The following is an 85,427-nucleotide window of genomic DNA, read 5'->3' on the forward strand; positions in this document are numbered from 1 at the left end:
TGAATAGAAAAGGCTATTTTAAATTATGAAAATCAATATGAGACAGCCTCTCTTTTTTTGTATCTTTTGGGTTAAACCCAAAAGGTCATGGATGTAACAGTAAAATTTTTAGGTGCAGCGGGCACAGTCACTGGTTCCCGCTATTTATTGGATCTGGGAGATTTTGAGTTCTTGGTCGATTGTGGTCTTTTCCAAGGAAGAAAAGAACTGCGGCGAAGAAACTGGGACAAATTCCCTATGCCACCTACAGACATGGAGGCTATTGTGCTTACTCATGCACACATGGATCATATCGGATGCCTTCCAAAATTGGTGAAAGATGGTTTTAGAGGGCCTATCTATTGCACAGCGGTGACTGCGGAACTTGCAAAGATCCTACTACTCGACTCTGGTAAGCTACAGGAAGAGGAAGCAGAGTATGCCCGAAAGAAAGGATATTCCAAGTATGAAAATCCGGAACCACTTTATACCGTAGAAGACGCGGAAGCTGTATTCCCCCTGTTCGTTCCCAAAGACTTCAAAAAGCCATTTTCAATACATCCGGCTGTGGAAGTGACGTATTACCATGCAGGTCACATTTTGGGAGCTGCCATAGTGAAAGTGGTGATCAAAGGCGATTCCCAAACCAAAAAGCTAGTCTTCTCAGGTGACCTGGGTAGATACCACGATCCTTTATTATACCCTCCTACCCTGATTCCGGAAGCAGATGTAGTGTGGATAGAGTCTACTTATGGCGACCGTGTTTCTACTCAAGTAAAACCTGAGGAAGAGCTGTCAAAAGCCATCAATGATGTGTTTTCAAGGGACGGACTGGTGATAATCCCAGCATTTGCTGTAGGCCGTACGCAGTTGGTTATGTATTATTTGTACCAGTTGGTGAAAAAAGGCAAAATCCCAAATGTGCCTATTTACCTGGATTCACCGATGGCAATAAATGTATCCAAACTTTACAAAGAATTTCATCAGGATCATCAGTTGATAGCTGTATTGGACGATACAGATCAGCATCCATTTCAGCATTCTCAGTTACATTATTTCAGAAAACAAGAACAATCCCGAACTCTAAATGATCTAAATGAAAAAGCTATTATCATCTCTGCAAGTGGTATGGCCACAGGAGGCCGTGTCCTTCATCATTTATTTCATCACTTGCCTAATGAAAGAAACGGAGTTGTTTTCGTAGGATATCAGGCAGAAGGAACTCGCGGAAGGCGTTTGGTCGATGGAGAGCCAGAGGTAAGAATATATGGACAAGAGGTCCCTGTAAAAGCTAAAATCTATAGCGTGGAAGGACTTTCAGCACATGCTGATCAAAATGAATTGTTGGAATGGGCTGAGGGATTCAGCGAAAAGCCAAAACTCGCTTTTATCGTTCATGGAGAAGAGAGGAGTGCAGGTATGCTATCCCAAAAACTTAAAGATGAATTAGGCTGGAATACCATCATCCCGAATTATTTGGAATCATTTATGCTGTTTGAGAAAATCTGATATGCAAGCGTATTTACTCTTGCCAAAACCTACTAATCGATCTACTCATGAATCAACTCTTTAGAATTCTATTCGCCTCAGTATTTACCCTCCTACTTTTCCAATGTGCTCCTTACCAACCCGAAGGTCAAGGTGTGGTCGGCTTAGTCACTTGGCAGGAAGGAAATCAAATGCCAATGATCACTGAAGAGCCAAAAGAAGGAAAGAAAGACAAAAGAGTAACTATAGGTGATCCTGTCAAAAGAACAGTTCGGGTCTATCCATTGATTAAAATCTCGGATGTGACTTTGGAAAATGGTTTGTTCCAGTCTGTAGCTGCCAAACCGATCACAGAAATCGAAACAGATGAAAACGGTGAATATTCCATCAACCTAAGCCCAGGACGATATTCCATCCTTACCGTAGAAGAAGGCGGCCTTTTTGCCAGCATATTTGATGGAGATGGAAATATACAGCCTGTGACTATTAAAGAAAAAGAATGGAAGTTACTTGATATCGTCATTAACTATAAGGCAGCTTTCTAGTTCTAAGCAATGCAAGCACAATTAAAAAGGTCTTCACTTGATAATAAAATTATATCGAGTGGAGACCTTTTCTTTTTAATCCTTACTTTCGACACAATAAAAAACAAAGAAATACGTGAGACTTTTTACAATCGTAAATAACTCATTTAAAAGCATTTAACTATTATCGAAAGTAGTAAGCAAGTCACTTTAGAAAAATAATTAACTTTTTTTCACTAACCCGCGCAACCATTTTTTCAATACGGGCATCTACCTAATTGAAAGCTAATTCAAATGTTCAGCAGAGTCAATTTTTCAACCGAATCAGGATTATTACAAGGATGCCTCCAAGGAGACAGAATGGCGCAGCGCCACCTGTATGATCAGTATTCAGGAAAATTCTTGGCCATCTGCATCCGATACCTAAAAGACCGGGAACATGCCGAAGATGTGATGATAGAAGGCTTTATGAAAATCTTTGAAAAACTACCTCAGTTTCAATCCAAGGGGAGTTTCGAAGGCTGGATGAAGCGAATCATCGTCACTCAAGCTCTCATGACGTTGAGAAGTCATCGTCATCTAATGATGGAGATCAACATGGAAAATGAAACTGAATATCAGGATCACAACTATGAGCTCAATCACATGGAAACTGAAGATTTGATGAGAATGGTAGAAAGCCTCCCGGTAGGATATCGGACTGTTTTCAACCTCTACGCAATCGAAGGTTTCTCACATCAGGAGATAGCAGATCTCTTGGGAATTACAGAAAGCACTTCAAAGTCCCAGCTGAATCGGGCAAGAAATACTTTGAAGGAAAAAATTGCCAGTCAAACACCAAAAGAAAGGAGAATCAATGGCTAAGGAAAAAAACAACCTCGATCAGTTTTTCAAAGAAAAACTAGAAAACCATACAGAAAGACCAAGCAAACTAGCCTGGGAAAGATTAGAAGCTCAGTTGCCTCAAAAGTCCAAATCCTATAAGGGGATCTGGTGGGCAGCCGCAGCTTCACTTACTATCCTGTTCACAGTTGGTTACTTGGTTTTGCGGGAAGGAGATGTGACCGTAGAAAAGCCAATGCTTGCTGATAATACCACTGAAGAAGTAATTGATACTCCAACTCAAACAGCAATAGCAGTACCAGCAGAAATTGAAACTGAGAAAAGCCAAAACGAACTTGAAAATCAGCAGGCAGCTGAGGAAACGAATACTAAACCAACTACTACCACAAAACCTGACTCCAAGCCTGCTGATACTCCTTCTAAAACTCAAAAACCTCAGTCTACTACTCCACAAAATCTAGTCGCAATGAACGAGGTAAAAAAGGAAGCAAAACAAGAATCAGCGGAGAAAGTAACAGCTCCTAAAATTGAAGTGGAGACACCTGAATTTAAACAAGCTGAACTTCCTCCTTTAGAATTGGAAAAAGCGGTAGCCGAAGCAACAGCGCCAGAAGTAGAGGAACCTGCTTACCGGGTAAAAATCTACTCCAGCGGGCTCAAAGAAGATCCAAAAGATAAAAATCTAATAGCCGAAATCGGCAAAACTGTAAACGAAGTAGAGGGCATATTGGGCAAAGTAGATCAGGGATTTGCAGACCTGCAGGATGCAAAAAACAATCTATTCGCATCAATCACCACCCGAAAAACTAAAGCAGAAAAGTAAACTTCACCAACTAGCATTAATCTACATTAAGATGAAAAAGTACATCCTATTATTTTGTTTGATGGCCATCGTGCAACTAGGCTTTGCAGGTATCATGCCATCCCTAGACCACAGCGTTGCAAGTGACAGCATCGTGGTAGAATTCGGAAAATCAGGCAGAATCGTGATCATGGTCGAAAGCAAAGAAGACTTTGAAAAACTAAAACTGATGAACATCAATCAGATCATCCGTGAGCTTGATCTGGAAGAAAATGCAGTCACAGGCGAAACAACAATTGTAGAGATCAAGAAGAAAGATGGCTCGTCTAGACAAGTGGTCAAAGTGACCGAAGATGGTGCCGAAACGGAAGTTTATATTGGGAATATGAGACTCTTGGTGGACGAATCGGGCGAAAACACCAAAGTTCGATTCGAACCCGGAATAAAAAGAAATTATGACCCTCCATTTAGGACATATTTCAATTTCGACCTGGGAATAAACAACTATTTAGAAGATGGGAAATTCCCGACCTCTGACAAACCATACGCTGTAAAAGGCTGGGGAAGCTGGAATGTGGGCATCAACTGGATGGCTGCACAGCGAATCAGCAAGGGATTCTACTGGGATTTCGGTCTAGGCTTCCAGTTTTACAACTTCAAATTTGAAAACAGAGACTATCAGGCAGTTCGCGGCGATGATTCCATAGACTTTATTCAGCGCACAGATGTAGATGGATTCAAAAGTAAAATAGCCACTACCTATCTCACCGCCATGACCATGTTGGAGCTTGACTTTGGAAAAATGAATGACAATGGCAAAAGAGGTGTGCGTATCGCTGCTGGCCCGTATGCTGGATATAGACTTGGCGGCCACTCCAAATATGTCTATCGGGAATTGGGAGGCTCAGGTCGTCAAAAAGACAAAGAAGACACAGGTCTTTACCTTCAAAACTTCAGGTATGGCGTTCGAGGTGAACTAGGAATAGGGAGAGTGAAATTCTTCACTACGTATGACTTAAACGAATTATTCCAGGAAGGTAAAGGTCCAGCACTTAATCCGATCACTTTCGGGATTGTATTTTAAATCCTCTGATTATACGAAATTTTGCCATAGGCCTTACTCTGTTTGTTTAACTGGCTGGGATACTGATGACGGGAGACAGGAGTACCGGCAAAACTAGTGTTGACCATGAATTAAGTCGCATTTTCCTTTTTACGAATGCCAGCTTAAACGGTCCTAATAAGGTAAATATTATTCTACAAAACTTTTAGAAAATGAAAACTATACTACTACCACTACTATTCTTTGTCCTTTGCCTAAGCCAGGCTTTTGCTCAGGGCGAACCCGACACGGTGATTTACACCAAGACAAAAGTCATCTCTGTTTTTGGAAACACCTGGTCTTATAAGCAAAAAGATGATGGGAAATGGATCCTAGACATTGAAGAGGATGATGAGGTGAAAATTAAAGATATCCATAAAAAACAACGATTCAATGCAGGTTTAGGATCAGAATTAGGGATCAACCAAGTCGCTCCAACTGATCAAATGCCAACAGTGAAACCATGGGGATCTTGGTACTATGCCATCAATATTTTAGGAACTACTAAAATTTCCCAAAACTTCCATTTACACTCGGACATTGGGGTAAACTGGTACAATTTCAAACTCGAAGACAGAAGTCTTATTGCTGTAAAAACTCCGGATGGGATCGTTTGGGAGGAATTCGCTGGACCGGGAACAGGCACAAAATCTAAAATCTCAGCTTCCTACCTCAACTTTACTTTGGTACCTACCCTACTTACAAACAACCAAAAACTCCGACTAGGACTGGGTGGATATGCAGGAGTTAGAATCGGTGGACGTGGTAAATTTGTTTACGACGATGAAAATGGCAAAAAGCAAAAGCAATTTGAAAAGTCAAATATGTACGTGGAAAACTTCCGCTATGGTCTACGAGGAGAAATCGGCGTCAGTGATGTGACATTATTCTTCAACTACGATTTAAACAACCTTTTCCAAGAAAATTTAGGCCCGGAAGTTCAGGCAATCAGCTTCGGAGTCACCATCAGATAAAAATCACAACTATGAAAAAATTCTTCAAATTATCGAGCGTGGCACTGGCCATGATGTTGATCTCCGTGGTCAGCTTTGCACAAAAAGTATTGGTAGATGCCAATAAAAACTACTCCAACATCAAAGCTGTGGAAGTCAGCGGAGGTTGGCTGGATGTATCCTATTTGGGCGGATCGGATTCGGATGTGAACGTGGAAGCTTTCCTAGAATCAACGAACGAAAATCAAGACATCATTTTCGTCACTGTGGGAGATGTATTGAAAATCTCCTATGAGCAAAGTTCCAATAATTCTTCTTGGGGAAACAACCGTAGCAAGGGCTATATCAAAATCACTGGCCCAATGAATATTGACTTGGATATGAAGAACTCCTCGGGGACTTTGACAGTGGACAAAGTGGTAGGTGATAAAACCAACCTGAGAGTTTCATCAGGAAAAATCACGGCGACCAATATCTCTGGCGATTTGGCGATCAAAGCTAGTTCCGGCTCACTTTATATAGACAAAGTTTCTGGTGACATAGACGCCGGTGTTACTTCCGGAAATGCTGAAATAAGCAATGTAGGTGGAAGTGTGGACTACCAATCCACCAGTGGATCTCTTGACGCCGACCGAGTTAAAGGACAATTAAGTGTGGCACTTACTTCTGGCAATGCAAAATTGAGCAACATTGGATCTTTGGGTTCAATGAAGTTCACCTCTGGAAATATTCGCGCCACCAATGCTGGGCTTAGTGGCAATACCAACTTCAACGGAACTTCAGGGAATTTCAAAATTCAAACCCCTTCAGATCTGAAAGCTTATAACTTTTCTTTGAAAGCCTCTTCAGGTAATCTAAGAGTTGGCGGCATCAACACCGGTAAAAACTTAGAAATCGACAACAATGCCTCTGAATGGGTGAAAGGGTCTATTTCTTCAGGAAATATCTCAATAGAAAACTAATCATTAGCTATACTAATCCGAAAAGGCCAATCCGCATGGGTTGGCTTTTTTTGTACTTGATTTTTTTTACCGTTGGGAGCACAGAAGGTATCAGGAAGAGAACAGGGATTATTAAACCATATTGGAATGGGGCTGAAAGCCACATATAAAAGAGCTCAGCCTGTTAGGGCTGGATCAACCAAGATCTAGTATGATTTAGATAGCTCTGAAAGAGCGCAATAATTCCTAAATGCTTTATTTAGCTCTTTCACAGCTGGAAATTTCAATCCATTAAAATCCCCAGCCCTATCGAGCTGGGCTAAAATATTAAGTGCTTTCAGCCCTTTGAAAAAGAAAATTCTAACAGGTTAATATTGTACCCTTTAATTCAAGTGGCTAGACTCTTGACTCTGATATCTTATGTCTAAGATCTCAATTCTCAATCCGGTCTTGACGCCAATCTGATAATTTCAGCATCCTCCTTATTGAGTTTCAGTAACTTTTTGATACGTTCTGGAGTTGGTTTTGCGACAGAAAAGAAGAAAAGCGCAACTGCAAATATCACATTGTAAATAGCTGAACCGAAAAAAAGCAATCCAACTGAACAGATCAAGGCAATTACAAAAAGCATCAAATACCTCTCCCGTGTTGCATTAGCGTAGATTTTTAGCTTTGCCAATAGTTCATCATCCTGAGAGACAACCTTCATTCTTTTTCTAAAAAGTAAAAATTGGGCAAACAAAAGACCTATTCCTGATCCATATAGAAGTTGGCCCACGAACAAGGGAAGCTCCGGGAGATTCCAAGTTATTTCTCCACTGGATTGATACAAATAAATCATCCCAAAAAGTGGTAAAACCAAGATCAGTAGGATCAAAATAAGTTGATCCAGGTTCTTATAAACCCTTCTGAATTCCTGATTTTCCAAGTTTGGAGTCTCCTTACTATTATCCAAATTACTCAATGGTGATCTTGACATCATCTGTAAGTGGGTGCCCTACACAGCAGAGCACATAGCCAGCTTCAATTTCATTAGGACTTAATCCAGCATCCTCATCCATTTTCACTTTACCGCTTATTAACCTTCCTCTACAAGCAGTACAAAGTCCACTTTGGCAGCTGTACGGCATATTCAAATCCTGAGAGAGGCCCGCTTCCAAAATAGTTTTATCCGGTGAAACGCTTACTATGGTCTCCTCACCATCTAAAACCACAGTCACATCTCTAGTCAATAATCCGCCAGTAATCCCGTGCGCGGCATCCTCATGTGCTTTGTCAGCAGCAGCAGAATAGAAGCTTTCCCGGTGTACTTTTTCGCTTGGCACACCCAATTCCTCCAACACAGCCACCACATTGTCCATAATTCCTTCTGGTCCACAAGCAAAATATTCTTTCTCAAACTCAGGATCTAACTCAGCTTTCTTGGCAAAGTCCGCGATACTTTCCTTAGTCAATCTACCCTTCATTCCTGTCCAAATTTCAGAGGGCTGGCTTAGATTGTGAAACACTTCCAATCGATCAGAATTTTTATCAACCAACGTTTCCAGTTCCTTTTTGAAGATAATTTGCTCTTCATTTCGGCTACAGTAAAGCAAAGAAACCTTGGAATTTGGCTCATTCACCAGCACAGATTTTAAAATGCCCATGATAGGTGTGATTCCACTACCGGCAGCTACCAAGAAGAAATGCTTCTTGTTTTTGGAATGAAAATCAGTGGTAAAATTCCCTAAGGGCTTAAGCACGTTGATGGTCTTGCCAGGAAAAACCCGCTCATTCAAAAAGTTGGAGAACTTGCCTTTTGGAACACGCTTCACAGAAATTCCAGGAAAAGGATCCACGTACGGCGAAGTGCAAAGACTGTAAGATCTACGCTGCTCTTTACCCTCAAAATCCATCACGAGCGTAAGAAACTGACCTGGCTTATATTCCAAAAACGGCTCCGGTTGCTCAAAATACAGGGTTACAGTATCTTCTGTTTCTCTTACTACCTCTCTCACTTTCAAAGGCAAAAACTGTGTTGTTTTTACCTCTTCCTTCTTTTTCTTAAATAAATTGAACATTCCTGGTTTGAGCTTTTATCTGTTTTAACGCTTGCAAAATTAACCCACAAAGCCAAATATTCTGGCTTGTGACTGATTATTTGCAACAGTTAACTGAGATTATGGCATAGTGGTTCGAATTAAATAGAGGATATTTCCCGAATTAGACCTTTTAAAACCCAACTTTTGGCTTCAAAAAATTAACTTTGCACCTTCCTAAAACCAAATTGATTTAAAGAGATGGAATTAAACGCATTGACCGCAGTGACCTCTGTTGATGGACGCTATGCTGGCAAAACTGCTCCGTTGAGAGCTTATTTTTCTGAATTTGCCTTAATTAAATATAGAGTTCACGTAGAAGTAGAGTACTTCATTGCGCTTTGCGAACTTCCATTGCCGCAATTAAAAGACTTTGACACCAGCCTGTTTGAGAACCTCAGATCAATCGTTTCGGACTTTTCTCTGGCTGATGCGGATACCATCAAAGCCACTGAGAAAATCACTAATCACGATGTGAAGGCAGTAGAATATTTCTTGAAAGAAAAATTCGATGTACTAGGGTTAGAGGCATACAAAGAATTCATTCACTTTGGACTGACTTCTCAGGATATCAATAACACTGCAACGCCGTTGATGCTGAAGGAAGGCTTGAATGAAGTGATCTTGCCTCAGCTTGATGCAGTGGTGGCTCGACTTCAAGTGTTGGCAACTGAATGGAAAGACATCCCAATGCTTGCAAAAACACACGGTCAACCCGCTTCTCCTACTCGTCTGGGCAAAGAAATTGAAGTTTTTGTAGTCCGACTGAAGAAGCAGCTTATTTTATTAAATCATATTCCCTATTCAGCGAAATTTGGCGGAGCTACAGGCAATATGAATGCGCATCATGTGGCTTATCCAGAATACAAATGGAATGAGTTTGCTTTCCAGTTCGTAGGAGAATACTTAGGACTTGAAAGAAGCTACCCTACCACACAGATCGAGCATTACGACAATCTTGCGGCTGTTTTTGATGGGCTAAAAAGAATAAATACTATTCTTTTGGATCTTTCTAAAGACGTTTGGCAGTATGTAGCCATGAATTACTTCAAGCAAAAAATCAAAGCTGGCGAAATCGGATCATCGGCGATGCCTCATAAAGTCAATCCAATTGATTTCGAAAATGCAGAAGGAAATCTGGGGATTGCCAATGCACTTTTGGAACACTTAGCTGCGAAACTTCCTGTTTCAAGACTTCAGCGTGACTTGACAGATAGTACGGTATTGAGAATCATCGGAGTACCATTGGGTCACATGCTGATTTCATTTGAGTCACTATTGAAAGGACTTGGCAAACTTGAACTGAACGAAGCTGCAATCCAATCAGATCTGGAGGAAAACTGGGCTGTGGTAGCAGAAGCAATTCAGACTGTGTTGAGAAGAGAAGGCTTCCCAAAACCTTATGAAGCGCTAAAAGACCTTACGAGAACGAATACTAAGATCACTGAAAAGTCAATTTCAGAATTCATCTCCAACCTTCCTATTTCGGACGAATTGAAGGCTGAGCTAAGTGTGATTTCACCATTTAACTATACTGGGATTTAATCGGATGTAGCATGCCCGATGTCGAATAAATCAAACTTTTTCAAAGGCTTATGGCTTCTAGATTAGTATTCTAATTTTGAAGCTATAAGCCTTTTTTATTAGATTCTCCCCCTTGGCTTATAACTATTTACAGACAACAAAACTTATTTTTTCACCAATTATGCCCAATGATTCGGCATATCTATGAATAGAATAAAACCTTTAATCTATTCGTTTGTACTTTTCTAATAAAAAAATGGTAAATTACTTTTATCAATAAAAATAAGCATTTCAAATTCCATTTAATGCTTTTTCAAATTAACACTCATAAAACATCAAACATTATGGCTGCTAGAAAAAAATTAGTTGATCCCGTTGCCAGTGCAACTGAAAGTTCGGCAAAAATCACCTCTTCCACACAGGAAGTGAAACTTGATTTGAATTCTCCAGAGTTAGTTCGTAAAAAAAGAGTTGACCCAGCAGATTCCTGATTTCACACAATTAATCTTGGGGCAAAAAAATCTCTGCCATCATGCAGCACACATTTCCTCTTATGCCGCGGTTCGTGTCTTCACGAACCGCACAAGCAAATTATATCCTTTATTCTCTGTGAGTTAAACTTCAAAATTATATTGTTTAAGCCACTATTCGTGTCTCCCGAAGAGTTATCAGCATCTATTTTTACTCTTCAATCTCACTTCATGTTTTCATGAACTGCATTTTAAAGCCTATCACCAATATGAGTTAAAAAGCGATGCTCATAAATACTTGACTCATAAAATTTAAACGATGAATATGGATAGATTTCTGGATCTGACGCTAGCATCCATTTCTTTTTACATGGATTATTATGAATGTAATCTAGTTTTTGATAGACAACAATTGGACTGTATAGTTCAATCGCTAATGAATCTCTTTGCCAGAATTGGTGCTCTTTATTAGCCAAATCAACTCTGAACTTATTTAGCAATTCAGAACTTTCCATTTTTAGCTTTTTCAGGAAAATATGACTAGTGAATTTTAAAAAACTAGCATGAGGTAGTTCCTTTCCATTCACCTTAGTATTTTCCAGTATCAGATGAATATGATTTGGCATAATCACAAAACCGTAAATTTTCAGACACTTTTTATCAACCAGGAAAGTCAAACTAGATAGCACAATCTCTTTGAAATCATTTCTATCTAATAAAGGAATCCAATGGTGGATAGTTGCTGTAAAAAAGTAAACTCTATTTATTTCCACAAAAGCAAAGAGTTATTAACACCTAAAAATCAGACTCCAATTTACATAAAAGCTCAAAAAAGTAATTGTGAATGTCACGGGATTTTAATCCGTGAGTGATGACACTCACGGCGGCTATGACACAATTAATCTTGGGGCAAAAAAATCTCTGCCATCATGCAGCGAGCACTTCCGCCGCCTAGCTTTTCAATGGTGGGGATGGAAGGACTGATGATGGTCGAGTATTTTTCAATCAATTGTATTTGCCCAACATTCAGAGAATCCAGCGCAGTTTCAGACATTACAGTAAATTTCTCTCCCCCATCATTTCCTACTTCCAGCATATTCCCGGCAAAGTGAAACTTTTGTTTTGGAGTAATAGGCACCACTTTTTTTCCAGCTTGAGTCAAAGATCTTTGTACAGATTGCTTTTCAGATGCTTTAGGAATACTGTCAAGGCAGACGATAGCCAAATCAGTCCCAACATGCATCATCACATTGGTGTGGTAGATTGGACTAAGTACTCCTTGGATTTCTTGTTTTGCATGAAATCCGACAATTTTATAACCCAAAAGTTTTCCCAAATAATCAAGAGGAACCCTATGAGTTCGCTCAGAAAAGCAAGCAAAAAGAGTTTTCGAATGATGATCAAAAACAATACTACCAGTCCCTTCTAAAAATTGCTCATCCTCTTCAAAAAAGCTCAAATCTATAATGTCATTTACTTTAAACTTGCGTTTCATCAAGTTTTCAATCAGGTCTTTTCTACGCTCCAGCCGTCTGATCGGCGAGTACATAGGATACAAAATCAATTTACCATCGGGATGTGTACTAAACCAATTATTGGGAAATACAGCGTCTGGCTTTGCTGGAATGGAAGTATCCTCCTCCACAATCACGTTTACACCTTGATCCCGGAGCATAGCTACAAAGCCATCAAATTCTTTCTGAGCCAGTGAGTTGATAAGTTCAGCAGACCTACCATCTGATTGTTGATAAAAGTTACTTCCGGCAGTTTCGGGGTTAAACCCAAAGTTTGCTGGACGAACCATCAGAATAGTAGACGTAGTCTGCATAGGCATTATTTAGCGCTGTATTTATAAAGAACGGGATCCAAATCGAATCGTTTTTCACTTAAGGTAAAGTATGCTTTTCCACTACGTAAAAAGCCAATGGCCTCACCTTGTGGTTCTGGTGAGTAAGGAAGTTCTGTCGGCTTTCTAATCATGGCCTCAGCTATTGATTCTCCACTGTTTCTCTTCCAATAATAGATTGCCAGATAATTTTTCACCAAAATCTGGCTTCCATCAGCCGAGATATCAGCAGCAGTGGAACTAGTGAATGGCAGCTTAATCAACTCTTCCAGCTCATCCTGCCCCCCTCCAAATTTATCTGCCGCAAGGCGATAAAGAGTATTGACACTATCACGCTTTGAGATAATAAAGATATCTCCAGAAATCGGATCAACCATAAGTGACTCTGCATCCCTAGCTCCTCCTGGATATTTGATGACTCTTTTTTCAGGTAAAACCCGGGTCGTTGAAGTTAGCTGAGTTGGCTCTGCAACTCTGTAAATTACGATTTCATCGTGCACAGCATTATTATCACCAATTTCACCAACATAAACATATGATTTACCATTTGGCCCGGGCCCAATTGCAATATCTTCCCAGTCTCTATTTTTGGTCTCTAGAAATTCAATCTTCCCTACATTTTCACCCAAAGAATCCAGCAAAAACACAGCTGCCTCTCCTCCACTGTCATTGTGTACATACATCAAATCGGGCAGATTTCGACCGCAAGCCAAGCCTGAAATTTCGTCTAATCCCTTGTCAGATAATGTGGCAATGGGCACTCCTTCTCCAAAAGTGGTTACTATTTCTTCCTGAGCACTTACGCAAGAATAAGAAAAAAATAAAACGAGGACTCCTGCAACTATTTTCATATGGCGATTCTATCTATCGTCTAAAAGTAAATAAAATGCAGTGCAGCTCGACAATTAACGGGAGTCATTACTGATTATTTTTATATTAGACCTCTTCTAAAAAACATACGTATGGATCCGATTTTAAAGAAAATGACTTGGAAGGATGGCATGAACATCCAAGTTTGGAACTGCCCAGATGAACTTGAATATCTAATAGGTAGCTGGAAAACGGACGGTTTAATGGATTCCAGCAATAGCCCTGACTTTATGCTGGCTTTTGTACAGACCGAACAAGCAGTAAAAAAATACTTTTTCGAAATGCAGGCTCTTGCTCCAGACGATCAACAGATTTGGCTTGCCTACCCTAAAGGAACCTCCAAGCGATATAAAGCTCAAATCAACCGAGATTCAGGCTGGAAATACCTGGGTGAGTTTGATTATGAAAGTGTACGACAAATTGCCATCAACGAAGACTGGTCTGCTTTACGCTTTCGCAAAACAAAGTACATGAAGGTCATGACTCGAAAGTTCAGCGTAAAGGACCAAAAGTAAAAATGCAGTTTCCGGATCAACCCACTTTTTAGATAAGAGCAGACTTCAAAGCCTAATTGCCCTATCGATGTAAAAAAAGTAATAAATCATTCGAAAAATTAAGTCTCTGATTTTGAATACAAAAACAACACACACAGTAAAAACATATAGTTTTTCCTGATAGTAGTTTGGAATAATTGGAATAGCCTCCTACATTTGCATCACCAATTCGGAACAAGCTCCGAATGAAACACAAAATTCCTCCTTAGCTCAGTTGGTTAGAGCATCTGACTGTTAATCAGAGGGTCCAAGGTTCAAGTCCTTGAGGAGGAGCTACTAAATAGCCTTCAGTTAATTCTGAGGGCTTTTTTTTGTTTTGACCAAAATCATTGAATTCAAAATTCACTTAAAAACCTGCTGTTTTTTCATTGAGGGGTTACACTAGAGTTGCTCTAATAGAATCAATTACAAAACACAGCACCTGCCTCCTTGCATTATTATTACCCCATTTTTACAAAACTGGTTTTCCGCTCTAGGATTTCACGGCTACCTTTACTGCTCACCTAGCTTGAATCGCCTTGAAGTATCTAGCTCTTTTTGTCGCCGCCATTTTGGTACTAGCATCCTGCAGCTCCCCAGAACCTATTGAAATCTCCTTAGTTCCTTATCTGCTCAGATAAATACTGGAAGCGGTCAGTTTCACCTGAGTGCCAAAACCCAATTACTCGTTGAAGATTCAGAAGCTTTTCCGGAGGAAGTTGCATTTTTTCAATCCATGATGGCTCAGGCCCTTGGCCAAAAACTCACTGATGCATCCGGCGAAAATGTAATAGAAATCAGAAAATCTGGAGAAAATGAAACTCCAGAATCCTACCACTTATCCATCTCTTCCGACAAAATACTCCTGGAAGCCGGAGATGCAGAAGGTATATTTTATGGAATGATTACCCTCCGACAACTTCTTCCATCAAACATAGAGTCCGGGGAAGCAATGGAAGAAATCAATTTACCTGCATTAGAGATCAAAGACCAGCCACAATACGACTGGCGTGGAATGCATCTGGATGTTTCCAGACATTTCTTTTCTATGGACTACCTACGTCGCTATGTGGATCTATTGGCTTTATATAAGCTGAATAAGCTTCATTTACATCTGACTGATGATCAGGGATGGAGAATCGAAATAAAAAAATACCCAGAACTCACCGAGCAAGGAGCCTGGAGAACATTCAACGATCAGGATTCCATATGCATGGACAAAGCCATCGAAGACCCAAGATTTGCTTTGGAGCCAAAACATCTTGAAGAGCGGAACGGCAAACTTCACTATGGTGGTTTTTATACTCAGGAGGAGCTTCGTGAATTTGTCAGTTATGCTCAATCAAGGCATGTTGAGATCATTCCTGAGATTGATATGCCAGGACATATGATGGCTGCGATTGCGATTTACCCTGAGCTTGCCTGCAATGGGGAAGCTGCTTGGGGAGATTTGTTTTCTACCCCACTTTGCCCTGTCAATGAAGAGGTTTATACGTTTGTTGAAAATGTTCTAACAGAAGTAATCGATATTTTCCCATCAAAATACATCCATATCGGCGCGGACGAAGTGGAGAAAAAGACTTGGGAGGAATCAGCTGCAGCCAAGCAATTTATGAAGGATAATGGCATGCAAAACGTCAATGAATTGCAGTCCTATTTCGTAAATAGAGTTTCCAGCTTTCTTCAACAGAATGGCAAAGAAGTGGTAGTTTGGGATGATGCCATGGCAGGTGGAATAGACCCAGAGCTGAAGGTGATGTATTGGAGAAACTGGGTGGCTGGAGTACCGGATCAAGCTGTAGAAAATGGAAATGAAGTAATTTTGACTCCTGGAGATCCATTCTATTTCTCATCACCCAATTCCAAACTTTTCGATATTTACAACAAGCCGTTGGTAGGCAGCAAGTTTCCAAAAGAGCTTTCACATAAAATCAAAGGCATACAAGCTTGTCTTTGGACTGAAACGATCCCGTCAGAAGCCTTGGCCGACGCCATGCTTTTCCCAAATGTTTTGGCACTCGCAGAACGAGCTTGGTCTTACGAATCAACTCAGGAATGGGATTCATTTAAAACCCGTCTTAAAAATCAACTTCCTCGACTGGAGCAGTTAGGTGTGAAGTACGAGTACAATCCTTCCACGAAACTGATCCCTTTTATGAATGTGGATACCGAGGCGAAGCAGATCGGAATCACACTGGAGAGCGAAATCAGTCAGCCTATCATTTACTATACAACCGATGGGACTGAGCCATCAACTGCATCTAATCTGTATAAGGGCGAGTTCTTTGTAAAAGGAAGTGCCTCAATCGCCGCAGCGGTTTTTCAGGATGGAAAAATCACCGAACCAACACTTCACAAACAGGTAGATTACCATCAGGCAATTGGGAAGTCCGTGGAGTACCACAAACCTTGGAACAAATCCTATCCTGCCGGAGATGCAGGTAGCATGACTGATGGCTACAGAGGAGGGGAATCCTACAATGACGGCATTTGGCAAGGATTCACAAATGATTTTGATGTGACAGTGGATATGGGTGAGAAAACTCCCCTAAATTCTATCTCAGCTACCTTTATGCAGGCGGCAGGTCCAGGTGTTTTTATGCCTGAATACCTGGAAGTTTCTATTTCTGAAGATGGTGAAAATTTTGAATCCGTACTTCGAATCGAAAATGATATTCCAGCCACAGAGAAGCAAAAAGTGGTCAAAGATTTCAAAGGTTCTTTGGAGGGAAAAGAGGCTCGATTCATCAAAGTAGTTGCACCAAATGTGCAAAGGGGCTTTCTCTTTGTGGATGAGCTGGTGATTAATTAGACATATTTAAAAAGTCAAAAACCCAAGACAATGAAATTCCTCTTAGCCATATTCTGTATTTTTCAAATACCCAACCTTTTTGCACAGGAAACAATTGTCTATGAAGGTGGAAAAGAAGGGCATGCGACATACAGAATCCCGGCAATTGTTGACTTACCAAGCGGCGAGCTTTTGGCTTTTGCCGAAGGCAGAGTCAATGGGTCAAATGACTATGGGAATATCAACCTCGTGCTCAAAAGAAGCGAGAATAAAGGCAAGACCTGGTCGCCTCTCCAAACGATTGTTGACTATGATGATTTGCAAGCTGGTAACCCTGCACCAGTTGTGGATCTTTTGGACCCAGCTTACCCGAACGGCGTGGTGTACTTATTCTATAACACCGGCAACAACCATGAGTATGATATCCGAATGAATAAGGGAGTTCGCGAGGTTTGGATGATCCGATCACTTGATTTGGGCCATTTTTGGGAAGAGCCGGTAAACATCACCAGCCAAGTTCACAAGCCAAATAACCCAGCTTTCAATGCTGCATACACCAATCCTGCAGACTGGAGGCATTATGCAAATACTCCCGGCCATGCCTTTCAATTCCAAAATGGAGCATATAAAGGAAGGATCTATGCAGCTGCAAATCATTCCCAAGGCGATGCGCAGGATGAGTTCAAAGACTACCAGGCACATGGTTTCTATAGTGACGACCATGGTAAAACCTTCAAAATCTCAGAATCAATCAAATTTCCTGGTTCTAACGAATCTATAGCGGCAGAACTTCCGGATGGCAAAATGATCATGAGTACGCGTAACCAACGAGGCGATATTCGCAGCAGAATTCTTGCCTATTCTGAAGATGGAGGAGCCACTTGGTCTGAGCAATACTTTGAGGAAAGCTTACCTGATCCTGTTTGCCAAGGTTCTATCCTATCTTTTGATGACGAAAGTGGAAACACAATTCTCGCTCATTCCAATAATGCGGATACGGAAGACCGAAATAATCTGACTTTGAAAATCAGCAAAGACCTAGGTAAAACTTGGCCAGATTCTATCCTGATTGACAGAAAAGACGTTCCCAAAGTAAAAACTTGGACAGCTTACAGTGATTTGGTTTTACTTGATCCCCATACTCTTGGCATCCTTTTCGAGCGAGATGATTATAAAGAGATTGTTTTTAAGTGGATGGGATGGGAGAAGTAGTCTCAAATCAAAATCTCCGGAAAAACGTAAATGTCAAGTACCCAATATTAAACTCTTACCATTTGAAGCGCTTCATCTTACTCCTTTTTATACTTGCCCCACTTTTCCCCCAAGCCCAAATCGTTTGCAGCCTTGAAAGCCGTGAAAAACTGGAAGGCTTTTTAGCCAAACTTTCTGAGGGAAACTATTCTGATCAGTCTCCAAATGAACTCAATATAGAAATTGGAAAGTGGTTTCTTCAGACTCCTTATGTGGAAAAAACCCTGGAACTTCCTGGTGCCGAAAAGCTTGTCATCAATCTCACTGGAGTAGACTGTACTACTTTTTTGGAGACAGTTATAACGATGACCCGACTTGCAGAAGGAGGAAAATTCACTTTTGAAGTTTTTGAAAGGGAATTGGAAAAACTCAGGTATCGAAACGGAATGAATGAAGGTTACTCATCACGCCTACATTACTTTTCGGATTGGATTTTTGAAAATGAGCAAAAGGGAATTTTGACGGATGTTACCAAGGAAGTTGGGGGATCACCTTATGCAAATGCTCCCTCTTTTATGTCTGAAAACCCGCAGCTTTACAGGCAGCTAAGTGAATCCGAAAACTTGGAAGCCATCAAAGAAACCGAATCAAAAATTGAAGAACGTGGGTATTTCTATATTCCAAAGACCGAAATAGCCGCTCTGGAAAAGAACATCAAATCAGGAGATTTGATCGCCATCACCACTTCCATGTCTAATCTGGATATTGTGCATACGGGTTTCGCAATAGAGAAAAATGGTAGAATACATTTGCTTCACGCCAGTTCCAAAAACAAAGAAGTGGAGATTTCCGAAAAACCGCTGAGCGACTACCTAGCCGGAAACAAAACCCATTCAGGGATTATGGTGGCCAGAATAACAGGAAAATAAGTAAATCCTAATTTTAACTCATTGGAGACCCCTGTGCTTTCTAATCCAAGACAGTTGCAATGATCCTCAACGGCCCACCACTTCCACCTTTGATTTTCATAGGAAGTGCTATCACGTAAATCCCTGTTGGTGGAAGCAAATCCAAATTGGCCACATTTTCAAAACCAGGAATCTGATTTCCCATCAAAGCTTGGTGTGCTGCGAAGTCTTTGGATTGCCCATAATCCAAACTTGGCGTATCCAAACCCACAGCTTTAACATTTCGAGACTTTGCCAACCAAAGCGCTGTTTCAGGTTGAATTCCTGGGAAATGAAGTTCTGGAATCGCTTCAGTCCCTGTCTTGGCCGTGCCAAAATACTTTTCCCGATCTGGATAAAACTTACCATAGCCTGTGTGAAAGAAAACCATGGCCTGCTCAGGAATTTTACCATGCTCTGCTTCCCAACTTAGGATGGCTGCTGAGTCAACCAAGTAATCCCTATCGGCCAAAGCCAATTCACTGACATCTATCACCACTGCCTCACCAGTCAATTTGGAAAGCGGCAGTTCATCTACAGTTTCTCCTTTTTCATAAAAATGTATAGGTGCATCCAAGTGCGTACCTCCATGTTCGGGAGTTAAAATCGTGTAAGATGAATAATAATATCCCAAGTCAGTCACGCCTTCCGCATCCACTCTATGCTGAAAACCATCTGGATTATTCGGCCAGTACAAGGTGGTAGAATCAAATGCATAGGACAAGTCTATCCATTGTGGGTTTGCAAAGGGATCTGATTGCGTAGTGGAAACCGATTTTTCTTGCGTGCAAGCTCCTAATATCCCAAGACTCAAAATGAAGAAGATCTTCTTTGACACTCGTACATGCTCAAAAAATTTCATTTGCTGATTCGTTTAGTTTCCTTCAATTTAAAAATGAAATACTGAAACTGACATAGGCAAGCTGGAAAAATCTATACGACCTGGGGATATACTTGCCGTTTGACTTTCAACTCAATCTTAGGAAGGCTGGATGTGAGATTTGCAGTTGAGAAAAATGGAAGCTTTCATTTGATGCTCTCAAAACCCAACTATTGAAAGTCAAAAACATCAGACCATTGACTTAAGGAATTTCTATTCCGTCGTAAGCCTGGAAAGAAAATCGAAGCATTAAACAAATCCATAAAACATTATTATTCAATAATTTATAGAACAATAAACTCTGACTGAAAAGGGAATAACAAAACACGTTTTCCACAAATCCCCTTCTGTTTCCCCATGTCTAGAAAGTACATATTCTCAAAAGACTTTTCATTAAAAAAATAGCCAAATAGGTAAGCTAAAAAGATATCCCATTTTGAAAACCCGGTCTCTGGCTGGCTTATTGGATGAATAACTAATAAAAAATATCATGAATACCGAAAAACAAAAAGTACTAGTTATCGGTGCTAATGGAAGCACTGGAAGAATCGTTTGTAATCTTCTACATAACTCACCAAAGTACCAGCCAATAGCAATGATTAGAAAAGAATCTCAGGCTAAGCACTTCGATAGTAATGGAATAGAAACCATATTGGGGGATTTGGAAAAAGATTTTGAATCCGCATATAAAGGAATAGATAAAGTCATTTTCGCAGCTGGATCTGGAGGTTCCACTGGACCGGAAAAAACTCAGGCTGTAGACAAAGAAGGTGCGATGAAAAGCATTGACCTAGGCAAAAAAAATGAGGTGGATAAATTTGTAATGCTTAGCTCAATGGGTGCTGGAAATCCGGATAAAATGAAAGATTCTCCAATTCACCCCTACCTGGTAGCCAAGCATAAAGCAGATCAGCATTTAATTAAAAGTGGCTTGAATTTTAGCATCGTACGTCCTGGAGGACTTACGGATGATGCGGGAACAGGTAAAATTGAAGCGGCAGAAAGTCTGGGCAAGCGCGGAAAAATTTCTCGAGAAGACGTCGCCAAGACATTGGTTACTGTGCTAGAATCTGAAACTGCAGCTGATGCTTACTTTGAAATTATAGCAGGTGAGGAAAAAATCGATGTTGCTTTGGAGCATTTGATGGCGTCTCATTCCTAGTACATGTAGAATAAATCTAGAGTAAAGGCTTCCCGATTGGGAAGCCTTTTTTGCATCATCTATTTGAGGATATATTCTGCTAATAATCCTTGTATCCTATAATCTCCACTTATTTTCGTTGAGTTAATGCTAACCCTTCAAATTTGAGAATCCCACCTTTTTTATAGGGGGAAAGGTTTTTTTCAAGCTATAATTAGGAAAAATTTTATCACATGCATTCATTCAGATGTAATTATTTACCAGCTAATATTTCCAAAAACAAGCCTCTAAAAACCTGTATTCTAAACGCTTAGAAGAAGTCACATACAAAAACTAAGGACATTACTTTATAGACACATTCGCTCTTTTTGTAATTTTTAATTCTGTAATAATTAAATAATACAGAATAAAAAATTAATTTTTTTACTTTTGGGACATGGAAAAAAGTGGAATGAAAATCAAGTGGAAAGTAGCTTTTCTAATTACTATTGCGGCTCCTGTGGTGGGTTTATTTTGGAAACACAGTCAGCCCTTGCTTGAAAATTTTGGAACAGAGGCGGATTTGGCCTATGCTGATATTGCGTGGTTGCTCACTGCCTCCTGCTTGGTTTTGCTGATGACACCGGGGCTCTCCCTGTTCTATGGTGGTATGGTCAACAAGAAAAACCTCATTAGCACCATGCTTCAAAGTTTCATTTCCCTCGGCGTGATCACCATGCTTTGGGTGGTCGTAGGATTCAGCCTTGCCTTCGGTGATCCCATTGGAATTACCATTGACGGGGTGAAGTATGGTCTTATTGGCAATCCATTCCAATATCTATTCTTCGATCAGGTGGCCGAGCTGCCTCACAAAATATTGGGACCATCTATTCCTTTCATCCTATTTGCGCTGTTTCAAATGAAATTCGCTGTGATCACTCCTGCGATCATCACGGGATCTTTCGCAGAGCGAGTGAGGTTTATCGGTTACCTATTCTTTATCGGAATCTTCTCCATCTTCGTTTATGCTCCACTTTGCCACATGGTTTGGCATCCAAGTGGACTGATCGGCGCCTACTTTGGCGTCCTTGATTTTGCCGGAGGAACTGTGGTGCATATCAGTGCAGGTATGGCTGCCTTAGCTGGCGCTTTATTTTTGGGAAAAAGAAACAAACCTCACCACGAACCTTCGAATATCACCTATGTGCTTTTAGGAACCGGGATGCTCTGGTTTGGCTGGTTTGGATTCAATGCAGGCTCTTCCTTTGGAGCAAATGCCACAGCAGCTTTGGCTTTTGCTACGACGACTATAAGTTCCGCTACAGCGATGATGACTTGGGTGCTATTTGATAGAATTCAGGGAAGAAAAATCTCTGCACTTCAGGCTTGTATCGGCGCTGTAGTTGGTCTGGTAGTGATTACTCCGGCAGCAGGTTATATCACAGTTCCTGAGAGTTTCTTCTTTGGAGCAGCTGGGGCGATAGTTTCCAATTTGGCGATGAATGCTAAGTTCTTGAAGAAAATAGATGATACCTTGGACGTATTTGCCTGCCACGGAATTGGCGGAATCATGGGGATGATCCTCACAGCTATTTTCGCTGGAAAAGAAGGTTCTAGCCTACTTCACGGTGGTGTTGGAGTATTCGGATCACATATGCTCGTCTTGGTAGGCGTATGTATTTTCTCCTTTGTGATGGCTTATGCGATATTCTATATTCTAAACAAGTTTGTCACCCTACGGGTGCGAGAGGAATACGAAGAATTGGGACTTGATATTTCCCAGCATGGGGAGTCTATTTAGGAAGTAATAGAATTCTCTTAAATGAAACAGCCGCTTTTGGAAACAAGAGCGGCTGTTGCTGTTATTTTAAGATTAAAGAACACCTTTTTACCTTATTTAAACCTGAATTAATACCTAAATAAAAGTTTAAAATTTTAATGTAACAATTTTTGTTACATTAAAATTTATCCATTAAGTTTGCATCCATATGAACAACACAAGATTCGCTACAGCTCTACATATTCTTACTCTGCTCGCAGCAAGTGAGGAGGAATGGTTGAATTCTGAGTGGATTGCCGCCAGCATAAATGTCAATCCGGTAGTGGTACGCAGGGAACTCAGTCTATTAGGTGAAGCTGGTCTTGTGAATACTAGAAAAGGCAAAACCGGAGGAGCAACCTTGGCAAGAAACAGTGCTTCTATAACGCTTGATGCCATTTATTTGGTCGTTAAAAATTCCGAAGTGCTCGGAAAACGAAATGTAAAACCAAACCCAAACTGCCCAATAGGCAAAACAATCAATCAACAACTGGATAATTTGTTTTCAACAATTGATGACTCTGTGATCAAGGAATTGAAAAGCAAAACACTTAAAAATTTTGTGTCAGAATTTCACTGACATTTTTTTCCGCATTAATGTAACAACTTTAATTACACTTAAATTTTAATAGTATGAAAATTGGAATCACCGGTGCTACCGGACAACTTGGAAGCCTAGTTTTGGAGGAATTGATTAAAAAGCAGGGGACTTCTAACCTCGTAGCACTCGTTCGCTCTCCTGAAAAAGTACAAGAGGTAGAGGCAAGAGCTTTTGATTATGAAAAACCCGAAGATTTGGCCGCATCCTTGGAAGGGATTGATAAGCTACTGCTTATCTCAGGAAATGAGATTGGCAAAAGAGCTAGCCAGCATAAAAATGTCATCGATGCAGCTAAGAAAGCAGGAGTTCAATGGATAGTTTACACAAGTATACTCAAAGCCAACACCACTACCATTAGCCTTGCCGGGGAGCATTTGATCACAGAAAAATTACTACACGAATCAGGAATTACGTTTACCCTATTAAGAAATGGATGGTACACGGAAAATTACATGGGTTCTGTAGGAGGAGCAATAGCATCAGGAGCATTTATCGGCAGCGCAGAAAATGGGAAAATATCATCAGCAAGCCGTCAAGACTTTGCCGAAGCTGCAGCCATTGTGCTTACAGATGAAAAACACAAAGGCAAAGTATATGAACTAGCAGGAGATGATTCTTTTACACTGGAAGATTTGGCAAAGGAAATCTCCAAACAAACTGGAAAAGAGATCCCTTATAAAAATCTCCCTGAGGCAGAATACAGCCAAGCGCTTAAAAGCTTTGGATTACCTGAAGTATATGCAGATGGAATAGCAAGTTGGGATGTGAGTGCATCCAAAGGAGATTTATACGACGATAGCAAAACCCTGTCCTCACTTCTTGGCCACCCTACCACGCCACTTTCTGAATCAGTCAAGGCTATTTTGAACTAATCACTAAGCAGAAACTAGAGTACCTAATAGCTCTCGATGGCTTATGGCGGTTTTCATTGTACTGCCGCTATAAGCCATTCAACTTTTCAGCTACTAAAACAACCATACAACCCCGATCAGTATAAAACCTAGATCCAACTAGGTTAAATTTCCTAAACCCCTCCCACCATAACCCAGAATTTCTGAAATTGACTGTTTAAGCAAAAAACAAGTCCAGCTTCTGGAGAAGCAGGACAACAGTGGGATTTGGAATCACCTCTCTAATTCCTTCCTCATAGCAAGCCCAATAATTGGCCCAAACACTAAAGCAGGAGCTAGAGCAGTAATTACAATTCTTATCAACCCACTCAATGATAGATCAGAGACTGAAGCAAAAAACATTATTAATAAACAAGGTACCGTCCAGCAAACTAACAGGCATTTAACACCTATAAATACCCCATTCCTTCCTTGACTAATAGCCTGAGCAGCATGTGGCCCAATGAAATAAGCTATCGCAAGTGAGCAAAAGATTAACAAACAAATCATAAAAATTTGCATCGGTTCAATAGCAAAGCCAATTGCTAATCCACTACTGCTTTCCCCAATGGTTCCCACCATAATTAAGATCAACAGTACAATTGTTATAATGGCTACCGTACCAGTGATCAGCAGATATTTAATAAATAAAAAATTAGTATTGCCAGGAAGCTGTATCATAGTCTATGTTTTTAAATGCTTATCTAACTCTAACAGTCGATTTCTCAAGTCTATTCTTTCATGGAGGATCCTGGTGATTTCCACATAATCTTCATTCACTTTTCGATAGAAAATTATGTGTCGATTTGACCTCATTCCAAGCAACGCTTTTGTGATCCCCTCGTAACTTTGACCTAAAGCTGGCTTGTATGCAATAACCTGGCAGGTTCCTATTAGGGATTCATAATACTTGTCGGCTTGGTTTTCTGCCCCCATATCAAAGATGTAATCCCAACTATTAGCCAAATCTAAAACAGCTCCTTTTGTCTGCTTATGGTTAGCCATTTGTCTGCTTATTGGCTTTTAAGGATTCAAGATGTTTTTGACTTCGTTTACATTGCTAAATCAACCATCCATATTTCTATTTTGAACAAATTGGTCAAAATGATTTCCGAGTGATATTGATGTGTTTTTGTTCATCCTGATGCTGTTTGGTTTTAATATACCAAAAATTGGTACATCTTATAACTACTGGGTTTTCTATAAATGGGTGAAATAACCAATTCCAACTAGGTTAAAATTCCTAAACCCCTCCCACCATAACCCAGAATTTCTGAAATTGACTTCTAAGCAAAACGCAAGTCCAGCTTCCGGAGAAGCAGGACAACTGCGTCCTTTGCGTGAACTTTGCGAACCTCTGCGGTTAAAACTTTATGCTAGAAATACAGCACTTCAAAAAAACTTACCCCACCGGCTTTCAGATGGAGATTGATTCACTCCACTTGGCTAAAGGCATACATTTAATCAAAGGTGAAAATGGCTCAGGGAAATCTACTTTGCTTAAGGCGATTGCTGGGATTCATGACTTTGAAGGGGAAATTAAGTTGGATGGGATTTCACTGAAGAATAAACCTATCTCCTTTCGCAAGCTGGTAAATTACTCTGAAGCAGAACCCCTATTTCCGGATTTTCTAAGTTTAGATGAGTTGATCGCTTTTGTCTCCAAAACCAAAGGAGCTGATCATTCTCAAATCGATTCATTGAAAGAGATCCTGGGAATTGCTGAGTATTCCAAAAACGCGATTTCTACCTATTCCTCCGGCATGTTGAAAAAAGCAGGCTTGATCTTGGCATTTCTGGGCAAACCCAGCTTGATCATTCTGGACGAACCTTACACCACCATCGATGTGGGTTCCCAGAAGCGTCTTACCGAACTGGTAAAACGTGAAATGGAACGCGGAGTAAGCTTTCTCCTCACCTCCCATATCGCAGATTTTGAGGAGTTTTTTGGGTATGATTCTGTACTGACTATCGCTAATGGCAACCTGATCCAAAGTCATGAATGAGCTGTTTTTCAAGACTTTTGTAATCACTTTCTACCGGGCTTTTCTTGGCTTTTTCATATTGGTAATCCTGATTTTTGGTGTCTTTATGGAAATGAAGCAACACCTCATGATAGCCGATCTACTGCTTCAAAATTCCACAGGTTTTTATGCTATCCTGTTAATCTTTTTGGCTTACACTTTGGCTCAAAAACGATTTCAGATCCGACTTTTGAATGACAAGCATTATAGAATCTTTCATCAACTTGGCTTTTTTACCTGGCCACAACTTGCCCGAAACTTCCTGCCTGTTTGGCTAGCAAATCATGCCCTGATTTTAGCCTATTCGGTTTTGCTTACTTATGTAGGAATCGGGATTCATGCTGGAGTAAAACTCGGGTTACTTTGGCTTTTCCTTATCGGGATTTTCTTGGCTGATATTACGCTCCTATATTTTAAACTCAAAAAACCATTTCCCGAAAGCACCCGAGTTAGACCTGCAATTTTCAGGAATCTAAGCTTCGAATTTTGGTTTTTGATGCATTTGAGAGAAAACAGAACCCTGCTGGTTTTGGCAGTGAAAATCATCAGCATCTTCCTGCTGAATGGATTTTTCTACTTCTATTTTGGTGGTGGCTACGACCTGCGTTGGCTGGAGTTTGGGCTACTCTGCGCGGCCTATGTTCACTTTCCAATTTGGCTGGAGAAAGATGGATTTGAATCAGCCGAACTAAGCTATTTCCACAATATGCCATTGAGTTATTCTAGAAAGATCTGGCAACATTCAGTTCCTATTTTACTCATTCTTTTCCCAGAACTTGCCTTGCTGGTCTTTAAGTTTGGTACCCTCGAAAACATTCCAGATCTAGTCTTTTTGCTTATCCTCTTGATCGCTATCAATATGGGGATCTATGGTCTTATCAAATTGAGAAATGAGCAGGAGAAAGCCTTAAAACTTGGCTATTTGGTTTTCTTTTTCCTATTCCTGCTTGTGATATTCGGGATTCATCCGCTGATTATTTCTGCGCTTTGCTTACTTCCTTTTTTGGTTTCAGTGAGGGCTAGGTACTCGGTCTGAGTTCACCCCACCAATTCCTTTTCTATTTCTTCCAAAGACTTGCCCTTCGTCTCAGGCAACACATAGTAAATCACCAGGAACCCAAAAGCGCAGATTGCACCGTAAAGCCAGAAGTTATTTGCCCAGCCTAGATTCTCACGGATCGCAGGAAAGAAATAGGTCAGGGTGAAGTTCCCAATCCAGTGCGCAAGCGCTCCTATGGAAATCGCCGCTCCGCGGATACGCGTGGGAAAAATCTCTGAGAGCACTACCCAAAGCAAGGGTGCCAAGGTGAAGGAATAAAACATCACATTGGCCAATACAGCAAATACAACTGCATTTCCACCGAGATCTATAAAGAAAAAGTAGCCAATCAGCCCATACAAAATCGCCATCGCAGAAGTACCGATCAGCAGGAGTTTCTTCCTACCAAATCTATCCACTGTGAAAATGGTAATGAATACCGATAGCACCATCACCCCACCAATCACCACGATATTCAGCATCATCTGCTTGAGATTATAACCCGCCGCCTGGAAGATATCAGCAGCGTAATAGATCACTACATTGATCCCAGACCACTGCTGGAGAAAAGCCAGGAAAATACCGATTCCGAGTAGCTTCATAATTCGCTTCTGGAACAATTCCTTCAGATTCACCTGCCCAAAATCACCTTCCTTCAAAGTGGTTTTTACCTCGGCAATTGAGTCTTCGGCATAAGCATTCCCACCGATCCGTTGGAGAATTTTACGCGCTCTACCTTCTTCCTTATTCTTGACCAACCAAGGCACGGACTCAGGCACAAAAAACATCAACACAAAAAACAAGAACGCTGGAATAGCCTCCGCAGCAAACATCCATCTCCAGCCATTTTGCCCAGACCAACTTGCTGCAATCATCTCGAAAGTAGCATTATCAGCCAATTGGGTATCCGCAAGAGAAATCTGCCAGTTGATTATCTGAGCAAGCAAAACTCCGATCATAATTAGCAGCTGGTTGATCGATACCATTTTGCCGCGCTTTTCTGGAGGTGAAAGTTCGGCTATGTAAAGCGGTGAGAGGTTTAGTGCTACTCCCATCGCTACGCCACCGATGATTCTATAGAAATTGAATTCCCAGAAAGTACCAGCCAAGGCAGTTCCTATTGCTGAAATGGAAAACAATAAACCAGAGGCAATCAGTAATCTTTTCCTCCCAAACTTATCCGAAATCAAGATGCAAATCCCCGCTCCGATCATGCAGCCAATGAGTGCCGAGCTTGTTCCCCAACCCTGATCGCCAACAGAAGTGATATTGAAAAAAGGCTCATAAAATGGCTTGGCTCCTCCTATCACTACCCAATCGTAGCCAAACAAAAACCCTCCCAGAGCAGCAGTAAGGCTAATCAGCCAAATATAAGTTTGGTTGTAAGTATAGGTAGGCTTCATGGGTTCAGGTTGGGTTTTGGGAAAATGCGCAAAATCGAAACCATAAAATAGGGCTTTTTGCGATTTCAGCAATCCTGTGCTCAACCTGAAAGAATGAATCCATTTTATTACCCTTTCTGCAAATGGCTAAAGCTTAGACTCACAAATAAAGATTAGCATTTATATTAGTATATCATTCGTTTATGAAGACACTATGAAGCAAATCTCTAAATCGTTTGTAGAGAATATCCGGCAAATCATTTCTCAGGCGCAAGCAAATGCGGTTCGTGCAGTAAATCATGAACGGGTATTAATGTATTGGGAAATCGGTAGGCATATCGTAGAAGAAGAGCAAAACGGAAAAGAACGTGCAGATTACGGGACTTTCCTACTAAAAAACCTGGCTGAAGTCCTCGAAAATGACTTCGGTAGCGGTTATTCTTTTAGACAACTTAATTTTTGCCGGCAGTTTTACCTCACCTTCCCAATAATGAACGCACTGCGTTCACAATTAAACTGGACTCAATACCGACTGTTGATTCGTATTGAAGATGTAGACAAAAGAACCTATTATATAGAAGAAACCTGCAACAACAATTGGAGTGCAAGACAATTGGAAAGACAGATTAACAGTCAGTTATACGAGCGGCTTTTGCTCAGTAACGAGAAAGAGAAAGTACTTGCCGTAGCAAAAAAAGAAGCTCAACCTGAAAGCCCAAGAGAAATAATCAAAGACCCGATGGTGCTGGAATTTTTAGGATTAAAACCTCAAGCCTCATACTATGAAAAAGATCTGGAAAATGCCCTAATCTCCAATATGCAAACCTTTTTATTGGAGCTAGGTAATGGCTTTTCATTTGTAGCCAGACAAAAAAGAATTCAATTGGAAGATGATCCCTATTTCATTGATTTGGTTTTCTACAATCGACTGTTGCGGTGTTTTGTTTTGATAGAAATAAAAACACACAAGCTGACACATCAGGATTTAGGACAGCTACAGATGTACGTCAATTATTACGATCGAACTGAAAAGCAGGCAGATGAAAATCCTACGATCGGCATCATACTCTGCGCTGATAAAAACAATACCATGGTGGAATATGCCCTTCCTAAACACAACACCAATATCCTAGCAAGCAAATACCAATTATACCTCCCGAAGAAAGAGGAAATTGAGAAAGAATTCGAAAAAATCATACAAGACAGCTAAGGAATTTGTCAAACACTTCTACCCAAAAGTGTAAGGCTAATCAGCCAAATATAAGTTTGGTTATAAGTATAGGTAGGCTTCATGGGATCAGCTTAGGTTTTGGGAAAAACGAAACCATAAAATAGGGCATTTTGGGATTTCAGTAATCCTGTGGTTACTGCAACTAATTAGAACTTTGTCGGATGCCTTTCAAAACCTTTTCAAATGTGAACGCACAGCATTCGCATTTAAAAAGGTAGAAAAGAGGAAAATATTTATTAAAAAACTGTTAAAGAAAGCCCGCAAATGCTCTACATAAACTAACTTTTAAGAAAAACTGAATGAGGAATATATTTTACGCTTTAATTATAATTCTAGGTTCATGCACAATTGAAAAACCAACTGAATATGAGACTGTTACTTACAAGGATTACCCCTATTACGAGAATGGCAAACCAAAAAAAGCATCTGGTATCTATTATGAAAGACAAAAAATTTCAGCTTCTAATTCCACTTGGTTTACCGAGAATATTCTTGACTCCATCTACAGATTTGATGGAAATGAAATTCAAAAATTCTATTTCAGTCTTATCGATACTGTCGTATATGATTACTTAAAGAATAAAGGATTGAATGACGGAATTGTAATCGAGCATAATCAAAACAAAAGTCACCTTGAACTAAAGGAAGATAACGATGGCTCTACCTTTAAAAGAATTACTTATTCACGACCAAAAATATTGGAGGACTCACCTTATCCACAAGACACAGTTGAGCAATTTAATTACGTCGATTTTCGCAATTATACTATTGGAGAAAGGCAGTTTAAAATTTACTGTTTTGCTTATATTGGAAGGTGCGATGACTGTGATTATTGCATTTATTTTTCAAAAGAGTTTGGTGAACTCGCAAGCTATTCGATTGATTGGTTTAACTTATTATTAATAGATTCCATCAGCGATAACGAGAAATTACAGTTCATAAAGCCATTGACAACAAAGTTGGAACAGGACACTCTCTTTTTTCCATATCCTGATAGCCTACGGAGGAATCATGATGAAATCAGACAAAATTCTTTAAGAATGGAATTAGAATTTTAAACATTTTAGTTAAAACAATAAATAGGGCATTTTCTGATTTCAGCAATCCTGTGGTTAGTTCTGTATGAATTAGTCACAGCTCGCAAAATGGAGAAGGAGGTTTCTAAAGGAATTAAATAAGTATATTTAAAACATATGTAATTTATTGAGCCAACAAGCGGTAGAATTTTTCTCAATTAAACCTTTTACTTATGAAGCAGATCCTGACTAGCTTATCATTACTTATTTTTCTATTTATTCCAATAAGTAACCTCCAAGCTCAAATGGAGAAAGAGAAACAAGTCGACGAACTTTTTACGAAATGGGATACGGATAATACGCCAGGAGCAGCGGTAGCAATCGTAAAAGATGGGGCAATCATCTATAAGAAAGGATATGGCATTGCTAATTTAGAATACGACATCCCGATCACCCCATCTTCCATATTTCACATTGCTTCTGTATCCAAACAGTTTACTGTTTTTTCAATTTTACTTTTGGAAAAACAAGGCAAACTAAACTTAGATGATGATATCAGAAAATACATTCCTGAAGTACCAGACTTTGGCAAGACCATTACATTGAGACATTTAGCTTCTCATACCAGTGGATTAAGAGATCAGTGGAATCTACTATCAATGGCTGGTTGGAGATTGGATGATGTCATTACCAAAGAGCACGTTCTGAAACTTGTGAGTAAGCAAAAGGAACTAAACTTTAATCCAGGTGATGAATTTTCCTATTGTAACACCGGCTTTACACTTTTGGCTGAGGTAGTTTCCAGAGTTTCTGACATGTCTTTTGCTGAATTTACCAAGACCAACATCTTTGAACCTTTAGAAATGAATAACACACTTTTTTATGATGATCATGAGAAAATCGTAAAGAACAGGGCCTATTCCTATTATCCTGATTCTAGTGGATACAAAAAAAGTGTTTTGAACTATGCGAATGTTGGAGCAACAAGCCTTTTTACTACTGTTGAGGATTTGAGTCTATGGGCAATGAATTTTGCGGACATAAAAGTAGGCGATTCAACTAGCATTAATAAAATGAATACTCTGGCTGTGCTGAACAATGGTGAAACTTTCGGAGGAGCTCTTGGTCAATTTGTTGGTGATTATAAAGGATTAAACGAAATACAACATGGTGGTGCAGATGCTGGTTATCGTTCTTATTTTTCTCGTTATCCTAGCGAAAATTTTGCCGTAATTGTTTTTAGTAATTCAGCCGAATTCAACACAGGAGGTATAGCACATCAAATTGTAGATATCTATCTAAAAGACAAACTAAAACCCGAAGACAAACCAGAAGAAATAAAAGAAGCCAGCAACTCTGAAGCAATTACTGTTGATGAAAATGTATTGAATACTTATGTGGGTGATTTTGAATTACAACCTGGATTCGTAATTAGTATTAATTTAAAAAGTGGCCAATTATCGGGCAAAGCGACAGGTCAACCTGAGTTTCCATTGACTCCAATATCAACTACCGAATTTAAGGTCGAAGGAGTTGAAGCTAAAATTGAGTTTATTCCTAATGAAGGAGAAAATATAAAACTTATAAAACTTCATCAGGGAGGTCAAATAATGGATGCACCAAGAGTAACTGAATCCAACAAGTCTTACGTAAATCTTGCTGACTATTCTGGAGAATATTATAGTGAAGAACTATCTACCACTTACACATTCACTGTTGTCGATGATCGCCTGGTTGCAAAACACAGCCGATTAAGTGATTTCAAATTGAATTACGTAAAGGACGATATGTTTTTCGGTGAAGCTTGGTTTTTTGGGCAAGTCGAGTTCATCAGAGATGAAAACAAGGTAATCACAGGCTGTAAAGTGTCCAATGGTCGTGTCCAAAACTTATTTTTTGAAAAGATAAATTAAACCGCAAACAACAAAGGGGTTAAGCCATTAAGACGGCTCAGATACCAAACCAAATTGTTAAAACTGAAAACCCACTCGGTGCTGAAGTAAGTCTAATCAGCTAAATATAAGTTTGGTTGTAAGCATAAGTAGGCTTCATGGGATCAGGTTAAAGTTTGGGAAAACGAAGCGATAAAATAAGGCATTATGGGATTTTAGCAATTCAGTGGTTAGTTCTGAGCGAGCGTATCATAAAAATTTAAAAGGAAGGGAGGATCAAAGAAACAGGCCTGACACAAGTTGACTAACTTTTTAAATAAAGATAAAATACCCTGTACAGGGTATAAACTACAACTAAAAACTTGCTTTTTTCGGAGAGCAAATCTTCAAGAGATGAAAATTGAGATGTTAGAGAGAATAAAAGAAAAGGTTAAGCCTTCATTTACATCCTATTAAAATTTAAATAAAAAGAGAATCAATTTATGAATAATAACATTAGGCAAGAAATTATTGAAATAGAGAAAATAATTCGAGAAGAAAATTTAAGTAGTTTCATTAAAAAAGTTGAAAGACTATCTTCTTATTCTTATGTAAAGCTTCTTTCAAGCCAAGACAAGGAGCAACTACTTAACGAATTATTAATGCTGGTTCAAACAATGAAAGAAATTAAAACTAGTATTGATTTAAAACTTCTAGAAGCGAATTTATACTATAGTCTGGCAAAATATAAAATAGCTAAGGATTTATATGAAGATATACTTAAGGAGGATAAGGATATATTTGAAGTGTATTTTAATCTTTCTCGTATATATAAAAATGAAAAATCGTTTGACAAGGCAATTAGTTTATTAAAGGCTGCTTCAAAATTAGAACCAAGCAATTTTTTGGTTTATTCGGATTTAGGTGACATATATTTTATCGTTTCTAAATATAACTTTGCAATAAAGAGTTATGAAAAATCTATAGAACTAAATCCAACTTTTGGTTGGAGTTATTATGATTTGGCAAAAGTATATATAAAAATTGAAAATTATGATTTAGCCTCAAGTTTATTAAATAAAGTAATTGAACTTAATTTAAAGGATTACGATTATATGTATCAAAGAGTCAAAGAGACTCTTAATGAAATTAATAAAAGAGAATTAAATAACGATTACAATAATATCAGTGTAATAATTGAAAGGATAAAAGAATTACTTCACACTGAAAGCTATAACATAACCCATTATACCAGTTTATCAGCCACACGAGCTTTAATTTTTAACAAAAGTAAATTGCGGATTTCTGAAGCTACTTTCTTAAACGACACGTCTGAAGGAAGGACTTTGTAATCCTTCCTTGAAATTGATAAAGGAAGGATTACAAATTATTCAGTCTCTTATGAATTTATTAAAAAGCCTTATATAGGAAGTTTTGTCAACCCTGATTTATATAATGATTTAGCACTTTGGAGAATGTATGGAAAGGAAAATAAAGAAGAAGCAGAGGGATGTTCACTATTGATTGATGGGACGAAATTCATAGAAGAATTTCGAAATATTTTAAATAATGGTAAAGATCAATGGAACGATGAGATTGCTAAAGAGTTTAGGTTTTATAGGGTAGCTTATTTAGGTGATAATTTTTGCAAAAGTGGTAATGATAAAAATGATAAGGAGCTACTTAAAAAACTAGAAGAGTTAAAAACTATAAGTGCAAAAATTGAATTAACTAAGGATATTTTACAACGAATAAGCGAGGTTGCTTATCTGTTTAAAACAAAGGAGTATCAACATGAATTTGAAACACGACTAGTACTATCTAATTCATTTTTTTCCGAAATATTAGATGAAAACTTTACTCCCACAAAAGTTTATGTCGAATTAGCTCCTATAAACTCTTCTTTATTAAAGCTTACAATAGGCCCAAAAGTTAAACTAGCTGATGAATGGGCAGCTTCATTCTATTATTCGTTGAAAAAGGAAGGGCTATTTCCAAAAATAGAAATATCTACCTTACCTTTTAAGTAATGTTGAATGCAAGACTGAAGGAATTATATTATGTGAATTATTCTATTAGGAGGAAAAAACTTTTGATAGATAAAATTCCAGACCCTTAGTATTTATAAATATCTAAGATATCTAAATCAGAACTCCAACTATTTTTGATAATAATATACTTAAGAATAATCTGATTATCAATTTACATTTCACACCACCTAAGGCTCCATATTTTCCATGCTCTTCACGAGAAACTTAATATATTTTTATATTCAACTTTCTAAATAAAAATATCACTAATCTACAATAATTATCCTCTATAATATACCCTTTGATTTTCATAATACAAGCTAATTCTATCATCACCCACTAGGCGTAGTTTCCAGCTATGCCTTCCTATAATTTAGATTTGTACTTTACATTTACAACTTAAAATACCGGCGTGATTTCAGACTGTATTATAAGAAGTTTCCTGATTACACAGATCTAAATCCTTTCAATAAACTCAGCCAGCTACAGGATTCAATTCCGTATCGATCACCTCTCCGATCTTCGCTCCCGGACACCAGGTATTCCAATCATGGATCTGGTTATCATTCTTGGGAGTCATCAGTTTGGCAGTTGCATCCATGTAAATCACAGTCATCACTTTTCGCATCTTATCCGTTTGATTTGCTCCGGCACGATGAAAAACCCATCCTGAGTGGAAGCTCACTTCTCCCAAATCAAATGCTTCGATCACATGATCAAAGTTGTTGATACGAAGATTCTGTTTGATTTTCAGTTCGGAGTCATCCCCTATTTCCAAGTCTCTACCAAAAACAATCTGCTGGCTTCCGGCAGAAAACTCCAGCGGCCCCATTTCCAGCGGAGTTGCCTGAAGAGGAATCCAAGCGGTAATGGTATTATCGGTATCTATCGGCCAGTAATACTGATCGGCATGCCAAGGAGTAATTCCTCCACCCGCTTCTTTGAATAAGGCCTGATCGTGATATATCCGAACTTGCTCGCAGCCCATCAGATCAGCAGCGATTTGCGCTAGTCGTTTGCTGAGCACCAACTTTTTGACTTCCTCAGATTCCGTCCACAAATTAAAAATCTGCAAGAATGCCTTGCTGTAGGTATCCCGCTCCTCCATGGGTTTATCCTGCGTGTTTTTCCGTTGGACTTCAGCCGAAATCACTTCATTGAAATGAGCGACTTCCTCAGGACTGAGTACTTGCTTGAGTTTGATGAAGTTATTTTCCTGGTAAAAAGCTTTGGCCTCAGGAGAGATTGGATAGGGATGATTGAGGTTATTCATGGGCTGTGGATTTGTACTCAAATTAGGAAGCTCAAATGGGTAATAAAATAGATTTTAATAAAAAGTGGTTTTTACCGCAAATCGTGTCAGTCCGAGCGGAGTCGAGGACATTAATGTTACCTAAATTAAAAGGGGCTTCGACTTCGCTCAGCCTGACAACTACTTCGCTCAGCCTGACAACATTTTCGTTCCGCCTGATATCGAATTCACTACCAATGACGGATTGTAAATTTCATGACAAATCGTGTCAGTCCGAGCACCCGAGAAACGGGAGTTTCGAGGTTCGAGGACAGTAAGGGTATTCGAATAAAGGGGCTTCGACTTCGCTCAGCCTGACATAGAATTCACTCAGCTTAACCAAAACCTCACTCAGGAGGACATACAATTCGCTCAGCCTGACAACAACTTCGTTACAAATGACAGATTATGTTTTTACCGTAAATCGTGTCAGTCCGAGCGAAGTCGAGGACAGTAAATAAGTCAATAAATCTTTTCTCAAAAGTCACATTAATTGTAGTTTAATACAACTTTGATATTTACATTATGTGCTTGGTAATTACTATTTTGTAATTGTAATACTGCCTTTTTAAATTGAAATTGTATGAAAATATACTTCGTTTACATACTGAAATGCTCCGACAATACTTTCTATACAGGAGTTACAAATAATTTGGAAAGGAGATTGGCTGAACATTCTGAAGGCATAGATCCCTTTTGCTATACTGCAAAAAGACGGCCTTTGGAGTTAGTGTTTGTTCAGGAATTTCAAGAAATCAAAGAGGCTATTTCTTTTGAAAAACAAATCAAAGGATGGAGCAAAAAGAAAAAACTCGCAATGATTAATGATGAGTGGGATAAATTGAAAGAATTAGCGGTATGCAAGAATGAGACTTCTCATAAAAATTTAAAGGCGAATTTATTGACCTCTAAAACTGATGAAAAGTCTTCCTAGGTTGAAGGGGGGCTTCGACTTCGCTCAGCCTGACATACGACTTCGCTCAGGATGAGAACGACTTCGCTACCAATGACGGATTATGTTTTTAACCGTAAATCGTGTCAGTCCGAGCGAAGTCGAGGACAATAACTTCATTTACTTTAAAAGAGGCTTCGACTGCGCTCAGCCTGACATACTACTTCGATTAGCCTGACAATTGCGCCCACTGCGTTAACCTCCGCGACCTTTGCGGTTTAAAAAAAAAGCCCAGACTCTCATCCGGGCTTCACAGTACTTTTGTTAAATTATTTCTTTCTCTCCTCAAAAATCTTATCAATCAAGGTAGTGTCTTTGGCTCCAAAGAATCCTTGGCGTTCTGCCAAATCATCCAGATACATATCGATATATTCCTGACTTAGCTCTGAGCTATCACCATATTTTTCTCTCATATCATCCAACTGCTTATGCAAATCTGCTCTTATCTCTGCATAAGCTGGATCATCATAGACATTGGTCAACTCCATAGGGTCTTTCTTACGATCGATCAATTCCCATTCGTCATTATCAAAGTAGTAGTGAACCAGTTTATACTCCTTGGTAATGATCGCATAGTGACGCTTCACCATATGCACCGATGGATATTCGTAATAGTGGTAGTAAACCGCATCACGGGTCCACTTATCTGTTTCCCCAGTAAGCAAAGGCAACAAACTCTCTCCCTGCATATCAGATGGAGCTTCGATCCCTGCTGCAGCTAAGAATGTCTGTGCAAAATCCAGGTTCTGGACCATCTCATCTGATTTGGTTCCTCCTTCTACTTTGCCTGGCCAAGCCATCAATAAAGGTGTTTTGAAAGACTCATTGTACACAAATCGCTTGTCAAACCAACCGTGCTCTCCTAGGTAAAAACCTTGGTCAGAGGTATAGACGATTATCGTATTTTCCATCAAATTATTTGCTTCCAAATAATCCAACACCCGACCTACATTTTCATCCACAGCTTTGATCGTGCCTAGGTAATCCTGCATGTAGCGCTGATATCTCCACTTCATTTTATCCTCTTCCGTCATGGTTGGGTAGGCTTTTTTGAAGTCTTCATTCACTTTCATATACGCCTTGTCCCAGTTGGCACGCTGAGTTTCATTCATTCTGCCTACTTCTCTATCAAAAGCTCCCTTGTCCCAACCGGATGTTCCTTCTATGCCCAATTCGTCCATCACTTCCGGGTAAACTTTTGAGTCCCCAGACCAGTGCATATCTGTCAGGAGATTCATCTCAGCCTCGTGCGCAGCTCTACCTCTTCCTGAGTAGTCATCGAAAAGTGTCGCCGGTTCTTTGAAAGTTCTGTTGGTGAATTCCTCTACATGTCTTTCAGCCGGAAGCCATTCGCGATGTGGCGCCTTGTGAAGGTACATCAACATAAAAGGCTGATCGGCCTTGCGCTCATTTTGCAACCAATCCAAGGTCATATCTGTGATGATATCCGTCACATAGCCTTCAACTTTGATGTTTCCCTCATTTTTGGTGATAAAATCAGGGTTGTAATAAGCACCCTGACCTGGCAAAATCTTGAATTGATCAAAGCCTTTTGGACTGTTTCCGAAGTGCAACTTTCCAAACATGGCCGTCTGATATCCTGCATCCTGAAGGATCTGCGGGAAAGTCACATTTGTGGTATCAAAGGGAAAATGATTATCCACTTTTCCATTGATGTGCGAGTGTTTTCCAGTCAAAATGGTTGCTCTAGAAGGCGCACAGATAGAATTGGTCACAGATGCATTAGTGAAAAGCATCCCCATTTTCGCTATGCGATCAATGTTCGGAGTTTCGATCAAGGTATTGTCGTAAGCAGAAATAGCCTGATACGCATGATCATCCGACATGATAAAGATGATGTTTGGCCGCTCCGCAGTTTTTTCAGCCTCTTCGGTTTTACATGCAAAAGCAAGTATAGCCAAGGAACTGAGGAAAAAAGATTTTAAACTATGCTTCATTTTAAGGTGGTTTTTTGAGTATAGATATTTGTGTTTAAAGATGTCAGTTGCTACACTTTCGTTGGTTTGCCGGATGTCGGATGTCCGATGACCGGTGCGGCCTCAACAATTGATCTGACCTCTTCTTTTATTGCTTGTTTTTCATACTGGCAGAAAGGCAAAGAGTCAAAAGCTTCATAAGAAATACTTAACTTTAGACATCAGCCTACTTCCGTCTTCGGTCTTCCGTCTTCGGTCTTCCGTCTTCGGTCTTCCGTCTTCGTTCACCTTACATCGGGCACCCTACATCGGTCATCCGTCTTCCTCACCCCTCAATAAAACTCTCCTCAAACCTCAAGAAGTGACAAGTATATCCATTCGGGTTTTTCACCAAGTAATCCTGATGATAGTCTTCTGCTGGCCAGAACGGCGCAAAAGGTTCCAACGTAGTCACTACCTTATCAGGCCATTTACCGGATGCATTGACCAAGTCAATCATTTCCTGAGCTTCCGCTTTTTCTTCCTCATTTTGGTAGAAAATCGCTGATCTATAGCTCGAGCCCATGTCATTTCCCTGCTGATCCACCGTCGTAGGATTGTGCATTCTGAAGAAGTAATCCAAAATTTCTTTAAATGACGTTTGGCTTGGATCATAGGTCAATTCTATGCCTTCAGCATGACCTGGATGGTTTTTATAGGTTGGATTTTCATTTTCACCACCTTGGTAACCAACTTCTGTATCTACGATTCCCGGACGTGTTCTGAAGAGATCTTCCATCCCCCAGAAGCAGCCTCCTGCGATGTATGCTTTTTTGGTATTGCTCATTTTGTTTTGGTTTAGCGTTAATGCATTTTGGTTGTAATAATTCACAAGTGCCTGACTTGCCTATTAAAGTCAAATCGGCATTTGTGCTCCAATTTCATCGACAAATAATTAAGTATCGGTCAAAAATGCACGTAGTGAAGGTTTTCGAAGCTTTTTATAGAGCTCCCTTCTCCCAATTGCAATAGGAGTAACAATGCGAAGTTTAAGAAATTCAGCCCGGATTTCGCTTGTACAATGTGGTGGGTAGTATTTCATTGGGGTCAACCGCTACAATTTTCCCGTTCCTTACCACAATCATTGGGCTTTTCTTTTGCTTTTTGTATTCTATAAGCTTTCTGTAAGTTTCCTCTAAACCTTTGACTATTCTATCCCTTTCCTCTTTCAACTGTTCTTTAGTTCCCATAGTAATGCCCTTTTAATTCTTCCCATTGTTTAACATTATTAATTGTCTCTTCATTCAAAGCCCCCTCTGCTATAATCTCATAATCATCTCCTGAATTATTTACAAATAGCCAGTTATCCACTTTATTCAGAAATAAATTGAAAAAATTCTTCAGACCACCTTTATACCTCCTTCTAATTACATCTTCTGGAATATGGTGACCTCCTTCTTTTACTCTTGTTTTCACTCTTGAAATAGCCAATTCTTCAGAATTAAGCCAAAAAAATAAGCAAGTCACTTGATAATCCAATTCCTTTGCTCTATCAATAAACTGGACATAGCTTCTAGTTGAAAGAGTGGTTTCAAAGGCGAAATTTTCTCCTGAGTCTAACAGTTTTTTAATTCGCTTCAACATCAATCTTCCTGCCTCTATTCCCGCTTTTTCTGGCTGAAAAGGAGAAATTCCGCGTGCAATTTCATCAGCATTGACAAATTCCTTACAATCAAGAATCTCTGGCAAAATTGTATAAGAAGCTGTGGTTTTCCCTGCTCCATTACATCCTGCTATGACATATAATTTCTTCATTACATTCAAAGATACGCTTTAGTCCTAATGATTGTGGAAACTTGATAATTCCTATAAAACCTACTTATTTTAATGCTATACTTATTTCAACCATCTATACTATTTGACAAAAGTATCATAGGATTTGGCAGATGCTAAGTTTAAGGCTACTTCGGTCTCCGGTCTTCGGTCTTCCAACCTGTTTACCAAAGAAATAAAGGGAACTGGCATCTTTCCGGATACTAATATCACTTTCCATTCCTCTTGTTATAAACTTCCATATACTCATCCAGGAAACGCTTATCATTCGCATCGCTGTCTCCATACTTTTCGCGAACCTCCTCAAATTTCTTGTGCATCATTTCCCTCACCTCAGCATACTCAGGATTATCGTAGACATTATTCATTTCACTAGGGTCTTTTTCCAGATCGTAAAGTTCCCACTCATCGATGTCATAATAGAAGTGAATCAGCTTGTATCTATCGGTGGCGACGCCATTATGACGCTTCACGCTATGTTCAGCAGGGTATTCGTAATAGGTGTAGTAAACGGCGTCTCTCCATTCTTTACTTTCTCCGCTGACTAGCTTTCTGAAAGACTCGCCCTGCATCTCAGTCGGAGCTTCAATACCTGCATAGTCAAGGAATGTAGGCGCAAAATCAAGATTCTGAACCAAGTTTTTGATGGTAGTTCCTGGCTTGATTTCTTTTGGATACTTTACCAAAAGCGGAGTACGGAAAGATTCCTCGTACATAAATCGCTTATCAAACCAGCCATGCTCTCCCAAGTAAAATCCTTGATCAGAAGTATAAACTACGATGGTGTTTTCTGCCAAACCATTTGCTTCCAAATAATCCAAAACCTCTCCTACTCCATCATCCACGGATTTGATTGTACGCAGGTAATTTTTGATGTAGCGATTGTACTTCCAGATCGCGATCTCACGTTTCTTCTCCATGCTCAAGGTCTTCTCGTCCAGTTGTCCGTAAGCTTTTAGGAAAGCTGCATTCTTTGGATCAAAAGCTTCTCTCCAAGCCTTCAATTGCTCAGGATTGAATCGCTTTAAATCTCCTGCCAAACCAGTACTATCACCGTTAGGATTTACTTCCAGCATCAAATCACGACCCCAACGCATAATCTCATCGATTTCCATTTCCTGCTCACGAGCAGCTGTTCCTCTGCCTTGGTAATTCGTTTCTTCATCAAAGAAATTAGTCGGAGGAGTGAATTCCTTGTCATCATACAATGTCAAGTACTCTGGCGCTGGCTTCCAATTTCTGTGAGGAGCCTTTTGGTGATAAAGCATTACAAAAGGCTTTTCCTTATCTCGTCCATTTTCCAACCAGTCCAAAGCCAAATCGGTAGTAATATCTGTGACGTAGCCTTCTATTCGCTTTTTCTCCCCATTGATTAAAAAGTCGGGATTATAATAGTGACCCTGTCCAGGCAAAACCATAGAATAATCAAAACCCTGAGGCTGTCCGTCCAAGTGGATCTTACCAATTAGTGCTGTAGTGTAGCCATTTGCCTGCATCAGTTTCGGGAAATTATCCTGATCCCAATTGAATGGCTGGATATTATCCACTTTGCCATTCATGAAACTATGCTTACCAGTTAGCAAAACTGCACGGCTTGGAGCGCAGATGGAATTAGTCACTGTTGCTCTCGTAAAAATCGCTCCTTCTTTTGCTATTCGATCTATGTTTGGCGTCTCATTCAACCCTCCACCATAGGCACTAATGGCCTGATAAGCGTGATCATCAGCCATGATAAAGATAATATTGGGCTTTTGGGGTTGCTTTTGCTCCTCCTTAGCGTTGCAGCTAAATGCAAAAGCCGCAACTAAAAAAAGAAAATAGAGTTTTGACTCAGACATAGTGTATTTTTTTATTGAAGTTCGAATTTATAGTTATTTGATCAAATCATGCCGTTTAGAAGAAAATCTATCAAAATTCCATGGCTTGTACGGTATTAAGTGCTGGAATTCAAAACAGAAATTAAGCACTTAATAAATCTACATCGCTTCGATAGACCAAACATTCCATTGTTAATGCGCTGGTAATATCATCGGAAAATTAACCTAATACTATTAGTGAACAAAAAATTAAGAGACAAACTAGGGCTCTAGCACTAATTTAATTATGTTAGTAGCGATTTACCAATAAAGGCAATTGTTTATGCCCCATATTTGGTATTCAACAACCCGATGCAATGACCTCAATAAGCGCATTAGACTTACTAATAATAATTGTGTACCTGCTGGCAATAGTTGTCATTGGGCTATGGTTTTCTTCCAAAAAGAGGAAAACTAGTAAAGGCTATTTTCTTGCGGGGAAATCTTTGACCTGGTCTGTAATCGGCGCTTCACTTTTTGCCTCTAATATTTCTACCGTCCATTTGGTAGGTTTAGCAGAATCAGGATTTATAGACGGCATAGTTTGGGGGAACTTCGAATGGTTCTCAGCATTTGAACTGCTCGTACTCGCTTTTGTATTTATACCATTCTATCTAAGAACGAAAATCACCACGCTTCCTGAGTTTTTGGAAAAGCGATACGATCAGCGTTCCCGTATCATTCTTGCAATATTCAGCATACTGGCGGCTCTATTTATGCATATTGGTGTCAGCTTCTATGCAGGGGCGGTAGTTTTCGAGCAAATATTCGGAATTAACATCCTCAGCTCCATTGTAATTATTGCCCTTGCAACCGGAATATATACCATTATCGGTGGGCTTACTTCAGTCGTAGTCACCGAAACTATTCAGACAGTGATCCTAATTTTAGGTTCGCTAACGGTGACTTTACTTGCAATTTTTGCACTTCCAGATGTAGGAATTACTAGCTATGCGGAATTAAAAAATACTGTTACAGCCGACCGTCTCCATGCAGTAGCTTTTGATTCGGAAGCGAAAGGCTTCACTTTTCTGGATATGCTTTTCGGGCATTTGATTTTAGGTATATGGTATTGGTGTACAGATCAGACGATCGTACAGCGTGTCCTTGGTGCCAAATCAGAAAATCAGGCAAAACTCGGAGCCATTTTCGCAGGCTTTCTGAAGATCCTGCCAGTCTTTATCATGGTGATTCCGGGGATTCTTGCCTTTGCTTTATTCAAAGATGAAATAGGTGGTGACACCAAATCAGTGCTTCCGATTATGATTATGAATCTAATGCCAATCGGGCTAAAAGGATTGATGGTGGCAGCTTTACTCGCAGCAGTGATGAGTTCTGTGGCAGCGGCATTGAATAGCTGCTCCACACTCTTAGTATATGATGTTTTTGGAAGAATCAACCCAAATCTATCGGATAGTAGGAAGATCAGAATTGGACGAATTTCGGCAATAGCGGTTTTAGTGCTGGCTGTGGCGTGGTCTCCATTCTTAGGCAACCTTGGCGCCATTTTCGAACTCATCAATCAGATGTTTTCCATCTTCGCTCCATCTATAGTTGCGGTTTTCTTATTTGGAATTTTGTCTCCAAAAGGAACTTCAACTGCTGCTTTTGTCACCTTACTTGGTGGGAGTTTATTTGCCGGAGTGATTTTCATGATAGAAAAGTATATTCCGATCGGAGGAGTAGAAAATTACATTTCCAGTAGCGAGGGACTTGGTATCAATTGGCTTAGGCAAACCTATATTTTCTTTCTGATCTCCAGTTTGATTTACTGGGCCACTTCATTTACTGATAAACAGGCAAGTTCCGTTACCGGAGATTTCTATCTCAGCATAGAATCGTCCTCTACCAAAACAAAAGTGTTGAGTGCCCTCCTTGTAGCCATAATGCTAACCATTTACATGATTTTCTATTAAAGCAAATATGAATTTAAATCAGTCTCCTATACTTCCTCAGAACCCTCGCCCTATTGCAATTATAGGTGCAGGTGGGATAGTGACAAATGCTCACTTACCTGCTTATACCTTGGCTGGATGGAAGGTCATGGGAGTTTATGATTTGGATAAAGCGAAAAGTGAGACTGCAAAAGCTGAGTTTCCAATTGTATCTCAGACATTTTCTGATTTATCGGAATTGATTAAAGCCGCCGTTGAGCAAAACGCGATAATCGACCTTGCCGTCCCAGCAGATCAGATTATCCAGATTCTTGAGCAGTTGCCTAATGGCACGGCAGTGTTGATCCAAAAGCCAATGGGCGAAGCACTGGCTGAAGCATCTGAAATCCATGAGCTCTGTCTCAAAAAGAAGCTGATCGCAGCAGTGAATTTCCAATTGAAGTTTGCTCCTTATATGCTAGCAGCCAAGGATATGATTAAGCAGGGTTTGCTTGGGGAAATTTATGACTTGGAGCTGAAAGTATGCGTCTTTACACCCTGGCATCTTTGGGAATTTCTGAAAGAAAAACCTAGAATGGAAGTGCTCTACCACAGCGTTCACTACTTGGATTTGATTCGCTCATTTATGGGAAATCCCTCGCGGGTACATGCCAGCACCATCCGTCATCCCAAAATGACAGAATTGGCAGATACACGAAGCTCCATCATTTTGGATTACGATGAATTCACCCAAGCCAGAATTCTAACAAATCATGGACATGAGTTTGGTCTAAAAAACCAAGAATCCTACTTCAAAATAGAAGGAACAAAAGGCGCAATCAAAATAACGATTGGGCTATCTCTAGACTATCCCAAAGGTCAGGCTCCAAAGATGGAGTACTGTCTATTAGATGATCCTAAAGGCTGGCAGGAAATTCCGCTGAAGGGTGGCTGGTTTCCTCATGCATTCATCGGCTCGATGGCGGCCTTGCAGGTAACCTGCGAAAATCCTGGAACTCATTTACCAAACAGTACAGCAGACGCTCTTCAGACTATGAAACTCGTCGAAACAGTTTACAAAGCATCCGAAACGGGTGGAGTCCCATTCGGTAAAATAAGTTGATCCTCATGAAAAAACTACTTTACATCATCTGTTGTCTACTATCACTTACAGCTTTTTCCCAAGAAAAGAACAAGCCAAATGTGTTGTTTATCATCTCTGATGATCTGACTACGACAGCCCTCGGAGCATACGGAAATCCGGCACCAAAAACCCCAGTCATCGATCAGTTGGCGAAGGAGAGCACACTATTTACCCGCGCGTACACACAATATCCAGTTTGCGGACCATCCCGTGCTTCCTTTATGTTTGGCTATTATCCCAATGCTACGCAAACCTATGGCTACGTAAGCGGTAGGGAAAATGTAGGTCCTGACCGACCTTCTTTGGCTGAGCTTTTTAAGCAAAATGGCTACTACACAGCCCGAGTGAGCAAAATCTATCATATGGGCGTGCCGATCGATATAGAAAAAGGGTCAGATGGAACAGATGATCCTGCTTCCTGGACTGAGAAATTTAACTCCCAAGGTCCTGAATGGACGGCTGCAGGTAAAGCAGAACTGGTGCAAAACAACCCTGACGGAAGCATAGAGCGAAAAGGTGGAAATGTGATGACTATAGTCCAAGCTGACGGGGATGACTTGGTACATTCTGACGGTAAAACAGCCGAAAAAGCATCCGAATTGATCCGCCAACATAAAGACAAGCCCTTCTTTCTAGCAGTAGGATTGGTTCGACCTCACGTGCCTTTTGTGGCGCCAGCAAAGTATTTCGATCCATTTCCATATGAAGAAATTAAGCTACCAGAGCAGGTAGAGAATGATTGGGATGATATACCTGAACGTGGTATAAACTACGTCACCAGTGTCAATGCGGAGATGAATGACGTGCAGAAGCAAAAGGCAATTGCTGGGTATTATGCAGCAGTTTCCTATATGGATGCGCAAGTTGGGAAGGTGTTAAAGACGCTGAAAGAAGAAGGATTGGAAGACAATACAATTGTGATTTTCACCTCGGATCATGGTTTCCACCTGGATGAGCACGAGTTCTGGATGAAAGTGAGTTTGCACGAAGAGTCTGTTCTCGTGCCGATGATGATCAAGGTGCCTGGCAAAAAACCGGCTGTAGTAAACTCTTTCACAGAGCTACTGGACCTCTACCCTACATTGGCTGACTTGGCAGGATTGGAATATCCAGCGGCTATTCAGGGGAAAAGTCTGGTTCCTGTTCTACACAATCCTAAGAAAAAAGTGCGGGATTATGCTTTCTCTGTCACGCAGGGAGGCAAGTCCTTTTTGATTCGCACAGATAAGTGGGCTTATATACAGTACAATGAGGATGCCTCAGCAGGAATGGAGCTTTTTGATATGGAAAATGATCCCCAGCAATTTACAAATCTTGCCCATGATCCAGCGCACAAAGCAACTCTAGATGAATTACAGGCAATCCTTAAGAAAAAATTGGCTGAGATAAGAGACAATGATTTGGGTATAAATTATCAAGCTTCGAAATGAAAACTGCATTGAAGAAAATAGCTTTAGCCTGCTTTCTGATTTCCATTTCAGGAATTGCTACTGCACAGTTTCAAGTGAAGCCTTTGCCTGTACAGGCAGTGCTGAAACAAGGCGAAGAAAATCAATTTCTGGACGGACCTTCCACCTTGAAACTGAAGGATTATTTCGTTTGGGGAGGTTCAGTAGTAAAAGGTAAAGATGGGAAATACCACATGCTCTTTGCTCTCTGGGAAAGTGGGGCTGATAAAGAGGAGTTTAATAAAAGCTGGGTCCTGGAAAGCAAGATTGGACATGCTATCTCTGACTATCCTGACAGGGATTTTGAGTTCCAAAAAATTATTCTTCGAGGTGCCCGCTACGATGGAAATGTAGATGCTTGGGATGCGCAAGGCGTCCACAATCCACATGTGAAGGAATTTGATGGATCATTCTATCTCTATTATATAGGCGGAAAAGACCCTGGAGAGCAAACCGCTCCAGATGTGGATAAGAGAAATCGTGTGCAGCAAAGCCAACAACTTGGTGTGATCAAATTCGATTCCTTTGAAGATTTGGAAGCAGGGAAATTCACTCGGCCTACAGAGCCGCTATTAAGTCCACGGACACGTGTCAAGCCTAACCAAGTAGTCAATCCTTCTCCTGAAGGAACCGTAGCTAAGCCAGATAACCTGATTGTGGTGAATCCCTCCGTGGACTACAACCCGAAGACAAAGGAATACATGCTTTTCTTCAAAGGAAACATCTACGAACCATCCTGGAAGGGTGTTCATGGAGTAGCGACTGGACCCACACCTGTAGGGCCATTTACGGCAAGGGATGAATTCATCTTCGATGTACGTATGCCGGACGGGAAAATTGCCAGCACAGAAGATCCTTACGTCTGGTTCTCTACTAAATACGACTGCTTTTTTGCAGTGGTCAAAGACTTTACTGGCACTGTGGCTAAAAGCGAAAAGAAAGTCCTGGCGATCCTAAAATCTGAAGATGGCATCAAATGGGAAATCACGAGCGAGCCTCTTTTTATGAAACGGGAGGTTACTCTTGAAAATGGAGAAATCCTTCATTTAGATCGTCTGGAGCGACCTCAACTACTACTTAGTGATGATGGAATTCCGCTTTACCTCTATTGCGCAGCCGCTGTGGAAAATGTGAACGACAAAAAGGACGGAAGTTCATTTAATATACAAATACCTCTCGCAGTGACCCCTGCAAATTAAAACCTATGCAATCAACCTATGCTGTATTAAAATCAGCAAAACCATTTTAAGAATGAGAAAATCTATTGTAATTAAAAAAGGCCTTTCGAGTGACATGCGCTTTGACTTAAAGGACGGCGCGGGATCTGATGCTGTACATACTAATCCCGTTTATGCCTATGCAGTCTGTAAGCTTGCCACTGATACTGAGTTGGAAGGAGTAGGTCTTGCCTTCACTTTAGGATCTGGAAATAAAATTGTTTGCGACGCGATAGAATACCTAGTCAAACACATAGAAGGTAAAGAGATCTATGAACTGATGTCGGACTTTGGAACTACCTATAAAAAAATGGCAGATGACCCAAACTTCCGTTGGTTAGGCCCGCATAAGGGCGTGGTTCAATTGGCATTGGCAGCGATAGTGAATGCTTGCTATGATCTTTGGGCAAAAGCGGAAGAAGTTCCCTTGTGGAAATTACTTACTGATTTGAGTCCTGAGCAATTGGTAAACACGCTGGACTTCTCTTACTATGAGGACATTCTACCAAAGCATGAGGCCATTGAGTTGATCAAAAATCAGAAAGCTGGAATTACAGCACGTGAAAACATCATCAAAACTGGTTACCCTGGCTACGATACTTCGATTGGCTGGTTCAATTATTCTGACGAAAAAATCATCCAAAATGTGGAAGCTGCTATGGATAATGGGTTCGCTGCAATGAAACTAAAGGTAGGAGCTCAAAATGCAGCTCATGATATCCGAAGAGCCGAATTGGTGAGGAAAGTAGCTGGAGATCAGGCCACCATTATGTTTGATGCAAATCAGCAATGGAATTTACCTCAAGCAATTGATATTTGCTCCAAATTAAAAGAACTCAATCCTTATTGGATAGAGGAACCAACTCATCCAGATGATGTCTTTGCCCATATGGCTTTGGCAAAATCGGTCGATGTACCTCTTGCGCTGGGCGAGCATGTTCCGAACAAGGTGATATTCAAAAACTTCATTCAATCTGGATGCATGTCATTCAATCAGGTGGATGCTGTACGGGTAGGTGGAGTTTCTGAGTTCATTTTGATCAGTTTACTTTCCCGCAAATACAATATACCGGTAGTCCCACACGTGGGAGATATGGGACAGATTCACCAGCATTTGGTCTTATTCAATCATATTACTTTGGGACATCCTGCTTTGCTTTTGGAATACATTCCTCATTTACGTGAGTATTTTAAGTCCCCGGCAATTGTCAAGGATGGCAAGTACCTAACTCCCATGGAGCCAGGAATGAGCGCGGATCTTTTACAATACGAATACTACTATTAAGGGAGCACGGTAGCCAACTACCAAAATTGCTCAACAGGTTTCTAAAACAATCTTCAAATGAATATTTCTTTTAAAAAAGTACCCATTGCAAGGTATGCCCTAGGGATTTTAGGTTGGCTGTCGCTCCAGACAATTTGTTTCGCGCAAGATGACTTGCAAATTTCTAAATCCATTCTGCCAGTGGATACCGAAAATATCTTTCGAACGGAAGGTTATTGCAATTGGGGCGGATCGATTGTCAAAGGAAATGATGATATGTACCATCTCTTTTATTCCCGATGGCCAAAATCCACCAGTTTTAAAGGCTGGTTAGTTTACTCTGAGATAGCTCATGCTGTGTCGAGCAGCCCAACAGGACCTTGGGAATACAAGGAAACAGTTTTGAAGAGCAATGGAAAAGGGCATTGGGACGCCATAACTGCACATAATCCCAAGATCAAATACTTTGAGGGCAAGTATTACCTCTACTACATATCCACGAATCTGGGTGATAACTTAGATTATTCAGAAAGTGATTTAAAGAGTTTTAGCCAGAAGGATTTGAAAGATCCAAACAGGCATATTCTCAGATCAAATCAGCGTACCGGAGTGGCTGTTTCAAATTCGCTTTCTGGTCCATGGGTGAGACAGTCCGTGCCCCTTATAGAACCTTCAGGCCCTATCACGACTTTGACCGTGAATCCAGCGGTGACCCGAGGCAAGGATGGGAGATATTATATGATTGTCAAAGGTGATAAACCAAATGAAACAAAATTTATCAGAAATCAGGCTATAGCTATAAGCGATCACCCTGATGGACCTTATGAGATTCAACCTGACCCGGTAATTGATTATTTGGACACCGAAGACATGTCACTTTGGTACGATGAGCAGCGTGAAGTTTACTATGGGATCTTCCATGCGTCTGATGGATTTATAGGTTTGGTCAGCTCTTCTGATGGTCTCCAATGGCAAAAAGCTTCAGAGTATCGAATCATGCCAAAAGAAATAAAGATGAAAGACGGATCTATCCTCAAACCCGATAGACTAGAACGACCATTTGTATATCAAGAAAGTGGAAATCTGATCACCTTAGGGTTAGCCGCTAAACAAGGCGATGATTCATTTATTGTTTTTATCCCGCTTAAGGATTGAACTTCCAAAATTGACACATAAAACCATAATTTTTAATAATCAATACATTAGATTCTTTTAGATAAAAAAGATATTGGCATTTAAAGATCTAATTATCGAAACAGAATTTTGCTTCTGAAATACAGCAAATACAAGTGTGGTGATTAAAGGGTATCCACTGGAATAAATTTTTCCGACAATAAAATAGTGCATACGCACTATTTTATATATTTTGGAACAGAAATTCAACTCGAAGGTGTACACTCAAATTATGTATTCTCTATGAATCATCTCATTCATAAGTGAAAACCCACATCAGAATCCTGGCAACGAAAAAGGTTAATACAATTAGACTAATTGAGAATAAATTTGAATGATATCTACAATAATAATTACTTATAATCTCCTTTTTTATTAATTCAGATTATCTTGAGTGCCCATCTTTTTTATCTATCAATAAATCGAAATGGAAAAATCTAAAAAGATCAAAACAAAGGATAAAATCTTATTAACTGCCATCAAGCAATACAACGAGGTAGGCGTCCAAGGTGTGACTAGTCGACATATTGCTGGAGAAATAGGCATTAGCCATGGTAATTTAGATTACCACTACAAAACCAAAGAGGACTTGCTATTGGCAATCCATGAGAAAATGAGGGAGGAAATGAGTGGCATTTATGAAAACCAAAACACTATTAATTCCTCAATAGAAAACTTCCATTTGCTATTGATCCAGTTTGAAGAGTTTCAGTACCGTTATAGATTTTTCAACTTAGACGTCCTGGAAATTACCCGCTCATTCCCGGAGGTAAGCAAATTGATACAAAGCACCTTAGAACTCAGAAAATCTCAAACTGAACTTCTATTCGAAAGGCTAATTGAAGAGAACTTTATCGCAAGTAATTACGCTGAAGAAGCTGAGAGAATCCAACATATTATCCGTATGGTTATTTCCTTTTGGCTATCACAACGTGAAGTATTGATTGCCTACAACTTTACTGAAAAGGGTGAAATGGTCAAAAGTATCTGGGCAATAATCAATCCCTACCTGACTGAAAAAGGCAAAGAAGAAAAAGAAAAAGTCATAGCCAAATACGGTTATACACAGCTCGAATCAAATAATGCACAGTAAAATCACAGTTTTCGGTCTAGGCTTAGCGCTTTTATCCCTTATTACAATACAAGACAACTTAGCCCAGACACCGCAGAGTAAACCAAACGTCCTCTTTCTTTTCGCAGATGATCAGCGTGCAGATGCACTGGGCGCGTCCGGAAATCCCTACATTCAAACGCCAAATCTGGATCAGTTGGCTAGTGAAGGGAGTCGTTTTGCCAATGCCTATGTAATGGGTGGAAATCACGGGGCAGTCTGCGCAGCAAGCCGAGCTATGTTACTCAGTGGCAAAAGCTTATTTCACGTTTATGACAAACTCAAGGATGAGCGAACCATGCCTATGGACTTTGCTCAGGCAGGATATTCTACATTCGGTACCGGCAAATGGCATAATGAAAAGGAGGCTTTCGAAGCGAGTTTCCAGCAGGCAAAAAATGTCTATCTAGGCGGAATGGCTGATCACTACAGTGTAGCTATGCGTGATTATGACGAAAACGGAAAACTCGGAGAAGCAACCAACAAAGGTTATTCTACAGAGGTTTTTGCCCAAGGGGCGATTGATTTCATCAATTCACACGCGAAATCAGGTTCAGACAAACCCTTCTTTGCTTACGTAGCTTTCACTGCACCTCATGATCCGTATTCTCCGGAAGCTGGCTACATCAATCACTATCCGGATGGTTCTTTACCTCTTCCGGGAAATTACAAACCATATCATCCTTTCGAATTCGATAACTTAATGGTACGTGACGAATTACTTACCGGCTGGCCAAGAAAGCCTGAGGTGATCCAGATGATACTTTCTGACTATTATGCGTTGGTAACTCACTTGGATACTCAGATTGGAAAAATCATCCAAACCCTGAAAGACAATAATCTTTACGACAATACCATCATCGTTTATGCGGCTGATAATGGTTTGGCAGCGGGAAGTCATGGATTGCTTGGAAAGCAAAGTCTCTACGAGCACAGCACCAACGTACCTATGATCATCAAAGGCCCTGGAGTTCCGAAGAACGAAACCTTCGATGCCATGGTCTATCTCTATGATCTTTACCCTACCTTATCCGAATTGGCTGGTTTACCGAAGCCAACTCAGGTTGATGGAAAGAGCTTGGCTCCTATTCTCAATGGAAAAGAAACAGAAGTGAGAAATAGCCTTTTTACTGCCTACCGATATACGGTGCGGGCAGTGAGGACACCAGAATGGAAGCTGATCAGGTATCCAGAACGTGATTACACCCAGCTTTTCAACTTGAAAAACGATCCTTTGGAATTGAATAATCTTGCTGAAAACAAGGAGTATTCCAGCACCAAAGATGAGTTGATGAAACAGCTACAAGACTGGCAGAAAGCTTCAGGTGACACCGCTGCTTTGACTACCAAGGTGATCAAACCACTTGAGTATGATCCAGCCAAACTTACTAGAAAACCAGATCGCTGGCAGCCAGATTATACGCTGAAGAGGTATTTTGGAGAGATAGATAGGTAGAAGTAAGGAATAGCAATTGTTGCCCGATTTCATGATATTACCCTGTTCATAAATGAACAGCTAAAACTATAAAAACACCATCTCCATGACAGAGAAGGTGTTTTTTGGAGCTGGAACATATTTTGCAATTTTTGCTCCTAAATCAAATCCAACCACATGCTAAGCTTCCTTCTTTGGTGCATCCTTTTTATCCTTTGCTGGCCATTAGCCATTATCGCTCTTCTCCTCTACCCAATAGTATGGCTTCTATTACTTCCTTTTAGGCTATTGGGATTTGCTGTTGATCTTTCCTTTGACCTGATCAGAAACATCTTTATGCTGCCATTCACTTTGGTAGGCAAGCGATAGAAAGCAACTTATTTGGAGTGATATTGCTTTACCAATTTCATGATTTTGTGAAAGATCTCTGTGTTTTCATAAACACCTCTGAAATCACCCGAATGTGCGCCATAAGCAAAAATAGGAACCATAATCCCGGTATGATCATCAGAATGGTAAGCTAGCTCTACTGCGCCAGACGTAATATCACCCTGCGGAATAGAAACCCCGCCAGTCTCATGATCGGCAGTAATGATCACCAAAGTTCCGGGATTTTGGTCTGCAAACTGTATCACTTCAGCTATTGCCAGATCAAAATCCAACATTTCGGAAACTATCATGGAGCTGTTATTCTCATGCCCTCCCGAATCGATATTGGCTGCCTCCACCATTAGGAAAAAAGGCGCATTTTTTTTCGCTAAAAAGTCAAGACCAAAGGCCGTACTCTCTACCAAATATTCTCCTCTTCCTTCCAGCTTTTTAGGCAAAGCATCATTTGCAACAAAATAACCTATTCTCTCCGCCGATGTTTCGCCCAGATTCTCCACCAGGGTAAAACCAGCATCTTGGAGATTTTTCGACTCTGAGGAAAATTTTGCTCCTCCACCAGCGATAAACATGTCCAGTTTACTTTTAGACAAATACGATGCAATCTGATCTGCATCGTCACGCTCAGGATGATGCGCATAGAAAGAGGCTGGCGTTGCCCCTGTCAGTTGATCCGTGGTGATGATGCCACTCGCAAAACCGTACTCATCCAGAATATCTGGCAAATTCACAAGAGGCTTCCCATCAGGGCCCACTCCTATCGCTCGATTGTTCGTTTTCTCTCCCGTGGCATATGCTGTCGCACCTGCCGCTGAGTCGGTTGTAAAATCGTCTGCCGCTTGAGTTTTCACCAAACCCAGATTCTTCAGCTGAGTCAGGTTCAATTGATTACCATTGGAAAATAAAGCTGCAGAAATCTGAGCCAAGCCATTACCATCCCCTATCATCAGAATCACATTTCGTACAGGCACATTGGCTCCATCCAGTTCGAATGTAGGCTGATACACTTCATGTTTTGAGGTATTATGATAGACACTTTTAGTCAGCTTACTGAGGTAATCAGCAGCATCATTTGGATGATCTGTGTTGATGTAATCTTCTCCCATTTCATAGAAAGCCTTCCATGCAGACTTGCTATCCGGCGATCCCCAAAAGCGCACAGGCTTACCAAAACTATGAACCAAATCAATGAAGTTTTGAATCTTTATCCGTTGCTCCTCCACCATTCTACCCTTTCCATTCCAGATAGAAAACTGCCTAAAACTCAGGCTCACCATTCCGATTTTATCCCAAGGCAAATCCTTGCTTAATTCCTTACTTTGATAGTCAAAAAGCATCCAATCCGGATAATTTTTATAATCGTCAGGATTTGGTCTATTTCCGGAAATGATCAATTTCAATCCACCCGGATTACTTTCAGAAAAAAGCACACCCTGATAGTTCAACATGCTTTGCTCTAATACTTCCAAGGTAGAATAAGCTTCCGTCTTCAGGTCCACAAGCAAATGAAAATTGATGGAAGGAATAATATCATTTTTTAATCCTTCTTTAATTGGGTCTAAATACAAGCTTTCTATGGTACGTCGAGAGTCTATACTCTCCACTTCATGAGCAGCCATCAGCATACCATCTTTCAGGATTAAATCGACTTCAATAGAAGTAGCTCCTGCACCATACGCCGTCCAAAACGGCACAGTCTGCAAATAGTCGTTGTGGGAATGGATTTGAAATGCTGCCTGATTCTGAGCAGAAAGGCCAAAAGAAATCAGTAGTAGCAGTAATAACTGAGTTAAAAAGGATTTATTCATGCCTAAAATTAGGGTATTCAATAGGATTAAATGCCTTCATTATGTTCAAAAAACAAAGCCTTAACATATTCATAAACTATAAAGCATTTGAGTAAAACACAGAAACCAGCGTAAAGAATTAATACCCTAATAATAAAGCTATTGTATAGCTGACTTCGATTTCAGATTCCTCTAAATCATAACATAAACATGAACCAAAAAACAAAAATCATCTTCAAATTAGTAGGAACTTGCTATCCAAAATACATCTTATGAAAACCACCACCAAGGTACTGTTTCTAGCTTTTTGCTTGTTTTTTTACTCTGCTATTTCTGCTCAAGACCTCAAAATCAACCAAATTCAGGTAATCGGCAGTCACAATAGTTACAAAAGCCAAATGGCACCAGAACTAATTGACTATTTGGCTAAATTGAACCCGCCTGCTGCCCAAAGTTTAGAATACGCACATATTCCGCTAGAATCGCAGTTAGATCTGGGACTTAGAAATTTGGAACTTGACGTGTACCACGATCCCGCAGGAGGAAGATATTCAAACCCAAAAGGATTGGAAATAATCAAGGCCAGCGGAGGAAATATTTCTGATTATGATCCTAGCGATGCACTTTCCAAGCCTGGAATGAAACTGTTTCATGTGCAGGATCTGGATTTTCAGTCACACTACTTACTTTTTGCGGATGCTTTGACAGCACTCAAAAAATGGAGCGACAACAATCCTGAGCACTATCCTATTTTCATTTTGATCAATGCAAAAGATGGAAACATCCCAGGCACTCGCGCTACTTTACCTTTCACTGCTGCTGCGCTGGATAGCATTGACCTGGAAATAAGGACACATTTAGGAATGAATAAGCTAATCACTCCAGATAGGGTAAAAGGAAAGTATGCTGATTTGGAAGCTGGCGTGTTGGCTGGAAACTGGCCTAAATTGGATGATGCAAAAGGAAAATTCCTTTTTGTTTTGGATGAAAGTGAGGAGAAAATCGATCGATATCTCGAAGCTAAGCCTGAGCTAAGGCATGCGGTGCTTTTTGTGAATAAAAAAGAAGGTAATTCTACCGCTGGATTCAGGATTATTAATAATGCAGTGAAAGATGAAGCCTACATCAGAGACCTGGTTAATAAAGGATATATGATTCGAACTCGCGCGGATTCTGACACGAAACAGGCCAGAGCAAATGATTACGCCACATTTGAAAAGGCAAAAGCTTCTGGCGCACAAGTAATCTCAACGGACTATTATTACCCTTCAACCTTCTTCAAATCAGATTACAAAGTTAATTTCGAAGGAAACCTGTACGAAAGACCTAATCCAGTATTGGTCAACAAATAGCTTTACTGCATTATTTTGAACAAAAAATACCTTCTTCCAAGCATCCTTGGCGCTGCAATGCAATTAATCGGCGCCAATACACCGCTCGTTGCGCAAGGATCAGCTGAGATTGAAATCGCTTTTCTCTCAGACATCCATCTTCAGGACGTTTATGCAGACCTGCAATCACCTGATTTTAATGGAATTCTGAATCCAAAAACCGGCAAATACGCGACAATTCGAACCATGAAAAGTCAGTTGAATTCCACCCGGCTTTTCAATGAAAACTATTTTGCTTTCATCAGCGCATTGGAAGATCTGCAGAAAAAAGGAATTCAACTCGTAGTGCTTCCGGGCGACTTTACCGATGATGGACAACCGATGAATGTCATAGCTCTACAGAAAATTCTTGAGCACTATTCCAGTAAGTTTGGGATGCGCTTTTTTCTGACTACGGGAAATCATGATACGGTCAAACCATATGGAGGAATTGCAGGAAAAAGTGATTTCCTAGGTAAGGATGGCGGCGAGCAGGCAATTGCGGGTGACCGAAAATTATTCCCATCACTTCAAGTAGCCCTGTCGGATCAAATTAATTTCTGGGGTTATCCTGAAGTTACCGCTGTTTTGAGCAATTTTGGCTTTTTCCCTGATGAAAAAGACCTATTTTGGGCACATCCTTTCCAGGAGCTTGACTATGAAAACTATTCTTTCGAACAAGCTATGGCCTCTGCTAACCTCGAACAGAGAATGTACCCACTTTCGGACTCAGGGTTATTTCTACCGGATGCCAGTTATGTAGTTGAGCCTATCGAGGGAATCTGGCTGCTAGCTTTGGATGGAAATGTATTCACCCGCTCGGGAAATGATTTGAAAGAAGGCTGGAAAGGCTCCTCAGTTGGATTTAATGAAGCTTCCATTTCCAAAAAGCATCAGCTAGACTGGATTAAAAAAGTAGCTGCAGAGGCAGAAAAAAGAGGTAAAACGCTAATTTCTTTTAGCCATTATCCCTTAGTGGAGTTTCATGATGGAGCTTCCGAAGAAATGAAATCACTCTTTGGACCTAGAAAATTTCAACTGGAGCGCGTGCCTACCAACGAAACCAGCGAACTCTACGCCACTGCAGGCATCCACATTCATTTTGCCGGACACATGCATATCAATGACACCGGAGTTTATCAAGACCAATCAACCACCCATACCATGTATAATATCCAAGTACCCTCTTTGGCTGCTTTCCCCCCTGCTTATAAAACTGCAAAAATCTCGAAGAAAGACAATTTTGAAATTGAGACCATTCCTCTGTCAGACGTAGATCATATGAATGAATTCTTTGATCTCTATAGAATGGAGCATAGATGGCTGCTGGAAAAGCAAGATCCTGGAATTTGGGACACTACCATTTTAGCATCAAAAAATTACCTGGAATACACCCGGAATCACTTGATCGAACTAACAAAATCCAGATTTATCCCCTCGGATTGGCCAAAAGAACTTGTTTCTCTACTCACTGCTATGAGTTCGGATGCGCTAATCGATTGGAGCAAAATGAAGCCTGAAGAAGGAAATATATTTCTTCAAGAGCAATTAAAGGCGGCTCCAACTTCAGATATACATGCACCGAAGATCATCGAGGATTTTTATCTAGTCAAAAATGGCGATGAGATAGGCCGGAAACTTATACCTGAAACAAGAATCTCAAAATATGAAACGCTTTTCACTGGAGTAGCTAAAATGAAGCAAAGCTCAGAACCTAATCTCAACACTGAGCTAATTAAGTTTCTGGACATTTTCAGCAAATTGTATTACTCCTTACCCTCGGATCATTTTCTGATCGATCTAGAGGAAAACACAATTGAACGAATAGATTAGAGGTTTAAGATTGAATCTTCGATCTCCCCTTAGATGAAGATCCAATGAGCTCCATATGAGAGTTAACTTTGTCGATAATATCCCATCGAAAAATAGAATAGAAATTGGATTTTCGACGAGTTTTATCTTACAGGAAAACCTCCAAAGAGTTACATAAGAGCAATAGCTTCGTCGAAAAATACTAATCATAATTTTGACATAACGCTGTAAGAGCGATACCTTAATTAAACAAGAATTCTCCCCTACCAAACTTCCGATCCTCTGGGTCATTGCTTTAGCTCATATACTAAAAAAGCCGATGAGAAAAATCTCATCGGCTTTACTTATTCAATAGGTTTGCTAGTTATTAATAGCCTTGATTCTGTTCTAAAAATCCTGCCTCACTAGATGACCCATCAATTGCTTTTTGAGGGATTGGAAACAATCTTTTGAACACATCTGTGTCTGTTTTCTCTGTCCAGCTGTCCTCGTATTTGCCAAATCTGATTTGATAATTTCTTCTGAATCCTTCCCAATACAACTCAAATCCTGTTTCACGGTATAGAATATCCATATCAATGGAAGTCAATGCAGCAGGGGTTTGGTCTGGACGTGCATTTCTGGACGCTCTCAAGGTATTGATATCTGCCAAAGCTCCGGCATTATCGCCTTTTCTCAACTTAGCCTCAGCACTCATCAGGTATATTTCACCCAAACGAACCAACACTAAATCCACACTACTGTAGCTGCAGCAGTTTGGAGCTGTATGACTAAACTGATACTTGGAGAATCTGTAACCCGCATTATGCAAGCTACCTTCGGTAGTGAAATCAACTTTAAGCGTGTGATCCACATAGCGAATGTTTGCTCCACTACTTCTCTTATTGATCACAGGATAAATCTTAACTTTCCCTTCATCGTCAGTCAAAATATTCCCTCCACCATCTTTTCTAGGACCCCAGATGATATTGCGAAGAATCCCTCTGTTGATTTCGAAATCTGTCGCAGCGATAGAATAATAGTGATCTGCATCGTTGGTTGGATTTACTCCAGTAAGATCCTGAAGATTTTCAGGTATGATTGTATTTTCTTTGAAAAAGCGAGCATCAGCATCAGCAGGATCTACTGATCCATAGGCATCTACCCAGGTTTTGAAGAAATCAGGTGTAACTGCAACAGCATCTGTTCCACGGGTATTAGGAAATTCAGGTCTCGGAATCAAATCCCCAGAGATAGGCCAGTAAGCCCATCTGCTGTGCTCTGTTTCAAGAACTCCTCGTTGATCTAGAGAAAATAAAATCTCCGGATTCATGTGGTTATCATCGCTGAACAGGTCAAAATACTCAGGGGATAGTGAAGCCTTCCCACTCATAATTTCACTCGTATATCTGATAACTTTATCCATATCAGCAGTCTTGAAATCAGGTGTACCGTATGGATCTCTATAAACTGCCGCATTCAAATACAAGCGAGCAAGTAATGCTTTGACAGCATCTTTGTTTAATCTCCCAGGACCTTTGTCGTTACTAATTACATCCACAACAGACATCAATTCACTTTCCAGGTGATCGATCGCATCTTGACCTCTCAGAATGTCTGATATTTCACTAGATTTTTCTTTTTTGAAAACAAGCCCCCAGTTATCCAACGCTAACATATTCAGGTATGCTTTCATGGCAATCATTTCATACAAAGGATCCTGAGCGGACGAGTTGCCATTTTCTACTTCCAATCGCAACCTTTCCTCAGCCAATACTGCTCTTGACAAAGTAAGTGTGATATAAGTCCATGCGTCTCCTACCAAGCCATTGCTTGGAGTCATCAAATGCTGATGCACTGCGATGAATTTCCCACCATCAAACCAATCCGTACCACCTCGATAAGGAAGTATCCCTTCATCCGAAGCAACTTCTTGCAGACCAAAATTCACAGTATGTAACCATACCTGACGAAGCATGCCATACACTGGTGCAATTGATCCACTGATAACTTCCGCTTCACCAGTACCAGTGAGCGATTCGTCCAGAATATCCTCATCCAAATCTGTACAGCCCAGGATTACGAATAAGAACGCAAAGACCGGGAGTATTTTGTGAAATGCTTTATTTTTCATTTTAGTATAAGTTCTATTTGATTTACTAATCACTTATTTCTTTTTAGAATGTTAGGTTAAGGCTAAGAGAGAAGGTTCTAGCTCTTGGGTAAGTAAAGCGATCGATACCAAAAGTTTGAATTCCTGCTGAAGTAGAGCCAGTATTCACTTCTGGATCAAATCCTGAATAATCCGTGATTACAAAGAGATTCTGGCCGGTCAGCGCAAATCTTACATTCTGGAAGACGTTGCTAATACCGATATTCTCCGTATTCAGGTTGTAAGCCAATGTTGCATTGTTCAATCTGAAAAATGAGCCATCTTCCAAGAATCGAGTCGATACAGTATTTGAGTTGTTAAATGATTCCTCTGGATACTCAGCTGCAAATTCAGTCGTGTTATTAGACCTAGACAACTGTGCTTTGGTGAACAAAGACATGGCCGTGTGATTGTAAATCTTGCTTCCAGAAGTACCGTTGAAGTTCATCCCCAAATCGAATGATTTGTATCGGAAATTCATCTGAATTCCGTAGATCGATTTTGGAATCGCACTTCCTACTACGCTACGGTCATTGTCCAATACAGCTCCATCTCCATTGATATCTTTAAACTTGTTAAGACCATCTTCTCCGATTCCGTCAAACTGAAGCATGTAGAATGCACCAATTGGCTCGTTGTTGATGTAACCGTTGATGGTAGCACCAGTCTGGCCAGCACCTTGCGCTGCACCTGTCGTCAATACTGAATAAGGAGAATCTTTTACTTCGTTATGGATGAATGTAATATTTCCTCCAATGCTGTACGAGAAGTCACGCGATTCTTCACTGTGGTAATTCAACCCTAGCTCAAAACCAGAGTTATGGATTTTCATGTCCTTAATATTATTCCAATATGTAGAAGTAGGCTGAACAGGGTCAGCAGGAACCACTTCCAACAAGATGTTTGATGATACTTTGTTGAAATAATCCACGGTACCAGTCAAGCGGTTATTGAAAACTGCGAAATCAATCCCTAGGTCAAACTGAGTAGATACTTCCCATTGCAAATTTGGATTTGCCAATCTTGTAAATACAATTCCGTATGGATATCCATCCAATGAATTGGCATCAGTATCTATCGGATAAGTGCTCAAACTTCCTCCTCCAGTAGCCAATCTATCTTCTGAGTAACTAGCCTTAGTGATTTTAGAAGGAATCTCCTGATTACCAGTCTTACCCCAGCTTGCACGCAACTTTAGGTTACTGAAGCCTGAGTTTGCCATGAAATCTTCTTTGCTGATATTCCATCCACCAGCAAAAGATGGGAAGTAACCATACTTGTTGTTGTCACCAAATTTGGAAGATCCATCGGCACGGAAAGTAGCCGTAAACAGGTATTTATCATTGTAAACATAATTCAGTCTACCGAAGAAAGACTGCAACTCGTTTCTTACGGCAGAAGAATTGACAGTGGTTGGATATTCACTAGTACTGTTATGATCTTGATATCGTGGCTCTATATTATTGTTTGCAAATCCTCTTGAAGAAGTAATTCTAGTTTCATCCAAAAACGTCTGATAAGAATGTCCAGCCAATACAGTCACGTTGTGCTTGTAGTTATTCCAGTTGTAGGTAAGCGTATTCTCAACAAGTTTATTGGCATTTGAACTGATCCCTACATCCAGTGATCCATCAGAAATATTGGACTCATTGATTACAGCCGTGTAAGGCTTGTACTGCTGATATCTATCTGTGCTTGAGTAATCCACACCTAGGTTTGCCTTGTAAACAAGACCGTCCAAAATCTCAATAGAAGGTGCGATAGTCGCCAAAATACGGTTGTTGGCAGCATTATCACTGTACAAATCATATCTCGCAACTGGATTCAATGCATTCGTATTCAATAGCGTAGGTTCTCCGTCTGTGTAAGGAGCTACTGTTGGATTCAGGCTAAGCATGTCACTAATTGTAGAAGTAATGCTAGGTCTCAAATTCTCCGTGTGAGATGCCGTCAAGTTATAATCTACATTTAGTCTTCCCTTCCAGGCTTTCTGATTCATATTCAGCTTTCCTGAATACCGCTTCAACTCGCTATTCTTCAAAATCCCTTCCTGATCCTGAAAACCTACAGAAGCGAAATAAGAGAAATTCTCCTTGTTCGCACCGCTCATCGAAAAACTAAGGTCATTAGAGATCCCTGTTTGACTCAACTCATCCTGCCAATCTGTATTAGCACCGAAATCATCTAAAGCTCCACCAGCAGCTACCACTTCTCTACGAAACTCATCCGCGCTAAAAACATCAATTTTCTTCGCCATAGAAGATATTCCTGTAGAAGCGGAGAAATTCATCTGAGTTCTTCCATCTTTTCCTTTTTTGGTCGTAATAACTACCACACCATTGGATGCTCTAGAGCCATAAAGCGCGGTAGCACTTGCGTCCTTCAGCACATCCATGGATTCGATATCGTTTGGATTTAGGAAGTTTAGTGGATTCGAGGCTACCCCTGTAGAGGAATTATCCAGCAAGAAGCCATCGACTACATAGAGAGGTTGAGTGCCTGAACGCAAACTACCAATCCCCCTAATAATTACATTTTGTGTAGCTCCAGGCTCTCCAGAAGTGGCAGAAATGTTAACACCTGCCATTTTACCTTGTAGTAAATCAATTGGATTGGAAACTACACCTTGATTAAAATCTTCACGTTTCACTGACCCTATCGCTCCAGTGACATCAGATCTCTTCTGCGTACCGTAACCAACTACCACTAATTCATCCAATTGGGTAGCATCTGGTTCTAATTGAACTGTGATTACTGACTGTCCATTCACAGGAATCTCTTGTAAGAGATACCCCAGATAAGAAATTTGAAGAACTGCTCCGTCTGCCACATCGAGGGAAAATTTCCCGTCAAGATCTGTAACAGTCCCGTTAGTAGTTCCTTTCACACGAACCGTAGCTCCTGGCATAGGCGCTCCTGTCTCATCTGTGATGGTCCCAGAGATCAGTTGACCTTTAGATACCAAAGCTGCATCAGGAACATTTGTTTTTAGAAGTAGCTCCCTGTCGATGCCTTTAGCAGCTAGAGGATTCGGACTGGCAATAAGTCCAGCCCATGTTACCAAACATGCCGAAGCACAGATGATAGTTGATGCTCGTAATTTTGTATTCATAAAATTTAAAGTGTTGGATGACTAAGAATTTTCAATACTATAATTCTGTGGGTCTGTCGAAACAGGCTTTTCGAATTTTGACACAAATGTATTGTATATAAAACAGCCCTCCGTTAAATCGGTTTTAGGGTTATATTAATTATACATAAGGAAAAACACACTTTAAATTCACATGATAAACACCCATCCTAAAAATAGAAAAATCGATTAATCTGACGATTCAAAGCCTAAAATCAAAAAAAACAACACCCAAATAATCAGACTTGTAGCGTTTTCACTATCCCAATCATCAAAAAGTAAATAGCCAGAGAAAAATTCAAGAATACTCGCAAATTACTATACAATTAATTGGCTATATAAACACAAAATATTAACCAAAACAACTCCTATATATTAACATCATACTCCTATAGTAATATTACCAACACACATTATTAATAATTAAATAAAAGAGACATCACAATGAAATGAGAATTATTCACATATCCTGAAACTGCCTTTATCTCAATTGGGCACTAAAGCCCACCCTACTCTCGCTGTTATTTTCTCTTAAACTATCTCATTCCCGAGCCAAATTCCCCAGCTATCCACTAGTATTGTAATTCTGGCAGAAAAAATGCTGTATTCCGACCATATCATTTTGTAAATAAATTTACAATTTTTCAATCAGCGTTAATTTTCAGAAAAGTGCCAAAATCATCGTTCAGGGGCTTTTTCCTCCTTGTTATGCTCATTTGCATAATGGAGAATCTCTTTGCCCAAAATGAGAATGACACTACAAAAGTTTCCATCACTCAGAAGGCCTTGGAAAAAGGAATGGATTTGATAAGCAGAACAAACAGGGACTCTGTTTTGGTAGAAAAAGCAGAAGAAAAATTCCTTCGTTACGAAGGGATGATCATTCGAAACATCACTGTAGAAAACCTTGGCTTTGAATTCTCAATTTATGGAACCGAAAAACCCATTGTCCAAAAAGTAGGTAGAATCGCAAACAAGCTTCACACCAATACCCGGGAGAAAACTATTCGTCAACACCTTTTCATCAAGCCAAACCAAAAACTCAATCCTTATAAACTGGGAGATAATGAGCGATACCTGCGGGATCAATCTTTTATCTTGGAAAGTAGAATCGTCGTCACCTCTATCGCAGGAACTGACTCTGTGGATTTGGCAGTAGTGACACGGGATATTTTTAGTTTCGGTGGCTCCATCAGCGGTACTATTCCTACTTCGCCTTTGCTAAAAATGTATAATGCCAATTTGGATGGAAGAGGACAGGGTTTTGAGTTCGATATACTTTTTGACCATGACCGGACGCCAAAAGTTGGAATAGCCCTAGCTTATACCAAGAGTAGCTTTTTAGGAAGTTTTGCAGATTTCACTGCCTATTATACTCAGTTGAATTCAGGAATCAGCGCAGGTGAAGAGAAGGAATTTGCTACTGGAATCAGTTTGGAACGGCCGCTAGTTTCACCCTATTCCAAATTTGCAGGCGGTGCTGGCTGGAGTCAAAATTGGTCAAAGAATGTAGATTCAAGACCGGACTCAGTATTTCTAGATTACAAATACAACATTATGGATCTCTGGGTAGGCTATAATTTTGGCTCAAATAAAGCGCTCCAAGATAGAAAAAGGGAGTTTCTGGCGCTGAGATTTTTTGATGGATATTTCATTAATCAGCCCAACCAGGAAGAGGTAATCGACGAGAGCAGGTATAACGACAGCAAAGGCATATTGGCTGAGTTTACGGTGTATGAGCAGGACTTTTTCAAAACCCAATACGTCTATGGGTTCGGACGAACGGAGGATATTCCATCGGGATATAACATCTCTACCACTTGGGGCTACACCAATACAATGGGATACCAACGTCCCTATGGAGATTTGAACATCAACTTTAAAAAAGCATCCAAAAGTGGCAGCTTCTATGAATTCAACTTGAATGGAGCCAGCTATCTCCGAAACGGAATTGAAGACGCAGTCCTTCAGACAGGCGGCACTTATTACACGCAAGCATTTAGCCTGGGGAATTACAAAATCAGGAATTCCGCTAGTATTGTCTATACCCAACTCTACAATCGGGTTACGAACGATTGGTTGACAATCAGGGGCAACTTAATTCCAGGTCTGCGAGTAGAAGAAGTAGATGCCACACAGAGAATTGCGTTTGGATTTGAGTCGAGTCTCTTCACGCCCTGGTCACTCATAGGATTTAGAATAGCTCCATTTACTTCATATTATTGGGCAAAACTGAAGTGCTATACCTGCGAAGATAGGTACCAAAAATTCCAAGGAATCAGTCTAGGTATGCGAATTCGAAATGAAAACTTAATATTTGGTACGATAGAATTGAAGGGGACATTTATCCCGACAGATGACGAAGGGAAGTCCAAGTTTGCCTTTAGCGTAAGAAAAAATCTGCGATTTAGAAAATCGGACGTCTTTGTAGCTGCCCCAAATCTGATTGTTTATAATTGATGTGATTATCCACAATGATGGCAGTAACGTTTGATTCTCTGCTTGTTTAAACAGAAGAAAAGTGACCAAAGACTTAAGTGGCCTCAATTATAAATTGAAACGTATCTCAGATTGATTTTACCTCTTTACGGGTAGAAAAGCGGCACTACAAAATACTTAAATTTCAGAATGAAAATTAAGCTATGACAGATTGGATTTTGGGAATACTAACCTAATTCTTATCTTCTATTCTTTATAAATTTCCCCCTAAATAAAACCCATGAAAACCCTCTTTTTCATTCTTTCCCTGCTCAGCCTTTTTCCTAACAACGAAAATCCAACCGTTAAAATCCTAAGTTCAGGGTTCATTTATGAAGAGGCTCCCTTTCCTTCCTGCCATGCTTCTACACTTATAGAAACGGAAAATGGCATTTTGGCTTCCTGGTTTGGAGGTAGCTATGAGCGGCACCCAGACGTGAGTATCTATACCTCCTTATTAAAAAACGGCACTTGGTCTACTCCGGAAATGGTGGCTGATGGAGTGGAAAACAAAGACTTCAGAAACCCAACCTGGAATCCAGTTCTTTATCAAAACCCCAATGGAAGAATAGTACTTTTCTACAAAGAAGGTCCAAATCCTAGAGAATGGTGGGGACTTTACAAAACTTCAGATGATGGTGGAAAAACTTGGTCCAAAGCCATTCAAATCCCTCCTGGGATGCTTGGTCCAGTGAAAAATAAATCGGTGACACTTTCTGACGGCACTTTACTCCATCCAAGTAGCTTCGAAACGAATGGTATATGGAGTATGCATGTAGAAACTACAGACTCGGATATACAAAATTGGAAAAAGATAGATATCAACAATGGCGATTTGCATGCTATTCAACCCACCGTCTTATTTTATCCAAACGGAAAACTGCAAATGCTTGCACGTACACAAGAAGATGTGATCGGAACGACTTGGTCTACTGACAATGGAAAAACTTGGAGTACTATGGAAGCCACGAGCTTGGTCAACAATAACTCGGGAATTGATGCTGTTACCCTGCAAAATGGAATACAGTTATTGGTGTGCAATCCTATAAAAGACGGAAGAAATAAGCTTTCACTATTGATGTCAATGGATGGCGTGAATTGGGAAGAGCTACATGTATTAGAAGACCAGCCAAAAGGAGAATTCAGCTACCCAGCAATCATCCAGGGAAAAGATGGGAAAGTTCACATCACTTACACTTATAATAGAGAGAAAATAAAGTATGTCGCTTTGGCTCTAGAATAAGCATTTTTGCAAAAACTAGTTTAAATCAAAACGAGCGATCCGAAATTCAGATCGCTCGTTTTGTTTGTAATATACTTCTGTAAACAGATCTACTAGGTACCTGAATCAAAGGTCAAATAATTCCAGAGTATCTAGATTATGTCAAGGTATTTCTATTAGAATAATTCCTCTATCGCCTGACTGTCACTACTATCTAAAATCCCTCAACTAACGATAGGAGTCTCGAATCCCTCGTCAATCGCAAATCGAAATTCGTAAATACAATCGACTCACATTTCCTTCATCTCACTTACCACCTTTGTGATGGTTTGCTTCGCATCACCGAAGAGCATCAAGCAATTTGGATAGCCAAACAACTCATTTTCTACTCCTGCATAGCCTTTGCCCATACTTCTTTTGGAGACAATCACCGTTCTTGCTTTGTCCGCATTTAGGATTGGCATGCCGTAAATCGGGCTTTGAGGGTTATTTCTGGCTGCCGGATTTACAACGTCATTTGCTCCTACGATCAGCACCAAATCAGTATTCGGAAATTCATCGTTGATATCATCCATTTCGATTAGCTTGTCATAGGAAATATTAGCCTCTGCGAGTAGTACGTTCATGTGCCCTGGCATTCTTCCTGCCACTGGGTGTATAGCAAACTTAAAGTCGATGTTACGCTTTTCGCATTGCTCCATGAGTTCACGGATCACGTGCTGAGCCTGAGCTACAGCCATTCCATATCCTGGAACTACAATCACTGAAGAAACTCCATCAAACAACATGGCCGTTTCCTCTACTCCTATCTCCTTCACAGTAATAGAAGGACCATCTCCTTGTGCTTCATTCACTGTCTGCCCAAATCCACCCAAGAGCACATTGATCAAGGATCGGTTCATGGCTTTGCACATGATCTGCGTAAGGATAATTCCTGATGCACCGACTAGTGATCCAGCAACGATCAACACATTATTATTAAGGATAAAACCCGTGGCACAAGCGGCCATTCCAGAGTAGGAATTCAGCAAGGAAATCACCACCGGCATATCAGCTCCTCCGATCGGAATCACGGTCAAAACACCCAAGAGCAAGGCAATGACAATCAAAACAATGATTAGCATAGGGTCTGTTTGATCCATTACTGTAAAAACTGCAGCGGCAAGGAAGCCTAGGAACAACACCAGGTTGATCGCATGCTGACCTTTAAAGGTAATCGGCGAACCGGAGATATTTCCATTCAGCTTCAGGTAAGCAATCAATGATCCGGTAAACGTAAGTCCCCCTATAAAAACCGAAACGATAATACTGATCACCGTCACCAACTCTATAGACTCCATATTGACTTCTGTGCGGAGGAAATAGTCTGAAAGCGCAACAGAAAAAGATGCTAAACCACCAAATCCATTGAATATCGCTACCATTTCCGGCATCTTGGTCATCTCTACTTTATTGGCATAATACAAGCCGATCGCTGATCCTACTACTATACAACCTACTATCTCAACTAAAGAAATGGCATCAATCTGAAGCAAAGTTGCCACAATGGCAATAAACATTCCCAAGGCTGAAAGACGGTTTCCCTGTCTAGCAGATTTGGTCTTGTTCATCATTTTCATCCCCAATACAAACAATACCGAGGAGACTAAATAGGCTAATTCTATGGCTACACTCATTTCTTCTTGAACATTTTAAGCATACGATCTGTGACAGTGTAGCCGCCGACTACGTTGATGGTGGCGAGCACCAAGGCGATCATACCAAGCCACTTACTAATGGTGGTATAGCCCATTTCGTTACAGGCAAGCAAGGCACCGACTATGGTGATTCCAGAAATAGCATTGGAACCAGACATCAAAGGTGTATGCAAGGTTGGGGGAACTTTAGCGATTAGCTCAAACCCTAGGAAACTTGCAAGTACAAGTATATAAATCAGAATTATTAATGCTTCTGAGCTCATAATTTGAAAAGGTTAATTCGACTTAGTTAATATTTTATTAGTAAACTCATGCACCACCTGGCCTTCGTAGGTAATCAAAACACCTTTGGTGATTTCCTCCTCACGGTCCAGATTGAATCCATCTTTGGTGGCTAGGTGCATAAGAAGCGTACTAATATTAGTTGCATACAATTGACTTGCATTCGTTGAAAGTAATGATGGCAAGTTGGACTCACCGATAATAGTCACGCCATGTTTTTTCACGATTTGGTCTTTTTCGGAAATCTCACAATTTCCCCCAGACTCCACGGCCATATCTACGATCACAGCACCTTTTTTCATGGTTTTCACCATTTCTTCAGTCACAAGAATTGGCGACTTCTTCCCCATCACCAACGCTGTTGTGATGACTAAGTCTGAATCCTTAATCTTGTTTTGAATGAGTTCTTTTTGCTTTTGCAAAAACTCAGCGGAAACCTCAGCAGCATATCCTCTCTCCACCTTCACTTCCTCAGCACCTTCCACAGTTAAGAATCTACCTCCAAGCGATTCCACTTGCTCTTTGGTTTCAGGACGGACGTCAGACACTTCCACGACAGCCCCTAAACGCTTGGCCGTCGCGATTGCCTGTAGTCCTGCAACACCTGCTCCGAAAATCAAAACCTTGGCAGGGGTGATTGTGCCTGAAGCAGTCATCATGAGTGGAAATATTTTTTCCAAATGATTTGCTCCCAAAATCACAGATTTATAGCCTGCAAGATTGGCCTGAGAGCTTAAGCAATCCATCTTCTGCGCTCGGGAAATCCTCGGAACAGCATCCATAGAAAAGGACATGATGGATTTTTTATTCAGTTCCTCCAGAATCTCAGGGTGATTGTAGGCATACATTATAGACATGCAAGCACTTCCATTCTTCATTTCGGATACTTCTTGCTTTGTAAAAAGATTAACTTTCAGCAATAGGTCTGCACTAAAAACATCCTGAGAAGAACCGACTGTAGCTCCTGCATCTTTGTAATCTTGATCCGAAAAATTAGACCCAACACCAGCATCTTGCTCCACTGTGACGGTAAACTCTTTCTTGATTAACTGCTTGATGACATCAGGACTAAGTGCAACCCGGCGCTCACCTTCCTTTGTCTCTTTTAAAACTCCTATTTTCATTTTAGGCTTGTTGAATTTGTTTAGTTCAGAGCTACTCTTCTAAATATATTCAAAGAAACTAGGAAAAATTAGCTTGAGCCACCTGCATTATCCTGATTTTTTACTATTTCATGATATTTTCTTTCGAGAAACCTCCAATTCAAAAAACAAAACTTTAACCAAAAAACAGGATCTCACCAACTTGTACCATCGATTGCACATACTTTTTAAACCAACTTTCTAAGGTTACAAACAATTTTTTTAGAAGAAGTCTAGAATATCACCCCATGTCACTGGAAAATTCAATTTTTACATATTTTCTTGCTATACCATTAATCATTTCATAACCATAGTTTAAAAACAATCAGGATTCATCAAAAAAAATAAATCCCTATTTTGGGTCACTTATTTGACCATAAACTTATAACCTCATGCGCAAACACAATAAAAATCCGCAAGGACAAACCCGTCGGGATTTTATAAAAAATGCAGCAATTGCCTCCTCTTTTATGATTGTTCCTCGTCACGTTCTAGGCGGAGTTGGATTTATTGCCCCAAGTGATCAATTAAATCTAGCTGCTATAGGAGCAGGTGGAAAAGGAGCCAGCGATATTAGAAATGCATCTGTAAATGGCAGAGAACGGGTAACTGCACTTTGTGATGTTGATTTTTCGGGTTCTGCAAAGGCTTCGGTAGAGCGTTTCCCAGACGCAAAACTTTATGCGGATTTCCGCAAAATGCTCGATACAGAGAAAGATATCGATGCAGTAACCATTTCCACCCCAGATCATGTCCATGGTCCTGCTGCAAAATATGCGATGGAGCGCGGCAAGCACGTATATGTGCAGAAACCAATGACGCATAACATCAAAGAAGCAAGAATGCTCACTGAGATGGCGAGAAGTCAAAAGGTAGTAACCCAGATGGGCAACCAAGGTGGATCGAACGAACTGTTGAAACTTGTCCAGAAATGGGTAGATGACGATAAAATCGGTAAAATCTCCAAAGTAGAAGTCTGGACAAACAGACCTGTATGGCCTCAAGGCGGTGCATTTCCTAAGCCAAACCCAAGTGCCAAGCCAGATGCCTTGAACTGGGATCTGTGGTTAGGTCCATCTCCTGAGATTCCTTACACCCCAGAACTGCATCCGTTCAGCTGGAGAGGTTGGTGGAATTATGGAACCGGTGCACTAGGCGATGTGGGATGTCACTTGATTGATATTCCATTTAGAACTTTAGGGCTGCATTATCCTACTGACGCAGAATGTAGTGTAGGATCTGTGTACAGCGGCATGTGGACACCGGATTATCATCCTGATGGCTGCCCTGCTTCTTCCTTTATCTCGTTGAACTTTGCAGCTACCGCTAAAAGCAAGGCTCCTATTAACATGACTTGGATGGATGGTGGCATCAAACCTGCACATCCGGATATTATTCCTGCAGACCAGGAAATCGGTGGTGGAGCAAATGGTGTATTGATCATCGGTGAAAAAGGAATTATCGCTACTAACATCAATGACAGTTCTCCATTGATGCCAAAACTATATTTGAATGACGGCACTCAGGAATTTGGCCCTCAAACGGAAGAAAACATCGAGCCTGAGTATGGCCACCAGAGAAAATGGGTAGATGCGTGTAAGGCTGGATTCGGAAGTGAAGAGCACAAAGGATTGACTTCCTCTTTTGATTATGCTGGCCCAATGACCGAAACAGTTTTGATGGGTAACCTAGCCATTAGAAGTTACATGCTGAGAAGAGAAAACAGCAAAGGTCAGCAAGAATTCTACGGACGTAAAAAATTACTTTGGGATGGTGACAAATTGCTAATCACCAACTTTGAAGAAGCCAACCAATTTGTAGGAAGAACGTACAGAGAAGGATGGGAGATGTAATTCATCACCAGAAATAAATCATTCGAAACCCGTTCAAATTGATTTTGAACGGGTTTCGATATTTTAATGTATATAGCAGTAAATCATCCAAATTAAGAACCTTCTAACCTAAAACGCTCAAACCGGCTTGTATTAATCAGGTTTTAGTAAAGTTTTGAGACTAAAACGAAAATTATTTTAGAAGGAAGCAACAAAAAATAGGATTTTATCCTTAAATACTTTGCTTAGTTTTTTTTTAAACGACAAGCATTCTTAGATTGGCAACAATTAAATAACTAATAAATGGCACAAATGATTAAAAAGGGAAAAGAGCTAATTCGTATCTGCCCTACCAACACGCTTAAAATTGAATTTTCTATCGATGAGGGCGAGACTTGGAATCAACGATATATGGGGAATCCAGCCAGTCCAGGAGAATTTACAGACTTAGCAGACGGCGGTAAAGAATTGTTAGGAGAAGGTCCAAAAGGAAGTTTCTACTCCAAAAACAAAGGAAAATCTTGGCATAAAAGATAATTTTCAACGAATACTCAGAATTCGATTAAGGCTAAAGGCTTTATTAGTAACTCCAATTTAGAACTACTGAAATTTTTGCTTTTCCTTAAAGCACCGATAACACCAAAAGTTTACGCCAATAAATTAGTTAAAATTGATGTTGAACAGATTGGAGAAATGAATGCTAAGTCTGACTTTGCGTCAACGCTCTCTCTTTGATCAGATCTCTTTTAATACATTTATTGGTATTAAACTTCGCCAAACTCTAAGAGTCTAACAAGAAATAAATTCTTTAAGCCATGCTGAAAAAAATCGGATTAGTCATTTTAGTAGTTTTTGTAGCCATCCAGTTTATTCCTTACGAAAAAAATGAAGGGACACCAGCTGGTAACCCCATTTCAGGTAGTTACAATATCCCAGACAATGTCAACAAGCTATTAATTAATGCCTGTAACAATTGTCATACTAACACTTCTGAATATCCATGGTATGCGAGCGTTGAACCAATTGGTTATTGGCTGAATAGTCATATCCAAGATGGGAAAAGACATTTGAATTTTGACGAATTCACCAATCGCCCATTGGCCTATCAGAATCATAAGCTGGAAGAAACGATTGAAATGGTAGAGGAAAAGGAAATGCCAATTGAATCTTACACTTACTTCGGATTGCATCCAGAAGCTAATCTTTCTGATGCAGATAGAAAGGTGATTGTCGACTGGGCTAAAGACCAGATGGCATATCTGAAAGCCACCTATCCAGCAGACAGCTTGGTGATGAAAAGAAGAAGCCCTCCTCCAGCACAGTAGAAGTTGTATTCCTTTTATACAAAGGATTAAAATCCGTACAAAACAAAAAAACCTGGCTCAGACAACTCTGAGCCAGGTTTTTTTTATGAAGTTTTAGCCTAATCAACCGCCCCATCCTTTGTATAAAAGGAGGCTTCTTTACTTTCTTCAGATAAAGAAATATTGGTAAAACCCACCCTATTTCTTTCCCCTACTATTTCCCCGTTCTCGAGCTTTTGCCATGCAATAGAAGTTGGTAAGCTTACACCATTTACTTCAGCCCATTTATCGTACTTAATCCAGCTTGGAGGCCCTGGCTTCAGCTCTTTCCCAAAGGTCGCTTTATATCCCAACCATGCCATTTTGTTGGTTTCAGGATGGTAATGAAGCAGGTAAACATCATCCGGTGCCTCACCCACGTTGGCTTGGTAGGTGATTTTCACTCCAGGATAGCTTATTCCTTCATATACCATCGGCTCAGCTGTTTCATAATTGATCCCTTCGTCAGCAAGGACAAAAGGCATAGCATAAAAATAAAACATCAGATCATGTCTGTAAGAAGGGTCTCCCTTGTATTCTTCTTCTTTATTCAATGACCAAGCCGTAACTCCATCAAAACCTATGTCGTATGCCGGGGCCATTACTCTATCCATCCTAGAATGTAGATCAATCGTATGCACTTCATCTAAGCCTTCCTTAGGAATTGAAAACGACAAGGTTTTCATTCGATCCCACTTCTCTAATCCGCCGTGAGCTTCCAATACATTCCATAATTCCTGGGGGATACGTTGTTTTTTGAGGTCGTAATGCTTTTTATTTTGGGTATCACAAGCTGACAAACTAAGTACTAATAAACTAACTAGGATAAAATTCTTCATAAGTTTAAAAGTGCTTGAAAATGATTTACCATACAAGATGAAGTACCCCATTAATAGTCGCCTAGCAGACAAAAGATCACTATCTTATTCCTTCAATCTCAACCTTACAAATCCAACTAGCAGTCGCTGTTAGAACAAAAGCTAGCTGAAGCAATAACTATCTTAGGATAAATACCTATTCTTTACGCGGTATCCCCTATTTTTAAATCATGAGCAAAATCCAAGATACCGAAGTCAAATGGGGAATTTTAGGCGTAGGAAATGTCTGCGAAGTGAAATCCGCACCCGCCATGAACCTCATCCCCAATAGCAAAATAGTCGCGGTGATGCGCCGCTCTGAGGAAAAAGTAAAAGACTACGCCAAAAGACATGGCGTAGCTAAATGGTACACTTCTGCTCTTGATCTGATTAATGATCCAGAAGTGAACGCGATCTACATTGCCACTCCTCCCAATGCACATTTAGAGTTGGCAAAGCTTGCAGCAGCTGCAGGCAAACCTGTTTATGTGGAAAAGCCTATGGCGAGAACGCATCAGGAATGTCTGGAATTGATTGAGGTGTGCAAGCAAGCAAATGTCCCGCTATACATCGCCTATTACAGACGAGAACTTCCGCATTTCCTCAAGATCAAAGAATTGATGGATGCGGGAGTATTAGGAGAAATCCGAACTGTGCACATTAATCTCAAGCAAAAGCTAGATGCGAGTTTAATCACCAAGGTTGAGACCAACTGGCGTGTTGATCCTGAGCTTGCTGGCGGTGGATATTTCTTTGACTTAGCTTCACATCAGTTAGACTTATTGGATTTTTTCTTTGGAAAAATCATCCATGCGAATGGATTTGCTTCCAATCATGCAAAAACCTATAAAGCTGAAGACATTGTGACGGGGAGTTTTGTATTTGACAGCGGAGTACTTGGAACTGGCAACTGGTGCTTCACAACTTCTGAGAATGCAGAAATAGACGAAACGATTATCTACGGTAGCAAAGGTAAAATCAGCTACGCCACCTTTGGTAAAGGCGAATTCATTCTGGAAACGGATGAAAAAGGAACTGAAAAATTCTCTTTTGAACTCCCAAAACATATTCAGCAACCCTTGATCAAAACCATTGTTGGTGATTTGCTAGGAACTGACACATGCGCTAGCACTGGCGTCAGTGGAGCCAGAGCAAACTGGGTGATGGACCAGTTGGTGAAGGAAAGAGTATAATTATTTACCCTGGTGAGCACAGAGAGTTACGTGGAGGCCACAGTTCCATCGCCTCGATTTGTGCCTGCCTTGCGGGTAAGCAGGTCGCTACAAACCAAAACAAAAAATGTTTGCGAAAACAAAAACTGTGGCGTTAGATACACTTTTCTCCATTTTATTTTCCTCATCCGAATTATATCCTCCCCTCTTCAGTTTACTCTTGCATGTAGCATTTCGCTACTTTCAACTATTCATTTTTAATCATCACAAACAATGGATTTAAAATTAGAAGACAAAAAAGCATTCATCAGTGGATCCACAGCAGGAATCGGTTTTGCTATCGCAAAGAGATTCTTGGTAGAAGGAGCTACTGTCATCATTAACGGAAGATCACAAGAAAGTATAGATAAAGCCATTTCAGAACTGAAAGCGGAAACTGGATCGGATAAAGTCACTGGAATTCCAGCTGACTTCTCCAAAGTTGAAGAAGTGGACAGCTTATTGAAAGCGCTTCCAGAAGTTGATATTTTGATCAACAATGCCGGCATCTTTGAACCGAAAGCTTTTGCGGATATTCCTGACGAAGATTGGCTTAGGTTTTTCGAAGTCAATGTACTTAGTGGAATCAGACTTGCCCGACAGTATTTCCCTAAAATGCTCGCCAAGAACTGGGGTAGAATCATCTTTATTTCAAGCGAATCTGGAGTTTTCATCCCAGACGAAATGATCCATTACGGAATGACCAAAACTGCGCAACTTGCGGTCAGCCGTGGTTTGGCTGAACTCACAAAAGGCTCTAATGTCACAGTGAATTCAATCCTTCCTGGCCCAACCAAATCCAAAGGAGTAGGCAAATTCATCGAAGATATGTCTGAGAAAAGTGGAAAAACAATACAGAAAGTAGAGGAAGAATTCTTTCAAGATATGCGACCTACATCACTCATTCAGCGGTTTGCCGCAGTCGAAGAAGTGGCTGATACAGTTGTCTACTACTCCAGTCCTCTGGCATCTGCTACCAATGGTGCATCCATCCGCGTAGAAGGCGGATTAGTTAAGTCAATTATTTAAATAAGTTTTGCCTGATCGGTAAAAACAATGTTTATTGATCAGGCAAAACCTCTTTTTAAAACACATGCTAAAGGATATTTTTGGAAAGGCAGGCCTTTCTACCCCATCATTCAGTCTCCTTCACAGACTTCAACTCATTTCTTTTGCATTCCTTTTTCTATTGCTAAACTCCTTTGCTTTTGCGCAGCAAAGTGAAACTGACTGGCTACTTTTTCAGTCCTCCAATCCCGCAGAACTAATTACGAATTCTGAAAATGAGCTCATTTTGAGTAACGGCCTCGTGCAGCGAAGCTTTCACCTAGCTCCAAATCTTGTTTGCTTTGATTTCAAAAATTTAATGAATGGAGAGCAGTTGCTTCGCTCAGTTTTGCCAGAAGCAATTGTGACCATTGACGGCAAAGAATATGCAGTGGGTGGAAAGCTTGATATCTCAGAAAAAGCATATTTTCTGAACAAATGGCTTGACGAAGTGCAAACTGGAGAAAACAATTTTCAATACCAGAATTACACTGTTTCTGAAATCACTCCGCATTTCCAAACCAAAACAGCTTTCTGGACTGCCCAACCCTTGTCAACAAAAGGCATTAAAGTTTCATTTTCCTATGCTCATCCCAACTTGCCAGGCTTAGCGCTGACAGTTCATTATGAGATTTTTGACAATATACCGCTGATCTCAAAGTACCTGACGATGGAGAATGAAGGGAGTAATTCATACAAAATCGATCAGGTAAAGCATGAGCTTCTTGCAGTAGTGGAGGAGGAATCTGCGGTAGTAGGTGCCACAGAAAAAATGAAAAAACAGCATCAGTTGTATGTGGAAAGCAATTTTGCTTTCAATAATGCCATGCACGCCGAACTAAGCGACCAGGCTTCCCATTGGAAAATGGACTCCAGCTATACTTCTCAGGTGAATTACAATTATGAAACGCCGGCTGTTTTGGAAATCTATCCGGACAAAGGAATTGGAATACTCCTTGAAAAAGATTCCAGCTTTGAATCCATTCGAAGTTATGAGTTGGTTCTAGATAGTTACGATCGGGAGAGAAATGGATTAGCCAGGAAAAAGATGTATCGGACAATAGCTCCTTGGGTACTTCAAAATCCTATTTTCATGCATTTGGTCAGCAAAAATGACGAGCAAGTGAAAACTGCAATTGAACAATGCGTGGCCACAGGATATGAGGCTTTAATCCTAAGCTTTGGCAGCCATATTAACATGGAGGATGACTCGCCTGAAAATATTGCAAGGTGGAAGTCTCTTGCAGCGTATGCACATGCCCGAGGGATTAAAATCGGTGGATATTCACTTTTCAGTTCCAGAACTATAGATGCCGAAAACGATGTGATCAGTCCTATTACGGGTAAGCCGGGTGGAGCATTTTTTGGAAATGCACCTTGTCTAGCTAGCGAATGGGGTTTGGATTACCTTGAGAAACTGAAAAGTTTTTACATCGCAACAGGATTTGACATTTTTGAAAATGATGGGCCATATCCAGGTGATGTCTGCGCTTCAACTTCTCATCCTGGACATAAAGGATTGGAGGATTCACAATGGATTCAGATGAATCTCCAAAAGGGACTTTATCATTGGATGAATGCAAAAGGAATTTACATCAATGCACCGGATTGGTATTTTCTGGATGGCTCTCATAAGATCGCAATGGGCTACCGAGAAGTGAATTTTGCCCTTTCCAGAGATCAGCAGAAAATCCTCAATCGCCAAAACATCTACGATGGTACTTGGGAGAAAACTCCTTCTATGGGCTGGGGATTTGTCCCGCTGACTGCTTACCATGGAGGCGGTCCAGATGCAGTTTTGGAACCTCTTGCGGATCATTTGGCAGACTACAAGCAACTGATGATGCAATATTACGGAGCAGGAATCCAAGCTTGCTACCGGGGTCCACGGCTTTATGACACCAATGAGACCAAAGAAATGGTGACTGAAGTAATCGATTGGTACAAAAAATACAGAGATCTTCTCAATGCGGACATTATCAGACTTAGAAGAGCAGATGGGCGAGATTGGGATGGCTGGATGCATGTGGACCCGACTGGGCAAGCAAAAGGCTTGGCAATGCTTTTCAATCCTACAGAAAAAACAATCCAAAAAACCATCAATATCCCATTTTATTACACGGGATTAGACCAAGTTGCGAATGTCTCAATGGAGGGAAAAGACCCCAAATCCTACCAACTTAATCGCGACTTCTCCATTGATATTCAGATAGAAATCCCTGCTGGGGGTTATACCTGGTTTGTAGTAGAGTAGATCGCTGAACTGATAAAAATCAAAATTTTCCGCTCAAAAAATAATTAAGGCAAAATCTTATTTTTTCATAGTGACACAATATATTTAACAATATTGTCAGATCTCATGCATTAATGCTGTAAGTCAGTCTAGAAGGGATTGCATCACTTGAGACAAGTAATCAAAATTAAACAACTCACTTAGTGAGCTGTTTAATTCTCATCAATCTGCCCAAAAAACAACCTATGAAACACGCCTACCGATCAATTGCTACACTGAGCTTCGCACTGCTGCTGGGATTTTTCTCCTGCTCTAAACCCGAGCAGCCAGAATCAACCGAAAAACCAGATGAAAATCGATTTACAAAGGTTGTCCTAACCGAAGGAATGGATGAACCTATGGAAATGACTTTTCTTCCAAACGGAAAAATTCTTTTTGTAGAAAGAAAAGGGGCTGTGAAAATTCTTGATGAAAAGACAGGAGAAGTGACTTTGGTTGCTACCATTCCTGTCAATACTAAATACACCAACAAAGAAGGAGTAGTTCGTGAGGCAGAAGAAGGTCTGATGGGCGTCATCGCACATCCTGACTTTGAGAAAAACCACTGGATCTATTTGTACTATGCTGATCCTGTGGATACGCAACATATTTTGACCCGCTGGGAATTAGATGGAAATACCCTGGTGGAGTCATCCAAGAAAGTGCTTTTGGCCGTGCCTACCCAGCGTCAGGAATGCTGCCATACCGGGGGAGGGATGGTCTTTGATCAGGAAGGAAACCTTTACTTAACTGTGGGAAACAATACAGTGAACCCACGTTCTGGAACCTCCAATTTGGATGAGCGTCCAGGATATGAAAACTCAGACGATCAACGTGCACCAGGAAACACAAATGATTTGAGAGGAAAAATACTTAGAATTCATCCTGAAGACGATGGCACTTACACCATTCCAAAGGGTAATCTTTTTCCAGAAGGAACAGAAAAAACAAAGCCTGAGATCTACACCATGGGCCATAGAAATCCCTGGAGACCAACTTTGGATAGCAAGACCGGCTATTTGTACTGGGGTGAAGTAGGTCCGGATGCTGCTAAAGATTCGATCTGGGGACCAAGAGGATATGATGAATTTAATCAGGCAAAAGGACCTGGCTTCTTCGGATGGCCATATTTCATCGGAGATAATATCCCCTACAATCGACATGATTTAGAAACAGACACCTATGGCGAGCCATTCGACGTGAACAAACCGGTAAACGAATCTGTGAATAACACTGGGCTTCGTGAATTGCCAACACCAGTAGTTCCTGCGATGATCTGGTATCCGTATGGAGTTTCTGAGCAATTCCCAATTTTGGGAAGCTCTGGAAGAAGTGCCACTGGAGGTCCAGTTTTTAGAAAAGCTGATTTTAAAGCAGATGCTCCATATGTTTTTCCTGCATATTATGAAGGCAAATGGCTTCTGGTGGATTTCATGCGAGGCTGGATCATGTCAGTGACCATGGATGCCAATGGAGATTTTGAATCCATGGAAAGATTCCTTCCAAATGAGACTTTCAGTTCTGCTATTGATATGGACTTTGGTCCTGAAGGTGCACTTTATGTTTTGGAATATGGTAGTGCTTGGTTTCGTGGAAATGCCAATTCCAGAATTGTAAAAATTGAATATAATGCAGGAAACCGCAAGCCTAATGTAATGGCTACTTCGGATAAGATGTCAGGAGCAATTCCTTTTACTGCCAATTTCTCGTCCGAAGGTACCGACGATTATGATGAATACGATCAGCGCAACTTGGAATATACCTGGAAAATAAATGGCGTAAATGGTAAGACTTCCGAGTTAAAAGGGGCTGATGCTTCCTTCACATTTGAAGAAGAGGGCAAACATCAGGTGACACTTACCGTAACTGACACCAAAGGCGAATCGAATACATCTACCTTCGATGTCATTGCAGGAAATGCAGCACCTAAAGTCAGCATTGATTTCAAAGGAGCTAATAAGTCATTTTACTTTGGCGAAAACACCTTGCCCTACAGCGTTACTGTAACAGACAATGAAGATGGTAGTACGGCAGACGGTACAATTCTGGTGAATGAAGTTGCAGTTACTTTTGACTATGTGCCATCAGGATTTGATCCAATACAGATTGCATCCAAGCAAAGCGGAGTAGAAGCCGAAGCTTTGGAAAATATCGGACGAAATCTTATAGAAACCAGCGATTGCAAATCCTGTCATCAATATTCAGAGACTTCTATTGGACCTAGCTATGATGCAGTGGCAGGGAAATATGAAAACATCCCTGAAAATATAGATATGCTGGTGGACAAAATTATCAATGGTGGATCTGGAGTCTGGGGCGAGCATGCTATGAGTGCCCACCCGCAACTTTCGAAAGCTGACGCAAAACGGATGGTGGATTACATCATGAATATGAATGCGGTGAAAGCTACAGTAAAATCTTTGCCTTTGGATGGCTCAGTGAAGACCATCATTCCTTCAGACGAAGATGGTCAAGGAAGCTTTCTCCTTCACGCAGCATATACAGACAAAGGAAATGGAAATGTTCCGGCATTAGCTGGAAGCGACTACGTTGCTTTAAGAAATCCATACTTAGATCCTCAAACTGCTGAAATCAGAAAAGGAGTAAACTTGCTCACCACTCCTAGTGTAAATTTCTTTATGATAGGTGATCAATCTCATATCGGTTTCAAAAATCTGGATCTAACCGGCATTAAGGAAATCACTGTGTATGCCAGCATCAGTGATAGAGTGGACGCCAAAGGCGGGTCTGTGGAAATAAGAATTGATTCACCCACCGGAAAACTGATCGGGCAATCCGAACCATTGGTGGCCAAACAAGGTGGAGGTTTTAGACCACCTGCCGGAATGGATTTCAATGAATGGAGAAGAGGAAATTCTAGTTTGGGAGTTGTCACATTGTCCCCTTTCGAAGGAAAACATGATGTATACATAATTTTCAAAAATCCTGCTGTAAAGGGAGAAGAAATCCTCATGAGTGTCAATGAGGTGCAGTTTGTAAGTACTGCTCAGTAAAAGTTTAGCTTATCATCCAACAGCCCTGTTTCATTATGAGACAGGGCTGTTCCTTTTTAGTACTTCTTCGAAAGCTGAACACAAAAAGAGCATAATCAGGAAAGCTGCGAAGAAGCGAAACCCATAAATTTTCTTATCGAAAACGCTATAATTGCCCCATAGGGGCAAACTATGGGTAGCTAAATAATGTCTGGAAACAATTGCTGTGCCTATGGGTACAGCTACATTTGGCAAAAATCTGAAGGCTTTCGCCAAAGTGGTTATTATACTGAAGCCCAGAAAGATCTAAAGACTTCTATTCTATACGTCTCAAACACTAGCAGTCTGAAGACTGCATTTCATTAGGTACGGCAAATTAGAGCTTGTCAGGCTGAGCGAAGTCGAAGCCCAACAAAATTTCTAACATCTTTCCCCATTCATCAAATCAACCCACAAACAGGATAGGTTTACTCAACAAAACCACTATTTTTCAATTGTAAGATAAGTAAGCTCCTAATCCTGAGCACTTATTGTTAAATCTTATTTAGAGGACTGCATTGAAAAATCAATCTCAAACCCATTATTTACTTTCATTATTCTTCCTTCTCATAGGAGGTTCACTTTTTATTAATTTTTCAGCATTTGGACAGACTGTAGTAGTAGAAGAATCTGCTTTTTGGCTTTGGCAATTCCTAGGTAGACTTCATCCACTAATCGTCCACTTTCCTATCGCACTAATCGTGGTGGCGGCTTTGATGGAGCTCTTCACCTTCGGGAAATTTAATTCCAAGATCAGGCCTGGAATTCTGATTTTAGCAGTTATTGGCGCCGTTAGTGCAATTTTAGCAGCTCCCATGGGTTGGCTTTTGGCAACAAATGAAGGAACATCCGGTGAACTTCTGGATCTGCATCAATGGATAGGAATTGGAACCGCGATTCTGAGTCTTGTTACGATATTCTTCCTCTCCAAAATCAGAACCAACCCCAACCCTACCCAGATAAAAGCCTTTAGAGCCACACTTTTTTTAACTGCCATATCAGTATCAATTGCTGGACATTTTGGAGGATCACTTACACACGGGGAAGATTTCCTTACCGAGGTTTTGCCTAGCGGCATAGAGGATGAATCAGAAATAGAAAAAGCTCCGATCAACCTTGCTTCGTACAGCACAGAACTGACTCCTGACAAAGAGATGAAACTGATCGGGGAAGTTCGGATGGTCTTGGCGCACAACTGCTACAAATGCCACAGCGGAGCAAAGATCGAGGGGGAATTACGCTTGGATGAAAAAGAATTTGTTTTTGCCGGAGGCGAAAATGGTCAGATTCTAATCCCAGGAAATCCCGGAGAAAGTGAGATCATCCGCAGAATTAACCTCCGCAAAAATCACGAGGATGTGATGCCTTCCAAAGGCAAACTACTCAGCAAAGACGAACGAGATTTGATTGCCCTTTGGATTGCCAAAGGTGCACCTTGGCCAGATGGCGCTGCACAGCAGTCAGTGTATAGTGTTGCGGAACTGGCTCCGAGAAATCCTACCCTACCTGCTTACAAAGCTGGATTGGAAAACCCGATTGATCTTTGGGTGGATCAATATTTCCAGGCAAACAAGTTGGAATGGAAAGGCGTCGTGGACGACAAAACTTATCTCCGCAGGATCTATTTGGACATCACCGGAATGATTCCTAGTCCACAGGAACTGGATGATTTCAGAAGCGACTCTAGGCCTGACAAACGAAGGATCTGGCTTCAGGAATTATTGAGTCAATCAGATGATTATGCCACCCATTGGCTCACTTTCTGGAACGATGCCCTGCGTAATGACTATACGGGAACGGGATACATCACGGGAGGCCGATATAATATTAGCGACTGGCTTTACACTTCGCTCAGAGATAACAAACCTTACGATCAGTTCGTCAAGGAATTGCTCAATCCAACTGGAAAGTCCAAGGGCTTTATCGAGGGAATTAAATGGAGAGGAACTGTAAATGCCAGTCAGCGAACTGAAATGCAGGCTGCGCAAAATGTGGGGCAGGTGATTCTTGGATTGAATTTGAAATGTGCTTCCTGTCATGACAGTTTTATCTCTGACTGGAAACTGGAAGAGTCTTATGCTTTCGCAAATATTTTCGCAGACTCTACCCTGGAAGTGAGTCGCTGTGAAGTACCTACTGGGAAAATGGCTAAGACCAAAATTCTCTGGGAAGAACTGGGAGATATAGATAGTGCAGCCAGCAGGGCAGAAAAGCTTAGACAGCTCGCAGATAGATTGGTGCAGCCTGCAAATGGCAGAATGTACCGCACGATTGTAAATCGGGTTTGGAAGCAGCTGATGGGGCGTGGAATCGTAGAGCCCGTAGATGAAATGGACAACGAACCTTGGAGTCAGGATTTGCTGGACTGGCTGGCTTCAGAATTCGTGGAAAATGGCTATGACCTGAAGGAGTTGATATACCAGATTGCAAGTTCAATAATCTATCAATCCCAATCCATCGGGTACGAATCCTACGATGAGGTGATGGCGGATGATTATAAATTCAGCGGAATGGTGCGAAAGCGAATGACAGCCGAGCAATTTTCTGATGCGGTCAGTGAGATCGTCTATCCCCTTTTCACGGAGGAGGAAATCAAGTACAATCCCTTTCAGCTTCAGCAACCTGAATTGGCAACTCCAACATTTGCGAGAGCATCCCTTGTCGCAAATAATCCTTTCCTAACGGCTTTAGGAAGACCAAACCGTGAGATTGTATCTACGAGCAGAGAGGCGCAAGGGAGTTTGTTACAGGCACTGGAACTTACAAACGGAGAACGCTTGAATACTGCTTTGCTGAAAGGGGCAGAAAAATGGAATACTCAACTCAGCGATCCTGTTCAGATCACGGAGGAATTATACCTGAAGGCACTTAACCGTAAACCAAACGAGAAAGAACTGGCTATCGCAAAGTCGGCTTTAGGCGAAAAACCAGACGCAGCTAAAATCCAGGATTTATTCTGGGCGGTGATACTGTTGCCGGAGTTTCAGATGGTGGAGTGAAAAAGACGGAAGACGGAAGACGGAAGACAGAAGACGGGCGTATGTACTTCCCTAAATAGCGTTGACCGTTTGGTTCAACATTTATTTAATTCCATCG

At 40.5% G+C, this 85,427-nt stretch carries 68 protein-coding genes and 1 tRNA gene; 47 read left to right on the forward strand and 22 right to left on the reverse strand.

Features of this window, described 5'->3' with window-relative positions:
• The first annotated feature begins 87 nt into the window (after positions 1-87).
• The 7 genes from AACZ87_RS20525 (at position 88) to AACZ87_RS20555 (ending at position 6,653) form a co-directional block, all read left to right on the forward strand.
• On the forward strand, positions 88-1,488 hold the full coding sequence (locus AACZ87_RS20525; protein ID WP_339869954.1) for an MBL fold metallo-hydrolase: 1,401 nt from the start codon (positions 88-90) through the stop codon (positions 1,486-1,488).
• 47 nt (positions 1,489-1,535) lie between these two features.
• Positions 1,536-2,012: a carboxypeptidase regulatory-like domain-containing protein gene (locus tag AACZ87_RS20530; protein WP_339869955.1), complete on the forward strand. Its 477-nt coding sequence runs from the start codon at positions 1,536-1,538 to the stop codon at positions 2,010-2,012.
• Between the two features lie 273 nt (positions 2,013-2,285).
• On the forward strand, positions 2,286-2,855 hold the full coding sequence (locus tag AACZ87_RS20535) for a sigma-70 family RNA polymerase sigma factor (RefSeq protein ID WP_339869956.1): 570 nt from the start codon (positions 2,286-2,288) through the stop codon (positions 2,853-2,855).
• Positions 2,848-3,657 (forward strand): hypothetical protein, encoded by an 810-nt coding sequence (locus AACZ87_RS20540; RefSeq protein WP_339869957.1) that lies wholly within the window; start codon positions 2,848-2,850, stop codon positions 3,655-3,657. Before AACZ87_RS20535 ends, AACZ87_RS20540 begins: the two co-directional genes overlap by 8 nt.
• A 31-nt stretch (positions 3,658-3,688) precedes the next feature.
• Positions 3,689-4,720 carry a hypothetical protein gene (locus AACZ87_RS20545; RefSeq protein WP_339869958.1) on the forward strand — a complete coding sequence of 344 codons (1,032 nt, stop codon included), beginning with the start codon at positions 3,689-3,691 and terminating at the stop codon, positions 4,718-4,720.
• A gap of 191 nt (positions 4,721-4,911) precedes the next feature.
• On the forward strand, positions 4,912-5,712 hold the full coding sequence (locus AACZ87_RS20550; RefSeq protein WP_339869959.1) for a hypothetical protein: 801 nt from the start codon (positions 4,912-4,914) through the stop codon (positions 5,710-5,712).
• Between the two features lie 11 nt (positions 5,713-5,723).
• Positions 5,724-6,653, forward strand: a complete 930-nt coding sequence (locus AACZ87_RS20555) for a DUF4097 family beta strand repeat-containing protein (protein ID WP_339869960.1) — start codon at positions 5,724-5,726, stop codon at positions 6,651-6,653.
• A gap of 418 nt (positions 6,654-7,071) precedes the next feature.
• On the opposite strand, the gene AACZ87_RS20560 is transcribed toward AACZ87_RS20555, so the two are convergent.
• Both AACZ87_RS20560 and AACZ87_RS20565 read right to left on the reverse strand, forming a co-directional pair.
• Positions 7,072-7,614: a hypothetical protein gene (locus tag AACZ87_RS20560; protein ID WP_339869961.1), complete on the reverse strand. Its 543-nt coding sequence runs from the start codon at positions 7,612-7,614 to the stop codon at positions 7,072-7,074.
• Positions 7,589-8,692: a ferredoxin--NADP reductase gene (locus tag AACZ87_RS20565; protein WP_339869962.1), complete on the reverse strand. Its 1,104-nt coding sequence runs from the start codon at positions 8,690-8,692 to the stop codon at positions 7,589-7,591. Before AACZ87_RS20565 ends, AACZ87_RS20560 begins: the two co-directional genes overlap by 26 nt.
• 219 nt (positions 8,693-8,911) lie before the next feature.
• On the opposite strand from AACZ87_RS20565, the gene purB reads away from it, so the two are divergent.
• Together purB and AACZ87_RS20575 are read left to right on the forward strand one after the other, a co-directional pair.
• On the forward strand, positions 8,912-10,255 hold the full coding sequence (gene purB / locus AACZ87_RS20570; protein WP_339869963.1) for an adenylosuccinate lyase: 1,344 nt from the start codon (positions 8,912-8,914) through the stop codon (positions 10,253-10,255).
• A gap of 323 nt (positions 10,256-10,578) precedes the next feature.
• Complete coding sequence (locus AACZ87_RS20575; RefSeq protein ID WP_339869964.1) at positions 10,579-10,725, forward strand: hypothetical protein; 147 nt, start codon at positions 10,579-10,581, stop codon at positions 10,723-10,725.
• A 230-nt stretch (positions 10,726-10,955) separates the two neighbouring features.
• On the opposite strand, the gene AACZ87_RS20580 is transcribed toward AACZ87_RS20575, so the two are convergent.
• The 3 genes from AACZ87_RS20580 to AACZ87_RS20590 form a co-directional block, all read right to left on the reverse strand.
• Positions 10,956-11,477, reverse strand: coding sequence for a transposase (locus AACZ87_RS20580; protein WP_339869965.1), 522 nt, complete (start codon positions 11,475-11,477; stop codon positions 10,956-10,958).
• Between the two features lie 125 nt (positions 11,478-11,602).
• Positions 11,603-12,538 (reverse strand): arginine deiminase-related protein, encoded by a 936-nt coding sequence (locus AACZ87_RS20585; RefSeq protein WP_339869966.1) that lies wholly within the window; start codon positions 12,536-12,538, stop codon positions 11,603-11,605.
• The gene (locus tag AACZ87_RS20590; protein WP_339869967.1) at positions 12,538-13,401 is read right to left on the reverse strand and encodes a hypothetical protein; all 864 of its coding nucleotides are present in this window, start codon (positions 13,399-13,401) and stop codon (positions 12,538-12,540) included. The genes AACZ87_RS20585 and AACZ87_RS20590 overlap by 1 nt, the downstream gene beginning before the upstream one ends.
• Positions 13,402-13,512: 111 nt before the next feature.
• Here AACZ87_RS20590 and AACZ87_RS20595 point away from each other — a divergent pair, with 111 nt between their 5' ends.
• The 5 genes from AACZ87_RS20595 to AACZ87_RS20615 all read left to right on the forward strand — a co-directional run bounded on the left by AACZ87_RS20595 (position 13,513) and on the right by AACZ87_RS20615 (position 18,864).
• The gene (locus AACZ87_RS20595) at positions 13,513-13,935 is read left to right on the forward strand and encodes a hypothetical protein (RefSeq protein WP_339869968.1); all 423 of its coding nucleotides are present in this window, start codon (positions 13,513-13,515) and stop codon (positions 13,933-13,935) included.
• A 238-nt stretch (positions 13,936-14,173) separates the two neighbouring features.
• Positions 14,174-14,247 (forward strand) — tRNA-Asn (locus AACZ87_RS20600).
• 343 nt (positions 14,248-14,590) lie between these two features.
• Positions 14,591-16,765 (forward strand): family 20 glycosylhydrolase, encoded by a 2,175-nt coding sequence (locus AACZ87_RS20605; RefSeq protein ID WP_339870018.1) that lies wholly within the window; start codon positions 14,591-14,593, stop codon positions 16,763-16,765.
• A 30-nt stretch (positions 16,766-16,795) separates the two neighbouring features.
• A complete protein-coding gene (locus tag AACZ87_RS20610; RefSeq protein WP_339869969.1) occupies positions 16,796-17,956 on the forward strand; it encodes a sialidase family protein in 1,161 nt (386 codons plus the stop codon).
• A gap of 62 nt (positions 17,957-18,018) precedes the next feature.
• Positions 18,019-18,864: an N-acetylmuramoyl-L-alanine amidase-like domain-containing protein gene (locus tag AACZ87_RS20615; RefSeq protein ID WP_339869970.1), complete on the forward strand. Its 846-nt coding sequence runs from the start codon at positions 18,019-18,021 to the stop codon at positions 18,862-18,864.
• Positions 18,865-18,904: 40 nt separating this feature from the next.
• Here AACZ87_RS20615 and AACZ87_RS20620 read toward each other — a convergent pair whose 3' ends face one another.
• Entirely contained in the window at positions 18,905-19,744 is an 840-nt protein-coding gene (locus AACZ87_RS20620) for a cyclase family protein (RefSeq protein WP_339869971.1), read from the reverse strand.
• Positions 19,745-20,252: 508 nt separating this feature from the next.
• On the opposite strand from AACZ87_RS20620, the gene AACZ87_RS20625 reads away from it, so the two are divergent.
• From AACZ87_RS20625 to AACZ87_RS20640, 4 genes are all read left to right on the forward strand, one after another.
• The gene (locus AACZ87_RS20625; protein ID WP_339869972.1) at positions 20,253-20,924 is read left to right on the forward strand and encodes an SDR family oxidoreductase; all 672 of its coding nucleotides are present in this window, start codon (positions 20,253-20,255) and stop codon (positions 20,922-20,924) included.
• Positions 20,925-21,339: 415 nt separating this feature from the next.
• On the forward strand, positions 21,340-22,683 hold the full coding sequence (locus tag AACZ87_RS20630; RefSeq protein WP_339869973.1) for an ammonium transporter: 1,344 nt from the start codon (positions 21,340-21,342) through the stop codon (positions 22,681-22,683).
• Between the two features lie 187 nt (positions 22,684-22,870).
• A complete protein-coding gene (locus AACZ87_RS20635; protein ID WP_339869974.1) occupies positions 22,871-23,281 on the forward strand; it encodes an Rrf2 family transcriptional regulator in 411 nt (136 codons plus the stop codon).
• A 53-nt stretch (positions 23,282-23,334) separates the two neighbouring features.
• Positions 23,335-24,174, forward strand: a complete 840-nt coding sequence (locus AACZ87_RS20640) for an SDR family oxidoreductase (RefSeq protein WP_339869975.1) — start codon at positions 23,335-23,337, stop codon at positions 24,172-24,174.
• 252 nt (positions 24,175-24,426) lie between these two features.
• On the opposite strand, the gene AACZ87_RS20645 is transcribed toward AACZ87_RS20640, so the two are convergent.
• Positions 24,427-24,873, reverse strand: coding sequence for a hypothetical protein (locus AACZ87_RS20645; protein WP_283411658.1), 447 nt, complete (start codon positions 24,871-24,873; stop codon positions 24,427-24,429).
• A 3-nt stretch (positions 24,874-24,876) separates the two neighbouring features.
• Positions 24,877-25,197, reverse strand: coding sequence for a type II toxin-antitoxin system RelE/ParE family toxin (locus AACZ87_RS20650; protein WP_339869976.1), 321 nt, complete (start codon positions 25,195-25,197; stop codon positions 24,877-24,879).
• 368 nt (positions 25,198-25,565) lie between these two features.
• Here AACZ87_RS20650 and AACZ87_RS20655 point away from each other — a divergent pair, with 368 nt between their 5' ends.
• Together AACZ87_RS20655 and AACZ87_RS20660 are read left to right on the forward strand one after the other, a co-directional pair.
• Positions 25,566-26,198: an ABC transporter ATP-binding protein gene (locus AACZ87_RS20655; RefSeq protein ID WP_339869977.1), complete on the forward strand. Its 633-nt coding sequence runs from the start codon at positions 25,566-25,568 to the stop codon at positions 26,196-26,198.
• Positions 26,191-27,252, forward strand: coding sequence for a hypothetical protein (locus AACZ87_RS20660; RefSeq protein WP_339869978.1), 1,062 nt, complete (start codon positions 26,191-26,193; stop codon positions 27,250-27,252). Before AACZ87_RS20655 ends, AACZ87_RS20660 begins: the two co-directional genes overlap by 8 nt.
• Before the next feature lie 2 nt (positions 27,253-27,254).
• Here the strand turns inward: AACZ87_RS20660 and AACZ87_RS20665 are convergent, their stop codons facing one another.
• Positions 27,255-28,658: a sugar porter family MFS transporter gene (locus tag AACZ87_RS20665; RefSeq protein ID WP_339869979.1), complete on the reverse strand. Its 1,404-nt coding sequence runs from the start codon at positions 28,656-28,658 to the stop codon at positions 27,255-27,257.
• Between the two features lie 193 nt (positions 28,659-28,851).
• On the opposite strand from AACZ87_RS20665, the gene AACZ87_RS20670 reads away from it, so the two are divergent.
• The 5 genes from AACZ87_RS20670 to AACZ87_RS20690 all read left to right on the forward strand — a co-directional run bounded on the left by AACZ87_RS20670 (position 28,852) and on the right by AACZ87_RS20690 (position 34,785).
• Positions 28,852-29,847, forward strand: coding sequence for a PDDEXK nuclease domain-containing protein (locus tag AACZ87_RS20670; RefSeq protein ID WP_339869980.1), 996 nt, complete (start codon positions 28,852-28,854; stop codon positions 29,845-29,847).
• A 320-nt stretch (positions 29,848-30,167) separates the two neighbouring features.
• Positions 30,168-30,926, forward strand: a complete 759-nt coding sequence (locus AACZ87_RS20675; protein ID WP_339869981.1) for a hypothetical protein — start codon at positions 30,168-30,170, stop codon at positions 30,924-30,926.
• Between the two features lie 191 nt (positions 30,927-31,117).
• A complete protein-coding gene (locus AACZ87_RS20680) occupies positions 31,118-32,797 on the forward strand; it encodes a serine hydrolase (RefSeq protein WP_339869982.1) in 1,680 nt (559 codons plus the stop codon).
• A gap of 461 nt (positions 32,798-33,258) precedes the next feature.
• Positions 33,259-34,107: a tetratricopeptide repeat protein gene (locus AACZ87_RS20685; RefSeq protein ID WP_339869983.1), complete on the forward strand. Its 849-nt coding sequence runs from the start codon at positions 33,259-33,261 to the stop codon at positions 34,105-34,107.
• 123 nt (positions 34,108-34,230) lie between these two features.
• Positions 34,231-34,785 (forward strand): hypothetical protein, encoded by a 555-nt coding sequence (locus tag AACZ87_RS20690; RefSeq protein ID WP_339869984.1) that lies wholly within the window; start codon positions 34,231-34,233, stop codon positions 34,783-34,785.
• Between the two features lie 475 nt (positions 34,786-35,260).
• On the opposite strand, the gene AACZ87_RS20695 is transcribed toward AACZ87_RS20690, so the two are convergent.
• Positions 35,261-36,058 carry a phytanoyl-CoA dioxygenase family protein gene (locus AACZ87_RS20695; RefSeq protein WP_339869985.1) on the reverse strand — a complete coding sequence of 266 codons (798 nt, stop codon included), beginning with the start codon at positions 36,056-36,058 and terminating at the stop codon, positions 35,261-35,263.
• A gap of 601 nt (positions 36,059-36,659) precedes the next feature.
• On the opposite strand from AACZ87_RS20695, the gene AACZ87_RS20700 reads away from it, so the two are divergent.
• A complete protein-coding gene (locus tag AACZ87_RS20700; protein ID WP_339869986.1) occupies positions 36,660-37,010 on the forward strand; it encodes a GIY-YIG nuclease family protein in 351 nt (116 codons plus the stop codon).
• Positions 37,011-37,297: 287 nt separating this feature from the next.
• Here AACZ87_RS20700 and AACZ87_RS20705 read toward each other — a convergent pair whose 3' ends face one another.
• The 5 genes from AACZ87_RS20705 to AACZ87_RS20725 all read right to left on the reverse strand — a co-directional run bounded on the left by AACZ87_RS20705 (position 37,298) and on the right by AACZ87_RS20725 (position 42,615).
• Positions 37,298-38,986 (reverse strand): sulfatase, encoded by a 1,689-nt coding sequence (locus AACZ87_RS20705; RefSeq protein WP_339869987.1) that lies wholly within the window; start codon positions 38,984-38,986, stop codon positions 37,298-37,300.
• Between the two features lie 304 nt (positions 38,987-39,290).
• Entirely contained in the window at positions 39,291-39,791 is a 501-nt protein-coding gene (msrA, locus tag AACZ87_RS20710) for a peptide-methionine (S)-S-oxide reductase MsrA (protein WP_339869988.1), read from the reverse strand.
• Positions 39,792-40,002: 211 nt separating this feature from the next.
• Positions 40,003-40,194, reverse strand: a complete 192-nt coding sequence (locus AACZ87_RS20715; protein ID WP_339869989.1) for a hypothetical protein — start codon at positions 40,192-40,194, stop codon at positions 40,003-40,005.
• Positions 40,184-40,759 (reverse strand): zeta toxin family protein, encoded by a 576-nt coding sequence (locus tag AACZ87_RS20720; protein ID WP_339869990.1) that lies wholly within the window; start codon positions 40,757-40,759, stop codon positions 40,184-40,186. The genes AACZ87_RS20715 and AACZ87_RS20720 overlap by 11 nt, the downstream gene beginning before the upstream one ends.
• Positions 40,760-40,986: 227 nt before the next feature.
• A complete protein-coding gene (locus tag AACZ87_RS20725) occupies positions 40,987-42,615 on the reverse strand; it encodes a sulfatase (protein ID WP_339869991.1) in 1,629 nt (542 codons plus the stop codon).
• 335 nt (positions 42,616-42,950) lie between these two features.
• On the opposite strand from AACZ87_RS20725, the gene AACZ87_RS20730 reads away from it, so the two are divergent.
• The 9 genes from AACZ87_RS20730 to AACZ87_RS20770 all read left to right on the forward strand — a co-directional run bounded on the left by AACZ87_RS20730 (position 42,951) and on the right by AACZ87_RS20770 (position 53,668).
• Complete coding sequence (locus AACZ87_RS20730) at positions 42,951-44,549, forward strand: sodium/solute symporter (protein ID WP_339869992.1); 1,599 nt, start codon at positions 42,951-42,953, stop codon at positions 44,547-44,549.
• A 7-nt stretch (positions 44,550-44,556) separates the two neighbouring features.
• Complete coding sequence (locus tag AACZ87_RS20735; protein WP_339869993.1) at positions 44,557-45,630, forward strand: Gfo/Idh/MocA family oxidoreductase; 1,074 nt, start codon at positions 44,557-44,559, stop codon at positions 45,628-45,630.
• Between the two features lie 5 nt (positions 45,631-45,635).
• Positions 45,636-47,081: a sulfatase gene (locus AACZ87_RS20740; protein ID WP_339869994.1), complete on the forward strand. Its 1,446-nt coding sequence runs from the start codon at positions 45,636-45,638 to the stop codon at positions 47,079-47,081.
• Positions 47,078-48,298 carry a glycoside hydrolase family protein gene (locus tag AACZ87_RS20745; protein WP_339869995.1) on the forward strand — a complete coding sequence of 407 codons (1,221 nt, stop codon included), beginning with the start codon at positions 47,078-47,080 and terminating at the stop codon, positions 48,296-48,298. Before AACZ87_RS20740 ends, AACZ87_RS20745 begins: the two co-directional genes overlap by 4 nt.
• Positions 48,299-48,350: 52 nt before the next feature.
• On the forward strand, positions 48,351-49,601 hold the full coding sequence (locus tag AACZ87_RS20750; RefSeq protein WP_339869996.1) for an enolase C-terminal domain-like protein: 1,251 nt from the start codon (positions 48,351-48,353) through the stop codon (positions 49,599-49,601).
• Positions 49,602-49,658: 57 nt separating this feature from the next.
• A complete protein-coding gene (locus tag AACZ87_RS20755) occupies positions 49,659-50,735 on the forward strand; it encodes a glycoside hydrolase family protein (RefSeq protein ID WP_339869997.1) in 1,077 nt (358 codons plus the stop codon).
• Between the two features lie 445 nt (positions 50,736-51,180).
• Positions 51,181-51,846 carry a TetR/AcrR family transcriptional regulator gene (locus AACZ87_RS20760; RefSeq protein ID WP_339869998.1) on the forward strand — a complete coding sequence of 222 codons (666 nt, stop codon included), beginning with the start codon at positions 51,181-51,183 and terminating at the stop codon, positions 51,844-51,846.
• On the forward strand, positions 51,836-53,320 hold the full coding sequence (locus AACZ87_RS20765) for a sulfatase-like hydrolase/transferase (protein WP_339869999.1): 1,485 nt from the start codon (positions 51,836-51,838) through the stop codon (positions 53,318-53,320). Before AACZ87_RS20760 ends, AACZ87_RS20765 begins: the two co-directional genes overlap by 11 nt.
• Before the next feature lie 156 nt (positions 53,321-53,476).
• Positions 53,477-53,668 (forward strand): hypothetical protein, encoded by a 192-nt coding sequence (locus tag AACZ87_RS20770; protein ID WP_283411681.1) that lies wholly within the window; start codon positions 53,477-53,479, stop codon positions 53,666-53,668.
• Positions 53,669-53,676: 8 nt separating this feature from the next.
• Here the strand turns inward: AACZ87_RS20770 and AACZ87_RS20775 are convergent, their stop codons facing one another.
• Positions 53,677-55,494, reverse strand: coding sequence for an alkaline phosphatase (locus AACZ87_RS20775; protein WP_339870000.1), 1,818 nt, complete (start codon positions 55,492-55,494; stop codon positions 53,677-53,679).
• Between the two features lie 251 nt (positions 55,495-55,745).
• On the opposite strand from AACZ87_RS20775, the gene AACZ87_RS20780 reads away from it, so the two are divergent.
• Positions 55,746-56,825 carry a phosphatidylinositol-specific phospholipase C1-like protein gene (locus AACZ87_RS20780; protein ID WP_339870001.1) on the forward strand — a complete coding sequence of 360 codons (1,080 nt, stop codon included), beginning with the start codon at positions 55,746-55,748 and terminating at the stop codon, positions 56,823-56,825.
• 15 nt (positions 56,826-56,840) lie between these two features.
• Entirely contained in the window at positions 56,841-58,676 is a 1,836-nt protein-coding gene (locus AACZ87_RS20785; protein ID WP_339870002.1) for a metallophosphoesterase, read from the forward strand.
• Between the two features lie 346 nt (positions 58,677-59,022).
• Here AACZ87_RS20785 and AACZ87_RS20790 read toward each other — a convergent pair whose 3' ends face one another.
• Positions 59,023-60,768, reverse strand: coding sequence for a RagB/SusD family nutrient uptake outer membrane protein (locus tag AACZ87_RS20790; RefSeq protein ID WP_339870003.1), 1,746 nt, complete (start codon positions 60,766-60,768; stop codon positions 59,023-59,025).
• 43 nt (positions 60,769-60,811) lie between these two features.
• A complete protein-coding gene (locus AACZ87_RS20795) occupies positions 60,812-63,898 on the reverse strand; it encodes a TonB-dependent receptor (protein WP_339870004.1) in 3,087 nt (1,028 codons plus the stop codon).
• A gap of 726 nt (positions 63,899-64,624) precedes the next feature.
• On the opposite strand from AACZ87_RS20795, the gene AACZ87_RS20800 reads away from it, so the two are divergent.
• Both AACZ87_RS20800 and AACZ87_RS20805 read left to right on the forward strand, forming a co-directional pair.
• The gene (locus tag AACZ87_RS20800; RefSeq protein ID WP_339870005.1) at positions 64,625-66,376 is read left to right on the forward strand and encodes a hypothetical protein; all 1,752 of its coding nucleotides are present in this window, start codon (positions 64,625-64,627) and stop codon (positions 66,374-66,376) included.
• A gap of 259 nt (positions 66,377-66,635) precedes the next feature.
• Entirely contained in the window at positions 66,636-67,637 is a 1,002-nt protein-coding gene (locus AACZ87_RS20805; protein WP_339870006.1) for a sialidase family protein, read from the forward strand.
• A gap of 269 nt (positions 67,638-67,906) precedes the next feature.
• Here AACZ87_RS20805 and AACZ87_RS20810 read toward each other — a convergent pair whose 3' ends face one another.
• Genes AACZ87_RS20810 through AACZ87_RS20820 form a run of 3 tightly spaced genes read right to left on the reverse strand, consistent with a single transcriptional unit; the run spans position 67,907 to position 70,719 of the window.
• The gene (locus AACZ87_RS20810; protein ID WP_339870007.1) at positions 67,907-69,292 is read right to left on the reverse strand and encodes an NAD(P)(+) transhydrogenase (Re/Si-specific) subunit beta; all 1,386 of its coding nucleotides are present in this window, start codon (positions 69,290-69,292) and stop codon (positions 67,907-67,909) included.
• Positions 69,289-69,576, reverse strand: coding sequence for an NAD(P) transhydrogenase subunit alpha (locus tag AACZ87_RS20815; protein ID WP_339870008.1), 288 nt, complete (start codon positions 69,574-69,576; stop codon positions 69,289-69,291). The genes AACZ87_RS20810 and AACZ87_RS20815 overlap by 4 nt, the downstream gene beginning before the upstream one ends.
• 12 nt (positions 69,577-69,588) lie before the next feature.
• Positions 69,589-70,719 (reverse strand): Re/Si-specific NAD(P)(+) transhydrogenase subunit alpha, encoded by a 1,131-nt coding sequence (locus AACZ87_RS20820; RefSeq protein WP_339870009.1) that lies wholly within the window; start codon positions 70,717-70,719, stop codon positions 69,589-69,591.
• 410 nt (positions 70,720-71,129) lie between these two features.
• Here AACZ87_RS20820 and AACZ87_RS20825 point away from each other — a divergent pair, with 410 nt between their 5' ends.
• The 3 genes from AACZ87_RS20825 (at position 71,130) to AACZ87_RS20835 (ending at position 73,894) form a co-directional block, all read left to right on the forward strand.
• Positions 71,130-72,590 carry a Gfo/Idh/MocA family oxidoreductase gene (locus AACZ87_RS20825; protein WP_339870010.1) on the forward strand — a complete coding sequence of 487 codons (1,461 nt, stop codon included), beginning with the start codon at positions 71,130-71,132 and terminating at the stop codon, positions 72,588-72,590.
• A 282-nt stretch (positions 72,591-72,872) separates the two neighbouring features.
• Positions 72,873-73,106, forward strand: coding sequence for a hypothetical protein (locus AACZ87_RS20830; RefSeq protein ID WP_339870011.1), 234 nt, complete (start codon positions 72,873-72,875; stop codon positions 73,104-73,106).
• Positions 73,107-73,384: 278 nt separating this feature from the next.
• The gene (locus tag AACZ87_RS20835) at positions 73,385-73,894 is read left to right on the forward strand and encodes a heme-binding domain-containing protein (protein ID WP_339870012.1); all 510 of its coding nucleotides are present in this window, start codon (positions 73,385-73,387) and stop codon (positions 73,892-73,894) included.
• Between the two features lie 98 nt (positions 73,895-73,992).
• On the opposite strand, the gene AACZ87_RS20840 is transcribed toward AACZ87_RS20835, so the two are convergent.
• Positions 73,993-74,751, reverse strand: coding sequence for a hypothetical protein (locus tag AACZ87_RS20840; RefSeq protein ID WP_339870013.1), 759 nt, complete (start codon positions 74,749-74,751; stop codon positions 73,993-73,995).
• Between the two features lie 209 nt (positions 74,752-74,960).
• On the opposite strand from AACZ87_RS20840, the gene AACZ87_RS20845 reads away from it, so the two are divergent.
• The 5 genes from AACZ87_RS20845 (at position 74,961) to AACZ87_RS20865 (ending at position 85,330) form a co-directional block, all read left to right on the forward strand.
• Positions 74,961-75,962 carry a Gfo/Idh/MocA family oxidoreductase gene (locus AACZ87_RS20845; protein ID WP_339870014.1) on the forward strand — a complete coding sequence of 334 codons (1,002 nt, stop codon included), beginning with the start codon at positions 74,961-74,963 and terminating at the stop codon, positions 75,960-75,962.
• A 252-nt stretch (positions 75,963-76,214) separates the two neighbouring features.
• Complete coding sequence (locus tag AACZ87_RS20850) at positions 76,215-77,009, forward strand: SDR family NAD(P)-dependent oxidoreductase (RefSeq protein WP_339870015.1); 795 nt, start codon at positions 76,215-76,217, stop codon at positions 77,007-77,009.
• A 64-nt stretch (positions 77,010-77,073) separates the two neighbouring features.
• Complete coding sequence (locus AACZ87_RS20855) at positions 77,074-79,281, forward strand: alpha-galactosidase (protein WP_339870016.1); 2,208 nt, start codon at positions 77,074-77,076, stop codon at positions 79,279-79,281.
• 224 nt (positions 79,282-79,505) lie between these two features.
• Positions 79,506-82,313: a PQQ-dependent sugar dehydrogenase gene (locus AACZ87_RS20860; RefSeq protein WP_339870017.1), complete on the forward strand. Its 2,808-nt coding sequence runs from the start codon at positions 79,506-79,508 to the stop codon at positions 82,311-82,313.
• A 605-nt stretch (positions 82,314-82,918) separates the two neighbouring features.
• On the forward strand, positions 82,919-85,330 hold the full coding sequence (locus AACZ87_RS20865; protein ID WP_339870019.1) for a DUF1549 domain-containing protein: 2,412 nt from the start codon (positions 82,919-82,921) through the stop codon (positions 85,328-85,330).
• Positions 85,331-85,427 lie beyond the last annotated feature (97 nt).

Origin of the sequence: uncultured Algoriphagus sp. (assembly GCF_963974365.1) — a bacterium.
Taxonomy (GTDB): domain Bacteria; phylum Bacteroidota; class Bacteroidia; order Cytophagales; family Cyclobacteriaceae; genus Algoriphagus.

What these genes read in the sequence shown, in the direction of transcription:
- AACZ87_RS20525 (WP_339869954.1), top strand. Translation starts at nt 88, where the DNA reads ATGGATGTAACAGTAAAATTTTTAGGTGCAGCGGGCACAGTCACTGGT.
- AACZ87_RS20530 (WP_339869955.1), top strand. Translation starts at nt 1,536, where the DNA reads ATGAATCAACTCTTTAGAATTCTATTCGCCTCAGTATTTACCCTCCTA.
- AACZ87_RS20535 (WP_339869956.1), top strand. Translation starts at nt 2,286, where the DNA reads ATGTTCAGCAGAGTCAATTTTTCAACCGAATCAGGATTATTACAAGGA.
- AACZ87_RS20540 (WP_339869957.1), top strand. Translation starts at nt 2,848, where the DNA reads ATGGCTAAGGAAAAAAACAACCTCGATCAGTTTTTCAAAGAAAAACTA.
- AACZ87_RS20545 (WP_339869958.1), top strand. Translation starts at nt 3,689, where the DNA reads ATGAAAAAGTACATCCTATTATTTTGTTTGATGGCCATCGTGCAACTA.
- AACZ87_RS20550 (WP_339869959.1), top strand. Translation starts at nt 4,912, where the DNA reads ATGAAAACTATACTACTACCACTACTATTCTTTGTCCTTTGCCTAAGC.
- AACZ87_RS20555 (WP_339869960.1), top strand. Translation starts at nt 5,724, where the DNA reads ATGAAAAAATTCTTCAAATTATCGAGCGTGGCACTGGCCATGATGTTG.
- AACZ87_RS20560 (WP_339869961.1), bottom strand. Translation starts at nt 7,614, where the DNA reads ATGATGTCAAGATCACCATTGAGTAATTTGGATAATAGTAAGGAGACT.
- AACZ87_RS20565 (WP_339869962.1), bottom strand. Translation starts at nt 8,692, where the DNA reads ATGTTCAATTTATTTAAGAAAAAGAAGGAAGAGGTAAAAACAACACAG.
- purB (WP_339869963.1), top strand. Translation starts at nt 8,912, where the DNA reads ATGGAATTAAACGCATTGACCGCAGTGACCTCTGTTGATGGACGCTAT.
- AACZ87_RS20575 (WP_339869964.1), top strand. Translation starts at nt 10,579, where the DNA reads ATGGCTGCTAGAAAAAAATTAGTTGATCCCGTTGCCAGTGCAACTGAA.
- AACZ87_RS20585 (WP_339869966.1), bottom strand. Translation starts at nt 12,538, where the DNA reads ATGCCTATGCAGACTACGTCTACTATTCTGATGGTTCGTCCAGCAAAC.
- AACZ87_RS20590 (WP_339869967.1), bottom strand. Translation starts at nt 13,401, where the DNA reads ATGAAAATAGTTGCAGGAGTCCTCGTTTTATTTTTTTCTTATTCTTGC.
- AACZ87_RS20595 (WP_339869968.1), top strand. Translation starts at nt 13,513, where the DNA reads ATGGATCCGATTTTAAAGAAAATGACTTGGAAGGATGGCATGAACATC.
- AACZ87_RS20610 (WP_339869969.1), top strand. Translation starts at nt 16,796, where the DNA reads ATGAAATTCCTCTTAGCCATATTCTGTATTTTTCAAATACCCAACCTT.
- AACZ87_RS20620 (WP_339869971.1), bottom strand. Translation starts at nt 19,744, where the DNA reads ATGAAATTTTTTGAGCATGTACGAGTGTCAAAGAAGATCTTCTTCATT.
- AACZ87_RS20625 (WP_339869972.1), top strand. Translation starts at nt 20,253, where the DNA reads ATGAATACCGAAAAACAAAAAGTACTAGTTATCGGTGCTAATGGAAGC.
- AACZ87_RS20630 (WP_339869973.1), top strand. Translation starts at nt 21,340, where the DNA reads ATGGAAAAAAGTGGAATGAAAATCAAGTGGAAAGTAGCTTTTCTAATT.
- AACZ87_RS20635 (WP_339869974.1), top strand. Translation starts at nt 22,871, where the DNA reads ATGAACAACACAAGATTCGCTACAGCTCTACATATTCTTACTCTGCTC.
- AACZ87_RS20640 (WP_339869975.1), top strand. Translation starts at nt 23,335, where the DNA reads ATGAAAATTGGAATCACCGGTGCTACCGGACAACTTGGAAGCCTAGTT.
- AACZ87_RS20645 (WP_283411658.1), bottom strand. Translation starts at nt 24,873, where the DNA reads ATGATACAGCTTCCTGGCAATACTAATTTTTTATTTATTAAATATCTG.
- AACZ87_RS20650 (WP_339869976.1), bottom strand. Translation starts at nt 25,197, where the DNA reads ATGGCTAACCATAAGCAGACAAAAGGAGCTGTTTTAGATTTGGCTAAT.
- AACZ87_RS20655 (WP_339869977.1), top strand. Translation starts at nt 25,566, where the DNA reads ATGCTAGAAATACAGCACTTCAAAAAAACTTACCCCACCGGCTTTCAG.
- AACZ87_RS20660 (WP_339869978.1), top strand. Translation starts at nt 26,191, where the DNA reads ATGAATGAGCTGTTTTTCAAGACTTTTGTAATCACTTTCTACCGGGCT.
- AACZ87_RS20665 (WP_339869979.1), bottom strand. Translation starts at nt 28,658, where the DNA reads ATGAAGCCTACCTATACTTACAACCAAACTTATATTTGGCTGATTAGC.
- AACZ87_RS20670 (WP_339869980.1), top strand. Translation starts at nt 28,852, where the DNA reads ATGAAGCAAATCTCTAAATCGTTTGTAGAGAATATCCGGCAAATCATT.
- AACZ87_RS20675 (WP_339869981.1), top strand. Translation starts at nt 30,168, where the DNA reads ATGAGGAATATATTTTACGCTTTAATTATAATTCTAGGTTCATGCACA.
- AACZ87_RS20680 (WP_339869982.1), top strand. Translation starts at nt 31,118, where the DNA reads ATGAAGCAGATCCTGACTAGCTTATCATTACTTATTTTTCTATTTATT.
- AACZ87_RS20685 (WP_339869983.1), top strand. Translation starts at nt 33,259, where the DNA reads ATGAATAATAACATTAGGCAAGAAATTATTGAAATAGAGAAAATAATT.
- AACZ87_RS20690 (WP_339869984.1), top strand. Translation starts at nt 34,231, where the DNA reads ATGTATGGAAAGGAAAATAAAGAAGAAGCAGAGGGATGTTCACTATTG.
- AACZ87_RS20695 (WP_339869985.1), bottom strand. Translation starts at nt 36,058, where the DNA reads ATGAATAACCTCAATCATCCCTATCCAATCTCTCCTGAGGCCAAAGCT.
- AACZ87_RS20700 (WP_339869986.1), top strand. Translation starts at nt 36,660, where the DNA reads ATGAAAATATACTTCGTTTACATACTGAAATGCTCCGACAATACTTTC.
- AACZ87_RS20705 (WP_339869987.1), bottom strand. Translation starts at nt 38,986, where the DNA reads ATGAAGCATAGTTTAAAATCTTTTTTCCTCAGTTCCTTGGCTATACTT.
- msrA (WP_339869988.1), bottom strand. Translation starts at nt 39,791, where the DNA reads ATGAGCAATACCAAAAAAGCATACATCGCAGGAGGCTGCTTCTGGGGG.
- AACZ87_RS20715 (WP_339869989.1), bottom strand. Translation starts at nt 40,194, where the DNA reads ATGGGAACTAAAGAACAGTTGAAAGAGGAAAGGGATAGAATAGTCAAA.
- AACZ87_RS20720 (WP_339869990.1), bottom strand. Translation starts at nt 40,759, where the DNA reads ATGAAGAAATTATATGTCATAGCAGGATGTAATGGAGCAGGGAAAACC.
- AACZ87_RS20725 (WP_339869991.1), bottom strand. Translation starts at nt 42,615, where the DNA reads ATGTCTGAGTCAAAACTCTATTTTCTTTTTTTAGTTGCGGCTTTTGCA.
- AACZ87_RS20730 (WP_339869992.1), top strand. Translation starts at nt 42,951, where the DNA reads ATGACCTCAATAAGCGCATTAGACTTACTAATAATAATTGTGTACCTG.
- AACZ87_RS20735 (WP_339869993.1), top strand. Translation starts at nt 44,557, where the DNA reads ATGAATTTAAATCAGTCTCCTATACTTCCTCAGAACCCTCGCCCTATT.
- AACZ87_RS20740 (WP_339869994.1), top strand. Translation starts at nt 45,636, where the DNA reads ATGAAAAAACTACTTTACATCATCTGTTGTCTACTATCACTTACAGCT.
- AACZ87_RS20745 (WP_339869995.1), top strand. Translation starts at nt 47,078, where the DNA reads ATGAAAACTGCATTGAAGAAAATAGCTTTAGCCTGCTTTCTGATTTCC.
- AACZ87_RS20750 (WP_339869996.1), top strand. Translation starts at nt 48,351, where the DNA reads ATGAGAAAATCTATTGTAATTAAAAAAGGCCTTTCGAGTGACATGCGC.
- AACZ87_RS20755 (WP_339869997.1), top strand. Translation starts at nt 49,659, where the DNA reads ATGAATATTTCTTTTAAAAAAGTACCCATTGCAAGGTATGCCCTAGGG.
- AACZ87_RS20760 (WP_339869998.1), top strand. Translation starts at nt 51,181, where the DNA reads ATGGAAAAATCTAAAAAGATCAAAACAAAGGATAAAATCTTATTAACT.
- AACZ87_RS20765 (WP_339869999.1), top strand. Translation starts at nt 51,836, where the DNA reads ATGCACAGTAAAATCACAGTTTTCGGTCTAGGCTTAGCGCTTTTATCC.
- AACZ87_RS20770 (WP_283411681.1), top strand. Translation starts at nt 53,477, where the DNA reads ATGCTAAGCTTCCTTCTTTGGTGCATCCTTTTTATCCTTTGCTGGCCA.
- AACZ87_RS20775 (WP_339870000.1), bottom strand. Translation starts at nt 55,494, where the DNA reads ATGAATAAATCCTTTTTAACTCAGTTATTACTGCTACTACTGATTTCT.
- AACZ87_RS20780 (WP_339870001.1), top strand. Translation starts at nt 55,746, where the DNA reads ATGAAAACCACCACCAAGGTACTGTTTCTAGCTTTTTGCTTGTTTTTT.
- AACZ87_RS20790 (WP_339870003.1), bottom strand. Translation starts at nt 60,768, where the DNA reads ATGAAAAATAAAGCATTTCACAAAATACTCCCGGTCTTTGCGTTCTTA.
- AACZ87_RS20795 (WP_339870004.1), bottom strand. Translation starts at nt 63,898, where the DNA reads ATGAATACAAAATTACGAGCATCAACTATCATCTGTGCTTCGGCATGT.
- AACZ87_RS20800 (WP_339870005.1), top strand. Translation starts at nt 64,625, where the DNA reads ATGCTCATTTGCATAATGGAGAATCTCTTTGCCCAAAATGAGAATGAC.
- AACZ87_RS20805 (WP_339870006.1), top strand. Translation starts at nt 66,636, where the DNA reads ATGAAAACCCTCTTTTTCATTCTTTCCCTGCTCAGCCTTTTTCCTAAC.
- AACZ87_RS20810 (WP_339870007.1), bottom strand. Translation starts at nt 69,292, where the DNA reads ATGAGTGTAGCCATAGAATTAGCCTATTTAGTCTCCTCGGTATTGTTT.
- AACZ87_RS20815 (WP_339870008.1), bottom strand. Translation starts at nt 69,576, where the DNA reads ATGAGCTCAGAAGCATTAATAATTCTGATTTATATACTTGTACTTGCA.
- AACZ87_RS20820 (WP_339870009.1), bottom strand. Translation starts at nt 70,719, where the DNA reads ATGAAAATAGGAGTTTTAAAAGAGACAAAGGAAGGTGAGCGCCGGGTT.
- AACZ87_RS20825 (WP_339870010.1), top strand. Translation starts at nt 71,130, where the DNA reads ATGCGCAAACACAATAAAAATCCGCAAGGACAAACCCGTCGGGATTTT.
- AACZ87_RS20830 (WP_339870011.1), top strand. Translation starts at nt 72,873, where the DNA reads ATGGCACAAATGATTAAAAAGGGAAAAGAGCTAATTCGTATCTGCCCT.
- AACZ87_RS20835 (WP_339870012.1), top strand. Translation starts at nt 73,385, where the DNA reads ATGCTGAAAAAAATCGGATTAGTCATTTTAGTAGTTTTTGTAGCCATC.
- AACZ87_RS20840 (WP_339870013.1), bottom strand. Translation starts at nt 74,751, where the DNA reads ATGAAGAATTTTATCCTAGTTAGTTTATTAGTACTTAGTTTGTCAGCT.
- AACZ87_RS20845 (WP_339870014.1), top strand. Translation starts at nt 74,961, where the DNA reads ATGAGCAAAATCCAAGATACCGAAGTCAAATGGGGAATTTTAGGCGTA.
- AACZ87_RS20850 (WP_339870015.1), top strand. Translation starts at nt 76,215, where the DNA reads ATGGATTTAAAATTAGAAGACAAAAAAGCATTCATCAGTGGATCCACA.
- AACZ87_RS20855 (WP_339870016.1), top strand. Translation starts at nt 77,074, where the DNA reads ATGCTAAAGGATATTTTTGGAAAGGCAGGCCTTTCTACCCCATCATTC.
- AACZ87_RS20860 (WP_339870017.1), top strand. Translation starts at nt 79,506, where the DNA reads ATGAAACACGCCTACCGATCAATTGCTACACTGAGCTTCGCACTGCTG.